The sequence below is a fragment of the Puia dinghuensis genome, from assembly GCF_014642875.1.
GTDB classification, from domain to species: domain Bacteria; phylum Bacteroidota; class Bacteroidia; order Chitinophagales; family Chitinophagaceae; genus Puia; species Puia dinghuensis.
The window spans coordinates 1-115343 of sequence record NZ_BMJC01000008.1 but is presented as its reverse complement, the minus strand read 5'-3'; the positions used below and the strand labels follow the sequence as shown (position 1 = coordinate 115343).

The 115343-nt window shown below is 53.5% G+C and carries 83 protein-coding genes (1 of these 83 running past the window's edge); 41 read left to right on the top strand and 42 right to left on the bottom strand.

The features are described from left to right. A protein-coding gene (locus tag IEY39_RS28420; protein ID WP_229689134.1) for a glycoside hydrolase family 53 protein crosses the window boundary here: on the top strand, positions 1-685 show its 3' portion. The gene continues 386 nt to the left of window position 1, outside the view; 685 of the gene's 1071 nt are visible here — the last part of the coding sequence; its start codon lies beyond the left edge, outside the window; the stop codon is at positions 683-685. A gap of 104 nt (positions 686-789) precedes the next feature. Here IEY39_RS28420 and IEY39_RS28415 read toward each other — a convergent pair whose 3' ends face one another. Continuing rightward, complete coding sequence (locus IEY39_RS28415; protein WP_188938017.1) at positions 790-2124, bottom strand: ABC1 kinase family protein; 1335 nt, start codon at positions 2122-2124, stop codon at positions 790-792. 153 nt (positions 2125-2277) lie between these two features. After that, positions 2278-2904, bottom strand: coding sequence for a TetR/AcrR family transcriptional regulator (locus tag IEY39_RS28410; RefSeq protein WP_188938015.1), 627 nt, complete (start codon positions 2902-2904; stop codon positions 2278-2280). A gap of 203 nt (positions 2905-3107) precedes the next feature. Between IEY39_RS28410 and IEY39_RS28405 the strand changes: the two genes are divergently transcribed. From IEY39_RS28405 to IEY39_RS28365, 9 genes are all read left to right on the top strand, one after another. Then, positions 3108-3806 (top strand): phytanoyl-CoA dioxygenase family protein, encoded by a 699-nt coding sequence (locus tag IEY39_RS28405; RefSeq protein WP_188938013.1) that lies wholly within the window; start codon positions 3108-3110, stop codon positions 3804-3806. Between the two features lie 146 nt (positions 3807-3952). After that, positions 3953-4900, top strand: coding sequence for a GIY-YIG nuclease family protein (locus tag IEY39_RS28400; protein ID WP_188938012.1), 948 nt, complete (start codon positions 3953-3955; stop codon positions 4898-4900). A 121-nt stretch (positions 4901-5021) separates the two neighbouring features. Then, positions 5022-5831 (top strand): restriction endonuclease, encoded by an 810-nt coding sequence (locus IEY39_RS28395; RefSeq protein WP_229689133.1) that lies wholly within the window; start codon positions 5022-5024, stop codon positions 5829-5831. A 91-nt stretch (positions 5832-5922) separates the two neighbouring features. Next, entirely contained in the window at positions 5923-6483 is a 561-nt protein-coding gene (locus IEY39_RS28390) for a restriction endonuclease subunit S (protein ID WP_188938010.1), read from the top strand. Between the two features lie 4 nt (positions 6484-6487). After that, positions 6488-8014, top strand: coding sequence for a type I restriction-modification system subunit M (locus tag IEY39_RS28385; RefSeq protein WP_188938008.1), 1527 nt, complete (start codon positions 6488-6490; stop codon positions 8012-8014). A gap of 10 nt (positions 8015-8024) precedes the next feature. After that, entirely contained in the window at positions 8025-9023 is a 999-nt protein-coding gene (locus IEY39_RS28380; RefSeq protein WP_188938007.1) for a virulence RhuM family protein, read from the top strand. Beyond that, the gene (locus tag IEY39_RS28375; RefSeq protein WP_188938006.1) at positions 9016-10242 is read left to right on the top strand and encodes a restriction endonuclease subunit S; all 1227 of its coding nucleotides are present in this window, start codon (positions 9016-9018) and stop codon (positions 10240-10242) included. Before IEY39_RS28380 ends, IEY39_RS28375 begins: the two co-directional genes overlap by 8 nt. A gap of 11 nt (positions 10243-10253) precedes the next feature. Next, the gene (locus tag IEY39_RS28370; RefSeq protein ID WP_188938005.1) at positions 10254-13493 is read left to right on the top strand and encodes a type I restriction endonuclease subunit R; all 3240 of its coding nucleotides are present in this window, start codon (positions 10254-10256) and stop codon (positions 13491-13493) included. Continuing rightward, positions 13493-14194, top strand: coding sequence for a M48 family metallopeptidase (locus IEY39_RS28365; protein ID WP_188938004.1), 702 nt, complete (start codon positions 13493-13495; stop codon positions 14192-14194). The genes IEY39_RS28370 and IEY39_RS28365 overlap by 1 nt, the downstream gene beginning before the upstream one ends. A gap of 114 nt (positions 14195-14308) precedes the next feature. On the opposite strand, the gene IEY39_RS28360 is transcribed toward IEY39_RS28365, so the two are convergent. Next, a complete protein-coding gene (locus IEY39_RS28360; RefSeq protein WP_188938003.1) occupies positions 14309-17008 on the bottom strand; it encodes a tetratricopeptide repeat protein in 2700 nt (899 codons plus the stop codon). Positions 17009-17337: 329 nt separating this feature from the next. Next, positions 17338-17772, bottom strand: coding sequence for a MarR family winged helix-turn-helix transcriptional regulator (locus tag IEY39_RS28355; RefSeq protein WP_188938001.1), 435 nt, complete (start codon positions 17770-17772; stop codon positions 17338-17340). A gap of 93 nt (positions 17773-17865) precedes the next feature. Here IEY39_RS28355 and IEY39_RS28350 point away from each other — a divergent pair, with 93 nt between their 5' ends. Beyond that, a complete protein-coding gene (locus IEY39_RS28350; RefSeq protein ID WP_188938000.1) occupies positions 17866-18321 on the top strand; it encodes a GNAT family N-acetyltransferase in 456 nt (151 codons plus the stop codon). Between the two features lie 10 nt (positions 18322-18331). Here the strand turns inward: IEY39_RS28350 and IEY39_RS28345 are convergent, their stop codons facing one another. The 6 genes from IEY39_RS28345 to IEY39_RS29995 all read right to left on the bottom strand — a co-directional run bounded on the left by IEY39_RS28345 (position 18332) and on the right by IEY39_RS29995 (position 29929). Then, the gene (locus IEY39_RS28345; protein ID WP_229689132.1) at positions 18332-19663 is read right to left on the bottom strand and encodes a formylglycine-generating enzyme family protein; all 1332 of its coding nucleotides are present in this window, start codon (positions 19661-19663) and stop codon (positions 18332-18334) included. 177 nt (positions 19664-19840) lie between these two features. Then, a complete protein-coding gene (locus IEY39_RS28340) occupies positions 19841-21271 on the bottom strand; it encodes a sterol desaturase family protein (RefSeq protein WP_229689131.1) in 1431 nt (476 codons plus the stop codon). Between the two features lie 135 nt (positions 21272-21406). Beyond that, the gene (locus IEY39_RS28335; RefSeq protein WP_229689130.1) at positions 21407-23422 is read right to left on the bottom strand and encodes an arylsulfatase; all 2016 of its coding nucleotides are present in this window, start codon (positions 23420-23422) and stop codon (positions 21407-21409) included. Between the two features lie 143 nt (positions 23423-23565). After that, entirely contained in the window at positions 23566-25077 is a 1512-nt protein-coding gene (locus tag IEY39_RS28330; RefSeq protein WP_188937998.1) for a RagB/SusD family nutrient uptake outer membrane protein, read from the bottom strand. 10 nt (positions 25078-25087) lie between these two features. Next, complete coding sequence (locus IEY39_RS28325) at positions 25088-28372, bottom strand: SusC/RagA family TonB-linked outer membrane protein (RefSeq protein WP_188937997.1); 3285 nt, start codon at positions 28370-28372, stop codon at positions 25088-25090. 285 nt (positions 28373-28657) lie between these two features. Continuing rightward, complete coding sequence (locus tag IEY39_RS29995) at positions 28658-29929, bottom strand: GNAT family N-acetyltransferase (protein ID WP_229689129.1); 1272 nt, start codon at positions 29927-29929, stop codon at positions 28658-28660. Between the two features lie 237 nt (positions 29930-30166). On the opposite strand from IEY39_RS29995, the gene IEY39_RS28315 reads away from it, so the two are divergent. The 3 genes from IEY39_RS28315 (at position 30167) to IEY39_RS28305 (ending at position 31711) form a co-directional block, all read left to right on the top strand. After that, positions 30167-30772 carry a Panacea domain-containing protein gene (locus IEY39_RS28315; protein WP_188937995.1) on the top strand — a complete coding sequence of 202 codons (606 nt, stop codon included), beginning with the start codon at positions 30167-30169 and terminating at the stop codon, positions 30770-30772. A gap of 2 nt (positions 30773-30774) precedes the next feature. After that, positions 30775-31221, top strand: coding sequence for a hypothetical protein (locus IEY39_RS28310; protein ID WP_188937993.1), 447 nt, complete (start codon positions 30775-30777; stop codon positions 31219-31221). A 166-nt stretch (positions 31222-31387) separates the two neighbouring features. Beyond that, the gene (locus IEY39_RS28305) at positions 31388-31711 is read left to right on the top strand and encodes a DUF6799 domain-containing protein (protein ID WP_188937992.1); all 324 of its coding nucleotides are present in this window, start codon (positions 31388-31390) and stop codon (positions 31709-31711) included. Positions 31712-31865: 154 nt separating this feature from the next. Here the strand turns inward: IEY39_RS28305 and IEY39_RS28300 are convergent, their stop codons facing one another. Beyond that, complete coding sequence (locus IEY39_RS28300; RefSeq protein WP_188937990.1) at positions 31866-33545, bottom strand: aminotransferase-like domain-containing protein; 1680 nt, start codon at positions 33543-33545, stop codon at positions 31866-31868. A gap of 126 nt (positions 33546-33671) precedes the next feature. On the opposite strand from IEY39_RS28300, the gene IEY39_RS28295 reads away from it, so the two are divergent. Further along, a complete protein-coding gene (locus IEY39_RS28295) occupies positions 33672-34865 on the top strand; it encodes an EamA family transporter (RefSeq protein WP_188937989.1) in 1194 nt (397 codons plus the stop codon). A gap of 253 nt (positions 34866-35118) precedes the next feature. Here IEY39_RS28295 and IEY39_RS28290 read toward each other — a convergent pair whose 3' ends face one another. Further along, positions 35119-37239, bottom strand: a complete 2121-nt coding sequence (locus tag IEY39_RS28290; RefSeq protein WP_188937988.1) for a ferredoxin-like domain-containing protein — start codon at positions 37237-37239, stop codon at positions 35119-35121. Between the two features lie 504 nt (positions 37240-37743). Continuing rightward, positions 37744-38088 carry a hypothetical protein gene (locus IEY39_RS28285; protein WP_188937987.1) on the bottom strand — a complete coding sequence of 115 codons (345 nt, stop codon included), beginning with the start codon at positions 38086-38088 and terminating at the stop codon, positions 37744-37746. A gap of 199 nt (positions 38089-38287) precedes the next feature. On the opposite strand from IEY39_RS28285, the gene IEY39_RS28280 reads away from it, so the two are divergent. Together IEY39_RS28280 and IEY39_RS28275 are read left to right on the top strand one after the other, a co-directional pair. Then, entirely contained in the window at positions 38288-39781 is a 1494-nt protein-coding gene (locus IEY39_RS28280; protein WP_188937986.1) for a hypothetical protein, read from the top strand. Positions 39782-39810: 29 nt separating this feature from the next. Continuing rightward, positions 39811-40431: a hypothetical protein gene (locus tag IEY39_RS28275; RefSeq protein WP_188937985.1), complete on the top strand. Its 621-nt coding sequence runs from the start codon at positions 39811-39813 to the stop codon at positions 40429-40431. A gap of 212 nt (positions 40432-40643) precedes the next feature. Here IEY39_RS28275 and IEY39_RS28270 read toward each other — a convergent pair whose 3' ends face one another. Then, a complete protein-coding gene (locus tag IEY39_RS28270) occupies positions 40644-43454 on the bottom strand; it encodes a DUF8487 domain-containing protein (protein WP_188937983.1) in 2811 nt (936 codons plus the stop codon). A gap of 148 nt (positions 43455-43602) precedes the next feature. Here IEY39_RS28270 and IEY39_RS28265 point away from each other — a divergent pair, with 148 nt between their 5' ends. Continuing rightward, on the top strand, positions 43603-44049 hold the full coding sequence (locus IEY39_RS28265) for a hypothetical protein (RefSeq protein ID WP_188937981.1): 447 nt from the start codon (positions 43603-43605) through the stop codon (positions 44047-44049). A 6-nt stretch (positions 44050-44055) separates the two neighbouring features. Then, on the top strand, positions 44056-44526 hold the full coding sequence (locus IEY39_RS28260) for a hypothetical protein (RefSeq protein ID WP_188937980.1): 471 nt from the start codon (positions 44056-44058) through the stop codon (positions 44524-44526). 45 nt (positions 44527-44571) lie between these two features. Here the strand turns inward: IEY39_RS28260 and IEY39_RS28255 are convergent, their stop codons facing one another. Beyond that, positions 44572-48012 carry an ABC transporter permease gene (locus IEY39_RS28255; RefSeq protein WP_188937978.1) on the bottom strand — a complete coding sequence of 1147 codons (3441 nt, stop codon included), beginning with the start codon at positions 48010-48012 and terminating at the stop codon, positions 44572-44574. Between the two features lie 236 nt (positions 48013-48248). Here IEY39_RS28255 and upp point away from each other — a divergent pair, with 236 nt between their 5' ends. The 3 genes from upp (at position 48249) to IEY39_RS28240 (ending at position 53230) form a co-directional block, all read left to right on the top strand. Next, positions 48249-48899, top strand: a complete 651-nt coding sequence (gene upp, locus IEY39_RS28250; RefSeq protein ID WP_188937976.1) for a uracil phosphoribosyltransferase — start codon at positions 48249-48251, stop codon at positions 48897-48899. Between the two features lie 198 nt (positions 48900-49097). Beyond that, the gene (locus IEY39_RS28245; RefSeq protein ID WP_229689128.1) at positions 49098-50357 is read left to right on the top strand and encodes a PorP/SprF family type IX secretion system membrane protein; all 1260 of its coding nucleotides are present in this window, start codon (positions 49098-49100) and stop codon (positions 50355-50357) included. 407 nt (positions 50358-50764) lie between these two features. Continuing rightward, on the top strand, positions 50765-53230 hold the full coding sequence (locus tag IEY39_RS28240) for an ABC transporter permease (RefSeq protein ID WP_188937974.1): 2466 nt from the start codon (positions 50765-50767) through the stop codon (positions 53228-53230). Positions 53231-53344: 114 nt separating this feature from the next. Here the strand turns inward: IEY39_RS28240 and IEY39_RS28235 are convergent, their stop codons facing one another. After that, positions 53345-54022: a DNA-3-methyladenine glycosylase gene (locus tag IEY39_RS28235; protein ID WP_188937972.1), complete on the bottom strand. Its 678-nt coding sequence runs from the start codon at positions 54020-54022 to the stop codon at positions 53345-53347. A 72-nt stretch (positions 54023-54094) separates the two neighbouring features. On the opposite strand from IEY39_RS28235, the gene IEY39_RS28230 reads away from it, so the two are divergent. The 3 genes from IEY39_RS28230 to IEY39_RS28220 all read left to right on the top strand — a co-directional run bounded on the left by IEY39_RS28230 (position 54095) and on the right by IEY39_RS28220 (position 57136). Beyond that, complete coding sequence (locus IEY39_RS28230; protein WP_188937970.1) at positions 54095-54856, top strand: EI24 domain-containing protein; 762 nt, start codon at positions 54095-54097, stop codon at positions 54854-54856. A gap of 370 nt (positions 54857-55226) precedes the next feature. Beyond that, positions 55227-56216 carry a winged helix-turn-helix transcriptional regulator gene (locus tag IEY39_RS28225; protein ID WP_188937969.1) on the top strand — a complete coding sequence of 330 codons (990 nt, stop codon included), beginning with the start codon at positions 55227-55229 and terminating at the stop codon, positions 56214-56216. An 11-nt stretch (positions 56217-56227) separates the two neighbouring features. Next, the gene (locus IEY39_RS28220) at positions 56228-57136 is read left to right on the top strand and encodes an SAM-dependent methyltransferase (RefSeq protein ID WP_188937967.1); all 909 of its coding nucleotides are present in this window, start codon (positions 56228-56230) and stop codon (positions 57134-57136) included. Here IEY39_RS28220 and IEY39_RS28215 read toward each other — a convergent pair. Continuing rightward, complete coding sequence (locus IEY39_RS28215; RefSeq protein ID WP_188937965.1) at positions 57133-57492, bottom strand: hypothetical protein; 360 nt, start codon at positions 57490-57492, stop codon at positions 57133-57135. The genes IEY39_RS28220 and IEY39_RS28215 overlap by 4 nt on opposite strands. Next, entirely contained in the window at positions 57489-58928 is a 1440-nt protein-coding gene (locus tag IEY39_RS28210) for a M20/M25/M40 family metallo-hydrolase (protein WP_188937964.1), read from the bottom strand. The genes IEY39_RS28215 and IEY39_RS28210 overlap by 4 nt, the downstream gene beginning before the upstream one ends. A 158-nt stretch (positions 58929-59086) precedes the next feature. On the opposite strand from IEY39_RS28210, the gene bshA reads away from it, so the two are divergent. Next, positions 59087-60214, top strand: coding sequence for an N-acetyl-alpha-D-glucosaminyl L-malate synthase BshA (gene bshA, locus IEY39_RS28205; RefSeq protein ID WP_188937963.1), 1128 nt, complete (start codon positions 59087-59089; stop codon positions 60212-60214). A 152-nt stretch (positions 60215-60366) separates the two neighbouring features. Here the strand turns inward: bshA and IEY39_RS28200 are convergent, their stop codons facing one another. The 5 genes from IEY39_RS28200 to porV all read right to left on the bottom strand — a co-directional run bounded on the left by IEY39_RS28200 (position 60367) and on the right by porV (position 65016). Next, the gene (locus IEY39_RS28200) at positions 60367-61668 is read right to left on the bottom strand and encodes a murein hydrolase activator EnvC family protein (RefSeq protein ID WP_188937962.1); all 1302 of its coding nucleotides are present in this window, start codon (positions 61666-61668) and stop codon (positions 60367-60369) included. Between the two features lie 72 nt (positions 61669-61740). Continuing rightward, on the bottom strand, positions 61741-62670 hold the full coding sequence (gene lolB1 / locus IEY39_RS28195) for a lipoprotein insertase outer membrane protein LolB1 (protein ID WP_188937961.1): 930 nt from the start codon (positions 62668-62670) through the stop codon (positions 61741-61743). Between the two features lie 3 nt (positions 62671-62673). Next, a complete protein-coding gene (dut, locus tag IEY39_RS28190) occupies positions 62674-63120 on the bottom strand; it encodes a dUTP diphosphatase (protein WP_188937960.1) in 447 nt (148 codons plus the stop codon). 33 nt (positions 63121-63153) lie between these two features. After that, complete coding sequence (ispF, locus tag IEY39_RS28185) at positions 63154-63627, bottom strand: 2-C-methyl-D-erythritol 2,4-cyclodiphosphate synthase (protein ID WP_188937959.1); 474 nt, start codon at positions 63625-63627, stop codon at positions 63154-63156. 204 nt (positions 63628-63831) lie between these two features. Next, a complete protein-coding gene (porV, locus tag IEY39_RS28180; RefSeq protein ID WP_229689127.1) occupies positions 63832-65016 on the bottom strand; it encodes a type IX secretion system outer membrane channel protein PorV in 1185 nt (394 codons plus the stop codon). Between the two features lie 458 nt (positions 65017-65474). On the opposite strand from porV, the gene IEY39_RS28175 reads away from it, so the two are divergent. Continuing rightward, positions 65475-67016 carry an SUMF1/EgtB/PvdO family nonheme iron enzyme gene (locus IEY39_RS28175; RefSeq protein WP_229689126.1) on the top strand — a complete coding sequence of 514 codons (1542 nt, stop codon included), beginning with the start codon at positions 65475-65477 and terminating at the stop codon, positions 67014-67016. Positions 67017-67071: 55 nt separating this feature from the next. On the opposite strand, the gene IEY39_RS28170 is transcribed toward IEY39_RS28175, so the two are convergent. Further along, entirely contained in the window at positions 67072-69495 is a 2424-nt protein-coding gene (locus IEY39_RS28170) for an ABC transporter permease (RefSeq protein WP_188937955.1), read from the bottom strand. A 13-nt stretch (positions 69496-69508) separates the two neighbouring features. Here IEY39_RS28170 and IEY39_RS28165 point away from each other — a divergent pair, with 13 nt between their 5' ends. Together IEY39_RS28165 and IEY39_RS28160 are read left to right on the top strand one after the other, a co-directional pair. After that, positions 69509-70930, top strand: coding sequence for a UDP-N-acetylmuramoyl-tripeptide--D-alanyl-D-alanine ligase (locus tag IEY39_RS28165; protein WP_229689125.1), 1422 nt, complete (start codon positions 69509-69511; stop codon positions 70928-70930). A gap of 98 nt (positions 70931-71028) precedes the next feature. Next, positions 71029-73434, top strand: coding sequence for an ABC transporter permease (locus IEY39_RS28160; protein ID WP_188937953.1), 2406 nt, complete (start codon positions 71029-71031; stop codon positions 73432-73434). A 15-nt stretch (positions 73435-73449) separates the two neighbouring features. Here the strand turns inward: IEY39_RS28160 and IEY39_RS28155 are convergent, their stop codons facing one another. Both IEY39_RS28155 and ppsA read right to left on the bottom strand, forming a co-directional pair. Continuing rightward, on the bottom strand, positions 73450-75906 hold the full coding sequence (locus IEY39_RS28155; protein WP_188937951.1) for an ABC transporter permease: 2457 nt from the start codon (positions 75904-75906) through the stop codon (positions 73450-73452). A 36-nt stretch (positions 75907-75942) separates the two neighbouring features. Beyond that, positions 75943-78390: a phosphoenolpyruvate synthase gene (ppsA, locus tag IEY39_RS28150; protein ID WP_188937950.1), complete on the bottom strand. Its 2448-nt coding sequence runs from the start codon at positions 78388-78390 to the stop codon at positions 75943-75945. Between the two features lie 206 nt (positions 78391-78596). Between ppsA and IEY39_RS28145 the strand changes: the two genes are divergently transcribed. After that, a complete protein-coding gene (locus IEY39_RS28145) occupies positions 78597-79430 on the top strand; it encodes an SGNH/GDSL hydrolase family protein (RefSeq protein ID WP_188937948.1) in 834 nt (277 codons plus the stop codon). A gap of 44 nt (positions 79431-79474) precedes the next feature. On the opposite strand, the gene IEY39_RS28140 is transcribed toward IEY39_RS28145, so the two are convergent. The 6 genes from IEY39_RS28140 to IEY39_RS28115 all read right to left on the bottom strand — a co-directional run bounded on the left by IEY39_RS28140 (position 79475) and on the right by IEY39_RS28115 (position 87938). Beyond that, positions 79475-80908, bottom strand: coding sequence for a PAS domain S-box protein (locus IEY39_RS28140; RefSeq protein ID WP_188937946.1), 1434 nt, complete (start codon positions 80906-80908; stop codon positions 79475-79477). Continuing rightward, entirely contained in the window at positions 80909-81340 is a 432-nt protein-coding gene (locus tag IEY39_RS28135; RefSeq protein WP_188937944.1) for a response regulator, read from the bottom strand. A gap of 10 nt (positions 81341-81350) precedes the next feature. After that, entirely contained in the window at positions 81351-83165 is a 1815-nt protein-coding gene (locus tag IEY39_RS28130) for an ATP-binding protein (RefSeq protein WP_188937942.1), read from the bottom strand. A gap of 81 nt (positions 83166-83246) precedes the next feature. After that, positions 83247-84032: a carbohydrate deacetylase gene (locus tag IEY39_RS28125; RefSeq protein ID WP_188937940.1), complete on the bottom strand. Its 786-nt coding sequence runs from the start codon at positions 84030-84032 to the stop codon at positions 83247-83249. Positions 84033-84166: 134 nt separating this feature from the next. Then, positions 84167-85411, bottom strand: a complete 1245-nt coding sequence (locus IEY39_RS28120; protein WP_188937939.1) for a lactonase family protein — start codon at positions 85409-85411, stop codon at positions 84167-84169. A gap of 10 nt (positions 85412-85421) precedes the next feature. After that, positions 85422-87938, bottom strand: coding sequence for a zinc-dependent metalloprotease (locus IEY39_RS28115; RefSeq protein ID WP_188937937.1), 2517 nt, complete (start codon positions 87936-87938; stop codon positions 85422-85424). A gap of 396 nt (positions 87939-88334) precedes the next feature. On the opposite strand from IEY39_RS28115, the gene IEY39_RS28110 reads away from it, so the two are divergent. Together IEY39_RS28110 and IEY39_RS28105 are read left to right on the top strand one after the other, a co-directional pair. Beyond that, a complete protein-coding gene (locus IEY39_RS28110) occupies positions 88335-89198 on the top strand; it encodes an OmpA family protein (RefSeq protein WP_188937935.1) in 864 nt (287 codons plus the stop codon). Positions 89199-89282: 84 nt separating this feature from the next. Continuing rightward, positions 89283-90785 carry a trypsin-like peptidase domain-containing protein gene (locus IEY39_RS28105; protein ID WP_188937934.1) on the top strand — a complete coding sequence of 501 codons (1503 nt, stop codon included), beginning with the start codon at positions 89283-89285 and terminating at the stop codon, positions 90783-90785. Positions 90786-90880: 95 nt separating this feature from the next. On the opposite strand, the gene IEY39_RS28100 is transcribed toward IEY39_RS28105, so the two are convergent. Next, positions 90881-91498 carry a hypothetical protein gene (locus IEY39_RS28100; RefSeq protein WP_188937932.1) on the bottom strand — a complete coding sequence of 206 codons (618 nt, stop codon included), beginning with the start codon at positions 91496-91498 and terminating at the stop codon, positions 90881-90883. A 99-nt stretch (positions 91499-91597) separates the two neighbouring features. Continuing rightward, complete coding sequence (locus tag IEY39_RS28095) at positions 91598-93985, bottom strand: ABC transporter permease (protein ID WP_188937930.1); 2388 nt, start codon at positions 93983-93985, stop codon at positions 91598-91600. Positions 93986-94158: 173 nt separating this feature from the next. Between IEY39_RS28095 and IEY39_RS28090 the strand changes: the two genes are divergently transcribed. Further along, positions 94159-94734, top strand: a complete 576-nt coding sequence (locus tag IEY39_RS28090; protein ID WP_188937928.1) for an adenylate kinase family protein — start codon at positions 94159-94161, stop codon at positions 94732-94734. A 61-nt stretch (positions 94735-94795) separates the two neighbouring features. Beyond that, positions 94796-95656 (top strand): toxin-antitoxin system YwqK family antitoxin, encoded by an 861-nt coding sequence (locus IEY39_RS28085; protein ID WP_188937926.1) that lies wholly within the window; start codon positions 94796-94798, stop codon positions 95654-95656. Here the strand turns inward: IEY39_RS28085 and IEY39_RS28080 are convergent. From IEY39_RS28080 to IEY39_RS28070, 3 genes are all read right to left on the bottom strand, one after another. Then, positions 95634-96884 carry a TCR/Tet family MFS transporter gene (locus IEY39_RS28080; protein ID WP_188937925.1) on the bottom strand — a complete coding sequence of 417 codons (1251 nt, stop codon included), beginning with the start codon at positions 96882-96884 and terminating at the stop codon, positions 95634-95636. The genes IEY39_RS28085 and IEY39_RS28080 overlap by 23 nt on opposite strands. A 108-nt stretch (positions 96885-96992) precedes the next feature. Next, positions 96993-98003 carry an oxidoreductase gene (locus tag IEY39_RS28075; protein WP_188937923.1) on the bottom strand — a complete coding sequence of 337 codons (1011 nt, stop codon included), beginning with the start codon at positions 98001-98003 and terminating at the stop codon, positions 96993-96995. A 79-nt stretch (positions 98004-98082) separates the two neighbouring features. Beyond that, on the bottom strand, positions 98083-99012 hold the full coding sequence (locus IEY39_RS28070; protein WP_188937921.1) for a helix-turn-helix domain-containing protein: 930 nt from the start codon (positions 99010-99012) through the stop codon (positions 98083-98085). Between the two features lie 117 nt (positions 99013-99129). Between IEY39_RS28070 and IEY39_RS28065 the strand changes: the two genes are divergently transcribed. The 3 genes from IEY39_RS28065 (at position 99130) to IEY39_RS28055 (ending at position 103056) form a co-directional block, all read left to right on the top strand. Beyond that, positions 99130-99906 carry a DUF1269 domain-containing protein gene (locus IEY39_RS28065; RefSeq protein WP_188937919.1) on the top strand — a complete coding sequence of 259 codons (777 nt, stop codon included), beginning with the start codon at positions 99130-99132 and terminating at the stop codon, positions 99904-99906. A gap of 150 nt (positions 99907-100056) precedes the next feature. After that, a complete protein-coding gene (locus IEY39_RS28060; protein ID WP_188937917.1) occupies positions 100057-102426 on the top strand; it encodes an ABC transporter permease in 2370 nt (789 codons plus the stop codon). A 114-nt stretch (positions 102427-102540) separates the two neighbouring features. Next, on the top strand, positions 102541-103056 hold the full coding sequence (locus IEY39_RS28055; RefSeq protein ID WP_188937916.1) for an SRPBCC family protein: 516 nt from the start codon (positions 102541-102543) through the stop codon (positions 103054-103056). 34 nt (positions 103057-103090) lie between these two features. Here IEY39_RS28055 and IEY39_RS28050 read toward each other — a convergent pair whose 3' ends face one another. Then, on the bottom strand, positions 103091-104350 hold the full coding sequence (locus tag IEY39_RS28050) for a tetratricopeptide repeat protein (RefSeq protein ID WP_188937914.1): 1260 nt from the start codon (positions 104348-104350) through the stop codon (positions 103091-103093). A 189-nt stretch (positions 104351-104539) separates the two neighbouring features. Between IEY39_RS28050 and IEY39_RS28045 the strand changes: the two genes are divergently transcribed. Further along, positions 104540-106966 (top strand): ABC transporter permease, encoded by a 2427-nt coding sequence (locus IEY39_RS28045; RefSeq protein WP_188937912.1) that lies wholly within the window; start codon positions 104540-104542, stop codon positions 106964-106966. Positions 106967-106974: 8 nt separating this feature from the next. On the opposite strand, the gene IEY39_RS28040 is transcribed toward IEY39_RS28045, so the two are convergent. Beyond that, on the bottom strand, positions 106975-107895 hold the full coding sequence (locus IEY39_RS28040) for a helix-turn-helix domain-containing protein (protein WP_188937910.1): 921 nt from the start codon (positions 107893-107895) through the stop codon (positions 106975-106977). 12 nt (positions 107896-107907) lie between these two features. Further along, positions 107908-108804: an NAD(P)H-binding protein gene (locus IEY39_RS28035; RefSeq protein WP_188937908.1), complete on the bottom strand. Its 897-nt coding sequence runs from the start codon at positions 108802-108804 to the stop codon at positions 107908-107910. A gap of 118 nt (positions 108805-108922) precedes the next feature. On the opposite strand from IEY39_RS28035, the gene IEY39_RS28030 reads away from it, so the two are divergent. The 3 genes from IEY39_RS28030 to IEY39_RS28020 all read left to right on the top strand — a co-directional run bounded on the left by IEY39_RS28030 (position 108923) and on the right by IEY39_RS28020 (position 112168). Further along, positions 108923-109900 (top strand): SMP-30/gluconolactonase/LRE family protein, encoded by a 978-nt coding sequence (locus tag IEY39_RS28030; RefSeq protein WP_188937906.1) that lies wholly within the window; start codon positions 108923-108925, stop codon positions 109898-109900. Positions 109901-109960: 60 nt separating this feature from the next. Next, on the top strand, positions 109961-110872 hold the full coding sequence (locus IEY39_RS28025; protein ID WP_188937905.1) for an alpha/beta fold hydrolase: 912 nt from the start codon (positions 109961-109963) through the stop codon (positions 110870-110872). A 90-nt stretch (positions 110873-110962) separates the two neighbouring features. Next, on the top strand, positions 110963-112168 hold the full coding sequence (locus IEY39_RS28020; protein ID WP_188937903.1) for a putative Ig domain-containing protein: 1206 nt from the start codon (positions 110963-110965) through the stop codon (positions 112166-112168). 25 nt (positions 112169-112193) lie between these two features. On the opposite strand, the gene IEY39_RS28015 is transcribed toward IEY39_RS28020, so the two are convergent. Both IEY39_RS28015 and IEY39_RS28010 read right to left on the bottom strand, forming a co-directional pair. Further along, positions 112194-113192 carry an aldo/keto reductase gene (locus IEY39_RS28015; RefSeq protein ID WP_188937901.1) on the bottom strand — a complete coding sequence of 333 codons (999 nt, stop codon included), beginning with the start codon at positions 113190-113192 and terminating at the stop codon, positions 112194-112196. A gap of 5 nt (positions 113193-113197) precedes the next feature. Then, positions 113198-115343: AMP-binding protein (locus tag IEY39_RS28010; RefSeq protein ID WP_188937899.1), on the bottom strand; the 2146-nt coding region annotated here is incomplete at its 5' end.

The window sequence follows — 115343 nt, the reverse complement described above, 5'->3', positions numbered from 1 at the left end:
CGATTTCCACTACAGTGACACCTGGGCGGACCCCGGCCACCAGACCGTTCCCGCCGCCTGGAGCAGCCTCAGCTTCACCAGTCTCATGAACACCGTCTACAACTATACCCAAAGCTGTCTGCAAACCTTAAGCTCCAATGGCATAACCCCCACCTGGGTGCAGGTAGGCAATGAGACCAACAACGGCATGCTCTGGCCGGACGGGCAGGCGTCTACCAACATGAAGCAATATGCGTGGCTAATCAACTGCGGCTACAATGCAACCAAGGCGGTCTTCCCCTCGTGCAAGGTTGTCGTGCACCTGGCCAATGGCTATGACAACACTACCTTCCGCTGGCTCTTCGACGGCATCAAGGCCAACAGCGGCAACTGGGATGTCGTTGGGATGAGCATGTACCCCACCGCTGCTAACTGGTCGACCCTCAACAGCGAATGCCTCGCCAATATGCAGGACATGGTATCGCGTTATGGCAAGCAAGTCATCATCTGCGAAGCGGGCATGCCCGTCAACGACCCCACCGACTGCGAAAACTTTTTGAAGGACCTCATTGCCAAAACCAAATCCGTCTCCGGCGGCCTCGGCGTCTTCTATTGGGAACCGGAATGCTACAACAACTGGCAGGGCTATGGCTCCGGCGCCTTCGGCAGCAACGGCGAGCCCACGGCGGCTATGAATGCCTTTTGAGTAGGCCAGTACGCGGCTATAAATACGTTTTAGTCGGGCGTCCCCCGCCACCGCAAACCAAAGCAAGGCGGCGGGGCGCGCTCTTTGCTCTAGTCCTCGCCTCGCTACCGCAAGCGCTCCGGGCTGCCGCTGCGATCGCTGACGCGGGCCTGACTGGTGATGACCCGCGCTTTCAGGTCGCTCAGTATCGAATACAATCCGAAATACGTGCGATTGACATACAGCGAATGCCTCGAGCCCCTGGCTACTTTGGACTCCCGCACTTCCTTCAGGTTGGAAATATAATCCATATAGTCATAGATGGCTGAAAAGTAAGATTCATCTCCAAAGTCGAATGTTTCGACGGTGAAAGGAAGCGTCAGCATATCGATCATTTTCTGGAATAGCCCGGAAAAGAATACTATTTCTTTTTCCGCGTCGGTAGGATGGATCATTTCCAGGTTGGTATAGATCTCCCTGCGTCGGGTTTCATCCTTGAGCACCTCCTTATTCGTCAACAGGAAGTAGTTGACATAAAAGTCTTCCGGTATCTCTTTGATACAACCAAAATCGAACACGCCTACCGTACCGTCGTCCCGCATAAGAAAGTTGCCGGGATGCGGGTCGGCGTGAACTTTTCGCAGGACATGCACCTGGAATTGATAGAAGTCCCACAGGGCCTGGCCGATGCTGTCGCGCACCTGCTGGGAGGGGTTGCGTTGCAGGAATTCTTTGAGATGGAAACCCTTTAGCCAGTCCATGGTGATGATCCGGTCGCTGGACAGCTCGGGATAGTACACCGGGAACACGAGATTCGGAATATGCGCGCACTGGGCGGAAACTTCCATCGATCGCCGCAGTTCAAGCTTATAATCGGTCTCTTCCAGCAGCTTGCCTTCTATTTCGTCGAAGTACTTATCCAGGTCCACCTCGTTCATCCCGACGATGCGGATGGCAAAGGGCTTTACGATCCGGAGGTCCGACCGGACGCTGTTCGCCACCCCGGGGTACTGGATCTTTACGGCCAGCTCTTTGCCCCATTTTACGGCCTTGTGCACCTGGCCGATGGATGCGGCATTGGATGCCTGCATCTCGAAGGTATCATATAGTTGAGCGGGAGGTTTTCCCAGCGTCTTAAGAAAGGTATTCACCACGAGGGGACCGCTAAGCGGCGGGGCGCTGTATTGGGACATTGCAAACCTATCGGTATAGGCCTTGGGAAGCATGCCTTTGTCCATGCTGAGCATCTGCGCTACTTTCAGCGCGCTTCCTTTCAGGTTGCTCAGCGTGTCATAGATATCCTCTGCATTGTTGGCATGGAGTTCTTCCTTGCTGGTGGACGGATCGATCAGCTTTTTTGTGTAATGTTTGAGGTAATTGGTGCCGACTTTTAATCCTGTTGCGACAAACCTGCTGGCCCGCTCTACTTTCCCGGTGGGGATATTGCTCTGTTCTTTCATCAGTTGTACGATTTCAGCTGTGCTATTTTCCCTGCTCTGTTTCGGTTGCCCTATTTCGGCCGCCCTGCCTGCGCTGTTTCGGCTGCCCCTGCCCCATTTCCACTGCACCTTACGTAGCCCCCTTTCCGCCGTACTATTTCCGCGCGAACGCGGCTATTTCCCTGTGAAGACGAATTTGCCGAAGTCCAGGATACTGTCCAGCGTATTACTGCTGATCAGCTGGAAGCTCAGGTTGACGGCTTTTTCTATTGCGGCGTCGGTCATCTCGAAGCGTTCGCTATCGTCATTGATCCAGTAGCGAAGCACAAACAGGGCCTGCGCCCAGAAGCCATGCACATACTGGTCGGAGATAAATTTGCGTTCCTTCACCTCGCCGGTCTGGTACCCCTCTTTGATCAATTGGCGGATATAGTCATAGAAGGCGATGCGGAAGGCCTCCAGCTTATCGAGATGCAGCGGCGGGGTCAGGCATCTCTCCTTTTGCAAAAGGATGTAGCTCCTGTTCTCCCGCAGTTGCTGTACCCAAAGGAAGTAAAACGCGAGCAGCTTCTCCCGGACGGAGTAACCAGCGTAGGTCTCATCGCCCTTCAGCTTTTCCACGGTCTCCTCGAAAAATGCGCGCCAGATATCCTTTTCGAGTGCATCGAACGAGGAATAGTGCTCATAAAAGGCTGATTCTGTGGTGCCCAGTTGCTGGGCAAAGCTGAAGATGGAGACGGGGCGCCTGCCGTGCTCCAGCCAGTATTTGCTGTATGCGTCGCGAATTTCTTTCTTTTCCATGATGGAGGGATTGGCGTGTGAAAGGATAACACCCGGACAGGCAAAGAGTTCGTATCCAACAAAACAAAACCTTCCCGTCAAGAGAAGGTCTTGCTCAACTCAAACGATCACGCCCAAGTAGGACCAGTTTATGCAACTTGGCGCCCTGCTGCCCCGGAGCGAAATCCAATTGGAGGTGGGAAAAATCCCGAAATTTGCGAGTGATGAATGCTGACAACTTTAGGATCAATGGGTATACGATCTTGCCGGATATATTTACCTCCGCTGAGATCCAGGCCATAGCAAACTGCATTGAAACGACAGACTCTTCCGGCCCCGCGTTCCGGCGGACAAATGACCTCTTCGCTATCCGGCATTTTCTCCGGGTCATCCCCGCAGTGCAACCGCTCATCTTCACATCAGCGCTGAATTCCCTCCTCGCGCAAACCATCGGACCGGATCATTGCTGCGTCAAATCCATTTATTTCGACAAGCCACCCGGTTCCAACTGGTTTGTAGCCTGGCACCAGGACCTGACCATTGCTGTGAATCGCAAGTTCTCCCTGCCGGGCTTCGGTCCCTGGACGGTCAAAGGCGATCAATATGCCGTCCAGCCGCCGGTGGGCATCCTCCAAAGCATCTATACCATCCGCATCCATCTCGACGACACCGACGAAAGCAATGGCGCGTTACGTGTGCTCCCTGGTACCCATCTCCGGGGCATCGAACGCTTTTCGCCCGAACTGCTCGATTCCCATCCCTGTGAGCCCTGTTGTGTGCCCCGTGGAGGAGTCATGGTCATGCGCCCCCTCCTTCAACACGCCTCCAGCCGATCAACCGCCGGCAAACGGCGGCGCGTCATCCATCTGGAATTCAGCAATGTCCAATTGCCACCCGGCTTATCTTGGTCAGAACAGCTATAGGTACCCGCCATATAAAACCTGAAGCCACCGACCTGTTCTTAAAGTGCATTGTCATAAACCGACCGTCTGCAAATGCTAAAACTGATAATTATTTGATAATTTAGGTAGTATAAACGAATCACAAAAGCGGGGAAAATGCCGGCAAAATGAATAAGCTCACTTTAGGATTTCTTTATGTCCTCCGCAATCAAGCGATGCCAGAGGTCGTTAAGATCGGGCGAACGGACTTGCTTCCTGAAGATCGGGGAAAAGCACTTTTTACTACGGGCGTTCTATATCCGTTCGAAGTTATTTTTAGAGCTGTAACGTCTCATCCAGAAGCCTTAGAAAAAGAGGTTCATCACCAACTAAGAGATCAACGCATCAGACGGAATCGGGAATTTTTTCAAATATCCGGTGAATTAGCAGCGGAAACGATTCTAAAAGCACGGCAAAAGATTGATGGAATTGTGAGTTGGGCTAAAGAATCACCACTATTCGCCGGTGAACACGATCGCATACTATTGTCGTTGCGCACCGATCAAGTCATCATGCTGCTCGCCTATCCAAACTTTACCAGTCCTAGCCTAGAAATCATCGATGTATGGCAAGCACACTCTGACAGCGACACCCTAACGCTATACTTTACAGACAAGTCCGAGTATACCAGAAGCTTTAGCGACAATGAGCCCTTTTCCATGGCAGACCCGGTTCCGTTTTTGAATCGGGAACATTCCTCCTATAATGAAACGATCATTGGCAATGAGCGTTTAGTTCCTGGTGACCGTTTACTCTGGATGGACGATTCTGAAAATGGAAATTTTTTTAGTGTGCTCATTGAAGTCGGTAGCCATTGCCAGGTTGTTGCCCGAACGGAGCAGCCCAAATTCTTGGACAATACCTTTCCTCTATTGCTGAACCATCTCACCCTTAAACAAGCATCCCCCTCGATGATTAAGGCGTTTCAAAACGTGTCAGCCCTCCCGAAACCTCGACATTGGGCTCCGCGTTACCCAGATCCGAACCTGGGGTGGTCCGAAGTTGCCAAAGCTAGAGGTCCGGCAGAGTACTGGCTGTCACAGCTTGCCAAAATAAAAAAAGAAAAGAGAAAGTGATAACACAGGCAAGACCAATTCGAAAACGGTGAAAAAAGCAGTATTTTGAGACCTGCTCCGCCATTATGGAAATGAACATCAACTTAGAGATGTCATAAACAAACTCTCCGACTAATTCCATTTGACAGAAGAAGAAAAGACAGAGCTTCTACCCAGCGGGAATCAACCTGTAATTGACAATAGAGTGGGCTGGGCAAGAACCTATTTGAAAAATGCTCAGTTGCTGGAAAACCCGCGTCGCGGAATTCTTAAAATAAGCGAAGCTGGTAAACAGTTGCTCGATACCCGTCCCCAGCGAATTGACATAAGATATTTAAATACATTACCAGGTTTCAAGGAATGGCGCGAATCCTCTTCGGCTAAAGAAGACGAAAGCGGTCCGGTTGTTGAAAAGACCGAGATCGAGACCGGAAAGACGCCTGAGGAACTTTTAGAATACTCATTTATATCGATCAAAGAGCAATTGGCCTCGGAGTTATTGGAAAAAGTTAAAAGCTGCCCTCCGGTCTTTTTCGAAATATTGGTTATCGATTTATTGATCCGAATGGGATATGGAGGTTCGAGAAAAGAGGCGGGCCAGGTTATTGGCAGGTCGGGCGACGGAGGCATCGATGGGTTGATCAAGGAGGATAAACTCGGCTTAGACACGATTTACGTTCAAACCAAAAGGTGGGGAAATCAAGTTACTATTCACCAGGTACGGGATTTTGCCGGTTCCCTTTTAGGAAGAAAGGCAAAAAAGGGGATACTCATTTCTACATCCAGCTATCCTGCAAGCGCTAAGGAATTTGTTACTTCGATTGAGCCCAAAATCGTCTTGATCGATGGAAAAGAACTGGCTGAACTCATGATCGAGTACAATATCGGTGTCGCGCCTAAAAAAACTTATGAAGTCAAAAGGCTTGATACTGATTACTTTGAAGAAGTCTGAATATACTTTTCATAATTTGAAATATTCTACAAAAATAAAAATATAATTTCTCTCATACTTTTGATTATTTTTAGCGTTGAAGTGTCCTACAATGCTAAAAATTTCACTTTCTGAAATTGCAGAGATCCGCTTTGGTCTGCATGCCTTGCCTGGCTCGTGGGGGCCGATATCTTATTTACAGGTTCGCCACTTCAGCGAAGATGGACTGCGCATTCCAGGCTCCGAAGAATATCTACCACTCACTACAAAAAATAAATCGCATGTTCTCCTTGACGGAGACGTCCTCTTCGTCGGCAAAGGCTCCAGATTGTTTTCTTGGTGCTATACTAAGTCAGAACAACCGGTTATCGCTTCTTCCATTTTCTTTGTACTCCGCCCTGATGTCAAAGTCGTTTACCCGGAATACCTGTCCACGATTTTAAACGCTCCGCAAAGCAAAACACTCTTTTTGCAGCTCGGCAGCGGAACAAATATTTTTTCGATCCGAAAGTCGGAGCTCGGCGCTTTTGAGATTCCCATTCCTCCCTTGGCGCAACAAAAGAGAATCGCCACCCTGGCAAGACTTCACCAACAAGAGACGGCACTGGCTCGTCAGCTTATAGCAGAAAAACAAAACATGTACACCTCAATCATTTCAAAACTCATAAAATAGTCATATGACAAAAAAACTCACGCAAAAGGAAATCAACAATATAGTGTGGAAAGCCTGTGACACGTTCCGGGGCACAATCGATGCAACCCAGTACAAGGATTACATACTTACGATGTTGTTCCTTAAATATGTTACTGATGTGTGGAAGGATAAACGAGCCGACTATGCCGAAAAATACAATGGTAATGAAGTGCGTATTGAACGGGCACTGCGCAACGAACGCTTCCAGGTGCCGTCTGAATGTACCTTTGACTATTTATACGAACAAAGGAATGAAAGCAATGTAGGCGAACAGATCAATATTGCCTTGGAAAAACTGGAAGATGCCAACCGCAGCAAACTGGAAAGGGTATTCCGCAATATCGACTTTAACAGCGAAGCGAACCTTGGCCAGACAAAAGATCGCAATCGTCGCCTGAAAAATCTCTTGGTCGACTTCTCTGAATTGGATCTTCAACCCTCGCACTTGGAAGGCAACGATGTCATTGGTGACGCGTATGAATTCCTCATCGCGCAATTTGCCAGCGACGCAGGAAAAAAGGCCGGAGAATTCTATACGCCAGGGGAAGTGTCTACTCTCTTGGCAAAGCTGGTAGATCCACAACCAGGTAACCGCATCGCCGACCCAGCGTGTGGTTCCGGCTCCTTGTTGATAAAGGTAGCCAGGGAGGTGGGAAATAATAATTTTTCCTTGTATGGTCAGGAAAACAATGGTAGTACATGGGCACTGGCCCGTATGAATATGTTCCTTCACGAGATGGACAATGCGGACATCGAATGGGGAGACACTTTGAACAATCCACGGCTGCTGGAAGGCGACGAACTTATGCGATTTCACATTGTAGTTGCCAATCCGCCCTTTTCATTGGATAAATGGGGAGCGGACTATGCACATGCCGACCAATACAACCGATTTCATCGAGGGATCCCACCGAAAAGCAAGGGCGACTATGCGTTTATCACACATATGATCGAAACCACATATGAAGATATTGGAAAAGCGGGAGTCATTGTTCCACATGGTGTTCTGTTCCGCGGTAGCAGCGAGGGGAAGATTCGGGAAGAGCTGATCAGGGAAAATCTTCTGGAAGCTGTGATTGGTTTGCCTGCCAACCTTTTCTTTGGTACAGGCATTCCAGCAGCAATTCTCCTATTCAACAAAGGGAAAGGCGACAATAAAGACGTGTTGTTTATTGACGCCAGCCGGGAATACCAGGAAGGCAAGAACCAAAACAGGTTAAGACCGGAAGATATCAAACACATTGTGGATACGTATAAGGCCTTCAACCTTGCAAAGCCACTCCATACGGAGACAGGCGCGGTGATAGAAGACAAATATGCTTATCGGGCAACGCTGAAGGAGATGGAAGAAAATGACTACAACCTCAATATTCCCCGGTACGTGGATACGTTTGAAGAAGAGACTCCGGTGGATATCAAAGCTACGCAGCAGGAGATTGCCCGATTAAAGCGGGAACTTGCCACAGTGGAGGCCGAAATGGAGAAGTATTTAAAGGAATTGGGCTTTTAAATGCAGGAAAATGGACAGTGAAATCCTAATATATCAAACCCCTGACGGACATACAAAAGTAGATGTCCATATGGCTGATGAAACGGTCTGGCTAAGCCAGAATCAAATGGCCGATTTGTTTCAGACGACAAAGCAAAATATTAGCCTGCACATTCGTAATATTTTCGAAGAGAATGAGTTAGACGATAATTCAACTGTCAAGGAATACTTGACAGTTCAAAATGAAGGGAATCGACAAGTCAAAAGAAAACTAACCCACTATAGTCTGGATGTCATCATCTCCGTCGGCTATCGGGTAAAAAGTCATGTAGGCACCCATTTCCGCATTTGGGCAACCCAGCGCATAAAGGAATACATAATCAAAGGGTTTGTGCTGGACGATGAGCGACTTAAGCAGGCCCGAAACAATTATTTCGATGAATTACTGGTCCGAATCCGGGATATCCGCAGCAGCGAAAGAGTATTTTATCGAAAAGTCTGCGACATATTTGCAACTAGCATAGACTACGATGCGTCGACTCCCATGGCAAGGGATTTCTTTGCCACCGTTCAGAACAAATTTCATTGGGCGATTCATGCACATACAGCCGCAGAGCTAGTCAAATTGCGGGCCGATTGTACAAAGCCGAACATGGGGCTTACCAATTGGCCAGGGGAGCGCATCAAGAAAGAAGATGTCATCGTCGCTAAAAATTATTTGGACCCTGCCGAGCTGGATCAATTAAACCGGATAATTAACCAGTACTTAGAATTTGCAGAATTGCAGGCAATGAACCGAAAACCCATGCATATGACCGAGTGGCAAACCAAACTCAATGGGTTTCTAACATTGAACGATAGGGAAATATTGATGCACAAAGGAACAGTAAGCCAGGACATGGCCGCGCAATACGCACTGAAACAATTTGATCTGTATCAAAGGCAATTAGAAAAGATCCGCGTGGATGAGCTGGATAAAGCGATAAAAAAACTTCCGACATCCAAAGATAAAAACACGACCAATGAGTAAAATAAATGAAAATAGGCCGGGATATAAATATACTTCCTTCGGATGGATACCTGAAGAATGGGATGTAAAACGCCTTGAGGACATTTCAGAGATTAATCCAAAGAGAAAAGTTCTATTAGCTGAAACAGAAGTGAGTTTTTTGGCAATGGCAGATGTATCGGAAGAAGGTAAAATTGTAAATCAATCAATACGGAACTATAAGTCTGTTGCCAATGGATTTACTTATTTTCAAGACAACGACATTCTCGTTGCAAAGATCACACCCTGTTTTGAAAATGGCAAAGGAGCAATAGCACGAAATCTAAAGAACGGCGCTGGCTTTGGCAGCACCGAATTTCATGTTATTCGATTGCGAAATAAAGCTATAATTGAGTTTATCTTTTATCATACTCGTTTGCATTCGTTTTTGGGTCGAGGAGAACAAAATATGGTTGGAAGTGCCGGGCAGAAAAGGATACCAAAGGATTACATTGAAACTTACAAAATCACCTTACCTCCTCTTCCTGAGCAAGACCGCATCGTTTCCATCCTCAGCACGTTGGACGAAGCTATTTTTAAAACCCAGCAACTTGTTGATCTACTGAAACGACGAAATAAATGGATGACTCAAAACCTACTTACAGGTAGAAAAAGATTGCCTGGATTTTCAAATAAGTGGAAAATAGAATCGCTCAAAAACGTGGCGCAAAATATTAACATAAGAAACTCGCAAGGGCTAGAGACTTCAAGCCTATATGGAGTGACCAAAAAATTTGGACTCATCCCTATGCGTGAACATGTTAAAGGGGAATCTTTTAAAAACTGCAAAATTGTAAGACAAAATTGGTTTGCTTATAACCCGATGAGAGTAAATATTGGATCCATAGCCTTATGGGAGAATATTGAAGAAATAATGGTAAGTGGAGATTACGTGGTCTTCGCCTGCAATGAAGATAAATTATTACCCCCCTATTTAAATCTGGTAAGGGAAACTAACCTGTGGGAAAACTTTATGCAAGCCGCGGGAAACGGCAGTGTTAGGATTAGAATTTACTTCAAAGAACTAGGTCAATTTAATTTTCCTTGCCCTGGCAGGGAGGAACAGAAAAAAATAATTGAATTTATTACGATGGGAAAGAAAGAGCTTGAACTGTACCAACAACACCTTTTCCTCCTCCAACAGCAAAAAAAAGGCCTCCTACAAAAACTTCTCACTGGCGAAATCCGGGTAAAAATATAAATCACAAAATCATGTCGCAAACCCCATCCTTCAAAGAAGAACATATCTCCCAGATCCCTGCTCTCCAACTGCTGATCAAGCTGGGGTACAAATATCTTACCCCTGCCGAAGCCCTGGAAGCCCGGGCAAACCGCCTCTCCAACGTCCTCCTGGAGTCGGTCCTGAAAGAGCAGCTCACCCGCATCAACAAAATCGAATACAAAGGCAAGGAATTCCCCTTCAGCGAGGCTAATATCAACACAGCTATCCTCACTTTGCGCGATCTCCCAATGCAAATCGGCTATCTGAACACCAATAATGCATTTTACGACCTGGTAACCCTCGGGAAAAGCATGGAACAAACTATAATGGGTGATAAAAAGAGCTTTTCTCTGAACTATATCGATTGGGAGCATCCGGAAAACAATGTTTTCCATGTCACAGAGGAATACGCAGTGACCAGAACGGAAAGAACAGACACCTACCGGCCCGATATTGTGCTTTTCATCAACGGTATCCCCGTCGTAGTCATTGAATGCAAGAGTCCCAAAAACCAGGGAACTCCTATCGACCAAGCCATTGAACAGCATATACGCAACCAGCAGGAGAATGGCATCCAATCTCTCTATCACTACTCGAACATCTTGATAAGCCTGGCCGTGAATGATGCCCAATATGGCACTACGGCTACCGAAAAGGAATTTTGGAGCGTCTGGAAAGAACAATTTCGGAACAAAAACGAAGAGTCGGCCTACACCCAAACGCTCAGGCAGATGAAAAATGCACCGTTGCCCGATACCGACCGGACTATTTTATTTAAAGATCGATTTAAACAGGTATTTCATTACTTCAACGATCTGGAGAAAGAAGAGCTGACCATTACCCGGCAAGACAAACTGTTGTATGACCTTTGCCGGAAAGAAAGGCTTCTCCAACTGATGCATTACTTCATTCTCTTTGACGATGGTGCAAAGAAGATAGCCCGCTACCAGCAATATTTCGCCGTAAAATGGACGATGGAGCGAATTACTAAAATCCAGCCGGATGGCCGGCGATTAGGTGGCGTTATCTGGCATACCCAGGGTAGCGGTAAATCCCTGACAATGGTAATGTTGGCCCAGCTGATCACCCTGGAACCTCGAATAAAAAGCCCCCGGATCGTACTCGTCACCGATCGCATAGACCTAGACGACCAGATTACGACCACCTTCAAGAAATGCAAAAGAGAAGTCCAAAACGCGACAACGGGAGAAAAGCTGGCCGAACTACTGCAGAGCAACAGTGATGATATCATTACAACTATCATTAATAAATTTCAATCCGCCGTCACAAAACACAAAGGCGTATTCGAAAGCAACAACATCTTTGTCCTTGTAGACGAAAGCCATCGAACCCAATACGGCACCTTCAACGTAAAAATGCAGCAGGCATTCCCTCAGGCCTGCTATATCGCATTCACCGGGACGCCCCTCTTGAAAAAAGATAGGAATACCGCCGACAAATTTGGGGGCATCATACCCGGAACGGTGTATACCATCGCCGACGCGGTAGAAGATAAGGCAGTGGTGCCGCTTTTGTATGAAGGAAGGCACAACCTCATGGATGTGAACGACAAGCCGCTTGACACCTTCTTTAACCGAGTCTCAGAGCCGCTGCCGGAATATGGCAAAACTGCGTTAATAAGGAAATTCTCCAGCAGGAATAAGATCGTACAATCAGCCTCATTCATCGAAAATACCGCCTGGGATATCGTAAAGCATTTCACTGACACTATTCAGGGTACTGGGTTCAAAGGCCAACTGGCGGCACCCAGCAAACTATCCGCCGTTAGGTATAGGGAGATACTGAAAGAAATAAACCGGGTAAGTGTGGAGTTGCTTATCTCTCCACCAGACGACCGGGAAGGTGAGGAAGACGCATTTGAACAAAGCGATGACAAAGTAAAAGGCTTTTACAAGGCCATGATGGACAAATACGGAAGTCCGGAAAAATATGAAAAAGCACTCATCAGCAGCTTCAAGAAGCAGGAAGACCCCCAGATCATCATCGTAGTCGACAAACTTCTTACGGGATTTGACGCACCTCGCAATCAGGTTATGTACCTGACCAGAAATTTAAGAGAACATAGCCTGCTACAGGCAATCGCAAGAGTAAACCGGGTATATCCAGGAAAGGAATATGGCTATATCATTGATTATTACGGAAATCTTCAAAATCTCGATGAGGCACTACACACCTATGGTGGCCTGGAAGAATATAACCAGCAGGATCTGGCGGGGACACTAACCGACGTTACCACTGAGATTGAAAAATTGCCGCAAGCCCTTTCCGAGCTTTGGGACATCTTCAAGGACATCAACAATAAATATGATGAACCCGCTTACGAAGAGCTTCTTGCGGACGACGCAAAAAGGCATCGGTTTTATGACAAGCTATCGATCTATGCCAGGTTGTTGAAACTGGCTTTGTCCAGTCTGAATTTCAGTAATAATACATCCCCCCAAAGGATCGAAAAGCTAAAAAAGGACGCAGCCTTTTTCTTAGCCCTGCGAGTAGCCGTCAAACGCCGATATTTTGATGATATCGATTACAAAGAATACGAACCCCAGGTGCAAAAACTCATCGATAAACACATTACCGCAACCGGCGACGTTCTGAAAATTACCGAACTTGTAAATGTCTTCAACAAAGCGGAAAGACAGGCAGAATTGGAGAAAATTACGGGGAAAGCGGCCAAAGCCGACCACATCGCCAGCCGAACCATCAAGGCGATCCATATGCGGATGAATGAAGATCCGGTATATTTTAAGAAGCTATCGGAGATGATCCGCCAAACGATCGAAGAATACCACCAGCAAAGAATCAGTGAAGCGGAATACCTGGCCAGGGCCAAAGAATTCGAAGAGGGCTTTTTCAGCGATCGAAGGGATGGCGTCCCTCTAGCTGTCAAAGACAATCCAACCGCCATCGCATTCTATAATTTGGCCAATGAGGGGCTAAAAAATGAACTACAAGCAAAGACCAACCGGATGGACATCGCCGCGGCGATCGCCACAGGTATCGACGACATAGTAAGAGCAAATATCTTCGACAACGGAAAGCTCGTAATCGACTGGCAAAGAAATAGTGATATCAAAGGCAAGATGAAAAATGAAATAGACGATTTATTATTCGAGATAAAGAGCAAATTTACCCTGGAAATGAACCTTGAGCATGTCGATCAACTCATCGAAGAATGTATCCAGGTAGCCGAGACAAAATATAAAAATTAATGCAACACCAGTTGACCTTTGGCAACAGGCAGATCCATTTTGCATTGGAATACACCAAAAGAAAAACGATGGCCGTAAAAGTCCATCCAGATCGCCGTGTTGAAGTCTCTGCACCATTAAATGCCAATGAAGAAGAGGTGCGGGAAAACATCAGAAAACGGGCGCCATGGATCCTCAGGCAGATCGATCAATTCAATGAATATCTTCCCAAAACTCCACCACGGCGATTTATAAGCGGCGAAACTCACCTTTATTTAGGTCGGCAATACAGATTGAAGGTAATTTCAGATATCCATGACTCGATAAAGGCGTCTCGCGGTCAGCTATGGATGTATTCTCAAAACGTTGATCCACAGATTTTGAGAAAACGACTTTACGACTGGTATAGACAGAAAGCGTATGTCCTGTTCAATGAATTATTGAAAGAGATATTCCCAAAATTCAAACGTTATCAAATCGAACCTCCTGTATTGACGATCCGGCTGATGAGCAGACGATGGGGTAGCTGCACCACAAAAGGAAGAATAATATTGAATCTCGAACTTATTAAATCGCCAAAGGGTTGTATCCAATATGTAATCACACACGAATTATGCCATATCGTGTTTCCTCATCATGGAAAACATTTTCAGCAATTATTGTATAAGATGATTCCGGACTGGAGAAAATGGAAGGAAAGGCTGGAACACAATTCAATTTGAATTATCGAGCATAGTCGTTGACCTGAACCAAGCAGCTTACGGCTGCCAATGACGCCCGAGTAATAATCAGCCACCGCCTATGCCGGTGTGGCTGTCACCTGCCTGGACCAAACCTCAGCCCCGGTCGTTTTGGTGGATAAGTGCTTCAGCTTCCTTAAGCGCATCTTCGATCGAGGAACCCAGCTGTCTCAAGTACTTATCCGCAAAAGCGAGCTCCTTCTGGAGGAGCGCCTCATCCTTATGCGGCAACAATAATATGGCTAAGTCGCGCAGAAAATGTCTTGCTGTCGCCTCTTTCGACACCTCTGGAAGCAATAACAAGTGTATCAACACCAAATACTGAACCGTCAGATCTTTTAAATAAGTATCGGGACAACTCCGGTAACGCCTCGTAAAGACAACCACGGCCTCTACAAAATATTTTTCCGCCTCTTGGTATTTTTTGGCTTCGTCGGACAAAAGGCCGAGAGATTGCAAATTACCAGCCAGCCAGGACTCAAAAGCATCAGGACTTCTTTCGCTCAGCTTCCGGAAAATTATAAGCGCCTCCAAATAATAGGTTTCCGATTTTCCATATTGCTCCATTGCCTTGTACAAGGCACCGAGGTTGTATAACGCTGCTCCCAGATTCGACTCGTAAGCAGCAGGATTATCTTCGGTCAACTTCCTGTACACGGCTATTGCTTCCAGGTGGCAGGCTTCCGATTCTCCCCACCGTTGCATTATTTCATATAAAATTCCCACGTCAACGAGCGTAACCGCCAGACAAGGCTGGAAGGCTGCTGGGTTTATCTCACACCACCTTCGGTATATTCCAAGTGCTTCTTTGGCATTCGTCTCCGATTCCTCGTAGCGTTTCGTCTCAAGGTACAAATTAACTAAGGCGACAAGCGTACCCGCCAGGTCCCCCTCGAATATACCAGGCAACTCTTTACTCAGGAACCTACGTACCTCCAGCCCTGCCAGAAGATAGGTTTCAGCCTGCTCATAATTTTGTAAGTGCCTGTACAAATTGCCCAGGTTAATCAGGACATTTGCAAAATCCCGGGCGAACTTGACGCCAATTTCACCCACTCGAATATAGATCTCGAGTGACTCTTTAAAGCTGGCTTCGGATTGCGAATATCGATGGAGCTGCCTATACAAAACACCAAGATTATGAAAGCATCTCGCCAAATACGGCTCGAATTCCGTGGGATTAACTTTTACAAAATTCCTGTATATCGAAAGCGCCGCCTTTATACTTTCCTCCGATTCGTCGTATCGCTGCATTTCTCGGTACAAATTGCCAAGACTGTTCCTTACGTGGCCCTCGAGCAGTCCTCCCGCTTCATACGGGTATGAGAGCGCCCTTTCGTACAAGGCGATTGCCTCTTTATGTTGATACTGATCCTGCAAGAAACAAGCATATTGAAAACAATTATCGAAATACTCAAACATTTCCAGCGACCTTACAAACTCATAAGTAGCTTCTGTAAACCTGTTCGGATTCTCAAAATCCACCAGGATGGTCTTGGCATATATCAGGTCTTCCTCGGCAAAGGCCTGCTTCCTTTGCTGGATTTCCTCTTCTTTGGCAAGCAATTCTGTTCTCTCGACCCCCCTTTTCCCGGAGGCCAACAATTCCCGTACTCCCGCAAAGTGCCCGGCCTCGAAGCGCTGCCTCGCTTCTTTCAAACGAGCACTGGCTGCCTCCATATCTATCCGGGAAAAAATATCTGCCGTACTTTTGATATATTGCTCCAACCCCGCCAGCTCTATTTCCGCGCTTTCCAGCTCGGCCGCAGTTTCCTGCCAGGCAATTTTGGCCCTTATCTTCGCCTCAATGTTCGCTTCGCAAGGGTGGGAGGCTGCAATCTTCTCCCAGCGATCGAATTCCTGCCATTTCGCCCTTGCCATGCCCTTTAGTCCAACCGTTCGTTGAATCAAGGTCATTACCTCCGGACTTTCTCTCAAGATATTCTCCGGGAGGACCCCACAAACCGCCCTTGACAGATTTTGCATTCCCTCTTCGATACTACTCAACCTGTTCTCCATGAGCCCAGCCAGGCCTTCCTGTGTCCTTAATAGTTCTAACACCTCCTTTATGCCAATGGAAATAAACCGCGTATCCGTTCTGATATCTGCTAACAACGTCCGGTTAAAAGCTAGCCTTGCCTTTTTATTGGCCGGATCCGCGAGGACCTCCCCGAACCGCAGTGTCACCAGTTGGAACCAGTCCACGTGGCGACCGGCCCGCTCCCAACCCTCAAACAAAAAGCTCTTTACCTCCATCGGTATCGGCAGACTAAATCCATGCAACTCTAATCCATACTTTAACTCCTCGTAGAATTGTCGTTTGATCAGCGGTATCAGTTGCTCCTTTCCGCTGTCAGCCTTCGATGTAATGAATTCCTCCAATTGTGTGAATACCGCCTGCTCGTTAGGGATATAAGGCACGTAGGGCTTTTCACTCACCTGACTCTTATACCACCTACGATAGGCCTGCCTAAGCGCCCTGGCGGTACCTTGGTTATGAAGAAAATTGGGAAGGTTTTCCTTGAAGGCGACCTCTACCTGCACCCCTTCCATGAGCAAGTCAGTGGCAAATAGCTTGGCATCCCGCAGGCTCTGCGCTAGCGGATCCATCTCCGGCAAGCTCTCTTTCGTCCAGATCTTCCTCATCTGAACAAAGCCCTGCTTTAAAATAAGGTTGCTAAGAACTTTCACGGTATCCCCAGCCGCATCCGTAAGGATTGCCTTTCCTCCTTTACCGGTGGCCCGTCTGCCAGCCGTCCCGGCAAGAATCCCGATCAGCAATAGAGGCTCAGACATTAGTGAAAGACTAATTTTTGCCGTAAGTATAGTAGCATCAGGTCGAATAAAAAAGGGTATTTCCACCTATTTTTTGCAAGAACTTTGTGCCGCCAGCCACTCTCACCCAAAAAAAAAGCTCTATTGCATTCAACCTCGTCCAAATCAAAACTCGAGCCAGACCCCTTTGGATTCACCGCCACCCGGCCAGCTCTTTAATCGTTTGCCTAGTGGTTTTATCGGCGACCACTACTGCCCACCTCGGCGGGCTGATCAGCGGATTCGCCATCGGCCTGCTCTTATCGCGCAGCATCAAGGCGGAGACGATTCCGTCCTGAGGCCAACGCCACTTACACCCTCACCCGCCCCAATATCTCCGTCACCCTGCGCATACAACCTACCAGCTCCTCACACTCCTCCTCCCGCAACTGCACCAGCATCTGCCGCACAAAATCACTACTCATACGGTCGCAGACCTCGAACTCCTTTCTCCCCGCCGCCGTCAAACGAAGTTGATAGCTCCGGGCATCACTCGCCGAAACCTTCTTGGTCACCAGCTTCTCCTTCTCGAAGCGTATAATGATCTTACTCAGATAACTCTTATCGATGTGCAGCAACGGCACTATCTCACCCGCCGTAATACCCTCCTGCACGTGGATGGCATGCAACACCCGCGTTTCCGGCAGCGACAACCTGCCGTTCAGGAATTTCCGGTTCAATACCCCCACCAACGCCGTGTAAAACCGGTTAAAGGCCCGCATTTCGCTAACATAACTTTCCTTCATGCGCTAAAAATACAGAAAAAATTAGTGGAATATGTCTACTAATTTTGTATTTTCGTTCTCCGCCCGCCACCGCCGAGGCCAAAAACCAAGACCATGACCGACAGCCAAACTACCCAACACAACCACACCCTGGAATTCCGGGAAATGACCGCCGCGGACAGCAATGCCATCGTTCCGCTCGCCAACAAATTGCATCCCGGTATGGATGCAGAAAGGATACGTGCCTGCCTGGCAGAAATGTTCAACTTTCCCACCTACCATTGTTTTGGCCTCTGGCAGGATGGAAAACTGATAGCCATGTCCAATGGCTGGATTACCGTTCGCTTCTATTCGGGAAAACAGCTGGAGGTCGACAACGTCATCGTCGATCCCGACCTACGCTCCAAAGGCATAGGGAAATACTTTTTCGCCTGCATCCGGGACTGGGCCGTCCAACATCAATGCAAAACGATCGAACTGAACACCTTCGTTCAGAACAGCAAATCTCATAAATTCTATTACAACGAAGGCTATGCGATCTTGGGCTTCCACTTTCAGAAGTTGCTCTGATCCGCCATCCCTATTCACTCACCGTCCTAAACCCCACATGCTCCAACCCCGAATCCTCGCTACTCTTCATCCGCCGACTCACCCTATACCCCGTACAATAACTCTCATTACATAGGAAGCTCCCGCCCCGTATCACCCTCTTCTTAGAATACGGCTCATCCGGATCATAACTCGTCGCCGGCCCCTTCGGATTCACCGCCACGCCGGCCGCCAACTCTTTATAATACGAATCCTTGTAATAATCCGCGCACCACTCCCACACATTCCCCGCCATATCCACCAGCCCATATCCATTCGGCGCAAAGCTGCCCACCGGCGCGTAATAATAGTAGCCATCCGCAGACGTATTCTTATCCGGGAAATGTCCCTCCCAGAAATTCCCATGCGCCGTGCTGCCGTGCGCCACTCCACCCGACCCATGCGCCGCATGCCCGGAGCCGACCGCAACAGCCGCGCCGCCAGTAGCATCCGGCCGCTCATTCCCCCAGGGATAGATCGCGTCCTTCAGTCCGCCGCGCGCCGCAAACTCCCACTCCGCCTCCGTCGGCAATCGCTTGTGCGCCCAGGTACAATACGCTACCGCATCATACCAGGAAACATGCACCACGGGATAATTGTCTTTACCCACGATCGAGCTCCCCGGCCCATGCGGGTGCCGCCAGTTCGCGCCGGGCTTCCACTCCCACCACTGCGAATAATCGTTGAGGTCAACCGGATGATCCGGCGGCGAGAACACCAGCGAAGCCGGCACCAGCAAACTCGCATCGGGCTTCGGCGTTCCCGGCGGCAGCTGCTTCTTCAATTCGTTCCAATCGGGCTTCCGCTCCGCCGTCGTCACATACCCCGTAGCACGCACGAAAGCCGCAAACTGCGCATTTGTCACCTCTGTCCTATCCATCCAAAATCCTGACACCGTCACCGTATGCTTAGGATACTCATCCGGCGAAGCCTTGTCATTGTCAGCGCCCATGCGGAACGTCCCGCCCGGTATCCATACCATCCCCGGATGTGCCGCCCGCGCCGCAACATCGGGATACGCATTGCCCGCAACATCTCCACTGCCAGCACCCGGCTGCGAACCGGCAACCGCGCCACCATGCACGCCCGCAACCGAAGCAGCCCCACCCGAAGCCCCCGCAAACCGCGCCGGTATCCCCGACTCACAGCTCACCGCTTTCTTCTTCACCGTCGCCACAGCCGCCGCCGAATCTCCCGCCACAGCAGCCGTCCGCCGTCCCCCTCCCCCGCAAGCCACAAACACACCGGCAGCAAGTAACAAGCCCGCGGCAAGCGCACCCACGCCAGCCGCCACTGCCATCTTTTGTATATACAACAGTTTCATTTTGCAAATTTATGCCCCCAATCCATCTATGATATTCGCGCGCAATCCCTCATAATGCGACGTTTATTCTTGATATACAACCTGTAAGGCAAATTACTCGATCCGCCCATCCCAGCTCGACGTCTCCAAAAACCACAAGCCCAACACTTGTATATACAAAACTTCAATTTCCCAAATTCATACCACCGCCGCATCGCCAATATCAGCAAGGCCATCGGCAAGGCCCCCACCATTATGCCGTCCTAAGGTCGCCTCGTCACGCAAAGTCTCGCCGCCTCCGCGCGCGCCATTCACCGCCGTCGCCACCCCGATCTCTCTTCCCCGGCTCCCCGCTAACACCGCATCAACAAGCTGCCCCCCATTCAAAGGCGCATCCCCCACCACCGGTCCACCCCTTGCCAACTCACTCCCCACCTTCCGGCTCTTAAAGATAGGCCAAAGGAACTGCGCATACCACTCCTCCTGTTTATAATGCTTTATCCCATACCCTGAAGGAAACCGCCGCGTGATGATCCCCGTCCCAAAGATCACATCCCAAAGGAAAAACATATTCCCGAAATTTCCCTTGTAATGCCCCACGCCATCCCCATCCGTATATGTGCGCGAATCGGTCTTCCCGGTAAAACTAGCCCGATTCGCGCAAACCGCTAACGTCTGACCTTCGGTCGAGTCCCTTCCAGGGCCTCCTATGGCATGATGCGCATGATGCGTAGCCGGCGTCGAGATCAACCGCTCCAACACCCAGGCCACAGGATGCAACACACGCCACCGGTACAGCGGCTTATCCCATGCAATCGACGAATGCGCCGCCAGCGTGATCAGGCTCTTCACCCCCGTCACCAAAAGAGCCGCCTCACCCAACCCCAGATACGTCAGCGCCGCCGTCAAATAAATTTGCGAAAAGAAAACGGTGTAAATAATGTTCTGCCGCCCCGCCATCGACATCCCCATATACGGCGCCGAATGATGTGTCCGGTGAAACCGCCACAACCAGGGGATCTGGTGATGCAGGCGGTGATACCAATATTGCGTCAGATCGTCCGCCACCGCGATGATGAAGAATCCCCACCAAAACGGCACCCACGCAAACACCCCCTTCTGCCCCGGGAACAGCCATGGCAGCGCCCATAGCGTAAAGTACACCACCGCCGGCCGGATCAGCAGCCTGCTGCCTACGAAGGACACCGCATCCAGCGTCTTCTCATTGCCCGTCCAGCGCTTGTCATACAGGCCCAGGAAAAATTCCACCACCCCCACCGCCAGCGTCAACACCGGCAGCCCCCACGTTGTCAAATTCACCAACACCGGCCGCACTTGAATGGCGGCAAAAAATTCCCTGAAAAATAATTTTCCGCCGCCATTCCCATTATGTCGGCCCACTTCGGCCTGGGGCCTCGTGTGCAAACTGGACTCCGTCCAGTTTTGGCCTAACACCGACGGCACGCCCCGCGCCGCCCCCAACACCGGACGCGCCGGCCCATCCAACCACGGCCGCTGCCCCGTCAACCAAAAACTCCCCACCATCAACGCCACCGGCAACACATACAACCCCACGCTAATCAACCCGTCGCGCCAGATAGAGCGGCGCACCCCAATAGACATTTGCATATACAAAAGTTTAAAATCGTCAAAACACATGTCTCACCACCCACAACCCGCCAAAGTAGATCGCCAGGGGCACCGCAAACACCAGCACCCCAACGGCGACCTTCTTCACTAATAAAACAATATCCTGTATCATAACTATTGATTTTGACGCGTACCCGCCGCAGGCTTCACCCCCGGCCCCATTTGTCCCGCCGCCGAACCACCCGGCCGCACACCTCCCGAAACCGAACCACTCGCAGCCCCAGAGCCCGCAGCCGCATCCTTCGGGCCCGTACCCCCAGAGCCCGCAGCCGCATCCCCCGATCCCACAGCCAACCTGCTCTCTGCCGGTCCCCCCGCAAACGGCTTCACATTATTATGAAACCTCCGCTTCAACACATCCGCCCAATCGATCAACGGATAGATATGATACCGCACCGCATCCGCATCAAACTGCCGCTTCAATTCCGCAAGGCGATCCGGATACCGGGAAGCCAGATCGATCCGCTCATTAAAGTCCGAAGAAAGATCATACAGCTCCCATACATCCTTATCCCATCCATACTTCGTCGAATCCCCACCACCCGGCCGCGTCAAGTCGATAATATCCGGATGATGATACGTCTCCGCCTTCCACCCGTCTTTATAAACCGATCGCGCCCCAAATATGTAATAATACTGCTCCGTATGCCGCGACACCGCACGGGCATCTGTAAACGAATACGCCAGCGACACGCCCTGCAGAGAATCCTGCCGCACCCCGCGAACCACAGAAGGCGCAGGGATCCCAACCAGCTCCAGCGTCGTCGGCAGCAGATCGATCACATGCCCATACTGCGTCCGCACACTCCCATCATGCGGCAGCGCCTTCGGATAGAACACGATCAGCGGATTACGCGTCCCTCCCTCCGAATTAGCATCCTGCTTCCAATACTTGAACGGTGTATTCGCCGCCTGTGCCCACCCCAACGGATAATTCGTCTGGTGGCCCGAGGCCGTCCCCACCTCCCCCAGCGAATCCAGGTTAAAGCGCACCGCCTCTTCATCCGTCAGCGGCTTGCCGAACAAAGGCTTATTGATCACTCCATGAAACGACCCCTCCTTCGACGCCCCATTATCCCCGATGATCACGAATATCGCCGTATTGTCCAGTTGCCCTGACTCCTTCAAATAATTGACCAGCCGCCCCACCTCGAAATCCGTATACGTCAGATAACCCGCATACACCTCCATAAACCGCGCATACACCTTCCGCTCTTCAGCGCTCAGGCTGCTCCACGCAGGTACATTCGGATTCCGATCGGGCAACGCCGCCGAAGCCGGAATGATCCCCAGCCGCTTCTGCCGCGCAAAAACTTTCTCGCGAAACACATCCCAACCCTCGTCAAAGGCGCCCTTATACTGATCGCTCCAGTACTTATCCACCTGGTGCGGCGCATGCGTAGCCCCCGGCGAAAAGTACAGGAAGAACGGCCTGTCCGGCGCAAACTTCTTCTGCCGCGCGATATAATGGATAGCCTTATCCGTTATCTGATCGCTCAAATGCCGCCCATCCGGCGCCACATGTGCATTGTCCTCGATCAGATCGGGCTCGTATTGATCGGTCTGCGAGCCCAAAAACCCGAACCAATGCTCGAACCCCTTGCCCGAAGGCCAACGATCGAACGGCCCCGCATCCGTCGCCTCCTCATCCGGCGTAAGTCCGTACTTGCCCACCCCGAACGTGTTGTAACCGTTGTCCCGCAGGATCTCCGCGATCGTCCCCGCCGACGAAGGGATCCGCCCGTCCCACCCCGGGAACCCGGCCGACAACGCGATATGCGAGAACCCACCCTCATGAACGGCGTGATGATTCCTCCCCGTCAACAGCGCACTCCGCGTCGGCGCACAGATCCCCGCCGTATGGAAGTTGGTATAACGGAGCCCATTATTCGCCAGGCTGTCGAACGCCGGCGTCCGGATCACGCCCCCAAACGCACTCGGCGCCCCAAAGCCCACGTCATCGAGGATGATCCAGATGACATTCGGCGCACCCGCGGGAGGCCGCACCGGCGCAGGCCACCACTCCTTCGAATCAGCCAGCGTCTTACCCACCACGCCGCCATACTCCCCCGTCTGTCCATACGCAGCCCCCGCCCAAATCGCAAGAGCCGCAACAAAAAATCGTTTCATATCATTTCATTTTTAATTTTAATAATCCGGGCGTTCCCCTCGGCACAGCCTCGGGTCGGGCTTTCCGTTACAAGTCCTCGCCCTCGCTTAACAGCTCGGGCTCCGGGCTTTTCGCTGCAATCCCTAACGCACCCCCACAAATTTCACCAACCCCCATTCTGCGTCAGCAGCGGATCAAGCTGAATCTCCGTCTGCGGAATCGGATACAACGTATCCGTCAAACTCGCCGCAGCATGCTGCGCAATCCTATGCTGCGCCGCAACATAATAATCCCCACCCCGCCGCACCAGATCGAACCACCGCTGCCCCTCCTGGACGAACTCCTTCCGCCGTTCGAGGAACACCGAATCCCGAAACGCCGCAACATCCAACCCCGGCGTCAGGCCCGCCACATTCGCCCGCGAACGCACCAGGTTAATCGCCGCATACGCATCCGCCGTAGGCCCACCCGCAAGCTCATTCAACGTCTCCGCATACAACAGCAAAATATCCGCGTACCGAACCACGGGAAAATTCACCCCGCTCACCGACTGATTATTCAGCGGCGAAATGGTATAATCCACAAACTTGTTGAAATACGGCGTATAGGGATTACTGAAAACCACCATCTGCCCCGTCGCAGCATTGTACTGCGTCGTATAAAACGTCACCGCCTTTCGCGTGTCGCCAGCAGCAAACAACTGCGACACGCTGCTGTCCGAAGGAATATCTATCGGATATGTTCCCGTGTTGAACGAAGTAAAGCTCAGGCTCAAATACTGTGTCGCGCCCGTCTCCCCGCCATTCGTCGCATACTCGACGGAGAAAATATGCTCCACCCCATTCTTCGTAGCCTTCGCAAAAACATCCCGGAAATTCGGCAGCAACGCATACCCATAACCGCCCGTCGCCCCCGCAAACGTCCCTGCCGGGAGCACTTTCAACAGCTCTGCACGAGCATCTGCCCAATCCCGCCGCGTCACATACACTTTTGCCAACAGCGCATGCGCCGCCCCACTACTAGCCCGCCCAACATCCGCAGCGCCATACGTCCCCGGCAAAGCCCCAACAGCCGCCGTCAGATCAGTCACGATCTGCGCATACACACTATCCCGCGAGCTCCGCGCCACCTGCATCGCCGTAATATCCACCCCCGACGGATTATGCAACACCAACGGCACCGGTCCAAACAACCGAACCAAATTGAAATACAACAACGCCCGAACGAACCTCGCCTCCCCCACCAATCGCGCCTGCAATCCCGCCGTCCCGAACACCGACGCAGGCATCGCCGAGATCGCATCGATCGCAATATTCGCCCGGTTGATCCCATAATAATGCTGCTGCCAATTCTTCAGTATCCGCCCATTCGCCGCCACATAAGTGATTGTACTCATCGCCCTAACGTCCGGATTGGTATTACTCGGTGAGAAATTCTGATTGTCGGAAGCATTATCGGTCATCAGGTTCAACTCCCGCCCATACATCGGGAAATCCCCCGTCGCATCGCTGTTCAACGTCGTATACACCGCATTCACCGCGGCCACCGCATCCGCCTGGGTCTTATAGAACTGCCCCGCCATGATCGTCCCACCCGGATCCTCCACCAGCTTATTACAAGCCACCATCGCCACAACCCCAACAAAAGCCAAATAATTTATCATCACTGTCTTCATCTCAGAAAATTTAAAAAGTTACATTCACCCCGCCCAGGAAAGTCCTCGTCGCCGGATAGATGCCATAATCGATCCCATGTTTGGTATTATCATTCTCAAAGAAATTCGCCTCCGGGTTATACCCATGATAGGAAGTCAGCGTCACCCAGTTCTGCGCCGACACATACACCCGCAACTGCGTCGCCTTGATCCCCGCAATCGTCTTCTTCGAAAAGCTATACCCCAAAGAAAGATTTTTCAGCCGCGCATACGACGCATCCTCGATAAACCGGTCGATCACTTGCGGAACAGGAGAATTCGTCGCCCGCGGCAACGTCCCACCCGGATCGGTCGCACTCCACCGGTTCACCAGCGCCGCCGAAGCATTCAAGGCAAGGGTTGGCTTCTCCAACTGCTGCTCCAACTGGTTGAAAAGCTTATTGCCATACGACCCCACCACTATCACCGACAGATCAAAACCCCGATACGCAAACGTATTCGTCACGCCAAACGTAAACGAGGGCTGGCTGTTCCCCAGGTTATGCTTATCCGCCGTCGTCACGCTCGAATGTCCCGCCAGCGCTACGTATCGCTGATCCCCCACCTGTTGCGGAACGCCGGTTAGCAACGGCACGCCCTTCGCCAGATCGTCCGCCGTCAGCAGTCCCCGCGTCGAATACCCCCAAAACGTCCCCACGGGAAGGCCTACCTCAACGATCACCGGCGACTGCTGCCCTATCGGCGCCTGCGGATAATAATAATTAACCCCCGGGCCCAGGTTCAAGATCTTATTCCTATTCGCGCCGAACGTCACCGAACTCTTCCACGTAAAATTTCGTCCCCGGACATTATCCGTATTCAGCGAAAACTCGATGCCCTTGTTCTCCACACTCCCCACATTCTCCAGTGCACTCTGATACCCGGAATATTGCGGCAGCGGAACGTACAACAACAAATCAGTCGTTTTTTTATAGTACACATCCGCAGTAAAGCTCACCCGCCCCTTCCAGATCCCGAGATCGACCCCCGCATCATACTGTGTCGTCGTCTCCCATTTCAAATCGGGATTGGCAATCTGCGTCGGCGCGATCCCCGTCACCAGGCCAGGCGAAGCGCCGAAGTAATAATTTGTCGGCGCCAGCGCCGCGAGCGAGCTATAGGCCGGTACTCCGGAGTTCCCCGTCTGGCCCACCGAGAGCCGCAATTTCAAATTACTCACAACGGGAGCCCAATCCTTGAACCAGTCCTCTGACGAAGCGTTCCAGCTCACCCCGATCGATGGAAAATATCCCCACTTATGATTTGCTCCCAGCACCGACGACCCATCCGCCCGGCCCGACAAGGTCACATTGTATTTATGACGATAGGAGTACGACACCCTTCCAAGCCAGGAATTGATCACACTATGATGCACACTCGAAGCCGGCAACAACGGCGTCGCGCCATAACTGAGATTATTGAAGGAAGTCAGATCGTTCGGAAACTTCTGCGCCGAAGCTATCGCCCCCTGGTCATCCTCCACCTGCGTCGTATACCCCGCCAGCACGTTGAAGAAATGCGCATTCCCGATCACCGGCGTCCAGGTCACCGTATTCTCGTTCAGCCACGTAGTAGCCGTCACCGTCCCCACGCTCGCATAGCCCTGCGCCGCATAGCCACCGGAAGTCGTCGCCGGCGCATAATAATTCTGTTTCGTCCCTATCTGATCCACCCCGCCACTTACCTTCAGCGTCAGGTCAGGCAACAACTTATATTCCGCCGCCGCACTCGCCAGCAGCCGGTTGACATTGCTCTGATTGGTGGTGGTGAGGATATCCTGCAATGGATTCGTCGGCGTCGTCAGGTAGGGATTGTTAGTGTTGTAACTCCCGTCGGCATTCTTTATCGCCACCACCGGCACCGTCTCCAACAACGTCGCCCAGGCATTCGACTCCTGTATCGACCCATACGCCGCCCCAGCCAATGCATTCTCTGTCGAATGACTTCCAAACACATTCAGGTTTACCTTCAACGCCTCCCACACATTCCGTTCGTAGTTGAACCGGCCCGAATACCGCTTGAATCCCGTGTTGTACAAGATTCCGTCCTGGTCGAAATAGTTACCGGAAAGGAGATATTTGCTGCGATCGTCGCCACCCGACACCGACAACTCATGATTCTGTATCGGTGCAGCCCCTGCGCCGCCGATCCCGGTCCCGCCACCCCCTGCACCACCGATCCCAGTGCCCCCGCCGATCCCGCCACCCCCTGCACCACCGCCTCCGGCATTGTCGCCCCCGCCACCCCGGATACCCGCACGCTGCCAGTCCGACCCCTTGCCCAGCGCGGCCAATTGCGCATCGGTATACGTCTTCGCCACACCATCGCTAAGATTAATGTCATTCACCAGCGAACCCCACTGCGACGCATTCAGCAGCGAAAGCCTCTTTGCCGCCGACTGTGTCCCGTAATAACCCGAGTAGCTTACCTCATCCGAACCCTTCCTTCCCCGCCGCGTCGTAATGATCACCACCCCATTGGCCCCATGCGAGCCGTAAATAGCGGTAGCCGACGCGTCTTTCAGAATTTCTATCGACTCGATATCACTCGGATTGATGGTCGCCAGCGCACTCACCCCCGCCCCCGTCGTCGCGCCGGAATTCGTGAAGCTGTTATTGTTTTGAACAATAAATCCGTCGATCACATATAGCGGATCGTTACCAAACGATATCGAATTACCCCCCCGCACGCGGATCGCCGCCGTACTGCCGGGCTGCGAACTGTTCTGCGTCACTGCGACACCCGACACCGACCCCTGCAGCAGGTTGTCGAACGAAACAGCGGGCTGGCTGAGGGCGCTTTTGCTAACTCCGGCTACGGCCCCGGTGACGTCGCTGCGTCGCTGGACCCCATAGCCGACAACCACCACGTCGTTGAGTTGCGCATTGCCACCCGTCAGTCGCAGCTCCGCATGTTCGTATGTTGTGACTACAATCTCCCGGGTCTTATACCCTACATAACTTACGATGTAGGTCACCGGAATGCGTTGACCCGTGATAAACCGGAATTCCCCGTTATTGTCCGTCGCCACCTCATGTGTAGTTCCTTTAATATGGACAACCGCCCCCGGCAGCGGGTCGCCGGTCTTCTCATCGCTCACCCGTCCCACCAGCGCCACATTCTTCGTCGGCCCCGCAGGCCCTTGCAACCCGCTCGCCTCGCTCGAATCCGCCTTACCCGCCGGACCTTGCCCCGCCGCTTGCCCCCGTGCCATCCCCCCAACAGAAAGTAAAAACAATACCATGTACCAGACATAGCTTCTATGCCGTTGCTTCATGCAATAATTTTTTGTCAATAAATGAATGGAAAAACTGCCCGCGCCAAGATCTAACACCCGCAACAACACGCAATCTTCTTCAAGATCACCGTATACAATTCCTCATAACCCCGCCTGGCAGCGGAATACCTCGCAGTCGTCGGTTGCATAATGATAAGTTAATTCCCAACAAAGATTAGAAACATTTATTAGTCTACCAAATTAGTAGACAAATAAATTTTTAGAAGGTCGCCTCACCGTCCATCGAATAGACCTCTCGCCGTCCCTCGACCCGCACCATCAGGCCTACCGCCAATCATCGATAAAATAAACCCCCGGATTGTTATACCCCGCCTCATTCGGCTTCTCCATAATGATCATGTGCAGGTTGGTGCGATAGCCGCATTCGACCATCGCCTCATACGCTTCCTTGCGGCCCGTATTCGCCCCGCCGAGAACCTTCGTCAGCCCCTCCTGCACCGCCAGCTCTTCTACCGCCCCCAGCAGCAGCCGGAAGTCCGCCCCCGCATTGGCGCCCGGCCGCACTCCGCCGGCCTTGATATAACAGGTTCCACTACCCGCTTCCGATCCAGCGCCGCAGTGGCACACCGCCAAACCCGCCAGGGTGTCGCCATCCCATAGTAACACGGTATCGCCTAAGCGCTGATCTGCCACGGCCCGGATCTCGCGCTCCAGGTCCAGCCCTTCATAGATGCTGTCCGTCAACCCGCTGCAAAGCGATAACATCGCCTCGCGCTCCCCCGCCGGTACATCTGAGAACCGCGTCCACCCGCCACGCACCCCATTTCCTCCACCCCGCACTCCCGACCGCCCAAGCCCTTCACCCCGCGCCCCCGTTCCTCCACCCGCCATCGATCGGCCAGCCGCTTCACCCCGCGTACCATCCTCCGCCCCGGTCGCCGCCGAGGGTCCCGCAACTACCATTCCTCCCCGCGTCCCCGTTCCTCCACCCGCAGCATCCTCCGCCGGACCTACCTCCTTGCCCATAAGCCCGGTGAGAAACCGCGGCCAAAACCCGAATTTCCGATATAGCCCCATATGCTTCGAACTCTCCGCAAACGTCACCAGCCCCGCATGTCTGATCTTCCAGCGATCGAAGCATTCCATCACCGGCGCCAGCAGTAACGAGGCCACTCCCTTGTCCCATAGATCCGGATGAACCGTTAGCGGACCGAAAAAACCCACACTCCCCCAGCATGTCGCAAACACCGATCCCACAAGTTGTCCCTCTCGTTCAGCGGCAAACGCCGCGCTGGGATCCGCTCGCCACCGCGTATGCACGTAATTGGCGTCACCCATAAAAGTCATCGGGTCCGGCAATTTCAAAAAAGTGCCGAAGGCCAGCCGCATAATGCGATCCGCCTCCGCGAGATCCGCCTCGAGCAAAGGCCGGATGGTGATGGTAACCGCCGCTGCAGTCCGGGCAGCCGCAGTCTGAGCAGCCGTTGCAGTCGCATTCTGAGCAGCCGCTGCAGGTTGAGCAGCCGCTGTAGTCGCAGTCGGGGCAGCTGCTGCAGATAACTCAGCCGCCGCAGTTTGGGTAGAGGGTGCTTCCATATCGACAAGACCGGGGATTTTTCAGCCCGGTTCCACCTATAAATTAAGAAATTAATGCATGCGTCGCGTCCCCACCCCAAAAAACTGCCCGTCCGCTCTCCGCGCAACCCGCACCCCTTCCCGTTATACGAATAGTCTCTGCCTTCCGCCTTGCCCTATAATTTGGCAGAAATGCTAACAACAATAGCAAAATCGGCTAAATTTCTTACTTTTACAATATTATTTTAAATTTAGGACATGCAGTCAGGCGAAATCTATACGAAGAACCAGATCGACAAGCTAGGCAACGCCTTGATCTACCTCTGCGAAAAGATGCAGTCGGTGGGAGAACCGGTCTCAAAAACCCATCTGCTCAAATTAGTCTTCATCATCGAGGAGATCGCAGTGAAGAAGTATGGCATTCCTTTTTTCGACCTGCGTTTCGACGTATGGAAGCTTGGCCCGGTTTCCAAGGACCTCTTCGTCGAACTCTCCGAGGAGCCCGACCTGTTAGCTCCATATATTACACGACAGGTTGTCAACGGCAATGTATATATTCAGGCAAAAAAGGAATTTTCAGACGACGAATTCAATGATAAGGAAGTAGAACTCCTGGAAGAGATATCCAAACGATTCTTGTATTGCACAGCAAATGAATTGATCAATTTCACCCATCGCAGTGATTCCATATGGTATAGGACAGCACTTAAGAATGACGTTCTCCATCTGTTGGAAAAAGGGCAGATGACGACTACCAACATCGAAATTCCTCTTCACGAGATCATCGAAGATGATGAAGAGAAACTCGCGCTTTATAGGAATCATAAAGAGTTCATAGCATTTTCCAAGAGCTTAAAATCCTGATCGTGTACTCGCCCGGAAAACTTATCTATTTCGATCCTTTTCATTTTAAAGACGGCAGTCAACCAAAGCCAAAATATTTTTTAGTTCTCAAAGTTATCGGTGATAATGCCATCCTGGCCAGCCTTCCTTCGAGTGTGAACCACCTTCCCTCCACTCAGTCCCTGAACCATGGTTGCCTTGAAATTCCGGAGGCCTGCATCAATTGCTATATTTTTGAACCACACAGGCCAATCACCACATCGGGATGGGCTTTCCCTTTTCACACTATGCTGTATGGAAACTGGCTTAATGACTTCGAAGTAAGCGTCCTGGAAGCGAATTATCAGATCGAAGGTGTAGATTATGAGATCATCGGTGAGCTTACAAAGGAAGAATTGAAAAACGTTACCCACTGTTTCGCTAACTCGACCACTGTCAAAAGAAAATATCGCCGCATTTTATCACAATAGCCCTTATGCCCCCCACCCCGTCCCCAAAAAACCCTCGCATCCACCCCGCCCCAAAAAATGCCCGCCCCCTAAAAATATCCGCCCGCTCCACCCGCCCCTCAAAACCTGCCCCCGGCGACCCCTCATCCGGCGCAATTTTTGCATATACGCCATTAAAAGCACCACCATGTACAAGCTCACCCTTCTCCTTGCCCTGGCGACCTTCACCTTTTTGGCCGCCCCAAACACCACCACCGCCCAAAACACACCCAGAGTCTATATCATGATGAAAGGCGGTAAACTCTCCGAAATGGTCAATGGTAAAAAACAAGATGTAAAACAGGATATCATCCTCGTCAACGGCACCACCATCCATCCCGACGGCAGCATCGACGACCGTGACGGCCACAAGCGGCAACTCCAGGAAGGAGAATATATGACGATGGACGGCCGCATCCGCAAACTCAAAGACATGGGCGGCTCGGGCACCAAACCCGCCAGCGGACAATAAGCGGTGCCGGCAAACCCGCAGCCTCCGCCATCAGCAGCCCCGAGTCCGGCTCCCGCAGCCTCCAACACCCACCCTCACCCGCTGTAGCCTCAGGCACCCGACTCCGGGAAACCCGCCGTAGCCTCAAGCACCCGCGGCGGGCGAAACCGCACCCCTACTTCATCACCCGTTTCAATATTCCCACCGCCTCCACCATCTCCTTCTCATTCATCGAGGCGAAACCCAGCCGTACTGCATTCTCCCGCCGCAGCTGACCGTGCCAATAATCCTCCCCATTGCTCATACTAAGCCCCTGCCGCGACGCCGCCGCCGCAATCTCCCGCACCTCCATCCCATTGAACTTCGTCCAGATAGCAAACCCGCCACTAGGCACACAAAACTCCACCCGTCCCGCCAGCTCCGATCGCAACAACCCGCACAACCGGTCGCGCCGTTCGTGGTAGATCTTATTCGCCTTCTTCAAATGCCGGTCGATATCCCCGTTGCGCAACAGGTTGGCCATTGCCTCCTCCATCAGCAACTCCCCCTGCCGGTCGACCAATCGGCGCAACCGCGTCGCCTGCTCGATCAGGTTCACCGGCGCAATCAAAAACCCGATGCGGATCGCCGGCGCTATCGTCTTGGAAAAACTGCCGATATAGATCACATTGCCGCAGGTGTCGATGCTCGCCAGCGGCAGGATGGGGTTCGTGTCATATTGAAAATCGAAATCGTAGTCGTCTTCGAGGATTGCGAAGGAATATCGTTTTGCCAGCGCCAGCAACTGTTGTCTTCTATCAGCGCAGAGCGTCACGGCAGTAGGCATATGATGATGCGGTATCACATAGACCATCCTGATCTTCTTGCGGCGGCACAACTTCTCCACCGCATCGATGTCCAACCCGTCTGCGTCCACAGTCAACGGGCAAACCTCCGCACCCGCCGCCCGAAACACCTCGGAAGCCCCCACATAGCCCGGCTCGCTCACAACCACCACGTCACCCTTCTTCACCAGCAGCTGGCTCAACAAATACATCCCCATCTGCGCCCCCTTTGTGATGAGGATATTCGGCGGCGCCACCGTCAGTCCCCGCGTAACATTCAGGAATCGCGCCAGCTCGTTGCGCAGGTTCACCGAACCCTGTTCGGGACCGTAGCTTAGAAATCTCGCCGTAAAGCGGTAGTTCCCAAACCGGCGGTATTCCCGGATGAGCATGTCCACCGGCGCCAGCCGCGTATCGGGCAGACCTTCCGAAAAGTGAAGCCTTTCGGTCTTTGGTACGAAAAGGCGATCGTATTTGAATATCGTAGTCTCCACCGGAAAATCCGTTTTCGCAGGGTAGACCATTACCGGCCTTGCCGGCGCAACGATCAGGCTGCCCTTGATGCCCGTCCCGACCCCAACTCCATAGCCCGCATCCGGTCCCGCGCCGTCCTCTCCAACGCCGGTCCCCGCTCCGACACCGCCCCGCGAACCGGCACCGGCCCCCGACCCATCCGCACCAGGCCCTCCGCTTCTCGCTGCCCCCAGCCCCGCAGGCGCGTCCCCGGCGCCACGGGCCGATCCGCCGTCCGCCAACCGCTGCGGCCGCATCACCGGCAACTGCGTAGCGACAAACAGCCCCCGCCGCGGGAGCGATTCCGCCCAACCCTGGGCCTGCAATTCGTCAAAGGCCGCCACCACCGTTTTGCGATGGATATCGAAAGTCTCCGCCAACTTGCGGCTGCTGGGCAATGCGGCCCCCGGCTTCAGATGGCCCTGCCGTATAAGACTCACAATACCATTGGCTAACTGTTGATACACTGGTTCCGAACGGCTCTTATCTATCACCACGAGATTTTGAATAACGATCATATTGATATGTGCCCGGCCTTCACGGCCCTGGACTAGCTGGTTTATACTTTCTGGACTATAAATATACCTCAAACCCAGGGTAAATTTGCTACAATAATTGGCACGATCATCAAAATTGGAACGATTATGAAGAACACAACCTCCCGCCCCTCGGGCCTCCTCCTCATCCTCGCCTTCACGGCCGTCTACATCATCTGGGGCACCACCTATCTCGCCATGCGCTTTGGCCTGCTGGGGCTCAAACCCTTCGTCCTCTCGACCCTCCGCTATGGCCTGGCCACTGTTGGACTGTTCGCCCTGATCGCCATCAAGGGACTGGCCCTCCCCAGCGCCAAAAACGTCCGCATCTTCGCCATCAGCGGACTGCTCATGCTCGTTGGTGGAACGGGTCTCGTCGTCACGGGTGAGCAATACATCAACTCCGGCGCCACTGCCGTCATCATCGCCACCGAGCCTATCCTGTTTTTATTTGCCGATCGCACCAACCGCCGGGCCTACAACGCCACCACGCTATTGGGCATCGCCCTCGGCTTCGCGGGCATCTTTTTGTTCTCGCATTACACCGGCAGCAGCGACGCCCCGGGAAGCAGCGACGTCCTCAAAGGCTCCATTCTCGTCTTCATCAGCACCCTGTTCTGGGTCGCAGGCACCCTCTATGCACGCAAAGCCACCGTCGCACCCGCCGCATCCGCAACAACCGTCGAATCCGAAGCATCCGAACCAGGGCGTTCCCCTTCGGGTCGGGCTCTCCGCTTCAAGTCCTCGCCCTCCCTCGACCTTCGCCCTACGGGCTCGGTCACCCGCTCGGGCTCCGGGCTATCCGCTTCGATCCCTAACGCAGCCTCCCCCGAAGTGGCAGCAGCCCCCGCCGCGCAGGCCCCCGCCGAAGCAGCCCCCACCTCCCCCATCGTAGGCATGGCCATCCAGCACCTCGCCGCCGCGGCCGCCAGCCTCTTCATCGCCATCATGAGTGGCCAGTGGCAGACCTTCCATCCCGGCGCCGTACCCGGCGCCGCCTACATCGGCCTCGCCTATCTCGTCATCTTCGGCACCTTCATCGCCTTCACCGCCTTTATGTGGCTCATGAAAGTCCAGCCCCCCGCCATCGTCAGCACACATACCTATGTCAACCCCGTCGTCGCCGTCATCGCCGGCTGGCTCCTCGCCGGCGAAACCATCGGCATCCCCCAGCTGTTGGCGCTCGTCCTCGTACTGCTCGGCATCGTCCTGGTACAATCCCCGCGCAAGCTCAACGGCTTCCCCCGGCGCCTTTTCCTCCGCCGCCCGGCCAAAGCGCCCCGCTGCGAAGCCGGCGGCTAACATGTGCCATCACCCGCAAATACACCACTCTCAACGGCCCCTCCGTCGTCCGGCTCCGCAACGCGTCAACCGGCACCCACCTGAATGCGCAAAACGGCCACGTCGCCTGCGTCGCATACAACCAGGACAACCAGGACTGGTCGTACGGCTCCACTATGTACTGCATAAGGAATTCAGCCAACAATGCCTCACTCGTTTACCAGAATGGAAACGTCATGATCACCAGCAATACCAATACCCAGGACAATTCGGCTTATTGGCTTATCGAGCGGGGATAGGCCCCCGCCTGCTGGTGAAAGGCAAGGGCTTCTGCATAGTACTGCTCCGCAAAAGGCTCAGCAGGCGTGTTCTGGTTGATTCGCAGCACGGCGTCCCGGAAGCTGTCCTTACCCGGCCAATTGTCGCTGCCCGGCCATTTGCCTTCGGCTATAAAGTACTTGTGAAAATCTTTCAGGATGCCATCCTGGGTGTTGCACTGGACGCCCTCCCGCAGCAACAACGCCTTTGCTGTTTGCACGAAAGATGAATACGCATGATAGATGCCGTCAGCATACTCCCCGTCATCGAGCGCCATCCGGCTCCATTCCAGTCGTTCTTTCCCCTCCAACAGCAACGTTGCCACCAGATCAATTACCACGCCGGCGCATTCGCCCACGCCGATAGCGGTTTCAAACCTCTCCTGTTGCCCCCAATCGATATAATCTTTCGGTTGTAATGTTGCCAGATCGGCGATCGGTTTCAAAAGCTCGTAAAAGTATTTTTCTTCTCGCCGGGTATAGTAATCATTAAAGCGCTCCCCCTCCCCGCGGTTGGTGTTGTAGTCGGCCAGCAGGGCTCGAACTACGTCTGGCCCGCGTCTGCTGGGCACCTTGATCACCTTATCCGCGATCCGGCCTTTTCCATCGCCCAGGATGCCGCCGCCCAGCAGCACCTGCAGCGCCGGCACTACCTTACCCTGGTGCTTCAGCGAGCTTCCGTGGAAGCCGATCGTCGCCACGCCATGCTGCCCGCAGGAATTCATACAACCGCTGATCTTGATCCGGATGTCTTTGTTATATATCAGTTCGGGAAACTCCTCCGCTATCACCTGCTCCAACGCAGCGGCAATCCCGGTGCTGCTGGATATACCCAGGTTACAGGTATCCGTCCCCGGACACGCCGTTATATCAGCGATGCTGTCGAATCCCGGGTCGGAGAAACCCGCCGTTTCGAGCACGCTGAACACATATGGCAAGTCTTCAGCCAGGATATAGCGCAGCTGTAGGCCCTGGTTCGCCGTCACCCTTACATCGTTGGCTATCACGGGTCGCAGCGCTTCGATCAGTTGCCGCGAAACGCCCGAGCCAATATTGCCCAACGGCACCCGGATATAAGCCGCGAAATAACCCTTCTGTTTCTGTTCAAATACATTTGTCTGCTTCCATACGGCATACTTCTCAGGGTGGGCCAGATGATACTCCGGAATGGCCGCGCCCCGAACAGGCAGTGCAAGGACTTCGCCAACCGACGTGTCTACCTTCAACGATTTCGCTTTCAAGGCTGCCCGTTCCTCTTTTACGAGCCGCGTGAATTCCTCAAGCCCTATTTTCTGGATCAGGAATTTGATCCGTGCCTTGTGGCGGCTGCTACGTTCGCCATAACGGTCGAACACGCGCAATACGCTTTCTATATAGGGGATCAGTTCATCTTCCTCCAGGAAATCGAAGGCTACATGCGCCAGGAATGGCTGCGCCCCCAGTCCACCGCCGACCAATACCTTGAACCCCCGCACCTCAAGGCCATTTTCCAAGCGCACCTTTGGTATTACGCCCAGATCGTGCATAAACGACCAGGCGGTGTCTGCATCACTACTCGAAAAGGCGATCTTGAATTTCCGCCCCATGTCCTGGCAGATAGGGTTGCGGAGAAAATAGCGGAAGGCAGCATCTGCATAAGGGATAACATCGAATGGTTCGTCCGCATCGATACCCGCCAGGTCGGAGGCCGTTATATTCCGGACGGTATTGCCACAGGCCTCCCTGATCGTTATATCATCGAGATCAAGCCGGGCCCACATCTCGGGTGTCCTATCCAGACTGACAAAATGTATTTGAATATCCTGGCGTGTCGTTAAATGAAGATTGCCGGTGGAGTATTCGTCGGAAACGTCTGCGATACGCTTCCATTGTTCAAGCGTCATCTTTCCATACGGCAGCTTGATGCGCACCATCTGAACGCCCGGCTGCCGTTGCCCATAGATCCCCCGGGCCAGCCGCAGGCTCCGGAACTTTTCCTCCGGGATATTTCCTTCGCGATACAGGCGGATCTTTTTCTCTAATTCAATGATATCCCTTTCAACGACGGGGTTCTCCAATTCAGTTCGGAAGCTTTGCATGTTGTTTGGTTTTGGCTGGTAAATACCAACATCTTCATGTTTGTCTGACGCTCAAATATATACCAATTTAGTAGACTAACCAAACCTCAAAGCCCGCCCGCACAACCGCCGCATCCCGGGGCAGAACTTCGTCGACGCCGAACTTCGGCAAAGCTCCGGGCACTCGCTTAGACCTTCGTCGGAACTGCTTCGCCACGTTCCTCCTCGCTCGGGTGCTTCGCTTCGCTCGTACCTGTTCCAACCTTCGCTATCGCTCGGATACCCCACGAGAGCTGCGCTCGTATCCTTCGTCGGTTCCAACACTGTTGGACCCTTCCTCGGATACCTCGTTAGAGCTTCGGCCCGCAACACCGTTGCGGCCTCTCGCTCGCATCCTTCGCTTCACTCGGATGCCTTCGCTTCGCTCGGTTGTCCTTCGGGTCGGGCCAGCAACGGCGGTAGCCATGCAGTGCCCCTGCACCCCCGCAGCGGCCGGCGCGCTCACCCTGGCCGGAAAACCAGATCTCAGTTATAATCCTGCGAAGAAAGAAAAGAGTAGGGGTTGATGGAAAAGTAGCTCTCGGTGGCGGCTGGCGCTTCGCCCAGATCGAGTTGCAGGAAAGATTCGGTGGCTTTGATATCCCAAAGGTAAAGATGGTTGTTCCTCCCCGCCGGCACAGTTTGCCCAAAGATCTCCGGAAGCATCGATTGCAGCAAACCATTCCAACAGGCCTCTTCCAACTGCTCGATGCCCGAAGAACCGGAAGAACGGCCATCCCGGAGGGAATCATCATTTTCGCACAGGTCCCCGGACAAAAAGGTCGTGCCAATGATAAAGAGTACTTCCATTTGTGCAGATTGGGTTTTCATAACCGGAGATTTTGAGGTTTCAAACACTGTTTACGATACAAATATGGCCCCTTGTGCAGGCCATTTCCAAGTCCTCGTCGGCAAAATCCGGCAATGTTCTCGGTAAACACTATGAAAACCAGGGCCAACCCATTAGCCGTAAGTGGTTGTCTGTATCGAAGTATTTCCTTTAATTTGCAGGCACTCCTAAATGCCTGTTATGCTGCGTCCCGCTCTGGTGTTCATTAGCCTGCTTTTTGCCTCTTCCCTGCAGGCCCAGACAAAAATATTCAAAGAAGTGGGCGAAGACATCTCGACCGAGATGAAACCCATCACTCAGGACAATGCCCTCGTCGGCTACCTGGCATTCACGCAGCTGGAAAGGGCCAATGCGGACTCGTTCAACTACCGCGTGACCATCATGGATGAAAACCTCAACGACATCGGAAAGGTAGATTTTCGTCAGGAGATGCTCGATCTTCAGGCCGTATCTTTCGAGCAGAACGTATTATGCCTGGGGTATATCCAAAGCCCCTTGAAAGGCGTACAACCGGTGAAAACCTATAAAGATCTGAGAAAGGCGCGGGATGTCGCGGGTTCCAGCCATATCCTGTTACAATTCATCAATCTCAGCGGCCAGATCATCAACACCTCGTACAAGGAAGTCAATCTGAGCACAGAGACGTTCGCCACCAGGAGTTATTTTCCGACGATGAAATTAGTAAGCTACCTGAAATATGGGATGCAGATCAGGAACATCCCCAACAGCGGTTTCGCCTTCTTTTATGGCGACGAAGTGAAACAACAGCTGATGGTATTCGATTCCAGGGGTGTTCCGACCCATGAGCTGGACATCCCGATGGTGGCCGATCACTTCATCCTGCGCGCTACTGCCACGGAGATCTATCTCCTGGCAAAGCATAACGTGGGTGCACCGGAAGGCGGGTACAAGCTCTTCGTCTATTCCGCGAAGGATCTCTATGCCGAAAACAATTTCGACCTGAGGGATGCAAATGACAACTGGCTAAAGGTCCTCTCTTTTGACAATGACCCCGCCACCGGCGACGCCTTTATAGCCGGCTGTATCATCAATCCCAGAATGGAAAAGCAATTTCTCAACGCCTTTGATTACGCCAACGGACCCTATGTGGGCCTGTTCACGCTCGATCTGGGCAATCCGCACAAGGAAATGCATGCCAATTGCAGCTATTGGGACAATAATACTATTCCCGGGCTCTCCGCCGAAGGTCTTTTTCTCGACCAAAGCTTTTTCGTCAAATATGCCTCGGCATTCAGAGACTATAATGGCAACACCATTTTTGCCGGCACGGCCCTGAGACTCGAGGGAGTGGCCAAATTCAGACTGGCGGAGGGCGTCTTCGTGCGGCAGGAGGCATCCGGCAATATTGCTCTGGACAATACCATACCCTGCGACGAAACAAAAAGTTTCGGCGCCAACGGCATCCTCTATCAGCTTGACAAGAAAGACTATTACAAGGTGATCGATCGGGACACCAAAACCAACTACATGATCATCGACGATCAAGACAATATCTACATCTACAATGTCAACGGTAAAAAGGTCGTGCGCACCATCCCTCACAAGGACGGCAACGTGAAGATCAATGTCTACCCCGCCAAAGAAGGGCACATGATGGTCTCCGAATACAATCGGAAAGAAAAATTCACCCGTTTTTCCATCGAGGCCCTCTAAATATGTCAACTCTCTAAAAAAATATTGATATGATCAATATCTGGGTAAACGAAGGAAGGAGCGATGATAAGATAATAGCGATCATCGACGATACGATCTATAAATGCAATCCCCGATCAGAAGAGATCGATGATTTTGTCCGGGCGTTGAAAATGAAGGATATTCCTCAAAAAAATACATTTGGGCTGCCGTTCTCATACATAAAAGAAGTCAGGCATCAGGCTGGGAAAAAATATATTCAGCTGTTTTTTCGCGGCGACTCGGAGGAGCACCTGCGCATTGACAACGAGGAGAAATTGAATGAAATATTTGATTGTATAAAAGATGCTCTCCCTTATTCGGCATATAAGATCGATAAATATTCCCCACTGCGTGCCGGAAAAAAGCCGCTAATTGCTTTATTGGTGGTGATCGCCTTGTTCATCTGGACATTGTTTATTGCTGCCGATATGGAATCAGGGATAGAATATGATGTTCATGGCGGGCATTACAACTCCTTTGCGGGTCTCGTGCTGATGTTCGCTGCTTTAGGAATAAAGAAAGTCGTTCTCATTTATACCCCATTATTGGCGATTGCGATCCTGGCATTTATTCTAAAAGCCCGTAAACCTCCGGTTATCCGGCGACTTATGATCTCCCGCTTACAATAGCATCCGCCTCGCCTTGCAAAAAGGGAATAATGAACTTATTTTTATAACCCAGGGAGACGGATTTATTTTCAACAAGGGCAAGGGTTATAACTTCCTGGGCAGGATCCAGCACCAGAATCGACGGCGAACCCTGTAATCAGGTGTTGGCGATTAAGACCAATAGTGACGGCTCGCTTCGATCAATAGACTGGGAAAGCTGAAGTCATTCCTCTTCACCGCACCAACCCCCTTATCCTCTCCACATCCACCCGCACTTCCGGCCTGAACGCCTCTCCCCGCATATATTTCAAAAGGCTCAACAACAACTGCCGGGCTTCCGGGCGGGCCTGTCTGTCGGTAAGCAGGTCAACACCGGATACCAGCAACTTGCCCTTTCCCACGCTACACTCAAAGACCAGCCCCAGCGGACGCGCCGTAACCCAGTCATCAATCACCCTGACAATGGGCTCGATCCCAGCCGATACCGAATCCAGCCGGATGGCGCTCCCATGGCTCATGGCATCCCACCATTCAACATTGGAATAATATTCCGTCGGGAATTCCTGCAATGCCGGGTGGCGGGGATCACAAAGGATGCCAAGCGTTACGGGTGGCTGGCCGCCGGTCCATGCCGTATTCCAAAATATCGAAGAAAAGCCCATCGCTATGTTACCGCCTTTGTCCAGGGATCCTTTCTCCAGCGTCAGCAGCACCTTGCCGCCCCGGTCCAATACCCCTATGGCCTGTTCGTCCATCTTCGAGGTGACCAGGATATCGCCAGGGGTAGGGGCCGGCAAAGAGGACGGATAGACAAATATTTCCCAGCTGTTTGCATGGTCCGCTATGCTCACCTGCACCGTCAACCTGGACGCCTCGCGAACCTGGTGCAGGCTAACGCTGATCTCCCCTGCCCGTATTCCGTTGCCAATAGGAATATCCCTTGCCGGAAACACGCCAGCGAACAATATTTGCCCCTTATCGTTAGTGATCTTCCATAAAATGGCTTCATTCGGCAGCGGCGTCGGCCCAAAATTGGCCACCTCCAGCGGCACGCTCAACTGTTCGTCGTTGGTGTACACCATCTTGGGAAACCTCGCCAGCGGAACAACAGCATTGCAGAACCGGCTGAACGCTCGTTCATCAGTGTATCCCTTCCCTTTCCAGAAAGCGTTCACTACCCCCACCAGTGCGGTACCCTGCCCGGGGAAATCACTAAGCCCCAGCAGTTGGAACCCGCCAAAGCCCTTGGTACGAAGCGCTGCCTCGATATCCGCCTTATAGCACAGCACCTGTAATTTGCCGGACGCCAGCAAAAAACTGTCCGCCAGCCTGTCCATCCCATGTTGGCGCAGTGTTTCCCTGAAGATCTCGAAATTTTTGGGTTTCAATATCCCGCGGTAGGCGTCCATCTCTTTAAAATCCGGGTACACGCACCACTCCCCGATCTCATGACTCACGGTTGGCTGCGGCCACGGGGCGATGATGCTGTCCCAGTCATAAGCGGTCTGCGGCGGCCGGCTGTTGATGATGCTATGAAGGCCATCGCCCCAATGCTGGATACGCGGATCAGGTGTGCAATTATAATCGCTTTCCCGAATAACGGGCCAGCCTGCAGCCGAGGTATACAGCCTGCGCGGGTCCTTTTCCTTCCAGTATTTCACAAAAGCAGTCAGGTAGCTGGTTAAATGCTTTCCGGCCGGCTCATTGCCATACGTCATCATACAGAAGGAAGGATGATTGCCATACGCCTTGACGATGCGGTTGCTCTCATCATAAATATATTGATCCAATGGCAACCCGTCGCCAATCGTAGCCCCCTCGTTGGCCCAGGCGCAGCATTCTATCTGCAAATACAAACCCACGATGTCGGCAGCCTGGAAGGCGGCCTCCGGCGGGCACCAGGAATGAAACCGGATATGGTTGAGCCCATATGACTTGCAAACAGAAAATACCCGTATCCAGGAAGCGACATCCGTAGCCGGATAGCCCGTCAGCGGCCATACGGCGCAGTCCAGCGTACCCCGCAGGAAAGTGACCCGCCCATTAATAGTGAACTGTGTTCCACTCGTGGAAAACCTGCGCATGCCAAACCAGATTCGCTTTCTGTCCCGCTCACCCGAAGCGGTCCCTACGCTTACATCCATCGAGTACAGCTGCGGATAAAACTCATCCCATAGCAAGAGATTATCGCCCATCGGATAAGTAATGGTTATCTTCCCGCTGTCTGCTATAGAATATTTCCTTGATATCGCAGGTAGCTTTGTGGAGTCCGGCGAATACGAGGAACAACGCAGGGTGACAATGCCCGGAGTTCCCTTTGTCACCCGGACAACGGCAACGACCTGCTTGCGGTCAATATCCGGAAACAACTGTACATCCTCCAGGTGCACCACCGGTTTTGCCGAGAGGTATAAGCTGCCGGTCACGCCATTCCAGTTCGTTTGGGTATGATCGGTGATGCTATGCGCATTCTCTCCCGGATTGACATCCTGCACCCTGTTGTCCACACGGAGGGCAATGGTATGTTTCCCCGACGTGAGCGTTGCGCCAAGATCATACACATGCGGAGTCGCCAGGCTGTTCTGCGAACCAATGTAGTGATCATCTATCCACACGGTGGTTTTCCAGTGGCATCGCTCCATGAACAAGGTTATATGCTTGCCCTTCCACGACCGCGGCACTATCACCTCCTTCCGGTACCAGGCAGCGCCTTTGTAATATTTCACCGGCTGCAGCCAGAAAGGGACTTTAATGGCTCCCGGCTGTCTGTAGGCAGCATATTGCGGCGCAAAGAACCACGATGAATCCTCGATGCTGCCGGTCCAGGGTGTGTGAACAGTCACCTCATCACCCTTACCGTTCGTCGTCATGCTACCGGGAAGGACAACGCTGTCCGCCAGCGGCTTCGCGTACCATTTTCCAGCCACGCCCTTGTCGAGCGAATCTATCGCAAACGCCCATTTCCCCGACAGATCGATCGTTTGCTCCTGGGCCAGCACGCGCAGCACTCCCATAAAGGTCAAGTATAAAAACAATCGCTTCATATCATTAGGTAGTCTATGAACTGCTTGTAAACATAATAATTTTTCTTCTACCCGGCCCCACCCCCTGGCCCTGCTGGCCGCCGCGCCAGACCTATAAATTTCCTTTTCTCGTTTTTTTTCATTTTATTGTGTAACAAACTCCTGATCAATGGAAAACAATCAAGAAGACTCCTTTCTCCAAATGCACCTGGACTATGACGGCGGCCATATCCTCCACGAAACTGTTCGATGGTCCCGCTTCCTTTCTATCGTCGGCATGGTCGTGCTGGCCATCTGCGTGCTGGCCTTTGCGCTGGCGGGTACGACGCTCCTCGCGGCATTCTCCCGATTGGCGCCCGGCATCGAAGGCCTGGAAGGCCTGGGACCCGCCCTTCTCATTGTCGCCGTCCTGTTAGTCGTTGCGATCTTTGGCTTCGTAGTCTTCATGCTCTACCGTTTTTCCGTTCTGACGCGCAGAGGCATCGAACAACAAGACCAGGCCGTCTTTGCCGAGGGCATGAAGTGCCTCAAGATCTACTTCCTCACCAGCGGGATACTTGCCCTTCTGGGCCTCCTGCTTAACCTCTTTTCATTAACTACACTATTCCACTCCTAAACCATCATGGAAGACCAACAAACATTCTCTGCATCCAATTCACTGGACAATTTTTTCAATATCGCTTTCGACACCACCACGCGGGCACAGATCAAGCAGGCCGCGGTATGGGCAAAGGTTTGCACCTTGTGCGCCTTCATCGGCTACGGTGTCGCGCTGGTCGTGGCTATTTTTGGCAACCGGGTCTTGTCGACGGACACGGAAGAAGCCGTACAGATCAGTGCCTCCTTTCGCACCGGCAATATCATCGGTGTCATCATAACATCGGGGATTGGCGCCATCATCAATTTTTTCCTCTATCGCTTTGCCGTGGCAACAGCCAGGGGGATGGACAGCATGGATAGCATCAAGACCAACGAGGGATTCAACAGCCTGCGCATCTATTTTAAGATATATGGCATTCTGCTTATCATCGGACTCTCCCTCGCCGTGCTGGCTGTACTTTTCACCATCATCGCGGCGCCGGGTCGACTATAACTCCACGCCTGCACCACCCCGCGATCACGAGTAGGGAGCTTATATTTACTCCGACCGAAGGCTCTTCACCGGGTTGGCCAGGGCGGCTTTCACCGACTGGAAACTTACGGTCATGAGTGCAATCAAAACAGCGCCGAGTCCGGCTGTCGCGAACATCCACCAGCTGATGGTGATCTTATAGGCGAAATTCTGAAGCCACTTATTCATAGCCCACCAGGCAATGGGCGATGCAATAAGAATAGCGAGCAGCACCAGCTTTATAAAGTCTATGGACAGCAAGGCGGTGATGCCCTGTACGCTCGCGCCTAATACCTTCCGAACGCCGATCTCCTTGCTGCGCTGCTCGGCCATAAAGGCCGAAAGAGCGAAAAGACCCAGGCAGGCAATAGTGATAGCCAGTACCGCAAAACTGGTAAGGATGCTGCCGGTACGCACCACGTCATCATACATCGCTGCGAAATCCTGATCGAGGAAAGTATAACGGATCGGCTGATCAAGCGAAAATTTTTTCCATAGCGCTGACACCTCCGCAACGGTTTGCCGCACATCTCCGCCGCTGCATTTTATCGTCATCATCGAAGGGCTGAGTTCGTAGTGAAGCAGCATAGGTTCAATTTCGCCGCGCAGGGACTCGAAGTTGAAATCCTGGACCACTCCAATAACCCTAAAAGTTCTCCCGTTGGTAATGAGTTTGCCTATTGGGTCTTTCAGGTTCAGTCGTTGGGCCATTCTTTGATTGATGATGGCTGTCTGGCCTGCCGTGTCGTCAGCGATATCGCGAGAAAAATTCCGGCCTTCAACCAGCTTGATACCCATCGTTTTCAGATACGTATCATCTACCTGCCAATGTTGCCCCCCAACACCTTCGTCTATTTTGGCTCTTCCTTCGATCCAGAAGGTGTTGCCATTCCTTCTTGTCCCGGGTATGGGGAGATAATCGCTTATGGACACACTTTTTACCGAGGCCATCCTGGCAAGCTCATTCTTGAATTCTTTTATATTTTGGTCACCCAGCGTATTGGTGCCGCGCAATACCATCACCTGGTCCTTATCAAAGCCTACTTTACGGTTGAGGATGAAATGGGTTTGATCATAGATAACGATGGTGCTAATGATTAAAACAATCGAAGCCGCGAATTGAAAGACCACCAGGCCATTACGCAGCATCAGGCTTTTGCTGCCGCCAGCGATCGTACCTTTTAATACCTGCGCCGGCCGGAACCTGGAAAGATAAAAGGCGGGATATAGACCGGCAAACGCACCCACGATCATGGCAGCAACCAGGATAACCGGTACCAGCCACCATTCCCCCCAGGGTATTGCCAATGATTTTGCGGCGAGCCTGTTGAAATACGGTAATACCAGCCATGCGATGAGCAACCCTAGTATAAACGAAACGAGGCTGTAAAGCATGGATTCGATAAGAAACTGATGAATGAGACTGCTGCGGTAGGAGCCAAGCACTTTTCTCAGACCGACCTCTTTGGCGCGGTTAGCTGATTTAGCAGTCGAAAGGTTGATAAAATTGATACAAGCAATGACAAGGATAAAAGCAGCAATGGCGCCGAACAACCAGACAAAGCGGATGTCGCCGTGCGGGAATCCATCCGGCATATCGTAAGAATAGAGATTAATGTCCTCTACGGGTTCAAGGTAAAAATGGAGTTTATAAGCTTGTTTTTCAGCGTCTTTCATTCCTTCTTTGAGGAATTCAGGCAGCACATATTTTTTTATCAAACCTGCGTTCAGTTTTTTCTCGAATGCTGCTGCATCGATGCCGGCCTTTAGCTTGATGTAGACCCAATAATTATAATTGCCCCAACTATTTTGTTCTCCCTCCCAAAATTCCTTCCCTGCGAGTGTAAGGATAAAATTGAACGGGTGTAAATGCGAAGTCGTAGGAATATCGGCTATCACGGCGCTGATGCGGTAAGGCTGAGCCTTGTCGTTATCGAGGTACATCACCTGCCCGATCGGGTTCTGGCCATGGTAGTATTTATCGGCCATGGTTTTGGAGATCACCACTGTTAGGGGCTCCTTTAGAGCCGTTTTGCCGTCACCAGATACCACTGGCAATTGAAAAGCGTCGAGGAATGCCTGATCGGCGTAAAGATAGAATTCCTCGTAAGTGTTTTGTGCCTGGTTGGCGCCGCGCAGTTCGATGCCCATATTTGGCGCCATACGCCCCGAACAGGCTACTTCGGGGAAATCTTTCTGGATGGCCCCGGACAATGGCGCCGGCCAATCGGCCCCCGTATATAGCCCCTGGGCTTCCAGGCGATAAATGCGGTCCGCGCCAGGATACATTTGATCATGGCCCATCTCATCCCTGATATATAGTCCAATTAATAAACAGGCGGCAATGCCCAGGGCAAATCCCCCGATCTTGATGGCCGCATACATCTTTTGCCTAAGGAACTGGCGGTAAGCGATCTTCAGATAATTTCTTAACATGCTATTGCGTTTTGATGTTTTAGCAGCCCACCTGGGCAGGCCGTCCGAACGCAATATTACCGGCCGTATTCGTCTCCGGAGTGCCAACTTATCAATTGATACCTCTTTTTTCAGGCTGTTTTTGTATTCCACCGGGGTTTTGCCGGTCATTTCTTTGAAAACCCGGTTGAAAGTCGTTTTGGAATTAAACCCCGACTCATAGGCTATACCCAGCAGCGTTACCCGGTCGTAGGCCGGGTCCTCCATTTTCCGGACAATGTCGCGAACCCGAAATTCGTTGATAAAATCGCTGAAGTTCTTTTCCAATCCCATGTTAATGATCCGGGATAAGTCGTGCGGGTGCATCTTCAGTTTCGCCGCCAGCGTGGCCAATGTCAGTTCGGCATCCTCGTAGAGGCGGTTTGCCGCTACCGCCTCCTTTAATCTCCGGCCCTTCTCCCTTGCGTCCGATCTATCGGTTATTGGCGTCGACAATTGGACACCGCTATCCGGTTTCAACATCGCTTCCACGGCCATTCCAATCAATACAAAGGCAACAGTCAAATAGAAAGGATCACCAAACAGCGATAACCCGCAAACCAGGCCGAGCAGGAGCAACGCCCTGTCCAGTCGCCGGAAAGCAAAACGCGGCCTGTCCATCAACACCGGCCGCAGCCTGCGATAAAAATCCTCTATCAGCCGGTGCGACAGGCACAAATAGATGATCACCGAAATTAATACCAGCCAGGCCGGCATCCAGAATCCCACCAACAAGGAGCAAAAGTGCAGCGCATCTTTCCGGCGGAACCGCCGGTCCGGGAATGTTAGCTGTCGAACATAAAAATACAACAGCGGACCCAGCGCAGGTAAAAACAACGGTGTCAACCCACCCGTCTTCAATACGATCACCGCTAAAGCCGAACCTAAAAACAGGTTGGCTTTTTGATCGACCCTTTTTGCGAACCCTAAAAGCAGTGCAAGCGTCAGCCCCGGGAACAAGGTTCCCATCGAAGCCAGGTCATACAGGCTGATATGAAAAAAATAGGGTCTCAAGTACAGTCAGTATCTCCAATCATCGTTCCAAATTGGCCACTTATTGGATTGTCACCAAGTTATGCAAAAATCAAAATGGCGCATGTAATAAAAGCGAACAGTGGATTGTTCGCTTTCGATTGGCCGTGGCCCTCGCCTACCGCTCCGGGCTGCCGCTTCTGCCCCTAACGCGGGACGCCCCCATATTTTATTGTCCAATGCCCATCTTAGCGTAGTTTTGCCCGCAAATGTCCTTTATGGTTGTCAATCTGAGCGAGCAGTACACTCTCCTGTCCGACTGGATCAGCGAAATCCGCGATGAAGAGGTCCAGAAAGACCGGATGCGCTTCCGCCGCAATCTCGAACGCATCGGTGAAGTAGCTGCCTATGAGATCAGCAAGACCCTCCCCTTTGTCGAAAAGGAGGTCCAGACACCCCTCGGAACTGCCAACTGCAAAGCGCTGAAAGAACAACCCGTAATAACCACGATCCTTCGTGCTGGCCTGCCCCTCCACCAGGGCCTGCTCAACTTCTTTGACAAGGCCGACAACGGCTTCATCTCCGCCTACCGGAAACACCAACGCGACGGCAGCTTCGAGATCAGCCTCGATTATGTCTCCTGTCCCGAACTCGAAGGCCGCGTGGTCATCGTCTCCGACCCTATGCTCGCCACCGGCGCCTCACTCGTCAAAACCATTCAATATCTCCGCGAAGAAGGCCATCCTTCAGAGATCCATGTCGTAGTCGCCATCGCCTGCACCGTCGGCATCGAATTCGTCCTGCGCAGCGAACCCCAATGCAAGATCTGGTGCGGCGCCATCGATGACGAGCTGACGGCCAAAGGCTATATCGTTCCCGGATTGGGAGACGCCGGCGACCTCGCCTACGGCAACAAGGTCCAGATGTAACGGTCGCGCCCGCCAACAGCAGCCCTGCCCGGCAGCAGCCGCTTCCAGGCAACGGCCCCAACGGCAGCGCTCACCGTTCTCAACTTTAACTTCCGGGTTTCATCCTTTTTTACTATTTTTTCACTCGTTTTACCCCTCATTACCCAACCGTTTGAATACTTTTCGCGTCTATACTTTTAGATAGTCCCATAACTGTTTATGAACCAAACAGCGTTGCTAAAGCTCCAAAACAGACCCGTCGCCGCAGATGAAAACTGCCCGACCGGCGTCGCCTTATCCATCTGTTCCTCAACCGCTGGATCCCGTGTCGTCCGTTCCTGCCGCACCATCCGCCTTGCGACCCACAGCCTCCGTCTCGCGACCCGCAGCCTCCGCCTCACCGCGACCCGCGCCCTCCGCCTCGCGGCCCTCGCCCCGCATTTCACCCGCCTCACCGTCGCCCTTACCCTCGCGTTAATGCTCGGCTTCCCCGCAGCCCGCGCGCAGGACCCCGGTTTCTCCCAATTCTTTGCTTCGCCGCTCACCCTGAACCCGGCACTCACCGGCAAATTCAACGGTGTCGTGCGCGTCGCCGGCAACTATCGCAACCAGTGGCCCGCCATCAACAACGCCTTTATAACTTCCACCGTCTCGGTCGACGCCCCCATCCTCACCAATCGCCTGCCGGAAAACGACGTCTGGGGCATCGGCATCATGGCCATGTCCGACAAGACGGCCGACGGCATCCTCAACAGCAACTATGTATCGCTGTCAACAGCCTACCATAAGGCCCTCGACATCGACGGCTATCACCAGATCGGCGTCGGCTTCCAGGGAACCTATGGCAACCAAAGCCTCGACGGCACCCGCCTCCATTTCGAGGACCAGCTGAGATTGGATGGAAGCTGGCTGCCTGTGTCACCCTCCGAACCTATCAGCTCCGAATTCATCAGCGTTCATTATTTCGACATGAATCTCGGGGTCCTGTACAACGCCAGCACCACGGGCAATAACAATTTCTATATTGGCGCCTCGGCCTATCACCTCAATCACCCCAAGGTCTCTTTCCTCGGCGTGGACACGATCAATATCCCGACGCGCATCACCCTCCATGGCGGCGGCTTCTTCCCCATCCAAGGCTCGCCGAGCACCATCTATGTCAGCGCGCTTTTCAATAACCAGGCGGGCGCCCGCGAATACGTCTTTGGCGGCGCCTGGGCCGTGGCCGCCAGTGCTGACGAACAATATCCCGTCAACTTCTATGCAGGCGCCTGGGGCCGGTTCACCAACAATACCACCGACGCCATCATCCCCTATGTAGGCCTCGACTATGGCGACTTCAGCCTCGGCGTCACCTATGACGTCAACGTCTCCTCGCTGTCAACCGCCTCCCAAAGTCGCGGCGGCGTCGAGATCTCGCTTATCTATATCAAGAAGAAAGGCAACGGCCAGCACGGCATCCCCTGCCCGCGGTTCTAGAGCAGAGGCATGGGGCCGCCAGCAGCATCGCCCGATTAAGCCCCGGGAACTTCGCCGGAGCTGCTTCGAACTTCGTCGAAGCTCCGAGCCCTCGCTTAGACCTTCGTCGGAACTGCTTCGCCACGTTCCTCCTCGGTCGGGTGTTTCGCTCCGCTCACACCCGTTCGGGTCCTTCGCTACAGCTCGGACCCCCTCCAGCTCGTTCATACCCTTCGCTGCGCTCGGGTACCCTCCGTTCATCATTTGCAGCCCGATGTGGCCCTTCCATTGCCGACCCCCGCGCGACCGCACACTCCCTGTATCAAAACCGGACAACCTCACGCATATACCATCCGCAACCAGCTGACAACCACCCAAATACAAATCCGGCTCTCTTTTGGCAGCAAAAAATCATCAATCCACTGCAAATGCTGCTCAATCACCTCAAACTCGCCTTTCGCAACCTGACGAAAGGCAAAGGCTACGCCGCCATCAACCTCCTCGGCCTCTCCATCGGCATCATCTGCTGCCTGATGCTCTTCCAATATGTCGCCCGCGAAAAAAGCTACGACACCTTCCACGAAAAGGCCGATCGCCTCGTGCGTCTCCGCATGGATGTCTATGAGAAAGGGCGGCTCGCACAGCTATCCGCCACTACCTACCCCGCCGTCGGCCGCGCCCTGAAAAAGGAATTCCCCGAAGTGGAAGACTACTGCCGGCTCCTGGCAGCCCCAGTGCTGTTATCCAATCCCGATCGCAACGTCAAAACAATGGAGACAAAAGGCTATTATGCCGACGCCTCCTTCCTCAACATGTTCACCCTGCCTTTCGAACAAGGCGACCCGAGGACCGCCCTCGACGGACCAAACAAAATGATCCTTTCCGAAGACATGGCCCGCAAATACTTTGGCAATGAAGACCCCATCGGGCGACGGCTCACCATCAGCGGCCAGCCGACCTATTATCCCATCTGGAAACATGGCCAGACCGAGTCCTTCGAAGTCACCGGCGTTTTCAGGAACTACCCCACCAACTCCCACCTTTCCATCAGCTACCTCGTATCCTATCAAACCGCTGTCGACCTCATCCGTAAGGGCGGAGGGAAAGACCTGGCCGAAACGTCATGGGGCTGGTATGACCAATATACCTATCTGCAACTCCGCCCCGGCGCCAATCCGGCCCGCCTCCAGTCGCAGCTTCCCGCCTTCGCCGATCGCCATATTAACAGCAGCGCAGGCAACAAGCTCCAGGAATTGCGCAACGAATTCTATCTCATCCCCCTTATCGACATCCACCTCTACTCTCACGACGTCGAAGAAGCCGAAGCTAACGGTGACAGCAAAACGGTCTATTTCCTCTTCCTTGTCGCCATCCTCATCATCGTCATCGCCTGGGTCAACTATACGAATCTGGCTACCGCCCGATCGCTTGAACGCTCCCGTGAGGTCGGCGTCCGCAAAGTCCTCGGCGCCTCGCGCGGCGATCTCATCCGGCAGTTCCTCTTTGAAAGCCTCCTGATGAACACCCTTGCCCTCGTGCTCGCCATTGCGCTCTCGTATGGTCTGGCCCCTCTCTTCAACCGGCTGACGGGCGAACAGCTACCCACCGGACTTCACCTCGCCGGTCGCTGGCTGGCGGGCTTCCTGGCCCTCTTCTTCGCAGGCGCCTTCCTGTCCGGGCTCTACCCCGCCTTCGTCCTCTCTGGCTATCAGCCCGTCAGCGTGCTGAAAGGACTCTTCAAGAACAGCACAAAGGGCATCTGGCTCCGAAAAGGACTCATCATTGGCCAGTTCACCGCTTCGATCCTGCTCATCGGCGGTACGATCATCGTCTATCAACAGGTGAGCTATATGCGCAACCAGCAGTTGGGCTTCAATATCCACCAGACCCTCGTACTCGACGGCGCCGGTTCGTTCGGCGACTCCACCTACCGCACCGTTTATCAGTCTTTTCGCAACGATCTGTTGCAAGCCGGAGGTGTGAAGAACGTCACCGCTTCCAGCGAAGTCATCGGTAAGGAGATATTATTCGGCGCGAACACGAGGCGGGCCGGCGTACAAAATGAAAGTTACCTGATGTATTATCTGGGCGTCGATTACGACTTTATCCCCGCCTTTGGCCTCAGGCAACTGGCGGGCCGCAATTTCTCCACCAGCTTCCCCCACGACAAAAAGGCCGCTATCCTCAACGAAACCGCCGTCCGCACCCTTGGCTACGCCAGCCCCGAAGAGGCCCTTCATCAATATACCCGCGGCTTCGTCGATTCCCTGGAGATCATCGGCGTCGTCTCCGACTATCATCACCAGGGACTGCAGAAAGCAATCGGTCCACAGGTCTTCATCCTGCGACCCGATGTCCGGGATTACTATTCCCTCAAGCTCGAGACCGGCGATATCCGCGGGACCGTCGATGCTGTCAAGAACATCTGGGCGCGGCATTTCCCTGCCGATCCGTTCAATTATTTCTTCCTGGATGATTTCTTCGACCGGCAATACAAGGCCGACCAGGAATTCGGCAAGGTCTTCGGCCTGTTCGCGCTGCTCGCCATCGGCATCGCCTGCTTCGGCCTGCTGGGCCTGTCTGCCTATAATGTGGTGCAACGAACAAAGGAAATAGGTATTCGCAAGGTGCTTGGCGCCACCGTGAAGCAGCTGTTGTATATCCTGTCCCGCGACTTCGTCACCCTCGTGCTTGTGGCCCTCGTTATTGCCGCGCCACTGACGTGGTGGCTGATGGATAACTGGCTTCGCGACTTCGCCTATCGCATCCACATCGCCTGGTGGGTCTTCGCCGTCGCGGGTGCCCTCGCGGTGCTCATCGCCATCCTCACCGTCGTCTTCCAGTCCTGGCGAACGGCTAACGCCAACCCGGTGAAGAACCTGCGAACGGAGTAGTGGCCCCTCACCCGCCGCCCCTTGCACTGCCGTTGAACGGAGCGTCGCAACCGGTGCCCCATGCTTATTCCACGGCCGGCCCCCTCAACCCCCGCGCCCCACAAGCACGACCCCTTACCCCGCGCTTCCTGAGGCACTCCCGGCGCCCCTGCGCGACCCGCTCACATAAGGATTTCCTTTTATGTAGAATCTGTAGGGCAGTGCCGCATCCTCCCCCGCGTAATCGACCCCGATGCGCGGCGTCGCCACAATTTCGCCGGGTCGCGGCCGGTAGCCATCGTCAGCAATGAAGATCTCGTCACCCAGCAGCGACGTCCCCGTGTGCGCCACATGCAGGCCCATGGCCTTCGACAGGTTGCCCGGCCCCCGGGTAAGTGTATCATCGAGGCGGGCCTTGCCCGTGCGTTTCAGCATCACCGGTATACCCTCCAGCGGTTCGAGTGCCCGTACCAACACCGCGTGAGGAACATCCTGCCTGTTCGTTACCACGTTAAAAAGGTGGTGGATGCCATAGATAAGGTAGACATACGCCACGCCACCGGGTCCAAACATCACCTCCGTACGCCGCGTCCGCCGCCCCGACCAGGCATGACTCGCGCGATCGATGACTCCGTTATACGCCTCCGTCTCGACGATGCGCCCCGCCGTTCGTTGCCCATCAAAAACGGTGACCAGTATCTTCCCCAGCAGCTCCCTCGCCACCGGCACCACCTCCGCCCGATCGTAGAAAGAGGTATCGAGACGTTCAGGGAATGGAACCAGCGGCGCTGTCTTCTTTTGTCGGTTCGTCATAAATACGTAGTTTCGACGGATGGTTAACCCCCTATCCCATCGGCCGAACAAATAAACAAAAAGAAAAGCACCTTGCTCAAAGAAATTATAATAGCCTTCCAGTCTTATGTAAAAGCTCACCATTTCATCACCAAGCACCGGCTATGGAAGTGGATCATCATCCCGGGGATCCTCTACACCATCCTGTTCTGCGTCGGCATGTACTTCTTTTTGGGCATCTCCGGTGACGCCATCGCCTGGCTAAGCCGCGTCATCGGCATCGACCGCTTCCTGCACCACCAGCAAAGCGCAGCCTTGAGCTTTCTGTTCATCATGGGAGGCAGTATGGTACACGTCGTGCTCGTCTTCTTCTTTTTCTCGCTGTTCAAATACCTGTTCCTCATCATCGGCTCCCCTCTCTTTGCCTATCTTAGCCAGCAGACCGAAGCACTGATCACCGGCAAGGAATTCCACTTCAAGCTCAATCGCGAGCTATGGAGCGATCTCCGCCGGGCCATCTGGCTCGCCCTTCGCAACGCCTTCTGGCAAAGCGTCTATATCATCTGTATCCTCATCCTGGCCTTCATCCCCCTCATCGGCTGGATCACCCCCGTCATCGCCATCTTCGTCGAGTGCTATTATTATGGATTCTCCATGTGCGACTATAGTTGCCAGCGACACAACATCGCCCCCGGCGCCAGCAACGCCTACATCGGCCGCCACAAGGGTCTCGCCATCGGCAACGGTATGGTCTTCTACGGCATGCACTTCATCCCCATCCTCGGCTGGGTTCTCGCGCCCGCGTACGCCGTCATCGCCGCTACGATCAGCCTTTATCATCAGAATCTCGAGTAGGCCCGCACCCTGCCCAAACCCAGACTCCCGCGCTGCCACAGTCTACCCCCGCCTCCCGCCGCCGGGCCCCGCAGTCTCTCCAGCCCGCACCCTGCTCCGCCGCAACCACGCGCCGTCTGGGCCCGCCCTCTTGCTCCGCCGCGCACCAACCCGCACCGCTCAACTCCGGTTTGCCGCAACCACGCTCCCCCGGGCCCGCCCTCTTGCTCCCGGTAGCCCGGTAGCCCGTCATCGCCGCCCCCGCACCGCCTCGCCCACAGCCAGTGTTTCATCCTTCTGCATACATATTAGACTATTGATAGTAAATAGTAAAATATCTAAAATTCCCGGCAAAATACGCTATCTTTGACTATCCATAGTCAAGAGTCAAATGACCGCACACGACAAAATACTCCAACTCTTCCAAGAGTCCAATGAGTTGACTGTCAAAGAGATCGTCGACCACCTGGGCATCTCCAAACAGATGGTCCACATCGCCATCAACCGGCTTCGCGATGAAAACCGGCTCCAGCGACTGGGCAGTCCGCCCAAGACCGTCTACCGGTACATTTCTGATCCCAATCAGGTGGAGGAAGCCCCCATCCCCTATCAACTCCCCGACAACGAGAACGAGTTTCTAACCCATAACTTCTCAGCCGTCACCGAAACCGGCAATCTTCTCGAAGGAATCGACGCCTTTGCTTACTGGTGCCGCCAGCGGAAACTACCGGTCCAAAAGACCCTAAATGAATTTCTCGACACCAAAAAGAAGTATGCCTCTTATTATGACGACGACGGCATGATCAATGGCATGGAAAAACTAAAGAACACAAAAGGCTACGACAAAATATGGCTGGATGGATTGTACTATCTCGATTTCTACGCCATCGAACGCTTTGGAAAGACCCGTCTCGGTACCCTAATCCACTACGCCAAACAAGGCCAGAACAAATTCCTCATGCGGCTGATGATGGACAGCATTGGCGAAAGAATAAAGAACTTTGTCCGCACCCATGACGCGGATGCCGTTGGCTTCGTTCCGCCCACCATCCGGCGGGAAGTGCAGCTGATGAAGGTGATCCAGGCGCAACTCAATATCGCGCTGCCCGTCGCCGAGATCAAAAAGATCAGTGGTATCATCCCCGTTCCGCAAAAATCGTTGTCCAAACTGGACGAGCGGATACGCAACGCAGATAATACCTTTGCGGTGACGGATAGACGATCGTTCCGGCATGTGGTGCTGATCGACGATGCGGTCGGGTCGGGGTCTACGCTAAACCAGATAGCCGCCAAAATGCGGACCAAAAACGTCGCCGAAAAAATAACCGGGCTCGCCGTCGTCGGCAGCTTTAAAGGCTTTGACGTAATTACGGACATTTAAACTATTCGCCAATGACCAATACCAACGCAGGCGCCGGGCAGCAAGCCGCCACCCTCTATCTCATCCCCTGCTGGCTTGAAGAGCAAGTCACCGCTCCTCTCCCGCCCTATATCCTGGATGCGGTGAAACAATGTACTGTCTTCTTCGTGGAGAACGAACGCAGCGCCCGCCGGTATCTCAAGGCATTATGGAAAGACATGATCATTGACAACTATGAGTGGTATCCCATCCACAAGGCGGAGGAAGAAGTAAAGGTCATCTTCCGCCAGAAACTCGCCGAGGGCCGCACCATCGGTCTCATTAGTGAAGCCGGATGTCCGGGTATTGCCGATCCGGGCCAGATACTCACCGAAGCCGCTCACCAGGCAGGCGCCAGCGTGCGCCCCCTTGTCGGCCCAAGCTCTATCTTACTCGCGCTGATGGCCAGCGGCCTCAACGGTCAGCAGTTCCGTTTTGCCGGTTATCTGCCCGTCGACAATGCCGGCCGCGCCAAGGCTCTGCGCGATCTCGAAGCCGAGTCCCAACGTCTGCATTGCACCATGCTCTTCATCGAAACCCCCTATCGTAACAATCAACTGCTTGACGCCATCCTAGCCACCTGCCGCCCCACCACCCGGCTTTGCATAGCCGCCAACCTCACCGGCCCCACCGAATACATCCGCACTCTCCCCATCGCCGAATGGCGCAAGCTGCCCAAGGCCGCCGCCGCAACCAACCAGCCCCCATCACCGGCCGGCGCCGCGTCCCAATCCCTCACCCCAGCCGCCTCCACCACCCCCACGTCCCCTGCCGTCCACAGCACCCCCGCAGCTCCAGGCCCCACAGCCCAGGCGCCCACCGTCCCCGACACCTCCGCCCCGGCGCCCCCCGCCCTCCCCGATCTCCACAAGCAACCCGCCATCTTCGCCCTCCTGGCCTAACGGATAGACACTATACTATCCACCACAAACTTGCTATATCCCCTCCATGGCAGGGCGCCGAGGTACTCGTGGTAGTGCAGCTGTACTTCTTTGCCGCTGGCCAGCTCGAGGCGCTTTGCCACGGCATCGTTGTCGATACTGAACGTAAATTCATTGCTTTGCAGGGACGGCTTATTCTGGAACCCCGCCAGGATCACCTCCCCCTCATACGTCTTCCAGATATAGCCTTTATAAACGACATAGTTGAGCGTCCCCGCTTTCACCCCTTCGCCAAAGGGCCGCTCATACCGGAAATAGAACCAGATCGCCACTGCCAGCACGATCACCGCTATCGTGATGCCCAGGATATTTTTCATAACCCATATTTGTCTACAAGATAGATCAGCGCAGCCATATTCACTGCGCCCAGCTCCAGCTCCCGCTTGTTCACATTCTCCAGCACATCCCCTCGTGAATGGTGATAATCGAAATAGCGCTGGGAGTCCGGTCGCAGCTCACCTACCACGGCCCCCAACTGCGGCCCAAGTGGGCTCACATCGCTGCCGCCGCCACCCTTCACAAATTCGTACACCCCATAGGGCGTAAGCAGCTGCAGCCAGGGCCGGATCGCCGCCAGCTTTTCTTCGCTCAGCGATAGGGTGAAGGCCCGCGGCGTAAATCCACCATTGTCACTCTCCAGCCCGAGGATGTGTTTCTCGCCCTTCGCCTTGGCCGTCTCCGCATAGGCACGGCCACCGCGGCCGCCGTTCTCTTCGTTAGCGAACAGCACCACACGGATCGTGTGCCGCGGCTTATAGCCGATGGCTTTCAACGCCCGCAACACCTCTATCGACTGCACACAACCTGCGCCGTCATCCTGCGCCCCTTCCGCCGGGTCCCACGAGTCGAGGTGGCCGCCGACTGTTATATACTCGTCGGGGAATTCCGATCCGCGCAACTCACCGATAACATTATGCGCCAGCGTGTCGGGTAACATCTGCGCGTTGGTGCGCAGGTACACCCGCACAGACCCACCGCCCGGATGCCGCTCGTCTGCCACCTGCGCCAGCCGGTCAGCATCCTGCAGACCCACCGCCGCCGCGGGGATCTTCGGAAAAGAATCATTATAGATCAGCGCCCCCGTATGCGGGTTATTATCGACTGAAGAGCTCATGCTCCGCACCAGCACCGCCAGCGCCCCATACTTAGCGGCCTGGCTGGGGCCCATCACGCGATAGCGCACTGCGTCCCCATAAGCCCGGAAGGTCTCGACAAACAGCGGATTAAATTTATAGTTATAGAAAACGATCCTCCCCTTCACCTCATTCTTCCGCCGCTCCAACTCGTCGAAGTCATGGATCAGCAGCACTGGCGCCTGAATACCGGCAGGTCCCGTACCCACCGAATTACCCAGCGCGAGCACCTCGAGCTTTCCACTCCGGACACCATTCACTGCCCCCACTGACCACATCGCCGAGTCCTTGCCGCCCCGCACCCAATGCGGCACCATACATTCCTGCAACCACACCTTGCCGGCCAGTGCATCCTCCAAAGCCCTCTGCCCCCATTGCTCGCCTTTATAGAAACCGGCACTCCCCGAGAGCCGCGCGCCTACTATCTTGGTCAACATCCGCAGGTTCCCATACGTCTTGCCATCGGTGAGTATCGTGTCAGCCAACCGGCGGATCAGTGCCGAATCCTCTGCCACATCGAAAGTCCGCGAATGCCCCGTCTGGCCAAAACCTCGCACCGCTGCGGCCAACCCCACCAAGAAAAAGATTAGTAAACTGCGACTCAACAATTTAAGGTCCATCTATGTTAATTTCGCCTAAGGTAGGGCTTTTTCCTTTCGCCTCGTATCCCTTATCAACTTTCGCCGCTGCCCACATCGGCATCACCGAAAGTCACATAAATCCCGCGGCGCAGGCAAATTGCTTTACCTTGCAACCGCAAACCTCAAATGGCAAAACCATGCGCATAGGAATTGTCTGTTACCCCACTTTTGGCGGCAGCGGCGTACTCGCTACCGAACTAGGAAAAGCCCTGGCCGACAAGGGCCACCAGGTGCATTTTATCACCTATCAGCAACCGGTGCGGCTTAACGAGTTCAACGCGAACATCTTCTATCACGAAGTACGCGTCACCACCTATCCGCTTTTCGACTATCCCCCATACGAAACGGCCCTGTCCAGCGCCATGGTCGATGTCATCAACAACCACCAGCTCGATCTGCTGCATGTTCACTATGCCATCCCCCATGCCTCCGCCGCTTATCTGGCGAAGAAGATCGTCGAGGCCCAGGGCCGCTATATACCGGTGATCACCACCTTGCATGGTACCGATATCACGCTCGTCGGCCGGGACAAGACCTTTGCCCCCGTCGTCGCCTTCTCCATCAACCAGAGCGACGCCATCACCGCCGTTTCACAAAACCTGCGTGATGAGACCTTCAGGTCGTTCGCTATCGAAAAGGAGATAAGGGTGATCCACAACTTTGTCGACACCCATCGGTTTCACCGCAAACCCATCGACGCCTTCCGCCGCGTCATCGCCCCCAATGGCGAACGCATCCTGATGCACGCCTCCAACTTCCGCAAAGTGAAGCGTGTCCAGGACATTGTCCGCATCTTCGAGATCGTCCACAAGAAAATACCCAGCAAATTACTATTCGTCGGTGACGGGCCCGAACGCTCCGGCGCGGAAAGCCTTTGCCGCGAACTCGACATCTTCGACGACGTACGTTTCGTCGGCAAACAAGACCAGATGGAAGAAATACTCGCCGTAGCCGATCTCTTCCTGCTCACCTCCGAATATGAAAGTTTTGGATTAGCCGCGCTCGAAGCCATGGCGGCAGGCGTCCCCGTCGTCTCGACCAATGCAGGGGGACTGCCGGAGATCGCCATCCAGGGGGAGACCGGGTATCTTGATGATGTCGGCGACATCCACAGCATGAGCGAACACGCCATCCGCATCCTGGAGAATGACGACATCCTCAAACGCTTCAAAGCCAACGCTACCGCTCACGCGAAAAATTTTGATATTCACCGCATCGTCCCGCAATATGAAGCGCTGTATAACCGCTTTTTGACGCTGGCATAAGAGGGCGCCTCCTTCGGACCGGGCTCTCTGTCCAAGTCCTCGCCCTCGCAGACCTTCGTCGACGCTGCTTCGCCACGCGTCTCCTCGGTCGCATCCTTCGCTATCGCTCGGATGGGCTCCGGGCTTTCCCGCCGATCCCTGGCGCGCTCCGGCTACCGCTTCAACCACCGCTCCGGATCGAGGTTGGTCCCCTTCTCATTGGAAAGCACAAACTCCAGCTGCCCCACATCGCCCACCCGGCCGAGGATCTGACCGGTGTTCACCTGTTCGCCCTTCGAGACCGAAACGGTGGAGAGATTACTATACGTGGTAAAGTATTTCCCGTGACGGATCATCACCGCATTCACATCGCCCACGCTGAACACACTCTGCACTTCGCCTTTGAAAACGGCTTTTACCGCGGCGCCCGACGTAACGTCGATCGTGATGCCCGCATTGTCATGCCAGATGCCCTTGATGTATTCATGGCGGCCAAACGACATGGAGATCGTCCCGGATACCGGCCAGGGTAATCGTCCCCTGTTGATCTCGAAGTCACCCGTCAGGTGCATGTCCTCTTCGCTGGAGAACACCGTCTTGGCCGGAGACTTCACCGTATTCAGCGTGGCCGGGGTCACGTCGGCCTCACTGCTGTTATCGGGGCGGCTTGCCTTAGCAGCAGCAGCTTTATCGGCAGCAGCCTTTGCCTCGGCATTCCTTTTTGCGGCCTCTTTCATGGCCGCGGCCGTCGCACGGCGGATAGCGGCATTGATGGCCGCGGTGAGCTTAGCGTCCTGCCGTTGTTTGGCGGCCATCTGCTTCTTCAGCTCTTTCTCCTGGGATTGCAGCTTGTTCACTACTGCGTCCTTTTCCTTCTTTTCGTCCTCGAGGATCGCCCGCTCCCTGCTTTGCTTTTTCAGCACCTCTTCCTTCTCCTGGCGGGTCACCTTCAGCCCGTCGATCTTGCTTTGGAGCAGCTCCTGCGTGCGGCGGATATTTTCGGCCCGCTCTTCGCGGTAGGCGCGGTAGGACTTAAGGTATTGAATGCGGCGCAGCGCGTCGTTGAAGGTCGTTGCGGAAAAGATAAAATTCAGGAAGTCATAACTGCTGCGGTTCTTGTAGGCGAAGACGATGCTTTGTGCATACTGGCTGCGGAGGGTGTCCAGTTCGGCCCGCAGCTTCAGTATCTCGCGCCACGACTCGTTCATGTCGCCCTGTACCACATCCAGCTGCTGGTTAATATTGCGGATGGCGGACTCGCGCAGGTGGAGGCGGCGTTGCAACAGGGCCAGCTGCCCCAGGGTCTCCCGCTTGTGGGTATGCGTCTCGTCGAGCGACCGCCTTACATCCTCTATCTCTTTCTGGATGGCCGCCCGCTCTTTTTCGAGATCGGCGCGACTTTGCGTCGGCTGCTGGGCAGCGAGCGGGCCGATGGCCAGCGCAAACAACGTTGCAACAAGGAGTTTTTTCCGCATATCCCTCAATTTATGGATTTTCCGTGAAAGCCGGATGCGGCGGGAGCGGAGCTCCTGCCGCATCCATAACGCTTATCTCCGTTTATAATTTTTCGGGATCGAAAAAGAATAGCTTAAAGGTTCGTTAAACTTGTATTGCTTGAAACTCATCTCGATATCCACCTTCGACCGTTCGGCTACCGAGATCTTGCGGTAGGTGGAAAAACGCGAGTTATCATAATCTCCATAGGTGAAATCCCCCGTCCGGACGCTTAGCGGGTCCGTATCGTCCACTTTGCTGTGTTGCAGCGTATAGTCATTGTTCAGCGTCAGCAGATGGGTGAAAAGCGTGCCCACCGAAAACAGCGTGATCCCCTTCTTCTCCGTCCGATAGTAAAGGATATGCGCCGTATCCAGGAAGAGGGGATTGCCCATCAACATGTCCTGCAGCGTCTGGTAATCCACCGGCAGGTGTACCTGCTCCTGGAGATAGCTCACGCTTCGCAGCCTCACCGTCTTCTTCAGCTTGTCGAGGATCTTCACGCTGTCCCGGGTGATCAGCAGGCGGAAGGCCTCGATGCCAAGCGTAGCATTGATGGACATCCAGATCATGCTGTCTTTCCTTATGCGGATGACGGCGTTGAACTCATAATCCTTGCCGTCGCTGCCCTGGTAGTGCACGTGCATGTGGCCTGAAAAGGTGGCAAAGTCGATATGGTTGCTGTTCAGACCGGCGAGTGCCTGGCGGATCACCTCCATAGAGTCGGCATGAGCGTCGCGCGGTGGTGCGGTAGCGGCCCGCGCGGCTTCACCCGTCGTATCCTTGCGGGCAGTCGTCGACGTCACCAACGCCTTCCTGATCTTTTTTGTGCTGCGGCAAGCCGTTATGCCACCGATGAGTATCCCGCAGACGACGATCGCTGCTACGACAATCCCCCCCCGTCTGATGGCCGCGATCCCACTCCCTGAAAGCCACGCTGCAATTCCCCGCCCCCTGACTGTCGCTCCAACAAATTTGTGCATGTATTATATTTTACCGGTATGCCCGAATCCGCCGGCATTACGGGCCGTTTCACTTATTGTTTCTACATTTTCCCAGCCGATCTGGACGACGGGGCTCACCACCATCTGCGCGATGCGGTCGCCCGGATGCAGCGTTTGCGCCTCCTGTGAGAGATTGATCAGGATAACCTTTATCTCCCCGCGATAGTCGGAATCTATCGTTCCCGGAGTGTTGAGACAGGTGATGCCCTGCTTTATCGCCATGCCGCTGCGGGGGCGGATCTGCGCTTCATAACCCTGTGGGAGTTCGATGAACAAACCGGTAGGAACCAGGTTTCTTTCCAGCGGTTGCAGCACCAGCGGAGCGTCGAGATGTGCCCGCAGGTCCATACCCGCCGACCCTTCCGTCGCGTATTCGGGCAGGGCATTGGGAGATTGATTGATGATCTTGACCTTGATTTTTCCTGACATGGCGCAAATATAGCGGATTTAAGGTCCTTGACCTTAAATCCGCTCAAGGAGAACCACCGCATACGCCACTATCCCTTCCCCGCGGCCGACGAATCCCATCTGCTCCGTCGTCGTCGCCTTGATGGAAATATCCTCCACCGCGATCTCTAACGATCGGGCCATTGTCTCGCGCATCGCCGGGGCATACTTCATGATCTTCGGCGCCTCGAGCGTCACCGTGCTGTCGATATTCACCACGCGATACCCGCGGACCTTTATCATCTCCCACGTCATGACCAGTAAGATCTTGCTGTCGATATCTTTATAAGCGGCATCGGTATTGGGAAAATGCTGACCGATGTCGCCCAGCGCCAGCGCCCCCAGCAGGGCGTCACAGATAGCATGGATTAGCACATCCGCGTCGCTATGTCCTACCGCCCCCCTTGTAGAAGGGATCTGCACCCCGCCAAGCCAGAAAGCGCGGCCTTCGGCCATCTGATGAAAGTCTATTCCGAATCCAATACGCATATGTATATCGCTTGCGGGTTTCTGGCAAAAATAACCCGCCGCGCTATACCGAGAACTTCGGCGGAGCTTCGTTCCTCGCTCCTCCTCGTTCGCAGTCTTCGCGGGGGCTCGACTGTGTCGTCCTTCGGCCAACGGACCCGTGGTCCGTTAAAAGTGCGGTCCCGGGCTTCGCCCGGGACCGCATAAAGATAGGTTATATCGAATTTAATTCGTCGAACTCTGTGTATTCGTATTATTATCACCATTACTATCCAGATCGAACGTCAACCCAAAGCGCAGCGTATTCGACAGCGGATTGCGGTTCGTGCCGCTGCCCGACGGAACGAGATAAGAGAAATTAAGCCCCATCACATTGTACTTCAAACCCACACCCACGCTGAAATATTTGCGGTCGCCCTTCGTCGGATCCTCATAGTAATAACCCGTCCGGAAGAAGAACTGATCCTGGTAGGCATATTCGGCGCCCACCGAGAATTGCAGGCTCTTGAACTGGTTCTCCCCGCTGAAGCTATTGAACCAGCTGCTCGTGATCGCCTTGTTATGATACGCCGCCAGATTGATATTGTCTACCGAATCATTACCCGTTGCAGCCGGGGGCACCGGCACCAGCAGCTTGTGGATGTCGAGACCCACCATCAGCTTGTTGTCTTCGTTGAAGACCATCGTATAGGTGGCGCCCAGGCCGAGATCGGCGGGGATATAATCTTTTTCAACCGCAGAATTCGTATACCCGATCTTCCCACCCAGATTGGTCAGCGCAAGACCGAAATTCCAGCCGCCCTTATCGTCTGTCGCCCCATGATAGAACAGGGAGATGTCGGCTGCAAAGGTCTTGCCGGGCTGATAGGTGCTTCCGCTGGCGGCATATCCCGAAGCCAGATTGGAGTAGATGTAGCGGCCGGCCAGGGCGATGCTCAGCTTGTCGGCCAGTTTCCGCGAATAGCCCAGGTCGAAGCTGAATTCGCGGGGGTGACCGGTGCCCAATGTCTGACCGCTGTAGTCGGTGAACTCAATGTTACCCAGGCTGAAATACCGAATCGAAGCCGACAGCGCCGAGTTGACGTCCAGCTTCTTGTAGCCGGAGAAGGCGATGAGGTATACATCGTTGAGCCCCAGGTCTTTAAGCCATGGCGTATAGGTCAGGCCGAGACCGATATCCTTCTTTGCAAAAGGAATCTTGGATTGATTGTAAAAGGTGGAAGCGGCGTCGGGCGAGGTGGCGACACCCAGGTCACCCATACCGCCGGCCCGGGCATCGGGGGAAATTCTTAGGAAAGGCACCGCAGTCGTAGTTACGTTCAGCGTATTTGCAGTCTGCGCAAACGCACCGTTCTGCCACACAAAGACTAACATTAATAAAGCAGCTAATCCCTGGTAAAATCTTTTCATGAGCTTTTTAAATTTTCTTTTTACAACACGCAAAATTTGCGAACATGGTTTCCCGGGATGCTGGATTTTTTAGCAACCGGCAGGCCATAGCTAAGGGAGTGGGGTCCCGTCAGAAAAAGCCTTTAGAAATGTAGATTTGCGATATAGGCGGCTAAATTAATGATTCTTAATACATTGCGCGTTGACGCGACCATCTTCTGTCCAATCTCCGCTAGTCCTTCATTCGACGTTCGTTCGGCAATCCTCTTCCAACGGGTTCTTGTGGAAATTATTGTGCGTCCGGCGCGGTCTGTAGCGAAACAAAGCCCATGCCACCGCACGCAAAATACTCCTGGCGGCCCAAAATTAAAACTTTCGCTCTTACCGGCAACTGTGGATAAATTCGGCACGTATTTTTATACAATAATTCACCCTCGAGCGGCGTTTTTACTCTTTACGGCTATTAAATGCGTCAAGTTATGAATCTGAAAAACCTAGCAATCCTGGTATCATCCGTTTCCCTCTTTGCTGCCTGTCACAAAAAACCGGAGCAATCCAGCGTTACTGGCTGGAACTATAATGACTCCAAGATGGGTGGATTCCAGGTATCCAAAGAAAAAGAACAGCACACCGGTCCGGGGCTGGTATTCGTCCAGGGTGGTACATTCACCATGGGCGCCACCCAAGAAGATGTGATGAGAGACTGGAATAACGTACCTAGACGTGTGACTGTCAACTCTTTCTACATCGATCAGACCGAAGTTGCAAACATCCACTACCGCGAGTACCTGTACTGGATCAACCTCGTTTTTGACGCCGATGAATACAAAGCCGTTAGAGAAGCCGCCCTGCCCGACACCCTGTGCTGGCGCAGCGAACTGGCTTACAACGAGCCGATGGTAGAATACTACTTCCGCCACCCCTCTTATAACTTCTATCCGGTGGTAGGCGTGACCTGGAGACAGGCCCACGACTTCTGCCTCTGGCGCAGCGATCGCGTGAACGAGAAACTCCTCATGGATCGTGGCTATATCAACCAAAATGCGGTTAAGAACCTGCAGGGTCTCGGTCAAGAGAACTTCAACACCAAGGCTTACCTGATGGGTGAATTCCAGGCTACTCCCGACAAGCGCGCAAGGTCGAAGAGCAACCCGCTGAAGAACCCCAACGGTACGCCCCGTACCCAGGTTACTTTCGAAGACGGTATCCTTCTTCCCAACTACCGCCTCCCAACGGAAGCCGAGTGGGAATATGCCGCTCTTGGTTATATCAATCAGAACCCGCTGCCGAGCTTCAAGGACAAGCAGCGTGGTGAAGAGCTGATCGCCAACAAACAGGTCTATTCCTGGAGCAACAACGTCAACGGCCTCCGCGACACGCGTCACGGCAGCTGGCAGGGTACCTTTATGGCGAACTTCAAACGCGGCTCCGGTGATAACATGGGTGTGGCCGGTGGTCTGAATGACAACGCCGTATACACCGCCCCCGTAAAATCTTTCTTCCCCAACGGCTTTGGTATTTATAACATGTCCGGCAACGTGAGCGAGTGGGTAGGCGACGTCTATCGCCCGATGACTGGCCAGGACGCCGACGACGTCTCTCCCTATCGTGGCAACCACTTCAATACTGTTGATTATGGTAAGGAAGGCAAGGCCGAACGCGACAGCCTTGGCCGTATCAAGATGCGTTATATGACCGACTCTGAATCCCAGGGCCGCCGCAACTACCAGAAGAGCGATGTCATCAACTATCTCGACGGTGACTCTACTATTGCCGGCATCTCTTACGGCTATGGAAAGACCACGCTGATCAGCAATAAATCCCGCGTTGTAAAAGGTGGTAGCTGGAACGATCGCCCCTACTGGCTCAGCCCCGGCACCCGCCGCTTCCTTGAAGAAGACCAGTCCAACAGCACTATCGGTTTCCGTTGCGCTATGGACCGCGTAGGCAGCCCGGCAGGTAATGGTCGTCAAACCGGTGTCAACTACAAGCAAAGACGTCAGAATACCCGGAAACAATAAGAACGAATATAGCCAACCATAAAGAAGGGGCCCCGCGGGGGCCCCTTCGCTTTTATTATTCGGCTTTCAGGCTGTGCACCGGATTGGCCACCGCCGCTTTCAACGCCTGGAAGCTGATCGTCACCAGCGCCACCAGGATCACCATCGCCCCCGCCGCTGCGAAGATCCACACTCCGATATCTATGCGATAGGCAAAATCCTGCAACCATCGATGCATTCCCCACCAGGCGATGGGTGAGGCAATAAAGATGGAGATGAGCACCAGCCGCAAAAAATCTTTTGACAACAGCCCCGCCAATTGCCCCACGGTTGCCCCCAATACCTTGCGGATGCCCAGCTCCTTAGCGCGCTGCTCGGCCATAAAGGCGGAGAGGCCGAAGAGGCCCAGGCAGGCGATGATGATGGCCAGGCTGGCAAAACTCGTAAAGATGTCCCCCATCCGTCGCACATCGGCATACATCCGGGCAAAACTTTCGTCGAGGAAGGTATAGCGCAGCTCCTGGTGCGGCGAAAAGCTCTTCCATACCGATCGCACTTGTTTGATGAGGGATGCGATGTCTGCCGTATTCATCTTTACGGCCACGGTGTTTGCCCAGTCGCCCCGGTGGAGCACGACGGGTCCCACCTCCTGTCTCACCGATTCGAAATTGAAATCGGCCACCACCCCGATGATATGTTGATCATACCAGGTGAAGATCTCCTTGCCGATAGGGTCTTTGATGCCGAGTTTCTTCACCAGGGTCTCGTTGACTACCACCCCCGTCGTGTCGGAGGCGATGTCGTAGGAGAACATCCGGCCCGCGACGAGTTTCATTCCAAACGTCTTTACATAGTCGGGGTCGACCCGCCAGGTCTGTGCGCCCACGGACGGGTCGATCTTCTGCCGGCCGGCGATGAAAGTCTGGTTATTGTTCCGCTTGCCGCCGCTGACCGGCAGATAGTCTGCTAACGAGACGCTCTTTACCCCCTGTATGTTCAGCAGTTGGTTCTTGAACGGTTTTAGTTGTTTATCCAGCGTTCCGGCGCCCTCGATGAGCATTACCTGGTCTTTGTCGAAGCCCATCTTTTTGTTCATGATGAATTGCATCTGGCGGTAGATGACGACCGTCGCCACGATGAGGATCACCGATGTCGTAAACTGGAAGACCACCAGCACACCGCGCAGGCTCGAATGGCGGCTGCCACTGCTGATGCGTCCCTTCAACACTTCTACCGGGCGGAACTTTGACAGATAGAAACTCGGATAAAGTCCCGACAACACCCCTATCGACGTCGCCGCCAGCAGCAACAGGGGCAGCAGCCACCACTGCGTCCAGGGAATATGCAGGGCCGTCGCCGCGAGCCGGTTGAACAGCGGCAACATTACCAGCGCAAGACCCAGCGCCAGCAGGAAAGCAAAATAGCTCAACACCAGCGACTCGATCAGGAACTGCTGTATGAGCCCTATCCGCAGCGAGCCCACCACCTTCCGCAGCCCTACTTCCTTTGCCCGGTTGGCGCTGCGCGCGGTCGAGAGATTGATAAAGTTGATACTGGCCAGCGCCAGGATAAGTACTGCAACCGCACCAAAGAGCCAGACGAACCGGATGTCGCCGTGTGACAGGCTGTCGCCGATGTCATAATCCAGATGGATATGGCTTACCGGTTGCAGATGCATGTGCCGCGCACCGAGCAGCTCCTGGATATTCGGGGTACCCGCCTGTTGCATGGCCGGGAGCCAGTGTCCCTTTACCACCTGGTCCATCTTCGCATCGAGCTGTTGCGGCGGGACACCGGGTCTGAGCAGGACATAGGTATCGTAGTTTTGGGACATCCAGGAAGTCTGCTCGCCCTTCCACAGCTCCTTCCCGGTGAGGGTCAGGAAAAAATCGTAGTCCAGATGCGAGTTGGGAGGGAGATCGGCCATGACCCCGCCTATCTTGTAGGGATGTTGTTTATCGTTATTGAGATAAAGCAGCTTGCCGACGGGGTTGATACCGGGGAAGTATTTGTCTGCCTTGCGTTTGGAGATGAGGATGGTGTTGGGTTCGGCCAGTGCATGTGACCGATCGCCATATACCATCGGTAGTTGGAACATGTCCAACAATGACTGATCCATATACGCAAACCCTTGTTCGTACGTGTCCTGGGTCTTGTTCTCCGGCATCACTTCATTGCTGCCCGCGCCGTTGAACAACGGATACGGCATTATTCTGCCACTTGCCTCTACCTCCGGCAATTCGGCCTTGAAGGCCTGTGCCGTGGCCGGTGACTGGGCGACGTCTTTTTCATCCTGGCCCCGGTAGTGCCAAGCGGCATACACCCGATAAAGCCGGTCGCCATTGGGATAAGTCTTGTCGAAGCTGGTTTCGTGTTGGATATACAAAGTCATCAGCAGGCAGGTGGCGATGCCCAGTGCAAAGCCCCCGATCTTTATCGCCGAATAAAAGCGCTGCTTCCGCAGCTGGCGCAGAGCGATCTTTAGATAGTTTTTTATCATAGATGTCAGTTTGATGGTTAAAGCTATGGGCGCGCCCCTTCCCTGGAAAGACCCCTGCCCCGCCGGATTGTTGCATGCCAAATCGTATTTTTGTGTACGTTTGCTCATGACCATCGAATTGCTATACGACCTCTATCAGCGTTATCCCTCGGTCCAGACCGATACCCGTCAACTGAAACAAGGCGATCTCTTCTTTGCCTTAAAAGGCCCCAACTTCAACGGTAATGCCTTTGCCCTCCGGGCCCTCGAATTGGGAGCCGCATACGCTATTGTCGACGAACCGGTGGTCAGTCCATCGGTATCCGCCACCCCGGTGGCCAACGATCGGATCATACAAGTTCATGATGTGTTGTTTACGCTGCACCAGCTCGCGCTCTATCACCGGCGGCATTTCGATATCCCCTTTATCGCCATCACCGGCAGCAACGGGAAGACCACGACAAAAGAGCTGATCCATGCGGTGCTCGCTTCCACTTTTCAGACGTATACGACAAAAGGAAATTTGAATAACCATATCGGTATCCCGCTAACGATCCTTTCGGTGCACCGCGATGCCGAGTTCGCCGTTATCGAAATGGGCGCCAACCATCAGAAGGAGATCGAGGGTTACTGCCGTTATACCCTGCCTACTCATGGCATTATAACGAATATCGGCCGTGCTCATCTCGAGGGTTTTGGCGGTGTCGATGGCGTCAGGAAAGGCAAAGGTGAATTGTATGACTATCTCCGGGATGAGGGAGGCTCCGCCTTTGTGTTTCGCGACAGCGAGGACTTGCGCCAGATGAGCCGTGGCATTCCACACATCATTACCTATGGGACGGCGGATGCAGATGTTGTCGGTAAGGTTGCGCCTTCCGAAGACAGTTTCCTGCATGTGGAGATCACGCGGGGCGCGATTGCCGGCGTTGTTCCCACACAGCTGGTTGGCGACTACAACCTACCGAATGTCCTTGTCGCGGTAGCTGTCGGTAAACATTTTGGCGTGTCCGATGCGAAAATCCGCCAGGCCATCACCCAATACACGCCTTCCAATAGCCGCAGTCAGCTCATCGAGCGCGACGGCAACCATATCATCCTCGACGCCTACAACGCCAACCCTTCTTCGATGCGGGCGGCGATCGAAAATTTTGCGCGGCTCGCGACGGATGGCGGTGAAAAGGTACTGGTACTTGGCGCCATGGCCGAACTGGGCCCCGAGAGTGTGAATGAGCACAGGGGTATCGTTGAGCTGATCGGCGAGTATCCGTGGGCGCAGGTGGTGCTCGTTGGTGGGGATTTCCTGAAAGTGGAGCATCCTTATTTGAGTTTTGCTAATAGTGCCGAGGCGGCGAAATGGTATGGCGGCGCCGGGCTGAAAGGTGCGTGGGTGCTGATAAAGGGGTCGAGGAGTAGTAGAATGGAGGAGGTGCTGGCCCGCACACCTGGCGTATCATAAGCGAACAATCGCCCTCGAGGGAAATCCCCTTTCCCCTTCGTTATCAGCACCCTGCAATCCTGGCACCGTCTTGGCAGCGACTTTGCAAATTCCCGGGCATGCTTAAAAACTATCTCACCATCGCCATCCGCAACCTTTGGCGTCATCGCGTCTTCTCCGCGATCAACCTGCTTGGTCTGGCTGTCGGTATGTCCTCCTTCCTTCTTATCTTTTCCTATGTCAGCTTCGAGCGCAGCTATGACAAATTCAACCCCAAGGCAGATCGCATTTATCGTCTCATCTGCGACACCCGGACCCAGACCGAACTCCTGCCTACGGGACTGAGCTCCGGTCCTGCCGGTCCCTCCATAAAAGCTAACTTCCCCGAAGTAGAGACCGAGGCTCGCATCTCTTATCAGAACGGCCTCCTCGAGCACGGTGAGAAACGATTTCAAGAGAATAACATTATCGCCGCGGACAGCACCCTTTTTGACATTTTCGCTTTCCCGCTGCTCAAAGGCGACCCCAAGACTGCGCTCCGTGACCCCTTCAGCGTGGTATTGTCTGAAGCCGGCGCCCAAAAATATTTCGGCTCCGCCGATCCGATGGGCCAGCCTTTGCTCGTCGATCATAAGTACGTCTTCAGAGTCACCGGCGTCATGAAGAACATTCCCGACAACGCCAGCTTCCATAGCGATTGCTTTTTTTCCATGACCTCGTTCGTCGATCATCTCTATGGCAACTGGGACCATAATTGGGGGAATTTCGGCTGGTTCACCTTTCTCCTCCTGCGCCCCGGTGCTGACCCCACCCGCCTCGAAGCCCGCTTACCACCCTTTGTAAAAGAAAAGGCCGCCGACGTAGAAAAGGCAACCGGTATGTCCTATACCTACCACCTGCAGCCGCTGAAAAAAATCCACCTCGGTCCGACACTCAACAACTACGGTATTGGCGAGCCCACCGGCAGCAAGAGCAATACCGACGTCTTTGCCATCGTCGGCGTTTTCCTCCTTCTCATCGCCTCCATCAACTTCGTCAACCTCGCCACGGCCCGGGCGGCAGAGCGCGCACGCGAGGTCGGAATCCGGAAAGCCATTGGCGCCGTACGCGGTCAACTCACCCTGCAGTTTCTCGGTGAGTCTATCCTGCTTTGCCTCCTCGCTTTCGTATTGGCCATCGCGTTATGCAATGCCCTCCATCCGCTGTTCGGTATTCTCCTGGGTAAAGACATCCCGCTGCAGGCCTTTGGCGCGGGCAGCTATGTCGCCCTCCTGCTGGGCATCGCCATTGGCATCGGCGTCATCGCCGGTATCTACCCCGCGCTGGTCCTCTCCGGTTTCAACCCCGTCGCAGTGCTCAAAGGCCGCTTCGGTTCCAGCCGTAAAGGGCTGCGGTTGCGCGAGGTGCTCGTTGTCTTCCAATTCGTCATCTCCACTGCTCTCATCATCGGCACCATCGTCGTCTACAACCAGCTACGGTACATGCAAGACCAGGAGCTTGGCTTCAACAAGAACCAGGAGATCGCCATCAATTACCATGGCGACAGTGCAGTGCGGGTAAACACCGAGCCGTTGCGGCACGAACTCTCGGCCATCCCCGGCGTAAAGGCGGTCGCCTACTCCAACTATGTTCCAGGCAATAGCCCCACCAACTGGTTTCTCCGCATCGCCAATCCCCAAGGCGATATGCAGGGCGCCAACCTCAACTTCTATGTCGTCGACTTCGATTTCTTTCCGCACTATGGTATACGGATGGCCGCCGGTCGTACGTTCTCCCGCGACTTTTCCACCGACTCCACCAAGGCCCTCATATTAAACGAAGCCGCAGCCCGTAGCCTTGGCTATGCCGACCCCACAAAAGCCGTGGGCCGGAAGTTCAATATGTGGGGCGTAGATGGCACCATCATCGGCGTCGCGCGCGACTTCCACTACAGATCACTTCAGGAGGCGATTCAACCCCTGGCATTCCGCGTGATGGACCAGGGGTGGTATAGTATGATCTCCGTTAGGATAACGGGGGACCATATCCCGCAGACCGTTGCCGCCCTGGGTCACCGCTGGCAGCAGCTGGTCCCCGGTCGTCCCTTCGAATATTCTTTCGTGGATGATGATTTTGCAAAACTGTATGCGTCCGAAGACCGGTTTCAGCGTGTCTTCCTTTATTTCGGGTTGCTGGCGATCTTCATCTCGTGTCTCGGCCTGCTCGGTCTCGCTGCTTACAGCACCTTCCAGCGCACTAAGGAGATCGGCATCCGCAAGGTGCTCGGCGCTTCTGTCTCGACCATCGTCGCCCTGCTGTCGAAGGAATTCCTGCGCCTTGTTGTTATCGCGCTGGTGATCGCCTCCCCCGTCGCCTGGTTTGCCATGCACCAGTGGCTGCAGGACTTTGCTTACCGTACCCCTATTGCGTGGTGGGTGTTTCCGCTTGCCGCCAGCGCCGCGGTGATCATCACGTTGGTCACGGTTGGGTTTCACTCGATAAGGGCTGCGGTGGCTGATCCTGTCGAGAGTTTGAGAACGGAGTAGGGATGCCTGAGCAGCTCATTCGCTGCGCAGGACCTTTACCGGATTGGCGCGGGCTGCGCGGAGCGCCTGGAAGCCTACGGTGAGCAGGGCAAGGCCGATGGCGCCAAAACCGGCCTCCGCCAGGATCCATGCATCCATCGGCTTGCGGTAGGCAAAATCACGCAACCACCCATCGGTGAAATACCAGGCTATCGGCGAAGCGATGACAATAGCAGCCACCACCAGCAACAGAAAATCCCGGCTCAGCAGCAAGGCCACACCGCCCACCGTTGCACCCATTACTTTCCGGATGCCGATCTCTTTTGCGCGCCGGCCCACGGAGAACAAGGCCAGGCCGAAGAGCCCCATGCAGGAAATGAGGATGGTGATCACTGTTGCCGCCTGCATCAGCCACGCCGTTCGGTTCTCTTCATTGTACAACCGGGCGATGGATTCATTGAGGAAGCTGTAATAAAACGGCATTTTTGGAAACAGCTTCTTCCATTCCGGCTCGATTCCCGCGATGAAACTCTTCGCGTCTTCACCTGATTTGTTTAGGGTTGCGAGCCGCACCCCGATGCTTTTTTCATTTTGCGGATCGTTGCGGATGATCATGGGTTTGATGGTCTCCCGGAAAGACTCCTGGTGAAAATCGGCTACCACGCCCACCACCGTATAGGCGATATCGTTAGTGTAGACCAGTTTGCCCACTGCATCCGCCGGCGTCAGCTCCAGGGCGTGGGCATAGGTTGCATTGATCACCACCTCTCTGCTGCTGTCGCCCGGCAGCAGGTTGCGCCCTGCCAGCAGCCGCATCTTATAAAAGGGGATAAAGGCGGCATCGCCCAATTGGATGGCGACATCCATCTCTATAGGCATGCTGCCCTTATAGACGAAAGACCCATTTCCATGCCCCGGCATTGGCGGCCCGCCCTGCAGGATAGCCTCCTGTACTCCGGGTGTGGCTCTCAGCCTTTGAGCGAACAGCTGCATCTGCCAGGCTTTTGTCCGCCGGTGGCCCAGGGTAAGAATGGCGTCACTAGTAAAACCTTTGTCCGCCTCCTGCATGTACCGTACCTGTCTGCCAATGGCCAGGGACGCGATGATAAAAAGCAGGGACATCATAAATTGAAAAATGATGAGCGCCTTGCGCAGACCGGCGCCACCCGTGCCCAGGCGATCGAGCGCGCCTTTGAGGCTGAGCACCGGCAGATAGGACGATAACAATCGCGCGGGATAGAACCCTGCAGCCAGGGTCACGACGAGCGTCGTTGCCAGGAGGAAGAGCAGGTTTCCGGTATCCAGAAAATCAAACTTCACCCCGTAAGGGATATAGTGACTAAACAACGCCAGTGCCGGCCGCACCAGCGCCACCGATAGCACGATTGCGAACAGCGTCACCAGCAGGGTCTCGACCAGGAATTGCCCGATGAGGCCCTTCCGGCTGCTGCCCATCACTTTGCGGATACCTACTTCTTTCACGCGTTGGAGGGATTGCGCTGTGGAAAGGTTGATAAAATTGATGATCGCCAGCACCAGGATGAAAACGGCAACACCCATCAGCGCATACAGCAGGGGGAGGTACGCCCGGCGGAAATCGTCGCCCGTGTCGCCGGGATGGAAATCGGCAGTATAATGCATCTGTAGCAGCGGTTGCAGATAGAGCCGCAGGTTAGTTGCCCCGGGGAAGGACACGATCTTTGTCTTTCGGGCATAGCCGGCCAGCCGGGCATTCACGATGGCGGGGTCCACCCCTTTTGCCAATCGGACAAAGGCCTGTGACTGGTGCGGTGACATGCTTCGCCAGTCATCGGTAGGGAATTGGGCCCGCACCCAGGTGGACGGCGCCGTCCGGATGGAAATGAAAGAAGTATAGTTGAGGTCGGATTGTTTACCCCAGTCTTTGACGATGCCCGCGACCGTTACCGGCAGGCTATCTTCATAGATAAGCGTCCGGCCGAGCATTGCATCCAGGGGGCCGGGACCAAAGTATCGCCGCGCCGCACTCTCGGCCAGCACGACCTTGTCGGGATCGTTCAACACCGCCGGATTGCCTATCAGCCATTTATGGGGGAAGAGATCGAAAAAGGCGGGACCGGTCAAGATCGTCGACAACGCATAGCTCCCGTCCTGATTTCCGCTGAACTGTTCTTCCGCCTTGCCTCCCCGGGCCGGAACGGTGATGGAGAAAGCAAACGTATGAAACCCCACCTGCGCCTCGAATCCCGGGATATCGTGTTCTATGCCCGCCACTTCCGGGATAGGGCTGTTGAGAAATTTGGTTCCGCCACGCATTCCTCTAAAATCGCCGACGATGCGGTAGATGCGGTCCGCGCCGGGATGAAACCGGTCGAAGCTGAGGTCGAACCGCGCGATGAGGTAGATGACCATACATGCGCAGATGCCGAGAGACAGGCCCAGCACATGTATGGTCGTATAGAGCTTGTGGTGGCGGATATTGCGCCAGGCGATGCGAAGGTGGTGCTTCAGCATAGTCGGAAGGTTTTCCGCGGGGATGCGAAAATGGAATTATTCCATATGGGCTACCTGTTCAACCGCGGCTATTGCCTTTATCGTCCTTATCACCGAGTCTGGGGTCACCGAAATGCTGTCGATGCCTTCTTCCACTAGAAATTGAGCGAAGTCGGGGAAATCCGATGGCCCCTGCCCGCAGATGCCCACCTTCACGCCGCATTCCTTTGCCGTTCGGATCAGCATCCGCAGCAGCGCCTTCACTGCCTCGTTGCGCTCGTCATAGATGTGCGCCACCAGCGACGAGTCCCGATCGAGGCCCAGCGTCAGCTGTGTCAGATCGTTCGACCCGATGGAAAAGCCGTCGATATGCCGGGCGAACTCCCGCGCAAGCAAGATGTTGGAGGGGATCTCGGCCATGAGGAAGAGTTCGAGGCCTTTATCGCTCCCCGTCTCGCGGCCGCGCACGAGGCCGTACTCCGCCATTACCATCTTCACCTTCAGCAGCTCGCCCACCGTCCGGCAGAAGGGGATCATCACGACCACATTGTCGAGTCCCATTTCTTCCCGCACCCGCCGGATGGCCCGGCACTCCAGCCCGAAAGCCTCCTTATACTGAGGCGAATAATACCGCGAAGCACCACGCCAGCCGATCATCGGATTTTCCTCGGAAGGTTCGAAATATTTTCCACCCAATAAATTATAGTATTCATTGCTTTTGAAATCGGAGAACCGGACGATCACCTTCTGCGGATAAAAGGCCGCGGCAATCCGGGCGATGCCATAGGACAGCTTGCGGATGAAGAATTCTTCTTCCTGGTCGAACCCTGCCATCTTCTTTTTTATTGCCTCCGTCAGCTCCTTATCCTTGAGTTCGCGGTGTTTCAACAGGGCAAGGGGATGGACACCGATATAATTGTTGATAATGAACTCTTCGCGTGCAAGGCCTACTCCGCTGTGCGGCAAATGAGCATAGTGAAAGGCCATCGCCGGAGACCCCACGTTCAACATCAGCGGGGTGTCGATGCGGGGCAGCGTGTGCAGATCGGTCTCCACGACCTTGAAGTCGAGGGCGCCTTCATAGATGAACCCTTCGTCACCCTCGGCACAGGATGCCGTCACCAGTTGCCCATCGGCCAGCAGCTCGGTCGCATTGCCACAGCCTACTATGGCAGGAACGCCCATCTCACGGGCTACAATAGCCGCATGACAGGTGCGCCCCCCCTTGTTAGTGATGATCGCCGCGGCCTTCTTCATAATGGGCTCCCAGTCGGGGTCGGTCATGTCCGTCACCAATACATCCCCTTCCTGGAATTCCTGGCCTGCCTCGAGCCGCCGATCGAGCGAATGCATGATCTTGACTTTTCCTGTTGCGATCTTACTTCCCACGGCAATCCCTTTCAGCAGGGGCTCCGCCGGTCTTATCTTCTCCCCCAGCACATATTCTGTCAGCGTTCCGTTTTTCTTACGGGAGTGAATGGTCTCGGGCCGCGCCTGGACAATAAACAATTCCCCGGAAAGGCCATCTACAGCCCATTCCACATCCATAGGACACCAGTGGCCTTTCACCTTCGAATAATATTCTTCTATGCGGCAGACCCAGTCCGCCAGTTGGAGGATCATCGGCTCTTCGAGGCAGAAGCGGTGCTGCATCTGGCGATCGGCGGGGATGATCTTCACGCGTTCGTCCGGGTCGTCTCCATAGACCATCAACTTATCCTTAACGCCCAGTCGTTTTTCGATGATGGAGGCAAAGCCCGCCTTTAACGCCGGCTTGAAAACGATGAATTCGTCGGGCGACACCGCACCCTGGACGATCATCTCGCCCAAGCCATACCCGCCGTTGATGACGACCACATCTTTGAAACCCGTCTCTGTGTCTAACGAGAATGCAACGCCGGACGTCCCGAGATCGCTACGCACCATCTTCTGGACGCAGACCGAAAGCCCCACTTCGAAATGGTCGAAGTGAAAATTTTCCCGGTAGCTGATCGCCCGATCGGTGAAGAGCGAAGCAAAACAGTTACGGACGGAATCCATCAGCGCGGCCGGTCCCCGTACGTTGAGATATGTTTCCTGCTGACCGGCAAAGGATGCATCCGGCAGGTCTTCCGCCGTCGCCGACGACCGCACAGCCACATCCGTCTCGTTCTGGTCGTATTGACGAGACAACGCGTAATATGCTTCGATGATGGACGCACTCAGCGCCGGCGGAAATTTACAGTTGCGGATCAATTGCCGGATACGGAGGCCTGCCCGTCTCAACGACTCCACCTTATCGAAATCGATCTCTTTCACGAGGCTCCTGATCTCCGCCTCCAGGTGGCCCGCTTCGATAAATTCCCGGTAGGCATTCACCGTAATCACAAAACCGTCGGGAATGCGGATACCCATCCCGCTGAGGTGGGTGATCATTTCACCCAGGGATGCATTCTTGCCCCCGGCAATGGCGATATCGGCAAGGCCGACATTTCGTAAAGGCACAACATAGGCTGTAACTGACATATCGCGATTCGAATTGATGACAAATAGAGAGCTCGCCCGGTAGTTGCCGCAGCTCAACAGGATATTAAATGTGTGTGGAAATTGGAATCCGGCTGGTTAATGTAGGAATGAATCAGGTCTCTCTTTGTATTAAAACAAAAGTAGAAAAAAAGTTTGCTAAACAAAATTTTGCAATCGGTAAATTTGAAAATGATAAAGAACCAACTATGATAAAACGTTTTTGCATTTTCTTCGTGTGTAGTGTGATACTTACACTAACTAGCTTCATTCACCGCCCGCTCACTTGGGTAGCCATCGGCGACAGTATTACTTATCTCAACGATCACCCCGACGAGACGGGCAATCGACTCACAAAAGGCTATCTCACTGATGTCGTGGCAAAGCTGGATTATATCCACTATCTCAACCAGGGGCGCAACGGCTGGACAACGCAGAATTTTGCGCGATCGATCGACAAGTTGGGGATACCGGTGGGTGATGTGTATACGGTGTTCCTGGGTACCAATGACTGGTGGCATGGGCATCGGATCGGTTCTTTCTCCGACTACGAACATTCCACGGGTGACAGCACCGTCTATGGATGTATGCGAGTGCTGCTGGACAAGATCCGCAGCCTAAATAAGGATGCGTCCATCATTCTTATCACGCCAATGCCGCGCGCTGACTTTGTCTCTATCAATAACCACACGAACAATGCCTATGGTTCCTATAAAGAGAAAGATGGGCAGACGCTGGAGCAGGTAGCGGAGGCGATTCTCGACATTGGCAGGCACGAAGGGCTCCGCACAGTGGACCTGTATCATTTAAAAGCGCTATCGGTGACGCGGCTGGTGCATTTCAAACGGCTGAAGGACTCCGCTACCGGTGCTTATCGCGACTTCCCCTACCCGAACTTTATCGACGTGCCTTTCAATCCGGCCACGGACGAGTATCCCTATCCTCCGGACGCCATCGAGATGACGTATGATGGGTTGCATCCTTCGAATAAAGGGTGTGAGGTGATTGCGAAAAAGTTGATTAAGGTGATGAGGAAGATTTAGGGGGGTGATGCGGGTGCTGGGGGCCCGGCGGACGGTGGCGGGCCTTAGGTGGGGAGGCTTACGCTTAGGGTGCAGCCTTCGCCGGGCTGGGACTGGATCTCTACTTTTCCATTGAATAATTCCGTTCGGCTGATGATGTTGGTGATCCCTACGCCCTTGCGGTGGCGGCTTACGTCGAAGCCAACACCGTTGTCGGCCACCGTCACGACGATGTTATCGCCCTCCATTGAAAGGCGGATGAGCACCCGCGTCGCACGGGCATGTTTTACGATGTTGTTCAACTGTTCCTGGATGATGCGGAAGACGGTGAGCTTTCGCCGGTCTTCGATCTGTTCTTCGGAGATATTCTGCAGGTCGAGCTCGATGGCCAGGTCTTCCTTGGCAAATTTCATATCGTCGATGACATCCTCGATTGATTCGATGAGGCCTATCTCCCGCAGGCCGGGTGTGATGAGAGATTTGGATATCTTCCGAATCTCGTTGATCGCCTTGCTGACCAATGCGGTACTGCGCTCGAGCAACTCCTGCCGCATTTCATCGTCGGTCATCGCGGTATTGATATAGAGATTGCTGGCGCCGAGAATCTGATTGACATTATCGTGCAGCTCCTTCCCTATCTCTGTCCGCTCTTTCTCCTGCGCGAGGATGACGGCCTCGGTGATCTGCTTCTGGCGGGTGACCCGCTGTTCGTTGAGCTCGTTCTCAAGCTGGATGCGTTCGGTGACGTCATTGGCCAGCACCAGCACGGCTAATTGGTCCTTATAACTGATGCTGTGCCAGGCGATGTCCACAAAGATCAATTCTCCGTTCTTCTTCCTATGTTGGAGGATGCCCTTTTTGATACCCTCGCGGCTGTGGCGGACGGCCTCTACTTCTTCGAGCAGGTGTTGGGCGTCACCATTGAGCTGGATGTCGGCAAGCGTGCGGCTGAAAAACTCTTCCTGGGTATAGCCATAATGCTGGACGGCCGCCTCATTGGCTTCGAGGAAACGGAACGATCTTGCGTCGAATACCCACATCGGCATCGGGTTGTTGTTGAAGAGTTCGCGGTAACGTTCTTCACTCTCGCGGAGGTATTGCAGGCTGCGGATACGCTCGAGGCTATAGCGGATAGCGCGGCTGAGCAGTTTCTCATCGAAGTCGCCTTTGACGAGATAGTCCTGGGCGCCCATCACCAGGGCCTGTAAGGCGGTCTTGGTGTCGGTGAGCCCCGTCAGCAGGATCACGGCGGCGCGCTGCGTCATGGGCTGCAACTGGGTATAGGAATCGAGCCCGTAGCTATCGGGCAGGGACAGATCGAGAAAGACAAGGTTACTGTCATGAATGGCGAGCAACAGTTTTGCTTCCGCCAGGCTGGCGGCATGTCTTATTTCAGCGACGGGCAGGTTGGTGATTTGCAGGAATTCCTTGAAAAGGAAAAGGTCACCCGGATTGTCTTCGACAACCAGGATACGTATGGGTTGAATGTCGCCGTCCATCTACTGTACTGTTTTTGGAAGTTTTACAATACTGATCCAGAAATCCTCGATCGTCCGCACCACGTCCATAAAGCGGTCGAGGTCCACCGGCTTTGTGATATAACAATTGGCGTAATTGTTATAGGACGCGAGGATGTCTTTTTCGGCAGAAGATGTGGTGAGCATGATCACGGGGATACGTTTCAATTCAGGATCGTTCTTGATGATCCCCAGCACCTCGGTACCGTCCATCTTGGGCAGGTTGATGTCCAGTAAGATAAGATCGGGCATATTGGCGGTACGCGCCTGCTTGCGGAGAAAACGCACAGCCTCTATACCATCATAGGCAATGGAGATCTTGTTGATAATGCGGGCGTCATCAAGGGCTTCTTTTGTTAACAGGATATCTCCTTCATTGTCGTCTACCAGTAAGATGTGAATCGCGTGTTGCATAAGCTTTGAATCAGGTTTTCCCCTTTTTATGGATCGTGAAATAAAATGTGCTTCCTTCTTTCGGCGCCGACTCGACCCAGATCTTCCCGCCATGCCGTTCGACTATTTTCTTACAGATGGCCAGGCCGATGCCCGTCCCCGAATAGTCGTTTTTGTTGTGAAGCCGTTGAAAGATGATAAAGATCTTTTCGAAGAATTGCGAATCGATGCCGATGCCGTTGTCTTCCACGGAGAACAGCCAGGATGCCAGCTGCTCCTTTGCCCGGATGCGGATCATCGGTGGCTGGTCCGAATGGTATTTCAGCGCGTTGCTCAACAGGTTCTGAAAAAGCTGGGTCACCTGAACCTTGTCGCCAAAGACAACAGGCAGGGGGCCGATGTCCACCTCTGCCCGCACGCCGATGATCTTCTCGCGAAAGATATTGCCTACTTCCTCCATCACGACGGCAGTGTCTACGGCGCCAAAGCTTTCCTGGCCCGTACCCACGCGTGAATATTCGAGGAGGTCCATGATGAGGGCCTTCATCCGCTCGGCCCCGTCTACGGCATAATGGATGTACTGATCGGCCTTGCTGTCCAGCTTACCGTAGTATTTTTTTTGCAGCAGCTGCAGGAAGCTGCTCACCATGCGGAGGGGCTCCTGCAGGTCGTGGGAGGCGATGTAGGCAAACCGCTCTAATTCGGCGTTGGAGGTAGCCAGTTCGGCGGCGCGTTTGGCCAGGTCGATGTTGAGCCGTTGCAACTGCAGTTCGTACTTCCGCCGGTCGGTGATATCCTTCACCACTACCATCCGCGCCTTCCGGCCTTCGAATTCGATGGCGTGGGCGGTGACGTCCACGTCGATGATCTCCCCATTCTTCTTGATATGGCGCCACTGGCTGTTACGAAAAGCGTCGGGCTTGCCCCGGACATTGTTGACGTCATCCACCAGCGCTGCGACGTCTTCGGGTGGGCGGATGTCCGCAATGGTCATGGAGAGGAATTCATCCCGGCTGTACCCGTAGTCGCGGATGGCCGTATCGTTCACCTCCAGGAAGCGCATGGTATGATCATCATAGATCCATTTTGGCAGGGGGCTCTTGTCAAAAAGGGTCTTGTACTTGTTTTCCGACGACCGCAGGTTGGTGCTCTGTACCTCTACTTTCTTTTCCAATTGCCGGTTGAGGCGGCGGAGCTGTTCCCGCGCCCGCCTATCCTTATGGCGATCAGCCCGTATTTTACGAAGGATGAAAAGGGCTAAAACCACGACGCCGGCGATGAGGGCCCATAATGCCACCTGCAATGCCGTTACTCTCCGCCGGTTGGCGATACGCCGTGCCTCCAGCAGCCGGCCCTGCCCCGTTTCCAGCTGGTCGATCATCGCCTGTATCCGGTGGGAATAGCCGTACCGGGCTTCGTCGCCGATGAGGGCGGAGACGTTCTCGAAATCCCCCGCCCGGCTCATCCGCATCGCCCTTTCCAGCACTACGTGACTGCGGCTTACATAGTATTGCAGCGAGTCGAGCAGCGGGCGCTGACCTGAATCGCCGGCAATGAGATCGCGCAGGCTATCTATCTTTTGAGGAAGAAGGGCGGCCGTATGCCCCGCCGTGTCGAGGAAGCTGCTATCGCCGGTGAGCAGGAAGTTCTTGACATTCAGCTGGAATTCCATCGCGGCACGTTGCACCTCCTGGGACTGGCTAAGCACCGCATTGGTGTGGCGGATACCTTCCCCTGTATCCTGTATCCGCTGGTTTTGCCAGATGGATAACAAAACAATGATGAACACCGCCACGATGGCGATCGCGATGGCATTGATCAGTTTGTTCCCAAGTAAGGTTTTCATGTCGGTAAGCGGGCTTGTCGATCAGCCATAGGAGGGCTGCCCGATCAGCCGGTGATTGTACGGAAATATACTAAAAATTTGTTAGACGCCCATCGCCGTGAGTCGATTCAGCAGTTCGCGGCCATCGAGATCGACGAGCCTGCCTGCTTTATCATAAAGCGGATGTACCATCACCTCCACACTTTTGCCTTCCATGCGGCCACGCTTTTCCATTCCCCCATTCCTCTTCATTGCCTCACGCCGGACAAAAATCTGCATGTCTTCTATGTCGCCAAAATAGTCCGTGTTGTGAAATTCGTGCCGGTTGCCCAATCGCCAGCGGTTGAACATCGCCTTATAGAGCCGCTTTAAAAGGACGCGTGTCTCCCCAATGTTGCGGGCAAGCCGGATTCGGGGAATTGCGTATTCCCGGCCCAACCGACACACCAGCGGCGCTATCGCCCATTGTGTATGGAAATGATGATGCGAATCCAGATGGGCCGGCTTGATCCCGGCCGCAAGCACCCGCTGCAATTGGGTCTTCATTTCTTCATAGACCGCGGCTTTTTCCCCGCGGCTAAGGCTGAACAAATAACGCCGGCCGTTGCGATAGGGAGCAAAACAACCACTGTCGTCGCAAAAAACGGGGCAATCCAGGATGGGCTGCGACAAGGGGTGGCCTTCGGTAAGATTGAGATGCATCCCTATTTTGCCCTGGAGATGCGGGTGTTGGCGCAGGCGGGCGACGGCATCTTCGAACCCCGGCATATTCGCCATTATCGAAGCGCTGGTTACGAGACCGCTCTCAATACTCTCAAAAATGGCCCGGTTGACGGCGACGCCAATGCCAAGGTCGTCGGCATTCACGATCAGTTTGGATAAAGTCATAAAAAAATGGTTAGCTGGGCCGCAGGGGTAAGCAGTGGGGGCGGTGGTTGGCAAAAACCGCACCTGTTAACAACTAAAAGACGTTCCAAAGTAAAAAATATCTAGGAATATGTATAAAAAATAAGTGTAACTACTTATTTTTTGATCAAATAAATTAGGCAGGTGGGCGCCGGGACAGAGAGCGTAAGCCCTGTCGGTTTGATCATCCCGGTCTTGGAGTTGACGCGGAAAACAACGATCGAATTACTATCCTGATTGGCCACCAGCAGCCATTTTCCGGTGGGGTCAAGGGTGAAATTCCGCGGTTCGGTCCCCATGGTAGGCACATAGCCCACCGCCTTTAAGAGCCCCGTCGCGGGGTCGATGGAAAAGATGGCGATGGTGGTCTCCGCCCTATTGCTGGTATAAAGAAAGCGGCCATCGGGTGAGACGTGGATGTCCGCGCTGCGGAAGGGGCCTTTTGCATCCCCGGGATGGGCCGCAATGCGTTGCAGGGAGTCGAGGCGCCCTGTCGCGGGCTGGAACCGGTATACATCCACAGATCCGCCCAATTCCTCTACCAGATAGGCAAACTTCCCGTTGGGGTGAAAGACCAGGTGGCGTGGACCGCTGCCCGGCGTGGTCGATAACATCATCGCCGGCTTTTGTTCGGCGGTGTCCTGGACGGGTAGCAGCGGCCGGGTAGTCCTGACGGCCACCGGCAGTCCGCCGTGGCCGACCGGCGCCAGTGCGGTTTCATCGAAAGGTTCGATCATGATCTTGTCAAGCCCCAGGTCTTGCACATAAAGATAGTGCTGGCCGGAGTCGGGGGAGAACAGCGCCGAATGCACATGCGCTTTCTCCTGGCGAGCAGGGTTTATGCCATGACCAAAATGTTGGATATCCTCTATAAACGTCCATAGCCCGCCATCCGCGCGGACGGGAAATACCGACAGGCTTCCACCGGTGTAATTGGCCACCACGACCCAGTTGCCGCTATGGTTCACCGACACATAGGCGGGGTTGTCGCCCCCACTGGATACTTTATTAATAAACTGTAGTTGCCCGCTGTTGCGATCGAAGCGAAAAGCGCTGACACTGCCTTTGTCCAGCATGCGGGACTCTGTACAAGCATAGAGGTGAGCCCCATCGGGTGCGATAGCCAGATAAGAAGGATTGCAAACGCTTTCGGTATGGCTTATCGGGGTAGCCTCGCCGGTAGCCGCATCGAACCGGTATACATAGATGCCTTTGCTGCCGGTGGAGTCCAATGTTGTTGCGCCGTTGAGATTGCCGGTGTTGGTGTAGGTGCCGACAAAGAGAAAATAGGATTGGGACTTTGCTGCCGAGAAGGTGAGCACTAGAATAAGGTTAAGGCTAAGGCCAAGAAAGTTGCGCATGGGAAGTGTATTAGAATTCAAATTCGTTGTCGGGCATCCCGATGGGCGCACCGGGTGGCATCTCCGTCGCTTGTGGCAGGATGAACTTCTCCGGAGTCTTGTTAAACTCTCCTATCTCCGTCAAGGCAAAATACAGGGCGGACTTCCAGCGGGGATCGGCATTGGGCAGTTGCATGCCTATCCATTGTGAAAGATCGGTGAGGGTCAACAGGGCCTCGCCCCGGACATTCTCCGCATTCTTTGTATCAGCGGCCAGCGCAAAGAGGTGTTTTAGTGTAAGGTTATCGACAACGATCTGTAATTCTCCCTTATAGCCTGGCTGCAATGGCGTCTTCCAGGTGTTATCGATCAATTTATTCAGCACGGCGAGCAGACCGGGCTGATGTTCATCGCGGGACTGGTATTCGATCAACCTCGCTGCCCGTTCGCCATTGAGGAGATAGGAAAGCGTGTTGTTTGCAGCCGCTTCCGCGGCGGCGATGGGGTCGAAGGTAGGACCGGTATGCCGTTCGAAAATCTCAACCGACGATGGATAGCCCGTCGGTCTCGGGGGTATCTTGCTGATGAGATCGTCCGGCAGGGCCAGCGCATCGGGGGTGATGGTATTCATCAGCGCGTCGAATGCCCGCCATTGTTCGGCCGGGTCCACCATCTTTGTTGGCAGCTCACCATCATTTTTCACCGCATGGGTGAAATAAAGTCCGCCCAGCGACTTGGCCGCGGCCTCCACCTGGTATCGCTGTAACAGATAGATGGGCACCAGCACCTCTTCCAGCGTAGCCATGGGAGCAGCCTTTGGTATCGCCTTTTCGGAGAAGTTGTCGAGAAGATGACGGCGAACGGTCATCAGCTTATTCAGCTGATCGATGGGGTTGACGCCGTCATCCCATTGATTGGACAAGGGATGCGTCATCCCGCCGATGTCCGGGATATACTGGTAACCTTCCTTCAGGGTCTCCTTCATAATCTTGTCGAGGGCTGCATCTTCATCCGTTGCCTTCGGAAAATCCGAATAGCCCCAAATGATGACGCGCTTGTCCCAGCCGCCGATGCCGGTGGCGTACGCTTCGGAGAGATCGATGGTTCCATCTGCCTTGAGGTTGAAGCGCGGGAATGGATAGTCCATCACCGATGCCCGGTCTTTGACGCTGGCCATAAAGTTATGCGTCAGTCCCAGTGTATGCCCTATCTCGTGAGCGGATAGCTGCCGGATGCGTGCCAGCGCCATTTCTTCCATTTTCTTAGATACAGGCCTGCCGTCCTCATATGGCTGCAACAGCCCTTCGGCAATGAGATAGTCCTGCCGGTGGCGGTCGGAGCCGAGTGTTACTACTCCTTTTATGATCTCACCCGTTCGCGGATCGACGTAGGAAGACCCGTACGAGAAAGCCCTTTGCGGGTTACCGGTGCGCGTCAGCCAGTTGACCATGTTATACCGGATATCCATGGGGTCAGCGCCTGCCGGCAGCTCTTTTACCTGGAAGGCGTTTTTAAAACCCGCCGCTTCGAAAGCCTGGTTCCACCAGCTACCCCCTTCGATAAGCGCTTTCTTGATGATGGCCGGTGCGCCCCGATCGACATAATAGACGATGGGTTCTACAGGTTCGCTCACGGCTGCGTTGGGCTCTTTCTTTATAAGCCGGTGGCGTTGGATGAAGCGTCTGACCAATGGCTCGCTCATCGGCGCGGAGAAATCCTCATAGCTAAAGGAGTTGAAGCCGCTGCGGGGATCGAATTTCCGCGGGACATAGCCGCTGTCCGGCAACTGTACAAAGGCCTGGTGGATACGAACCGTCACTGCCGTAGGGTCTGGCGCCACGCTGCCACCACGCCGGAAGAAGCCACCGCCGCTGCTGCCACCGGTGAAGGTGACCAGTGCTTCAAATTCGGTATTCTTAGGAAAGTTTTTGGTGTTGTCTATAAATACGGCGCTGCGCGATTCATCCAGCCGGTAGCCACCGCCTGCCCCCGCGCCTGCGCGACCGGGTGCGTTTGCCGCGGCCGAGAAGGCGCTGCCCGGATTGCCGGCCCCGGAGCCGATGGTCTCCCCGATGTGCAGGGCATCCCTGACGATGAGGGGTGTTGCATCGATCAATACCTTGTCATCTTCCGTCGCCACAGGTGAGAAGCCAAAGAGGATGGACTGCGAGAAGCCGTCTTCCACAGCTTTCTTTTCATCTGCATCGCCATGCACCGACCGTTGACCATAGTTGGGCTGGAGCAGGAAGACCTTGGGACCTACCTTTATGAATTTGGCGATGACCCCCGAGGCTTGTCCCCGTTCCGCACCTCCGTTGCCGATGCCTTCGGGGAGGGAGCAGAAATAGAGGAATTCCTGGTTGAAGCGATCGAGTTCGATGAGGATCCTGCCTGTCTTTTCTTCGTAATAGAAGTTGTAAAAGCCGGCGTATTTTTTTGCGTCGTGGGTGACGGATTCGATGGTGGCGGCGGGCCGTTGGGCGAAGACCGGTGAGGTGAGGCTAATGAGGCCGGAGAGTAGGATGGTCAGTTGAAAGGGATGCTTCATATGCAGTAGAATTGGTATACTTCCGACAAATTACGGAAACTGATGCTGCACGCAAAAATTATTGAGGCGCCTTGAAGATCATTTTGTTAGGCATTCTTTAAGTTATCCAGTCGTTAACCGGCCGGCGGGCGGCTTAAACTACTTTGGCCGCATTCCCTCCTACTTATGAAACTTAAAAATTTACGATCATGAAAACGCTTAATGTAAAACTCCTGCTGATAGGTCTCGTCATCGCTGCCGCTTTTAGTTCTTGCGTCGTTGTTGAACGGCCCTATCATCATCACTACTATGGCTATTGCCGTTAGTACATATCTGTCCTAAACCCGGTGCCCGGGGACGGGAGGTCCCGTCCCCGGGACCGATGCAGCCCACCTCTTTTTTTATTATCTTGTGGGTATGCTTGCCATCCCTTTTCGTGTGCCGCGGGGGCTTCTCTTTCTCCTATCGACGATTATCGCCAGAGGCCTCTTTGCGCAGGCGGCAAAAGCCGATACCATCACCTTTCATTTTGCTTTCGACCGTAGCGAGATAAGACCGGCGGATACGCAGGCGTTTGGATCTTTTGTTCGCGAGCGCATTCTCGTGTCTGCCGGCGAGGCGACCGGGGACATCGACTCCCTGCTCATCGCGGGCTACACCGATACCGTCGGTACCCTGGCATACAACGACCGGCTTTCGCTTCGTCGGGCCATGTCGGCGGCCGCATTACTCCGGCAATACCTGAGTCCCCCTCCATCCCTGGCTGTGCGCATCGAAGGCCGGGGTGAAACCGACCCTTTCCCGGGTGACGACAGCGCCAGCAGAAGGGTCATCCTCGTCTTCTGGCATCATCCGGCGCCGCCACCGGTTGCCGTCCGGACGGACACTGCACGCATCGCACCGGAGCCCGACACCGTCATCCAACTCGAAGACATTCGCTTTTATGCGAATACCGCGAACCTCACCGATGAGGCCCTGCTCTCCCTCCCACGGTATATTACCAATCTTTTCCCGCTGCGCGATCGGTATCTCGAAGTGGATGGTTATTGCAACTCCCCCGGTCCGCCCCTGCCCGTCACCGATCCGCTCTACAAACTGTCGGTGCAAAGGGCGAAGTTTATCTACGACTATCTCATCGAACGGGGATTTGATCCCGGTAAGCTCTCTTATAAAGGAAAGGGTAATACCAATCCGCGTCAGGCGCATCCCACTACGCGCGGCGAAAGCGAGCAGAATATGCGGGTTGAGATCCGCGTGTTCAGAGAGAGGCCGGAGCCTTGAGCCGGGTGCTTTAGATATACTTTAACACCGATCGCAAAACGATCCATCTACGAAGGTGTTAGTATTTCTAAAAAGCAAGACATCATGAACATGAAAACAAAAAACAAGGCAATACTTCTCGGTGCAGCTGCAGTCATCGGGAGCTATTTACTATTCGCCAACGGGAAGACGCCATCAAACAGCGTATTGGACGAGCCAAAAGCTCCCGTTGTCAAAACTGCATATACCGCCGGACCCGCCGTACAACCCGTAGATTTCGAGAAAGCCGCAGCGGCCGCCGTACCCTCCGTGGTGCACATTAAGACGACCATGAAGTTCAAGGAAGTGTCCGGCCGTCAGGGGCAGGATATCGACCCCTTTGGGGGGTTTGATGATGACTTCTTCCGCCGGTTCTTTGGAGAAGGCCAGGGTAGAGTCATGCCCCAGCCTGATCAAAAGGCCTCCGGATCGGGCGTGATCATCAGCAGTGATGGTTACATCGTCACCAACAACCACGTAGTCAACGGTGCAACGGCCATTACGGTGACGCTGAACAATCGCCGTAACTATACCGCTAAGGTCATCGGCACGGACCCGAATACCGATCTGGCGCTGATAAAGATCGATGGTAAAGACCTGCCCGTTATGTCCATTGGTAATTCCGACGATGTCAAACTCGGTCAGTGGGTATTGGCCATCGGTTATCCGCTGAATCTGGATGTCACCGTCACGCAGGGTATCGTAAGCGCAAAGTCGCGTAACATCGGCATCAACACCCAGGCCAGCGCGCCCGTCGAGTCCTTTATCCAGACGGATGCCGCCGTCAACCCGGGTAGCAGTGGAGGCGCACTGGTGAACACCAATGGTGAGCTGATCGCGATCAACTCGGCTATCGCTTCGCCTACCGGCGCCTTTGCCGGCTACGCCTATGCCATTCCTTCCAATCTGATGAAGAAGGTGATCGGCGATATCATGAAATATGGTTCGGTTCAAAGAGGTTACCTGGGTATCAGCATGACGCCCGAAGGGCTGGATGATGCGAAGAAGAAAGAACTGGGTATCACCAGCGATGCTGAAGGCGTATTTGTTCTTGACGTAGACCCGAAAGGGGCTGCTGGTGAAGCCGGTCTTAAGAAAGGCGATGTGATCACCAAGGTGAACGGTGAGGACGTGAATACCGATTCCCGCCTGGCCGAGCTTATCGCCCGCCAGAAACCTGGTGACAAGGTGAAGATCACCTATGTCCGTGGCGGCGAACAGCACGAAGCTGAAGCCACATTAAAGAACAAACCTGGCACTTTTGCCAGTATGAATAATGCAGCCGTCGAATCCCTGGGCGGTGATTTCTCCGATCTCAGCAAGGAAGACGCTGCAAAGTTGGGTATCAGCGGCGGTGTGGTGGTGAACAACATCCACAACGGTGTTCTCAGCAACCAGACCAACATGCGACCCGGCTTCGTTATCACTAAGATTGGCGACATCGCGGTACATTCCGTAGCCGAACTTAAAGATGCGCTGAGCAAGCAAGGAAGTAATTTCCAGATAGAAGGGGTTTACCCTGGCAGCGACGAAGTCTACTACTATGGGATCAATGACTTTAAGAAATAGTCCGTTTTGTGTTTTTTGATAATTTGGCCGCCCCGTTCCCGGGGCGGCTTTTTTGTGGCGTGCCTCCCAGTGCTCACCGTCCCAAACCCGGTTAGCTAAAACCGAAACCTTTTATCCAGAATGGAAAAAAACTCATCCAATTTATGGTACAAGATGCTGAGGCTGGTTCGACGGTTGGTTTCGTAGTTGAGATTTTCGGGAAAATTCCTGACTTCCTTTTGCAGGTCGTTATCATCAACAGTTTTGCCTATGTCTTCGGTTACTGTGCAAATCCGGATATAGTAAGTGGGAGTGTGTGACGGTCGAAAGACATCGTAATGGTCGACTCCTTTGTATCGTTGCAGGTATATATAAGGGTAGATATCTTCTTTTAAAATGGTGTCTATATGGGTGCGAAACCATGGGATTAGTGTGTCTTCCTTTATTTCCAGAGGCAAAGAGACTGCAAAGACTAAATTTTCACAGTCTTTTGTACAATACTCTACGAATTTTTGACTAAAGGTGGCGCCTTTCCGCCAATAGACAAGATAATGTACCTGGAACATTGTTACTTCGCCGATGCCGATTAACGTATCGCTTCTTAATAAGCCATAACCTGGGAGATCGAACTGAACAACTGTATCCATCTTTTCCGCTTTAAGCCTTTCGATAGCAATGGAGAGGGTATCGTGAAATTCCGGTTGCCCCCACACACGGATGGTCACCAGAGACATAAAAAGTACAAATATGTATCTTGTCATAAGAGAAAGATACAACAAGCGAGAGGAAAGATCAAGTTTCCGGCTTTGCTGGCAGGATGACCTATATAGTTGCTATTCGGTGCGCAGAGCTCGCACGGGGTTCATCATCGCGGCCTTGATGCCCTGGTAACTCACAGTCAGGAGTGTGATCAGCAACGCGCCGGCCGCCGCCCACGCAAATACCCACCATGGCATTGTAGCGTGGTAAGGATAGTGCATCAGCCAATTGCCCATGAAATTATAGCCCAGCGGCAGCGCTATCACGATCGAAATGGCGACCATCAAAAGGAAATCTTTGCTCAGCAACGCCCACAGATTGACGACCGATGCTCCCATCACTTTCCGGATGCCGATCTCTTTTACCCGTTGCTCAGCCATAAACGATGCCATCCCAAACAACCCGAGACAACTGATGAAAATCGCCAGCGCGGCAAACAAACCGGCAAGCCTGCCCACCCGATGTTCGTTGCTGAATTTCCTTGCATATTCCTCATCCACGAATTTGCAGGCAAAGGGCACGGCCGGCGAATAGGTCTTACACACCGCCTCCAGGGTTCGAATGGCCTCATGCGTACTTACTGCCGGGTTGATGCGGACATCGACATAGTCGAAGGCGCCATGACCAAGCCGGAAGAGCGTTTGTTTCACCGGTTCGTAGGGTGACCCCATCACCATATCCTTCACTACTCCGATTACGGTAAGATCAAATTTCCCAACCCGGATGATCTGCCCCACCGGGTCTTTTAGTCCCATATATTTTACGGCGGCTTCGTTCAACACCAATCCGGCCGAGTCGGTACGCAGCTGGGGGGAGAAGTCGCGTCCGGCAGTGAATTGCCAGCCTACCGTCTTACCATATGCGGTGCTGACGGCGATGTTACCAAAGTCAGCCGACATCGATGGGTCTTTGCCCGGCCAGGTTACGTCGCCGCGGTTGTAGTTGACGCCCGTGGTCGGGCTATTGGATTCGGCGACCTCGGTGATGGCGCCTGACTTCAGGAGGTCGGCGCGAAACGCGGAAAAATGATCGTGCAGGTCGCTGGTGGAGGTCTCGATATATACCAGCCCATCCCGGGTGTACCCCACCGGCCGGTCTTTGGCAAACTCTATCTGCCTGAAGACGACCATCGTCCCGATGATGAGCACCACGGACACCGTAAACTGCAACACCACCAACACTTGCCGTGGCAGCGCCGCCCAACGTCCGGCGTTGAACCTGCCTTTCAGCACTTTCACTGGCCGGAAGGCGGACAAGTACAAGGCGGGATAGCTCCCGGCAACGACGCCCGTAAACAACACAAACGCCAGGGTGAGTGCCCAAAACAGGATATTGCTCCAGGGAAAAAGGATCTTTTTGTCCGCCACTTCGTTGAAGAAAGGGAGGCTCAGCCACACCAGCAGCAGCGCAAAGGCAAAGGCCAGCGTCGCCATGAAAATGGATTCGGTGAAGAACTGACCGATGAGCTGGCCGCGCAAGGAGCCGATGGACTTGCGGATGCCGACCTCTTTTGCGCGTTTCTCGCTGCGGGCCGTGCTCAGGTTCATAAAATTGATACAGGCCAGCAGGAGCACAAAGCCACCGATGATGCCGAACAGCCACACATACCGGATCGCGCCGCCCGTGTTGACGCCATCCTTAAACTCCGAATACAGATGCCATCTGCTCATCGGTTGGAGGAAGAGCTGTGGTTTCAACTTTACCTGCCCCGGCCCCGCATGGTCGAGGATCATGTTCTTTATTTTCGCCGAAAGCCGTTGCATGCCGGCGTGCTCCCTCACTTGTACATACATAAAGAGGGAAGCATCGTTCCAGTCGGTGGGGTTCCTGCCGTTGAAGTCGGCGGAAGCCGCCACAAAAAAATCCCAGGGCGCCATGAAGGCCATGTCGTGAAAGGTGGTGTTGTCGGGGAGGTCTTCGTACACTCCCGACACTTTGAAAGAAGCCTTGTTGTCGAGACTGATGACCTTGTCCATCGGGTCTTCGTCGCCAAACAAGGCCTTAGCCACCGACGTGGAGATCAGCATGCCGCTGGGTCCGACGAGCCCACTCCGGGTGCCTCGCAGCATGTGCAGCGACAGCATGTCCGGACCTTCGGAGCCTACAAAATTCCCTGCGTAGGAGATCTTCTTCTCTCCCACCGTGAGGATATGGTTCCCGGTAAAAGCCGTCATCACGATATGTTCGAAGTCCTTTCCATAGCTCTTCCGCAGTTCGGCATCCAGTGGCAGCGGGATGTCCCCGACTGTATGTACCCGGCCGTTGATGGTCACCTGCTGCATCACCCCGGCTATCCGGTTGTAGTTGGCGTGATACTTATCATAGGAAATCTCGTCATAGATCCACAGGCCGATGAGCAGGGCAACGGCCATGCCCACCGATAGTCCGGCGATGTTGATAAAGGAATGCGCTTTGTTCTTTCGCAGATTGCGGATGGCGATGGTGAGATAGTTTTTAAACATAATCAGGAGTTTAAGCAATGACGGCGATGCGGCCTGTTTCGAGCGCCAAATGCAGTGCCAGATCGGTATTATGATATGGATCAACGCCTTATGTTTACATCTACGAAGAATGTCGTTCGTTTTTGATACACCGGATGTCCGTATCTTTGCGGCCGCCAGGCAATAAACCACACATGAACATCATCATCGTCACAGGACCACCCTATTCCGGAAAAGGCACTCAATGCGAGATCATTAGCAAAATTCTACACTTTACCCACCTTTCGACGGGCGACCGGTGCCGTCAGGAAAAAGCGAACCACACGAAGATCGGGCAGATCATGTCGCAGTATGAGGAAAAGGGTGACCTGGTTCCCGACTCGATCATGAAAACCCTATTCGGCCAGATCCTCGATGAAAACAAGGATAGGAAGGGGGTCATCCTGGACGGCTATCCGCGGACAAATCCCCAGGTGGACGATCTGCTGGAATTGGTAAAGGAAAAGAAACAGCAGATTCGGCTTGTCATCAATATTGACGTGGCGCATGATGAGTTGCTCGCCAGGGCATTGAAAAGGGCGGCGGACTCCAGCCGGGAAGACGATAAGGACCCGGCGACTCACCTGAAGCGCCTCCACATCTTTGAAACCGCGACCCTGCCGGCGATTGCTTATATGAAAACCCTGCTTCCCGTTGTCGATATCGACGGTATGGGGGAGATCGCTGAGATAACCCGGCGGATAAGGGAGCAGATACCTACTCATTTTTAGGATAGTTTCGCGAATACGAAACCGTTGTTCTGATATCTTCGAAATTTGGCTATTTTACAGGATGCAAAAACTCCTACTGTCTTTACCAGCCACATTTATTCTGCTGTCCGTTGCCGCGCAACAGCCGGCCTATACCGAAAAACATTTTGTCCGCGAGGAAGACCCAAAAGAATTTGTCCCGATAGTGCCAAAAAGTGGCTTTACGAGAACCTATCTCCTTGGCCAGGTTGGTATCATGGACCTCGACGACAATCATACCACCTACATCAAGTATGGGACTAAAGCCTTGCTGTGCATCGAGGGCGAGTATCAAAATAACCAACGGGAGGGCGTATTTACGTTCTCCCTCATAGATAGCCTCGATCATAAGAAAAGGTATAAGCTGTATGAACAAACCTTCAAGGCCAATAAGCTCAATGGCGAATGGCGTACCTATACGCTGGCAGGAAAGCTGAACAACGTCCAGCACTATAGCAACGACAGTCTCGACGGGCTCAGCAGAACCTACTGGATCGATGGAAAGTCCATTGTCGAAGAAAGGCAATACTCCAACGGCAGGGCCAACTACATTTTGAGGAAATACTCTCCGCCCGACACCCTCGAGCGTGAGATCACTTTTGTCAACAATGCTCCCAATGGTGCGGCTAAGGTATTTTATCCCTCGGGCATCGTAAAGGACGAAGTCACGTTGAAGGACGGTGCGCTAATCGGCATCCGGCGTTATTATTATCCTTCCGGCAAAATCTGGTCCGAAGCTGAATATAAAAACGGTAAACCGTGGACTGCGATCGCCAACTATACCGCTGATGGCCAGAAGCGCAACCCGGGAACGCTAAAGAATGGCAATGGGACGATGATCCTCTACGACGATGACGGGACCGTCCGGCAAACCCTTAGGTTTATCGAGGGCGTTCAGCTGTAGTGAGGGCCGCCCGTTTCTCCCGGCTCAGCACGCGGTTGGCGATGATCGTGGCCATCAGCATGAACAGGGCGCCAAGCAGGAAATGCATCCCGGGAAAATAGAACGGCGCCTTGCTACTGGTGAAGTAGGCAAAGATGTTGCTCATGATCAGCGGACCGATGACCGTCGTCAAACTCATCAGGCTTGTCAGCGCGCCCTGTAATTCACCCTGTTGATTGGGCGGAACATGTCCCGAGATGACAGATTGCAACGCCGGACCGGCAAGACCGCCAAGACAATACGGCACCAGGAAAGCGAACATCATCCAGCTTTGGCTGGCAAACCCAAACAGCACCAGACCCACCGTATACAGCGACAATCCTATATAGATGCTTTTTTCATTGCCGATCTTGGGATTTACCACCCGCGTCAGTCCGGCCTGCACGCCGCCAACCAGTACGCCGACGACCGTCAGGGAAATGCCAATCATTTTTGGTCCCCAACCAAACCGGTAGGAGGTGAAGAAATTCCAGTTGCCCTGCACTGACTGCGCAGCCAGATAGATGAGGAAAAAGCTAATGGCCAGTCCCCCGATCTCCGGGTGCGAGCTAAGGAATTTCAAGGAACCAAAGGGATTGGCGCGTTTCCAGTCGAAGGGTCTGCGGTTCTCTTTGCTCAGGGATTCCGGCAGGATGAAATACCCATAGAGGCAGTTGAGCAGGCAAAGTATCGCGGCACCCCAAAACGGCGCCCTTATTCCCCAGGTGGCCAACACGCCCCCAAGAGCAGGGCCGAGCACAAAACCAAGTCCGAAGGCGGCGCCGATCATCCCGAAATTCTTTGCCCGCTCAGAGGGGTCGGTGCTTACATCCGCGATGTAGGCGCTTGCCGTAGTAAAACTTGCCCCCGTGATACCGGCGATCACCCGGCCGATGAACAACCAACCATACGCCGGCGCCAGCGCCAGGATAATATAATCGATGCCAAAGCCCAGCAGGGAAAAGAGCAGAATGGGCCGGCGGCCAAATCTATCACTGAGGTTGCCGATGACGGGCGCAAACAAAAACTGCGTAACCGCAAATGCCGCGAGCAGATAACTCCCATACGGGCTGGCTTCGTTAGGGGGTATTCCTTTCAATTTGGAGATGAGATCGGCCATCACGGGGATGATGAGGCCCCACCCCATTACGTCGATGAGTAAGGTGACGAAGATAAATCCGATGGCTGCTTTTTTGTTGGATGTTTGCATATGGATAAGTCCTTTGATTAAATCTTTAGCAAACATACCAAAAAAATTGACACCCCGGGAAGGTAAAAACGTCAACTTAGCAGGGTAAATCCGACATTCGCCGGGATATTAACCGAGGGCCTTTACGGCTGTCAGCGTCTCGCTTAATTTCCAAAGCCGGTCGGCGGCTACGGGGTCCACTGCATATGAGAAGACTCCAAGAGCCTGCGAACCGATGGGCCGGCTTATTTTATGCATCTCCTCTTCCTTGTCAGCGGGTATCAGCGGTGCGATATCGCAATTCTCGCAATAGACGCCACCCCTCCCTTCCAGCTGTGGACTGGTGGCGCACCAGACGCTGGTTGCCGCGCCCTGCTCTACGGTCTTTAACCCCCGCGACGGATCGAGGATGGGTTGATCGTTCTCATCGAGTGCCCCCGCTCTCCGGAGATCGTCGAGGGAAATATGACGGCTCAGGTCGGTACCCACGATAGTGCCGGGATGCAGGGAAAAGGCACGGATACCTGCCGCTTTGCCCACTTCATCCAGCTTTACCGCGAAAAGGACATTGGCTGTCTTTGACTGGCCGTAGGCCAGCCAACGATCGTAAGGGCGGTGTAGAAAATTCGGGTCATCAAAATCCACCGGCGAAAAGCGATGGCCCCAGGATGAGACTGACACGACACGTGCACCGCCGGCCTTTACCAGCGCCGGCCACAATCGCGCCACCAATTGAAAATGCCCGAGATGGTTGGTGGCAAACTGCGATTCATAACCACGCACATCCCGCACGAGCGGTGTCGCCATGATACCGGCATTGTTCACCAGGATATGCAGGGGCCGGCCGGTGGATAAAAAGGCGGCGGCAAAGGCATCTATCGATGCAGGATCAAACAAATCCATCTGGTGCATCTCTACGCCTGCGATTCCCTTCAACGCCTGCTCAGCCTTGGCCATGTCCCGCACGGGGACGATCACCTTCGCACCAGCGGCCGTCAGTACCCGCGTAGTTTCCAGGCCGATGCCTGCATAGCCGCCCGTGACGATAGCTGTCTTTCCCGACAGATCGATTCCTTTGATAACCTCACCGGCTGTAGAGGCGGCGCCAAAGCCGGAAGGAATAGGTTGTTGTTTTTGCATACACAAAATTACGATGGGTGTAACCGGCCACCTTGTGCGATGCAAACCATTAATTGTAAAATTCAAACCAAGCCCTGATCTATAGCGCGGGCGCGGCCGGGGCGGTGGTGTCCGCCAACCGAAACGCAGAGGGACTCATATGCACCCGCTTCCTGAAAAAATTATTGAAATGCGCCTGGTCCTGGAAACCAAGGCTGTACCCCACTTCTGCGATGTTCATATCGGTATGTCTGAGCATCGCCTTTGCCTCCGCCGCCAGCCGGTCGAAAATATGCTCGCTTGTCGTTTTGCCGGTTTGGGCTTTTACGGCCCGGTTGAGGTAATTGATATGAATGGCGAGCTTGTCGGCAAAATCCTTGGGGGTGCGCAACAGGAGGCGGCGGCCCGACAATTCTACGGGAAACTGGCGGTCGAGCAGTTCAAGAAAGACAGCCGTAATCCGTGCCGAAGCATTCGTATCCGCGGGTCTGTAAGTCAGCGGCGCCAGCTTCATGGCGAAATAAATGATCTCGGTGACATAGGCCCTGATCAGCTGATATTTATAGGTATAGGTACTGTTCAGTTCGGCCAGCATTTTTCTGAAAAGGCGGCTCAGCTCTTCGCATTGTCCGGGGTCCAGGGAGAAGATCGGCTTGACGCCGGGAAGAAACAGCGGCACTTCGTCAAGGTTGATCCTCAAATCTTCCTTGAAAAAATCTTCCTTGAAGACGCAAAAGTATCCGCGGGCGTTCGCCGGTAAAGACGCGTAGGTATAGGGCACCCGGGGATTGAAGAACAACAGGCTATCGCCGCTGATGGCTATGGTTTCATCCCCGAAATGAAATTGCGCATCACCCCTGAACAACATGATCTTATAAAAATCCCGCCTGATGTAGGTAGGATATAGTTGTCCCGATTGCAGCCGTTCGGCAATGTCCGCCACATTAAAATGGTGACCGGCGTCAGTCTGCTTTGGACTGCAAAGACTGCTGCGGTAGAATTCCTCCAGGGTTTGCGTTGCAAATGGCATAGCGGTGATTTTTGGGAGTTATCGACCTCTTTGCAAATTTCAAACTTTTTGCACATTCCATCAAATCGCCCGATTTATTATAGTAACTTTCTGTCTCACCTTTTCAAATCTATACTGATGACAAATCTTATCATCGCCTCCTTCAAGGAGGACACACAAGCCATTGAAGCTTCGCAAAAATTGAATGAGCTGGAAACTATCGGGGACATCACCATCTACGAGAGAGTCCTCGTCAGGAAAAAAGCCGATGGAACAACGGAACTGGTGCAGACCGACACTACCGAGGGTCTGACGACACTATCGGGCATGACTATTGGCACATTGATCGGCGCGCTCGCCGGACCGGTAGGTATGCTTGCGGGCATGCTCACGGGAACACTGGCCGGTGCGGCCATGGAAGTAGATGATTATGGTTTCGCCGAGGATTTTGTTTCCAAAGCGGCGGATCACCTTCAGCCAGGGACGATAGCCATCATCGCCGAAGTTGAAGAGGATAACAATATCTTCATCGACGATTCGCTCAATCCCCTGGGCGCCACACTGACAAGGAGCGAGGTCAACTACGAGCTGGACAAGTATTCCGACGAAGAACTCGACCAGCTGGACGAAGACATTGCCGAACAAAGGGCAAAGTTGAAAACAGCCGCCGCAGACAAAAAGGCCAAGATCGATAAAAAAATTGCTGACCTTAAAGAAAAGCGGAAAGAGACCCTTGCCGAGTGGAAGGAAAAAGCGAAAGAAGCTGCTTCAGATGTCAAGGAGTCGGTGAAAGATCGGAAGATCGCCCGCATACGGAACAAGATCGAAAAACATCAGAAGAAGATATCCGATCTGGAGTCGAAATTGCAGGAAGCAATTGGCAAACAACCAGAGGTGCAAGCAGCAGTGCATTAAAATCATTCGGGGCCTGCCGGTGGGTGGTCCCATGCCCGCCGGCGGGCATTCCCTGTATCGAATCCGTACATGCATAACCGCAGCCGTCCCCTTCCCTGGCTGAAATCCAATTTATTATAAAACAGGCACCAGCTTTGGTGGAAAGGGTTTATGATAAAGAACTACTTTCTCACTGCCTGGCGCAATCTGGTAAAAACAAAAGGATACAGCGCGCTGAATATTTCGGGGCTCGCCATTGGCATGGCCGTCGCTCTGCTTATCGGTCTCTGGGTATACGATCAATATTCCTACGACAGGTTCCTTCCGGACTACCAGCGGCTCTACCGCGTGAGAAGGAATTTCAACAGCAACGGCGAGACCCTGAATTTCACCAGCACTTCCCTCAAACTCGCGGATGTCCTGCGCAAGCAGATACCCGAGATCGAATACGTGGCGGAGACCGATGGCAACCAGCACCATGTACTGCTGGTGAATAACCATCAATTTTATCTGGAAGGGATACAGATCGGCAGCGATTTCCTAAAAATGTTTCCCTTCCCCCTTGTGCAGGGCAATGCAGGCACGGTGTTGAAGGAAACCTACTCCATCGTACTAACGCAATCGACAGCCACGGCTCTGTTCGGTAAGGAAGACCCCATCGGCAAAACGGTGCGCATCGACAACAGGGATAACCTCAAAGTAACGGGCATCCTGAAAGACGTTCCTCATAACTCTACTTTTCAATTCGATTATGTCATTCCGTTCAGCTATTCGGCCAAGGTGCACAATTATTACACCAATGGCGGCATGAATTCGTTTGGGAACAATGGTTTCTCGCAATACGTCAAGCTAAGGCCCGGCATATCCTACGCCCAGGTGGCGCCCAAAATAAAGGACATCGAGAAGACGGAGACGAATAGCTCCAACGCCATGCTTTCCGAGGTCGTGCTCCAACCGATGACCAACTGGCACTTGTATGATAATTATATCAATGGCAAAGAGACGGGCGGCTTCCTGGACTATGTCCGGATGTTCACCTTCATCGGCGCGCTGGTATTGCTTATAGCCTGCATCAACTTCATCAACCTCACGACGGCCCGGTCGGAGAAAAGAGCAAGGGAAGTGGGCGTGAGAAAGGCCATCGGGTCGCAGCGCAAAGACCTGATCATTCAATTCCTGGCGGAATCCCTGCTGCTTACCTTTTTTTCCTTCCTGTTCGCCCTGGTACTGGTGGAGCTTGCCCTACCGTCCTTCAATGCACTTACTAAAAGCGGGATGCGGATCCCATTCTCCAGTGGCATTTTCTGGCTGATCCTGCTGAGCTGCGTATTCCTCACCGCCCTCATCGCGGGCAGCAGACCGGCCTTTCATCTGTCTTCCTTCAACGCCGTGAAGGCCCTCAAAGGCGGCAAACTGACCGGCAGAGCGAGTACCCTCCCCCGGCGGCTACTGGTAGTCGCCCAGTTTTCCTGTAGCATCGCTCTCATCATCAGTACGATCATCATTTATCAGCAAATCCAGCACGCCAGGAACCGGCCATCCGGTTTTGACAGTAACCGCCTGCTGATGACCTGGATGAATGACGAACTCAACCACAACTACCCCGCGCTGAAGAATGAACTCCTGCAAAGGGGCATTGCCTCGGCCGTAACGACGGCAAGCAGCCCGGCCACCGATATTTACTGGCATTCTGATGTTGCGAAATGGCCGGGGAAAAATCCCGGGGAGACCATCGAGATGGGTACGATCATCGTTGGGGACGACTATTTCAAAACCCTGGGCATGACCATCGTCGAAGGCAGGGATTTCCATCCTGTGGATTCGCAAAGCATCATCTACAACCAGGCCGCCATCCGGCAGATGCGCATCAAGCAGCCGGTGGGGCAAACGGTCTTCTGGGACACCACCCGGCAGATCGTCGGGGTAGCGGGAAATGCGCTGATGCTCTCACCCTTCGCGGCTGTCGACCCGACCCAGTGGGTTTACTCCCCCAACAACTCCGGAAATGTCATGATGTACCGGTTGTCCCCATCCATCAGCACCGTCGACGCCATTGCACAGCTGAACAAGCTGTTTGTGAAATACAATCCCTCCTATCCCTACAAATACACCTTCGCCGATGAAAGCTATGCCGCCAAGTTCAACCTGGAAGTACTTGTCGGGAAGCTGGCAGGCATCTTTGCTACGCTGGCGGTATTTATCTCCTGCCTCGGACTTTTCGGGCTGGCAGCCTATACGGCGGAGCAGCGTACGAAGGAGATCGGCATCCGCAAGGTATTGGGCGCCTCGATTCCGCAGGTGTGGATGCTGTTGTCCAAAGATTTTATCGTCCTCGTGCTGATCAGTTGTCTCATCGCATCGCCCGTCGCCTTTTACTTTTTGCACGGTTGGTTGTTGAAGTATGATTATCGCATCAGTATTGGTCCGGGTGTTTTTATCATGGCCGCGGTGATGGCGCTTGTCATTACCGTCGTCACGATCAGCTTCCAGGCGGTGAAGGCGGCGATTTCCAATCCGGTGGCCGCATTGCGTAGTGAGTAGAATGGCACTGCGGCGGGAGGCCCCGGCCGGGGCCTCCCGCGAATTCTCCATTTTCAATAAAGCCTTTGGCCGTGGCTGGTTTTAGTTTTGTTATGAACTTAAAACCAGCAACAAATGTCAACTACAACAAACAAAGACTTTCGCGCCCCGAGCGAATCCAAGCGGGCTCCAAAAGCAGTGGCCGACGGCATCGGCGGGATGATCCTCGGTGTCGCAGAGATCGGCGGTACTCCCGAACAGGTCTTCAATGCCCTTACGACTGACGAGGTGACCAAGTGGTGGAAATATCCCGGCTTCTATTTTCAAAAGGACTGGAAGGCCGACCTCCGGCCCTGCGGACAATGGAGCGTCACCGTCGAACTAGCTGACGGCAATGAAGTTCATGCCTTTGGCGAATTCTGTGAGATCGGCTATCCCAACAAGCTCGTCATGACGCGGATATTCGACAAACATCCCTTCCAGGGCAGCCGCGAAACCACCATCACCTATCGCTTCGAGCCTTCCCCTTACGGCACGCTCGTCACCATCCGCGACGAAGGTTTCATCGGGCGAAGCCAGGCTGCCTATGGCAATGCCGACATCTGGGAAAAGGTGATGGGGTGGCTGGATGCCTATCTCAGCGCGAAATAATCGATTACTACATGAAAGGGGCGGCTCCCGCGGATCAATCGAGCTTCATCCCGTTGACTACCTCTTTAAAAGTATTCCAGGAGACTTCGTGGATATCTTCACAGGTGTCCAGGAGGAACAAATAGAAAATCCTGCCCGGGAAGCGCGTCCGGATAATACTTGGCGTATAAAAATTAACCTTCCCCGGCTCGCCTTTCATTTCTTCGCCCTGGTCCTCCAGCGACATCCCCGGATAGGGCGGCGCCGAACGTTCGATGCCGATGAAGTGGATATGGGCGCCTCCCCGATCGGAATAGAGGTTTTTATTCTGGAAAGTATAAGAAACACCTGTAGGAAATTTATCCGCGAAAGGGAAAGCAGCGTCCCTGACACCACCCATCTTCATAAAGGAGGCCATGAAGTCTGTTAATTTCTCTCCTTCACCGGCTACATGCATCACCAGGGCAATGCTGAAACCGATGTTGGCGCCTTTCGGGCTGGTCACTACCGGCGGCTGCATGGCTACGGCCGTAAGCCTTTTTACAAAGCCATTCATTTGCATCTCCCAATTGCTATCCGCGGCAAATTTTATTCCCAGAGGCCGTGATAGAAACGTCACCTTCTTTCCCTGCCGATCGGGTTGCCATAATTCGTTGGTGCTATAGGAGCTGTCAGGGTCGGCCCGGACGCTCTTCATCTTAAGCGTCGAATCCATCATCGTTGCCATCAGGCTGCTTCCTCCACCCTTCAGGTAGTGATCCAGTCCATACCGACAATGCGAAGGCATTCCAACCGCATACATAGCAAAGGCATATTCCTGCCAGAATTCATTTGCCGTCGCGCTATTCACCAGTTTCACCGCTTTGTTGAAGCACGACACCCCTTTTTTCAGCTCATCAGACTGCGAATAGTGATACCCCAGGAACCAATATCCCCGGCAATCGCTTTCATCGGCCGCAATGGCTTTCAGATAATACGCTTCTGCTGTGTCATAATAGGATTGTTGATTGAGATTATAGAGATAATGCGCAATTTCACCTAATAGCAGATCGGTCTCATAAACGTTGGCCTTTAGTGGCGCAAACAGGGTGAGACAGGTTTTCAATTCCCCGATGAGGGAATCCTTGGAAACATCGTATACCCAGTCGGGTGACCAATGATCATAATAGACGAGATTGGCCAATAAAAAATGTTGTTGGGAAACATACTGCCCGGAAGGGTCGATCTTTTTAAAATCTACGAATTTAACGTCTGCCCGGCATTCCAATCGGGTGAAGAGCCATAAGGCGATGAGGAGCAAAAAGAACTTTTTCATTTGGTTAGTTGAGGCCGGTAAAATAGAAAAAAATCAAGATTCCCCGTTGGATAGATGATGCTGCCGGACAATCGATGTTCAAAAACGAACACTTTTGTAAGCGGCCTAAATGCAAATAGGTATTAATCAGCAAATTATACACTGGCACATTATTTATTATGATCCATTGCCCTTCTAAAGGCAATCGTCATGCTGAGTAATTTTTTTAAGATCGCGCTTCGAAATATCGTCCGATATAAAAGTTTTTCCGCCATTAATATAATAGGGCTTGCCCTGGGCCTCACGGCCTGCATCCTGATAGGGCTTTTTGTGTGGGATGAAAGCCAGTACGACAGATCCGTTCCCGGCAATGATCGGATATACCGGCTCTACACCGAATTTTCCAACAACAGCGGTACCCAAAAGCTGGCCGTCACTCCGCCCACCTTTGCCACGGTGCTGAAGAAAGATTTTCCCGAAGTAGAGCAGACCGCCAGGTTGATCATGCAGGCGGGTCATAAAACGCTTTTTGAAGCAGGTCGCATCCGGCTGGATGAAGAAAACGGCTTTTTTGCCGACTCCACACTCTTCGATGTGCTCCCCCTCCCCTTTAAATATGGTTCTGCCATCTCTGCCCTCAACGATGCCCACTCCATCGTGATCTCACAGGAAATGGCAAAGCAGTTTTTTGGCGAAACAGACCCCGTAGGCAGGCAATTGTCGATGGACAAAACACCCTATCTTATAAGAGGTGTTTTTGAAAAGGACCCAAAATTCCATTTACCGTTTGATTATATTGTTCCGCTTTCCGCGCTGCAGCTGCCAACCGCCCGGCTGCAGAACTGGAGCTGGCACCAGTTTATGACCTATGCACGACTAAAGACCGGCACGGATGTGCACCTGCTGCAAAGAAAATTTCAAGATGAAGTAGCCAGGATCGCGAAGTCATCGCCCGATGAAGCGCAGACCACGGACAAGCCTTTCTTCCAGCCGTTGAAGGACATTCATCTGTATTCGGCAGATCTGAAATTCGATGTGGCGCAAAGGGGTAATATTGCCTATGTCAAAGCGCTGACCATTATCTCGATCTTTATCCTGCTTATCGCCTGCTTCAATTTTGTCAACCTGGCCACGGCCAGATCGCTGCAAAGAGCCCGGGAAGTAGGGGTGAGAAAAGCCATCGGCGCCGGCAGAAAACAGCTGATCTTCCAATTTGTCGGGGAAACGATGCTGCTTGCCTTTATCAGCACTTTTACTGCTGTTGTGCTTGCTTCTTTGTTGCTTCCGTGGCTGAACGAGTTTACGGGTAAACATATACCTGAGGGGCTGTTGACCGAGCCGGCTGCGCTATTATTATTGCTTGCATTGGTGCTGGCAACGGGGTTATTCGCCGGATTTTATCCCGCATTGGTGCTTTCGGGTTTCAAGCCCATCAATGTGCTAAAGGGTGCGGCGCCCATCAACCAGCAATCGGGCAGGGCCGGATGGTTGCGACAAGCCCTTGTAATAATACAATTTGCCTTGTCCGTGTTACTGATCATCAGTTCGATCGTTGTTTTCAGACAGGTGGATTATCTCCACCACAAAGACCTTGGCTTTGAAAAAGACCAGATCATGTTCTTTCCGATGAGAGGGGACAACATGTTCAAGAACAGAGAGGCATTCAAAAATGAATTGCTACAGTCACCGGGTGTCGCTTCGGTCTCCATTGGCTATGGTTTCCCGGGCGACGCTGTAGCGGGGGATGAGATAATCACCGATGATGACGGTAGAAAAACAACGCTGTCGGCCACGCAGCTTGCGGTTGATTTCGATTATGTCAAAACATTGGGATTGCAGGTGGTCGAAGGGCGGGATTTTTCAAGGGCGATGCCTACTGATAAAGATCATGCCTGGATCATCAATGAGACAGCTGTGAAGGAACTGGGGTTCGGGACGCCGAAGAATGCCATCGGTCAAACGCTTTCGTGGCATCCGTGGGAAGCATCCAATCCCGATTCATTGAAAACGGGGCGGATCATCGGGGTTGTAAAAGATTTCAACTACAAGAGCCTTTATGAAAAAGTACAGACCGCCGTCATCCAGATATTTCCCGGGGCCGCCTGGAAGGTGGCAGTAAAACTAAGGCCGGGTGATGCAGGCAATACGATCGATCGGGTAAAAACCATCTGGAACAGATTTTCCCCGGACTATCCGATCGAATATACCTTTCTCGATGAGAACTTTGAAGTAATGTATACGGCGGAGGACAAATTGCGTTCGTTGTTGCTGATCTTTACAGGGATTGCGATCTTTGTCGGATGTCTTGGGTTGTTTGGGCTTGCCGCCTATGCGGCAGAATGCAGAAAAAAAGAAGTAGGTATCCGCAAGGTATTGGGGGCAACGACACAAAGCGTAGTATTCCTTTTGTCAAAGGAATTTATACGGCTGGTGGTGTTATCATTGTTGATAGCCTCGCCTGTTGCGTGGTATTTTATGACTAGATGGTTGGAGGGTTTTGCTTATCGCATCACCATCGGTTGGGCGGTATTTGCGGTGACCGCGGTTGTTGCCCTGGGAATTGCCTTTATAACGGTGAGCTATCAGGGGATAAAAGCGGCGCTTGCGAGCCCAGTGAAGAGTTTGAGGACGGAGTGAGTGGGCGATCAGTTGAAAGACTGCCTGAAGGCCAGAGGGGAAAGATTGGTCCGGGTTTTGAATAATTTGCTAAACGACTGCGGATATTCAAATCCCAGTTCGTATGCGATCTCACTTACCGACAATTCGGTGGTCGACAGCTTTTCTTTTGCCTTTTCGATCACCTTGTCGTGGATGTGTTGTTGGGTGCTCTTGCCCGTCAATGTTTTTAACAAACCGCTGAGGTAGTTAGGCGACATGTTTAATTCGCTGGAAATATACCTGACTGTGGGTAACCCTTTTGTGGCCAGATCATCGCTGTTGAAGTAATCCGTCAGCAGGTCTTCCAGCCGGCCGAGTACCTTATGATTCGTAATCTTCCTGGTAATAAATTGCCGCTGATAGAATCTTTCTGCATAGTTGAAGAGTGTTTCCAACTGAGAAACAATGATGTCCTGGCTGAATTTGTCGATGTTGGCGCGATATTCCTGTTCGATGTTTTGGATGATCCCGGTGATGGTCGCTTCTTCTTTTTCCGAAAGGAACAAGGCTTCATTCACCGAATAATCGAAGAACTCGTATTGCTTTATTTTTTTCGCTAATGGGGTATGCCACAAAAAGTCGGGATGGATCAATAACATCCACCCCGATTGTTTCATTTCTACACTATGGTCGATCTCGATTCTAAATACCTGGCCGGGTGACATAAAACTCATGACGCCTTCATCAAAATCATATTCCTGCTGGCCGTATCTTACTTTGGCAGGAAAATTCCTCTTCAACGCGATAGTATAAAAATCAAATACCAGGCTCACCGGTTCATCGATGGGAATATGCTTGACGGTTGTCAGATCGATCACGCCGATCAAGGGATGCTCAGGCTTCGGCATTTGCCTGAACTGATGAAATTCGCTGATCGTTTTACATCTATAAGGTTGCGCGCCTGCCATATCACAAGGTACTTATTTTTGGTTGTAGGCGACGGCGAATTCCCTTGCGAAGTCCGTCATCTTTATTTTTCCCAACACCGCCGGTCGATTGCGGAAATAATCTGCGCCCAATTCCCCGCTATGCACGCATGCGTACATCTCAACAAGGCCGGCGACGATGTCCGGGTTCATTCCGGCCGCTATCATGCCACTTTGCATTTGCTCGCCGGGAATGATCATCCATTGCAGATCGGGCTTGCCAATGGCGGCGCCTAAGATATGGGCAACTTCATTACAGGTGAGTTCGTCACTTGCCACGTACCGTATTTTCCTGCCTGTCAGCGGCGTCACAATTTCTTCGGCGATGGCGGTGGCTATATCTTTCGGCGATACCCATACCATCTTGTCGTCCGCACCGTAGTTGGCCGCGATGAATCCGGCTTTCTTTATCATTGGCACATAGCCATACAAATTGTAGTAAAATGCCGTGGGACGCATAAAGGTGATGGCGACATCCGCCAATTTGCCCAGGGTAATCTCCAGATGACGATGCAAAAGAATGAGGCCCGAACCCTTTTCCAGGTGAGCGCCGATGCTACTGAGGTGGACCAGCCGCTTTACGCCCGACTGGCGGATGGCCTGTGCAAAGTTGTTGGCGAGGCGATCGCATTTCGCATAAATGTCGTAATCCTGGTCGAAGTAGTTGCCCGGCGGCAGCATAGTATATACGGCATCCGCCCCGGCAAAGGCGGTCGTAAGAAAATCAACATCTTCTACCGAGCCGATAGCAGGGGTGGCGCCCAGGGCCCCGATGGCGGACTTTTTTTCGGGATTGTGGCTGATGACGGTTACGGCATGTCCTTTCTGTACCAGCTCTTCTGTCAGCGGCTTGCCGATGTGCCCCAGCGAGCCTGTTAAAGTAATTTTCATTTGTCTGTTTTTTATACCACAAAGCTCTTCAGCAACAGACAAACAGATTTAAGCGAATCTATGGTTGTTGTATCCAAATGTAATTTTACTTAACTTTCCCATGCCACAACCTTAACTTATGCTGCGGTATATCTTCCTGGCTATACTTACCCTGGTCGCAGGAAACTCCTTCAATCCGGTTTCGGGACAGAAGGCGTATAAGGCAATCGTGGCTAATGCAACCCGCGAACTGATCCCTGAAGGCATAGCCGTCGACGCAAGGTCCGGACGCATCTATGTCGGCAGCATGTCGCAACACAAAATAGTGGTCATCGACTCCACGGGAAAGTCCAAGGATTTTGCCTACGTCAATGATAGCTTACCGGGATATACCGATATTTCAGGGCTTAAGATCGATGCCCACAGCGGGCTACTTTGGGCCGTATCCACGTACATCGAAGGCCGATCGTATACCGCGCAGCTGAACGCCTTCGATCTTCTCACCGGAGTGCTTAAAGAACAATTTACCGTAAAAGACGGTGCAAGACATATCTTCAACGATCTTATACTCGATCCCGTCCGTCGCCGGATCTATCTCACCGATACGCCTTTTGGCGCCGTATATGTGGTCGATCCGGCAATGGGCAGCATCACTATCCTCGTAAAAGATTCCTTAACGGCTTATCCCAACGGCATCGCGCTGTCGGGCGACCGGTGGTTGTATATCGCCACGTACAGCCATGGACTCCTGCGGTTCGACCTGATGACGAAAAAGCTCGCGCCCTTGCCGGGATATCAGAACAGCGAAATGGCTTTTAACCTCGACGGCCTGGCCTATAAGGACCATCTCCTGTATGGGGTTTATAATTCTGCTGCCCATAAAAGGGATAATGCACTTATCCAATACCGGTTGAACGCAGAAGATACCAGCATCGTCAGTGAAAATATCATTGACATCGGAAATCCCATCTTTCGGAAACCTACTACCCTTTCTTTGGTGGGCTCGAGAATCTATCTCCTGGCGGTGACGAATATCGACGAGTTTAATGCCAATCACAACTCGATCAGCGGCATCGAAAATCAGCTGATGCCTGTAACGATACTTGTATATAAGTAATATTGCTTTGCTGCTCCTGTAAATTTTTATGGAAAGCCTGGGATCATGCATCCAAGTGATATGAAAAAATATCTTTTTACGACACTTGCTTTTGGGGGATTACTCGCCAATTCAGGCAGATGCCAGAGTATTGACACATTAATAGATGTGGGGGGTTACCGGCTCTATTTTCACATCATAAAAGGAAAAGGGATGCCAATCCTGTTTGAAGGCGGAGCCGGGGCCGATGTAACTGTTTGGGATAGTATTTTGAAGCCAATAGCTGATGTTACGCACGCAACGCTGATAACTTATGACCGCCCTGGTTTTGGGAAAAGCGAACTGGATACCAGTAATCATGACCTGGACAAACATGGGATCGTACAAGGTATTGAAGGGCTGGAAACGGGCCTGAAAAAATTGGGCTATGATGGGAACATCATGCTGGTAGCACATTCCTTCGGTGGCTTTTGCGCAACGCTGTATGCTGCCAGACACCCTGCAACAGTGAAAGCAGCCGTGCTGATCGACGCCAATCATGTTTGCTGGTTTCAAGATGCCTATGTCGATAGTGTTACCAACCTAAGAAAAAAGGCTTATGCGACCAAGGAGAACATCGAACTGCCAGGGTATTACATGGGTTTAAATCTCCGAAATACAGTGGAACTCATGAGAAGAACGCCTTTCCCGGCATCCGTTCCGGTAATCGATCTGGTTTCGGAGATCAACTTCCCTGATTCCGTAAGTGCGGCCAGATGGAGAGTCTGTCACAGGCAATTTGTCCAAGCCCAGCCTAACCGTCAGGGCATTACTGCTTATGGATGCGGGCATTTTATTTTTAGAGATAACCCACCCCTTGCCATTAGCGCCATCGTAAAAGCTTATGTCGGCACGCTGGGTAGAGATCGAGGCGATGAAACAATGAAGCGGTTTCTTTCTTATAGTCTCGAAGGGGCCAATGATGAGAAGAGGAGGGAAGTAGGGAAGAAGTGATGCCTGGCTATCCAAAATTTAGCATCAAAAATCAGGAAGATTGCATTATAAGTCTTACATTTATTTTATAAGACTTCAACTTGATAGTGTATGGTAAACCTTATCCAATATCTGTCGTTTGCCCTTTTTTTATTAGCCTTACCTGTACAGGGTTCTACCCAGTCCGTTTTTTGGGATAGCCCCGAGGCGTATCTTGGCCAGGCCCGTCCTTCCGATACACCCAGAATATTTGCACCGGGTTTACTTACAGAGCCCGGGCATTTTAATTTTACAACAGGACGCATCGCATTTACCCCGGATGGGAAGGAGGTTTACTATGCCATCAACACTCAGTGGTATAGCGGCAAGGACCTGAAATTGAAGTATTTTATCTATGACCAAATGGGATGGAAGGGGCCGCGGCTATTGAATGCCCACTATTCCACGCCCACTTTCTCACCGGACGGCAGTAAGTTGTTTTTGGCGGGCGGGGGCAAGGCCGGGGTTATTTGGCAGTCGAAGCGTACGGATACGGGATGGAGTGCTCCTGTGGAGTATTTGCAGCGGAGTTACGCCCTGTACAATTTCATCGAGACCGCCAGTGGCAACCGGTATGTAGGCAGCAATGGAACATGGGGAAAAATGCAGGACATGAATGCATGGGACTTTTCCATACTGTCGAATACCGATACGACCATCCGAAGCCTGGGAGTACCGTTGAATACTCCGGGATTCGACGGAGATTTTTTTATAGCGACCGACGAATCCTTTATGGTCGTCAGCGCCAAGGAAACCAAGGATAATCAATGCGAGCTATATATCAGCTACCGGAAAAAGGATCATAGCTGGACAAATCCCAAAAGCCTGGGTACATTGATCAATGACGGTCCCGCACACCGATGGGGAGAGTATGTAACACCAGATAACAAGTACCTGTTCTATACTCGCGGAACAAGCGAAAAGGATTGCGCCATTTACTGGGTGCGCTTTGACGACCTGCTGGATCGTTTCCGACATACCAATTTCGAGCCTTATGTAAAGACACCCATAGCCGACCAGGCCGCTCAATCAGGTCACCCGTTGCACCTGACCATTTCCCCCGATGTGTTTGTGGATGACGACGGCAATCACACGCTGAAGATCTCCGCTGCGCTGGAAGACGGCAGCCCGCTGCCTGATTGGCTCCGGTTCCGCGCATCCAACCGGACATTTTCCGGAACCCCTGCCAATCCCGGATCCTACCACATCCGGATCACTGCCACGGACACGGCAGGCGCCACTGTTTCTACTGATTTTACGCTGAAAGTTAACGGCTAAAGAGTGGGTAAATACAGGAGCAATTTCATACTTCTAATTGTTGGCTCAGTTCTTCCAGGAGGCCATCGATGGTCTTTACGTCCTCCTCACCGAGCGATATCTCCAGCGCCTTTGTGTCATGTTCGATCTGTTCGGGGCTGGTGGCGCCCAGCAGTGCCACGGTAATACCGGGCCGGTCGATGGTCCATCGGATCACCAGCTGAGGGATGGATACACCATAGCCCGATGCAATGGGGGTGAGCTTGTCGAGGAAAGCACGAATCCGGGCCCTGTTGGCCTCCTCGTACAAAGCGGCCTCCCATGGATTGTCATCTTTCCAGACGAATTTCGGCACGTCCCCCCCGTTGAGGATACCGCGTTGTAATACGCTATAGGCGAGAATACCTTTTTGTTTCTCCAGGCAATAGGGAACGAGGTCCCTTTCGATGCGTCTGTTCAGCATGCTGTAGCGGGTTTTGTGGGATACGACCGTGGCCACCTCTTCCGCCTTTGCCATGTCTTCCAGGGTGTGGTTGCACAATCCCGCGGCCCTGATCTTGCCTTGTTCTTTGAGCCGTATAAATGCTTCCATCGATTCCCCGATGGGGGTCGTAAGATCGGGATAGTGAATGGAGTATAAGTCTATATAATCGGTCCTTAACCGGCGCAGGCTGTCTTCGCATTGCCGGATGATGCTTTCTTTTCCCGAATAGTGGTATATGTCGAACAGCTGGTCCTTGTGTTTAATGTCCTTGTAACGCAACACGCCCCGGGTGCCTTCCCAGACCACCCCGCATTTGGTCAAGAGCTGAAAGCGGTCGCGGGGCTGGTCTTCCAACACCCTGGCCACGACTTCCTCACTGAATCCAAGGCTATAGTTGGGTGCGGTATCGATGGATGTAAACCCCAGCTCATGGGCCTTACGCAAGGCGGCGATGGCGCTTTCGGTGGGCGTCGGATACTGGGCCCATGGGCCAATGGCCCAGGCTCCGAATGTCAGGACGGATAAAGAGAGGCCACTATTGCCCAAAGGTCTGTATTCCATATTTCTTATGATTTCGTGTTTCTGTTGGCTGCCGGGAAGTGCTCCGCCAGTCTTTTGGCTAATAGCGGACCGTTTGCTTCGTCTACCAGGGAGGAATGATTGCCCGGTGCAGAGATTGCCCGGACGTCGCGGGTATGGTCCTGCCATCCCAGGAACTCCCCGTATCCGCGCCAATCCTCCTCTTCCGCCCGGACGACGATGAGTGACGCCTTTGCCATACCCACGGCCTGATAGGGCATCGCCGAATGGACGAGCCTCGCATGCAGGGCCCGCAGCAACCGCTTGTCGCGCAGCCCGGTAGCTGAAGCGATGTGATAGACGAGGAACGACAGACGGTCTTCCTTCGTCATCTCCCGCGTTTCCCGCATCCAGGTTTCGGCCCAATCGGGAGGCAGGAAACATTGGTGATTGGCCAGCAAAGCATGGAGGAGGGTCGACAGGCGTGGGTCGACGATGCTTCCGTCGCCAGGTTCCAGCAAGTCCGGTTTACGGGCGGACGCATCCAGCAGGACTACAAAGTCGACACAGGCACCGTTGTCTTCGAGTCGTCGGGTGAGGTCGAAGGCGATATCGGCTCCGAAGCTGTGACCGATAAACCGATAGGGTCCATTGGGCTGGGCCTGCCGGATCTGCTCCAGCACCAGGTCGACGGCCCCTCTTATGTCCAGCGAGAGCGGAAGTTCGTTCAAAGCCACGCCGTATATGCAGAAGCGTTCTCCGAGATTCCCGGCGAGGACTTCGTAGGGCTCTGTAAATCCCGGGGATCCCGGCAGGAGGAAAAGAGGAGGCGCTTCTTCGGAACCATGCATAATGCGGATCCCTTCCTGCCTGGCGCCGGCGATCTTTTTCTCTTGTCTTTCCAGGTGAGCGGCCAGTTGTGCTATAGTCGGATGGGCCAGCAGGGTTTTAAAGGCCAGGGGATAACCCAGCCGGCGTAACCGATCGGCAAGAGGGAAAAGCAGAAGGGAGTGCCCGCCCAGGGAAAAAAAGTTATCCGAAAGGCCGATGGGTGTCACTCCCAGCAGTTCTTCCCAAGTGGCTGCCAGTCGGATCTCCAGGTCACTTTGGGGGGCCTGGTATCCGTCCTGGATGTACGCGTCGTCCTCCGGATCGGGCAATCGTCTCAGGTCGGTCTTGCCATTCCCCGTCAGCGGGAAAGCAGTCATTTCCACCCATTGAACGGGGATCATATAGTCGGGCAGACATTGCCGCAGGTGATCCCGAAGCGCCTGCCGGTCAAAACGCCCATCGGGCACCACGTATCCCACCAGCCGCGGCTGGGAGTCCTTTCCGAGGCGGACGGTGACGATCGTTTGCCGGACCAGCCCGCTCCCCTGAATTGCTGCTTCTATCTCACCGGCTTCAATCCGGTGTCCCCGGATCTTCACCTGCCCATCCAGACGTCCCAGGTATTCGATGTTGCCGTCCGGCAACCATCGACCCCGGTCGCCCGTTTTGTATACCCTGGCGTTTACCCCATTGTTCAAATGGACTTGAATAAAGCGTTGTTCCGTAAGCGCGGGTTGGTTCCAATAGCCTCTCGCCAGGCCGGCGCCCCCTACATAGATCTCTCCGGTGACCCCGATGGGAAGCAGTTGTTGCCGGTCGTCCAGAATGTAGGCTGTTCGATACTTAAAGGGGCGCCCTACCGGTACTTCTCCTCCCTGGTATGCTGCCCCGACAGAAAACGTCGTTGAATAGGTGCTGTTTTCGGTAGGCCCGTACCCGTTGAGAATGATCAGATGTGGATAGGCCTTCCTCAGCTGGTATATATGTGGACCAGACAATTTCTCTCCCCCGATGATGACGGTGTCGAGGCCTTGGAAAAGGTTTATATCCCGATCGAGTAATTGGTTGAACCAACTGGTTGTAAACCACATTTTATTGACCTTTCGGCGCCGAATCTCCTCTTTCAGCAGGGAAGCATTCAGCAGGGTATCGTGATCGCACAGGACCAGTAACCCTCCATTCAGCAACATCGCCCAAAACTCGAATGGAGCCACGTCAAACGAAGGGGATGCGGTGGACAAAAGAATGTCGTCGGGGCCCAGGGGCATGACGCTGTCGTCCTTCACCAGGCTGACGATACCCCTGTGTTCGATCATAACGCCTTTTGGGCGGCCAGTAGAACCCGATGTGTAGATGACATAG

What these genes read in the sequence shown, in the direction of transcription:
- IEY39_RS28070 (WP_188937921.1), bottom strand. Translation starts at nt 99,012, where the DNA reads ATGCCATTTGCAACGCAAACCCTGGAGGAATTCTACCGCAGCAGTCTT.
- IEY39_RS28290 (WP_188937988.1), bottom strand. Translation starts at nt 37,239, where the DNA reads ATGCAAAGCTTCCGAACTGAATTGGAGAACCCCGTCGTTGAAAGGGAT.
- IEY39_RS28145 (WP_188937948.1), top strand. Translation starts at nt 78,597, where the DNA reads ATGATAAAACGTTTTTGCATTTTCTTCGTGTGTAGTGTGATACTTACA.
- IEY39_RS28225 (WP_188937969.1), top strand. Translation starts at nt 55,227, where the DNA reads ATGACCGCACACGACAAAATACTCCAACTCTTCCAAGAGTCCAATGAG.
- IEY39_RS28215 (WP_188937965.1), bottom strand. Translation starts at nt 57,492, where the DNA reads ATGAAAAATATCCTGGGCATCACGATAGCGGTGATCGTGCTGGCAGTG.
- IEY39_RS28160 (WP_188937953.1), top strand. Translation starts at nt 71,029, where the DNA reads ATGCTTAAAAACTATCTCACCATCGCCATCCGCAACCTTTGGCGTCAT.
- IEY39_RS28400 (WP_188938012.1), top strand. Translation starts at nt 3,953, where the DNA reads ATGAATAAGCTCACTTTAGGATTTCTTTATGTCCTCCGCAATCAAGCG.
- IEY39_RS28035 (WP_188937908.1), bottom strand. Translation starts at nt 108,804, where the DNA reads ATGAAAATTACTTTAACAGGCTCGCTGGGGCACATCGGCAAGCCGCTG.
- IEY39_RS28135 (WP_188937944.1), bottom strand. Translation starts at nt 81,340, where the DNA reads ATGCAACACGCGATTCACATCTTACTGGTAGACGACAATGAAGGAGAT.
- IEY39_RS28200 (WP_188937962.1), bottom strand. Translation starts at nt 61,668, where the DNA reads ATGCGGAAAAAACTCCTTGTTGCAACGTTGTTTGCGCTGGCCATCGGC.
- lolB1 (WP_188937961.1), bottom strand. Translation starts at nt 62,670, where the DNA reads ATGCACAAATTTGTTGGAGCGACAGTCAGGGGGCGGGGAATTGCAGCG.
- IEY39_RS28315 (WP_188937995.1), top strand. Translation starts at nt 30,167, where the DNA reads ATGCAGTCAGGCGAAATCTATACGAAGAACCAGATCGACAAGCTAGGC.
- IEY39_RS28125 (WP_188937940.1), bottom strand. Translation starts at nt 84,032, where the DNA reads ATGACTTTATCCAAACTGATCGTGAATGCCGACGACCTTGGCATTGGC.
- IEY39_RS28100 (WP_188937932.1), bottom strand. Translation starts at nt 91,498, where the DNA reads ATGTCTCTGGTGACCATCCGTGTGTGGGGGCAACCGGAATTTCACGAT.
- IEY39_RS28285 (WP_188937987.1), bottom strand. Translation starts at nt 38,088, where the DNA reads ATGAAAACCCAATCTGCACAAATGGAAGTACTCTTTATCATTGGCACG.
- IEY39_RS28300 (WP_188937990.1), bottom strand. Translation starts at nt 33,545, where the DNA reads ATGATCGTTATTCAAAATCTCGTGGTGATAGATAAGAGCCGTTCGGAA.
- IEY39_RS28045 (WP_188937912.1), top strand. Translation starts at nt 104,540, where the DNA reads ATGCTGAGTAATTTTTTTAAGATCGCGCTTCGAAATATCGTCCGATAT.
- IEY39_RS28295 (WP_188937989.1), top strand. Translation starts at nt 33,672, where the DNA reads ATGAAGAACACAACCTCCCGCCCCTCGGGCCTCCTCCTCATCCTCGCC.
- porV (WP_229689127.1), bottom strand. Translation starts at nt 65,016, where the DNA reads ATGAAAAGATTTTACCAGGGATTAGCTGCTTTATTAATGTTAGTCTTT.
- IEY39_RS28365 (WP_188938004.1), top strand. Translation starts at nt 13,493, where the DNA reads ATGCAACACCAGTTGACCTTTGGCAACAGGCAGATCCATTTTGCATTG.
- IEY39_RS28175 (WP_229689126.1), top strand. Translation starts at nt 65,475, where the DNA reads ATGAATCTGAAAAACCTAGCAATCCTGGTATCATCCGTTTCCCTCTTT.
- IEY39_RS28245 (WP_229689128.1), top strand. Translation starts at nt 49,098, where the DNA reads ATGAACCAAACAGCGTTGCTAAAGCTCCAAAACAGACCCGTCGCCGCA.
- IEY39_RS28280 (WP_188937986.1), top strand. Translation starts at nt 38,288, where the DNA reads ATGCTGCGTCCCGCTCTGGTGTTCATTAGCCTGCTTTTTGCCTCTTCC.
- IEY39_RS28115 (WP_188937937.1), bottom strand. Translation starts at nt 87,938, where the DNA reads ATGAAGCATCCCTTTCAACTGACCATCCTACTCTCCGGCCTCATTAGC.
- IEY39_RS28385 (WP_188938008.1), top strand. Translation starts at nt 6,488, where the DNA reads ATGACAAAAAAACTCACGCAAAAGGAAATCAACAATATAGTGTGGAAA.
- IEY39_RS28345 (WP_229689132.1), bottom strand. Translation starts at nt 19,663, where the DNA reads ATGAAACTGTTGTATATACAAAAGATGGCAGTGGCGGCTGGCGTGGGT.
- IEY39_RS28370 (WP_188938005.1), top strand. Translation starts at nt 10,254, where the DNA reads ATGTCGCAAACCCCATCCTTCAAAGAAGAACATATCTCCCAGATCCCT.
- IEY39_RS28095 (WP_188937930.1), bottom strand. Translation starts at nt 93,985, where the DNA reads ATGTTTAAAAACTATCTCACCATCGCCATCCGCAATCTGCGAAAGAAC.
- IEY39_RS28350 (WP_188938000.1), top strand. Translation starts at nt 17,866, where the DNA reads ATGACCGACAGCCAAACTACCCAACACAACCACACCCTGGAATTCCGG.
- IEY39_RS28355 (WP_188938001.1), bottom strand. Translation starts at nt 17,772, where the DNA reads ATGAAGGAAAGTTATGTTAGCGAAATGCGGGCCTTTAACCGGTTTTAC.
- IEY39_RS28130 (WP_188937942.1), bottom strand. Translation starts at nt 83,165, where the DNA reads ATGAAAACCTTACTTGGGAACAAACTGATCAATGCCATCGCGATCGCC.
- IEY39_RS28330 (WP_188937998.1), bottom strand. Translation starts at nt 25,077, where the DNA reads ATGAAGACAGTGATGATAAATTATTTGGCTTTTGTTGGGGTTGTGGCG.
- IEY39_RS28220 (WP_188937967.1), top strand. Translation starts at nt 56,228, where the DNA reads ATGACCAATACCAACGCAGGCGCCGGGCAGCAAGCCGCCACCCTCTAT.
- ispF (WP_188937959.1), bottom strand. Translation starts at nt 63,627, where the DNA reads ATGCGTATTGGATTCGGAATAGACTTTCATCAGATGGCCGAAGGCCGC.
- IEY39_RS28235 (WP_188937972.1), bottom strand. Translation starts at nt 54,022, where the DNA reads ATGACGAACCGACAAAAGAAGACAGCGCCGCTGGTTCCATTCCCTGAA.
- IEY39_RS28360 (WP_188938003.1), bottom strand. Translation starts at nt 17,008, where the DNA reads ATGTCTGAGCCTCTATTGCTGATCGGGATTCTTGCCGGGACGGCTGGC.
- IEY39_RS28405 (WP_188938013.1), top strand. Translation starts at nt 3,108, where the DNA reads ATGAATGCTGACAACTTTAGGATCAATGGGTATACGATCTTGCCGGAT.
- IEY39_RS28340 (WP_229689131.1), bottom strand. Translation starts at nt 21,271, where the DNA reads ATGCAAATGTCTATTGGGGTGCGCCGCTCTATCTGGCGCGACGGGTTG.
- IEY39_RS28025 (WP_188937905.1), top strand. Translation starts at nt 109,961, where the DNA reads ATGAAAAAATATCTTTTTACGACACTTGCTTTTGGGGGATTACTCGCC.
- IEY39_RS28380 (WP_188938007.1), top strand. Translation starts at nt 8,025, where the DNA reads ATGGACAGTGAAATCCTAATATATCAAACCCCTGACGGACATACAAAA.
- IEY39_RS28265 (WP_188937981.1), top strand. Translation starts at nt 43,603, where the DNA reads ATGGAAAACAATCAAGAAGACTCCTTTCTCCAAATGCACCTGGACTAT.
- IEY39_RS28075 (WP_188937923.1), bottom strand. Translation starts at nt 98,003, where the DNA reads ATGCAAAAACAACAACCTATTCCTTCCGGCTTTGGCGCCGCCTCTACA.
- IEY39_RS28120 (WP_188937939.1), bottom strand. Translation starts at nt 85,411, where the DNA reads ATGCGCAACTTTCTTGGCCTTAGCCTTAACCTTATTCTAGTGCTCACC.
- IEY39_RS28105 (WP_188937934.1), top strand. Translation starts at nt 89,283, where the DNA reads ATGAACATGAAAACAAAAAACAAGGCAATACTTCTCGGTGCAGCTGCA.
- IEY39_RS28275 (WP_188937985.1), top strand. Translation starts at nt 39,811, where the DNA reads ATGATCAATATCTGGGTAAACGAAGGAAGGAGCGATGATAAGATAATA.
- IEY39_RS28165 (WP_229689125.1), top strand. Translation starts at nt 69,509, where the DNA reads ATGGTTAAAGCTATGGGCGCGCCCCTTCCCTGGAAAGACCCCTGCCCC.
- IEY39_RS28060 (WP_188937917.1), top strand. Translation starts at nt 100,057, where the DNA reads ATGATAAAGAACTACTTTCTCACTGCCTGGCGCAATCTGGTAAAAACA.
- IEY39_RS28030 (WP_188937906.1), top strand. Translation starts at nt 108,923, where the DNA reads ATGCTGCGGTATATCTTCCTGGCTATACTTACCCTGGTCGCAGGAAAC.
- ppsA (WP_188937950.1), bottom strand. Translation starts at nt 78,390, where the DNA reads ATGTCAGTTACAGCCTATGTTGTGCCTTTACGAAATGTCGGCCTTGCC.
- IEY39_RS28155 (WP_188937951.1), bottom strand. Translation starts at nt 75,906, where the DNA reads ATGCTGAAGCACCACCTTCGCATCGCCTGGCGCAATATCCGCCACCAC.
- IEY39_RS28110 (WP_188937935.1), top strand. Translation starts at nt 88,335, where the DNA reads ATGCTTGCCATCCCTTTTCGTGTGCCGCGGGGGCTTCTCTTTCTCCTA.
- IEY39_RS28260 (WP_188937980.1), top strand. Translation starts at nt 44,056, where the DNA reads ATGGAAGACCAACAAACATTCTCTGCATCCAATTCACTGGACAATTTT.
- IEY39_RS28065 (WP_188937919.1), top strand. Translation starts at nt 99,130, where the DNA reads ATGACAAATCTTATCATCGCCTCCTTCAAGGAGGACACACAAGCCATT.
- IEY39_RS28170 (WP_188937955.1), bottom strand. Translation starts at nt 69,495, where the DNA reads ATGATAAAAAACTATCTAAAGATCGCTCTGCGCCAGCTGCGGAAGCAG.
- IEY39_RS28270 (WP_188937983.1), bottom strand. Translation starts at nt 43,454, where the DNA reads ATGAAGCGATTGTTTTTATACTTGACCTTTATGGGAGTGCTGCGCGTG.
- upp (WP_188937976.1), top strand. Translation starts at nt 48,249, where the DNA reads ATGGTTGTCAATCTGAGCGAGCAGTACACTCTCCTGTCCGACTGGATC.
- IEY39_RS28390 (WP_188938010.1), top strand. Translation starts at nt 5,923, where the DNA reads ATGCTAAAAATTTCACTTTCTGAAATTGCAGAGATCCGCTTTGGTCTG.
- IEY39_RS28210 (WP_188937964.1), bottom strand. Translation starts at nt 58,928, where the DNA reads ATGGACCTTAAATTGTTGAGTCGCAGTTTACTAATCTTTTTCTTGGTG.
- dut (WP_188937960.1), bottom strand. Translation starts at nt 63,120, where the DNA reads ATGTCAGGAAAAATCAAGGTCAAGATCATCAATCAATCTCCCAATGCC.
- IEY39_RS28325 (WP_188937997.1), bottom strand. Translation starts at nt 28,372, where the DNA reads ATGAAGCAACGGCATAGAAGCTATGTCTGGTACATGGTATTGTTTTTA.
- IEY39_RS28415 (WP_188938017.1), bottom strand. Translation starts at nt 2,124, where the DNA reads ATGAAAGAACAGAGCAATATCCCCACCGGGAAAGTAGAGCGGGCCAGC.
- IEY39_RS28410 (WP_188938015.1), bottom strand. Translation starts at nt 2,904, where the DNA reads ATGGAAAAGAAAGAAATTCGCGACGCATACAGCAAATACTGGCTGGAG.
- IEY39_RS28015 (WP_188937901.1), bottom strand. Translation starts at nt 113,192, where the DNA reads ATGGAATACAGACCTTTGGGCAATAGTGGCCTCTCTTTATCCGTCCTG.
- IEY39_RS28375 (WP_188938006.1), top strand. Translation starts at nt 9,016, where the DNA reads ATGAGTAAAATAAATGAAAATAGGCCGGGATATAAATATACTTCCTTC.
- IEY39_RS28305 (WP_188937992.1), top strand. Translation starts at nt 31,388, where the DNA reads ATGTACAAGCTCACCCTTCTCCTTGCCCTGGCGACCTTCACCTTTTTG.
- IEY39_RS28040 (WP_188937910.1), bottom strand. Translation starts at nt 107,895, where the DNA reads ATGGCAGGCGCGCAACCTTATAGATGTAAAACGATCAGCGAATTTCAT.
- IEY39_RS28090 (WP_188937928.1), top strand. Translation starts at nt 94,159, where the DNA reads ATGAACATCATCATCGTCACAGGACCACCCTATTCCGGAAAAGGCACT.
- IEY39_RS28140 (WP_188937946.1), bottom strand. Translation starts at nt 80,908, where the DNA reads ATGGACGGCGACATTCAACCCATACGTATCCTGGTTGTCGAAGACAAT.
- IEY39_RS29995 (WP_229689129.1), bottom strand. Translation starts at nt 29,929, where the DNA reads ATGGAAGCACCCTCTACCCAAACTGCGGCGGCTGAGTTATCTGCAGCA.
- IEY39_RS28055 (WP_188937916.1), top strand. Translation starts at nt 102,541, where the DNA reads ATGTCAACTACAACAAACAAAGACTTTCGCGCCCCGAGCGAATCCAAG.
- IEY39_RS28020 (WP_188937903.1), top strand. Translation starts at nt 110,963, where the DNA reads ATGGTAAACCTTATCCAATATCTGTCGTTTGCCCTTTTTTTATTAGCC.
- IEY39_RS28050 (WP_188937914.1), bottom strand. Translation starts at nt 104,350, where the DNA reads ATGAAAAAGTTCTTTTTGCTCCTCATCGCCTTATGGCTCTTCACCCGA.
- IEY39_RS28335 (WP_229689130.1), bottom strand. Translation starts at nt 23,422, where the DNA reads ATGAAACGATTTTTTGTTGCGGCTCTTGCGATTTGGGCGGGGGCTGCG.
- bshA (WP_188937963.1), top strand. Translation starts at nt 59,087, where the DNA reads ATGCGCATAGGAATTGTCTGTTACCCCACTTTTGGCGGCAGCGGCGTA.
- IEY39_RS28240 (WP_188937974.1), top strand. Translation starts at nt 50,765, where the DNA reads ATGCTGCTCAATCACCTCAAACTCGCCTTTCGCAACCTGACGAAAGGC.
- IEY39_RS28080 (WP_188937925.1), bottom strand. Translation starts at nt 96,884, where the DNA reads ATGCAAACATCCAACAAAAAAGCAGCCATCGGATTTATCTTCGTCACC.
- IEY39_RS28085 (WP_188937926.1), top strand. Translation starts at nt 94,796, where the DNA reads ATGCAAAAACTCCTACTGTCTTTACCAGCCACATTTATTCTGCTGTCC.